General features: G+C 72.0%; 91 protein-coding genes and 2 pseudogenes (2 of these 93 cut by a window edge). 45 read left to right on the top strand and 48 right to left on the bottom strand.

All coding sequences use genetic code 11. The features are described 5' to 3' along the window. On the bottom strand, positions 1–1,781 hold the 5' portion of the coding sequence (locus tag ACFZDE_RS01390; RefSeq protein WP_391196342.1) for a phage tail sheath subtilisin-like domain-containing protein. Its footprint begins 85 nt before the window's first position; 1,781 of the gene's 1,866 nt are visible here — the first part of the coding sequence; it begins with the start codon at positions 1,779–1,781; the stop codon falls past the left edge of the window. A gap of 687 nt (positions 1,782–2,468) precedes the next feature. Here ACFZDE_RS01390 and ACFZDE_RS01385 point away from each other — a divergent pair. Next, a complete protein-coding gene (locus tag ACFZDE_RS01385; protein ID WP_391197418.1) occupies positions 2,469–2,957 on the top strand; it encodes a hypothetical protein in 489 nt (162 codons plus the stop codon). Here ACFZDE_RS01385 and ACFZDE_RS01380 read toward each other — a convergent pair. After that, complete coding sequence (locus tag ACFZDE_RS01380; RefSeq protein WP_391196340.1) at positions 2,923–3,681, bottom strand: hypothetical protein; 759 nt, start codon at positions 3,679–3,681, stop codon at positions 2,923–2,925. The two genes, ACFZDE_RS01385 and ACFZDE_RS01380, sit on opposite strands and share 35 nt — an antisense overlap. 231 nt (positions 3,682–3,912) lie before the next feature. Here ACFZDE_RS01380 and ACFZDE_RS01375 point away from each other — a divergent pair, with 231 nt between their 5' ends. Together ACFZDE_RS01375 and adh are read left to right on the top strand one after the other, a co-directional pair. Next, positions 3,913–5,166: a transcriptional regulator gene (locus ACFZDE_RS01375; RefSeq protein ID WP_391196338.1), complete on the top strand. Its 1,254-nt coding sequence runs from the start codon at positions 3,913–3,915 to the stop codon at positions 5,164–5,166. Positions 5,167–5,271: 105 nt separating this feature from the next. Beyond that, on the top strand, positions 5,272–6,789 hold the full coding sequence (gene adh / locus ACFZDE_RS01370) for an aldehyde dehydrogenase (protein WP_391196337.1): 1,518 nt from the start codon (positions 5,272–5,274) through the stop codon (positions 6,787–6,789). A 97-nt stretch (positions 6,790–6,886) separates the two neighbouring features. Here the strand turns inward: adh and ACFZDE_RS01365 are convergent. From ACFZDE_RS01365 to ACFZDE_RS01350, 4 genes and pseudogenes are all read right to left on the bottom strand, one after another. After that, positions 6,887–7,036, bottom strand: a pseudogene (locus ACFZDE_RS01365) (XRE family transcriptional regulator); the annotation flags it as partial. A gap of 6 nt (positions 7,037–7,042) precedes the next feature. Continuing rightward, positions 7,043–8,092, bottom strand: a pseudogene (locus tag ACFZDE_RS01360) (tyrosine-type recombinase/integrase); the annotation flags it as partial. A gap of 188 nt (positions 8,093–8,280) precedes the next feature. Continuing rightward, entirely contained in the window at positions 8,281–8,484 is a 204-nt protein-coding gene (locus ACFZDE_RS01355; RefSeq protein WP_391196335.1) for a hypothetical protein, read from the bottom strand. Between the two features lie 50 nt (positions 8,485–8,534). Further along, the gene (locus tag ACFZDE_RS01350; protein ID WP_391196334.1) at positions 8,535–9,047 is read right to left on the bottom strand and encodes a hypothetical protein; all 513 of its coding nucleotides are present in this window, start codon (positions 9,045–9,047) and stop codon (positions 8,535–8,537) included. Between the two features lie 474 nt (positions 9,048–9,521). On the opposite strand from ACFZDE_RS01350, the gene ACFZDE_RS01345 reads away from it, so the two are divergent. Continuing rightward, the gene (locus ACFZDE_RS01345) at positions 9,522–10,100 is read left to right on the top strand and encodes a suppressor of fused domain protein (protein ID WP_391196332.1); all 579 of its coding nucleotides are present in this window, start codon (positions 9,522–9,524) and stop codon (positions 10,098–10,100) included. Between the two features lie 314 nt (positions 10,101–10,414). On the opposite strand, the gene ACFZDE_RS01340 is transcribed toward ACFZDE_RS01345, so the two are convergent. Next, positions 10,415–11,014, bottom strand: a complete 600-nt coding sequence (locus ACFZDE_RS01340) for a tyrosine-type recombinase/integrase (protein WP_391196328.1) — start codon at positions 11,012–11,014, stop codon at positions 10,415–10,417. Positions 11,015–11,460: 446 nt separating this feature from the next. On the opposite strand from ACFZDE_RS01340, the gene ACFZDE_RS01335 reads away from it, so the two are divergent. Genes ACFZDE_RS01335 through ACFZDE_RS01310 form a run of 6 tightly spaced genes read left to right on the top strand, consistent with a single transcriptional unit; the run spans position 11,461 to position 26,512 of the window. After that, positions 11,461–18,339, top strand: a complete 6,879-nt coding sequence (locus tag ACFZDE_RS01335) for an SDR family NAD(P)-dependent oxidoreductase (RefSeq protein ID WP_391196326.1) — start codon at positions 11,461–11,463, stop codon at positions 18,337–18,339. Positions 18,340–18,347: 8 nt separating this feature from the next. Next, positions 18,348–23,036 (top strand): beta-ketoacyl synthase N-terminal-like domain-containing protein, encoded by a 4,689-nt coding sequence (locus ACFZDE_RS01330; RefSeq protein WP_391196323.1) that lies wholly within the window; start codon positions 18,348–18,350, stop codon positions 23,034–23,036. Beyond that, on the top strand, positions 23,033–23,332 hold the full coding sequence (locus tag ACFZDE_RS01325) for a phosphopantetheine-binding protein (RefSeq protein ID WP_391196320.1): 300 nt from the start codon (positions 23,033–23,035) through the stop codon (positions 23,330–23,332). Before ACFZDE_RS01330 ends, ACFZDE_RS01325 begins: the two co-directional genes overlap by 4 nt. Beyond that, the gene (locus tag ACFZDE_RS01320) at positions 23,329–24,138 is read left to right on the top strand and encodes an alpha/beta fold hydrolase (protein ID WP_391196319.1); all 810 of its coding nucleotides are present in this window, start codon (positions 23,329–23,331) and stop codon (positions 24,136–24,138) included. Before ACFZDE_RS01325 ends, ACFZDE_RS01320 begins: the two co-directional genes overlap by 4 nt. Then, a complete protein-coding gene (locus ACFZDE_RS01315) occupies positions 24,135–25,337 on the top strand; it encodes a nucleotide disphospho-sugar-binding domain-containing protein (RefSeq protein WP_391196316.1) in 1,203 nt (400 codons plus the stop codon). Before ACFZDE_RS01320 ends, ACFZDE_RS01315 begins: the two co-directional genes overlap by 4 nt. Before the next feature lie 59 nt (positions 25,338–25,396). Continuing rightward, positions 25,397–26,512: a methyltransferase domain-containing protein gene (locus ACFZDE_RS01310; protein ID WP_391196315.1), complete on the top strand. Its 1,116-nt coding sequence runs from the start codon at positions 25,397–25,399 to the stop codon at positions 26,510–26,512. 63 nt (positions 26,513–26,575) lie between these two features. On the opposite strand, the gene ACFZDE_RS01305 is transcribed toward ACFZDE_RS01310, so the two are convergent. The 4 genes from ACFZDE_RS01305 to ACFZDE_RS01290 are packed head-to-tail and all read right to left on the bottom strand — an operon-like array spanning position 26,576 to position 29,867. Continuing rightward, complete coding sequence (locus ACFZDE_RS01305; RefSeq protein WP_390991561.1) at positions 26,576–27,286, bottom strand: FCD domain-containing protein; 711 nt, start codon at positions 27,284–27,286, stop codon at positions 26,576–26,578. A gap of 34 nt (positions 27,287–27,320) precedes the next feature. Next, the gene (locus ACFZDE_RS01300) at positions 27,321–27,824 is read right to left on the bottom strand and encodes a flavin reductase (protein ID WP_390991565.1); all 504 of its coding nucleotides are present in this window, start codon (positions 27,822–27,824) and stop codon (positions 27,321–27,323) included. Positions 27,825–27,850: 26 nt separating this feature from the next. After that, positions 27,851–28,276 (bottom strand): ester cyclase, encoded by a 426-nt coding sequence (locus ACFZDE_RS01295; RefSeq protein ID WP_390991568.1) that lies wholly within the window; start codon positions 28,274–28,276, stop codon positions 27,851–27,853. Then, positions 28,263–29,867, bottom strand: coding sequence for a BCCT family transporter (locus ACFZDE_RS01290; protein WP_391196314.1), 1,605 nt, complete (start codon positions 29,865–29,867; stop codon positions 28,263–28,265). Before ACFZDE_RS01290 ends, ACFZDE_RS01295 begins: the two co-directional genes overlap by 14 nt. A 242-nt stretch (positions 29,868–30,109) precedes the next feature. Between ACFZDE_RS01290 and ACFZDE_RS01285 the strand changes: the two genes are divergently transcribed. From ACFZDE_RS01285 to ACFZDE_RS01260, 6 genes are read left to right on the top strand one after another with little or no spacing between them, the layout of a single operon-like run. Beyond that, a complete protein-coding gene (locus ACFZDE_RS01285; RefSeq protein WP_391196313.1) occupies positions 30,110–30,736 on the top strand; it encodes an amino acid synthesis family protein in 627 nt (208 codons plus the stop codon). After that, positions 30,733–31,284 carry an amino acid synthesis family protein gene (locus tag ACFZDE_RS01280; RefSeq protein ID WP_390991577.1) on the top strand — a complete coding sequence of 184 codons (552 nt, stop codon included), beginning with the start codon at positions 30,733–30,735 and terminating at the stop codon, positions 31,282–31,284. The genes ACFZDE_RS01285 and ACFZDE_RS01280 overlap by 4 nt, the downstream gene beginning before the upstream one ends. 6 nt (positions 31,285–31,290) lie before the next feature. Next, entirely contained in the window at positions 31,291–32,022 is a 732-nt protein-coding gene (locus ACFZDE_RS01275; RefSeq protein ID WP_391196311.1) for an alpha/beta fold hydrolase, read from the top strand. Next, positions 32,015–33,514, top strand: a complete 1,500-nt coding sequence (locus tag ACFZDE_RS01270) for an aldehyde dehydrogenase family protein (protein ID WP_391196308.1) — start codon at positions 32,015–32,017, stop codon at positions 33,512–33,514. Before ACFZDE_RS01275 ends, ACFZDE_RS01270 begins: the two co-directional genes overlap by 8 nt. A gap of 42 nt (positions 33,515–33,556) precedes the next feature. Continuing rightward, the gene (locus tag ACFZDE_RS01265) at positions 33,557–33,772 is read left to right on the top strand and encodes a tautomerase family protein (protein ID WP_390991586.1); all 216 of its coding nucleotides are present in this window, start codon (positions 33,557–33,559) and stop codon (positions 33,770–33,772) included. Continuing rightward, on the top strand, positions 33,769–34,812 hold the full coding sequence (locus ACFZDE_RS01260; RefSeq protein ID WP_391196306.1) for an LLM class flavin-dependent oxidoreductase: 1,044 nt from the start codon (positions 33,769–33,771) through the stop codon (positions 34,810–34,812). Before ACFZDE_RS01265 ends, ACFZDE_RS01260 begins: the two co-directional genes overlap by 4 nt. A gap of 211 nt (positions 34,813–35,023) precedes the next feature. Here ACFZDE_RS01260 and ACFZDE_RS01255 read toward each other — a convergent pair whose 3' ends face one another. Beyond that, positions 35,024–35,641, bottom strand: a complete 618-nt coding sequence (locus ACFZDE_RS01255) for an HAD-IA family hydrolase (protein WP_391196304.1) — start codon at positions 35,639–35,641, stop codon at positions 35,024–35,026. Between the two features lie 113 nt (positions 35,642–35,754). Then, positions 35,755–36,966 (bottom strand): MFS transporter, encoded by a 1,212-nt coding sequence (locus tag ACFZDE_RS01250; protein ID WP_391196302.1) that lies wholly within the window; start codon positions 36,964–36,966, stop codon positions 35,755–35,757. 90 nt (positions 36,967–37,056) lie between these two features. On the opposite strand from ACFZDE_RS01250, the gene ACFZDE_RS01245 reads away from it, so the two are divergent. Next, the gene (locus tag ACFZDE_RS01245) at positions 37,057–37,818 is read left to right on the top strand and encodes a DeoR family transcriptional regulator (RefSeq protein WP_391196299.1); all 762 of its coding nucleotides are present in this window, start codon (positions 37,057–37,059) and stop codon (positions 37,816–37,818) included. An 84-nt stretch (positions 37,819–37,902) separates the two neighbouring features. Here ACFZDE_RS01245 and ACFZDE_RS01240 read toward each other — a convergent pair whose 3' ends face one another. From ACFZDE_RS01240 to ACFZDE_RS01215, 6 genes are all read right to left on the bottom strand, one after another. Continuing rightward, the gene (locus tag ACFZDE_RS01240) at positions 37,903–39,777 is read right to left on the bottom strand and encodes an RICIN domain-containing protein (RefSeq protein WP_391196297.1); all 1,875 of its coding nucleotides are present in this window, start codon (positions 39,775–39,777) and stop codon (positions 37,903–37,905) included. A gap of 16 nt (positions 39,778–39,793) precedes the next feature. Further along, a complete protein-coding gene (locus ACFZDE_RS01235; RefSeq protein ID WP_391196294.1) occupies positions 39,794–41,941 on the bottom strand; it encodes a beta-galactosidase in 2,148 nt (715 codons plus the stop codon). Between the two features lie 49 nt (positions 41,942–41,990). Then, positions 41,991–42,929: an ABC transporter permease subunit gene (locus ACFZDE_RS01230; RefSeq protein WP_391196292.1), complete on the bottom strand. Its 939-nt coding sequence runs from the start codon at positions 42,927–42,929 to the stop codon at positions 41,991–41,993. Further along, positions 42,926–43,846 (bottom strand): ABC transporter permease subunit, encoded by a 921-nt coding sequence (locus tag ACFZDE_RS01225; RefSeq protein ID WP_390991606.1) that lies wholly within the window; start codon positions 43,844–43,846, stop codon positions 42,926–42,928. The genes ACFZDE_RS01230 and ACFZDE_RS01225 overlap by 4 nt, the downstream gene beginning before the upstream one ends. 1 nt (position 43,847) lies before the next feature. Further along, positions 43,848–45,236, bottom strand: a complete 1,389-nt coding sequence (locus ACFZDE_RS01220) for an extracellular solute-binding protein (protein WP_391196288.1) — start codon at positions 45,234–45,236, stop codon at positions 43,848–43,850. Between the two features lie 312 nt (positions 45,237–45,548). After that, the gene (locus tag ACFZDE_RS01215) at positions 45,549–46,658 is read right to left on the bottom strand and encodes a substrate-binding domain-containing protein (protein WP_391196286.1); all 1,110 of its coding nucleotides are present in this window, start codon (positions 46,656–46,658) and stop codon (positions 45,549–45,551) included. Positions 46,659–46,802: 144 nt separating this feature from the next. Here ACFZDE_RS01215 and ACFZDE_RS01210 point away from each other — a divergent pair, with 144 nt between their 5' ends. After that, a complete protein-coding gene (locus tag ACFZDE_RS01210; RefSeq protein WP_391197417.1) occupies positions 46,803–46,877 on the top strand; it encodes a hypothetical protein in 75 nt (24 codons plus the stop codon). A gap of 266 nt (positions 46,878–47,143) precedes the next feature. On the opposite strand, the gene ACFZDE_RS01205 is transcribed toward ACFZDE_RS01210, so the two are convergent. From ACFZDE_RS01205 to ACFZDE_RS01195, 3 genes are all read right to left on the bottom strand, one after another. Then, positions 47,144–48,448, bottom strand: coding sequence for a DEAD/DEAH box helicase (locus tag ACFZDE_RS01205; RefSeq protein WP_391197415.1), 1,305 nt, complete (start codon positions 48,446–48,448; stop codon positions 47,144–47,146). A 222-nt stretch (positions 48,449–48,670) separates the two neighbouring features. Beyond that, a complete protein-coding gene (locus tag ACFZDE_RS01200; RefSeq protein WP_391196283.1) occupies positions 48,671–53,890 on the bottom strand; it encodes a family 43 glycosylhydrolase in 5,220 nt (1,739 codons plus the stop codon). A 245-nt stretch (positions 53,891–54,135) separates the two neighbouring features. Next, positions 54,136–54,918, bottom strand: a complete 783-nt coding sequence (locus tag ACFZDE_RS01195; RefSeq protein WP_391196281.1) for a methyltransferase domain-containing protein — start codon at positions 54,916–54,918, stop codon at positions 54,136–54,138. Positions 54,919–55,052: 134 nt separating this feature from the next. On the opposite strand from ACFZDE_RS01195, the gene ACFZDE_RS01190 reads away from it, so the two are divergent. From ACFZDE_RS01190 to ACFZDE_RS01175, 4 genes are all read left to right on the top strand, one after another. Continuing rightward, positions 55,053–55,508: a TerB family tellurite resistance protein gene (locus ACFZDE_RS01190; RefSeq protein WP_390991621.1), complete on the top strand. Its 456-nt coding sequence runs from the start codon at positions 55,053–55,055 to the stop codon at positions 55,506–55,508. 126 nt (positions 55,509–55,634) lie between these two features. Further along, entirely contained in the window at positions 55,635–55,850 is a 216-nt protein-coding gene (locus ACFZDE_RS01185) for a hypothetical protein (protein ID WP_390991624.1), read from the top strand. A gap of 105 nt (positions 55,851–55,955) precedes the next feature. Beyond that, complete coding sequence (locus ACFZDE_RS01180; protein ID WP_391196278.1) at positions 55,956–56,150, top strand: hypothetical protein; 195 nt, start codon at positions 55,956–55,958, stop codon at positions 56,148–56,150. A 186-nt stretch (positions 56,151–56,336) separates the two neighbouring features. Beyond that, on the top strand, positions 56,337–57,116 hold the full coding sequence (locus ACFZDE_RS01175) for a polysaccharide deacetylase family protein (protein WP_391196275.1): 780 nt from the start codon (positions 56,337–56,339) through the stop codon (positions 57,114–57,116). Between the two features lie 50 nt (positions 57,117–57,166). Here ACFZDE_RS01175 and ACFZDE_RS01170 read toward each other — a convergent pair whose 3' ends face one another. Together ACFZDE_RS01170 and ACFZDE_RS01165 are read right to left on the bottom strand one after the other, a co-directional pair. After that, positions 57,167–57,988, bottom strand: coding sequence for an SgcJ/EcaC family oxidoreductase (locus tag ACFZDE_RS01170; RefSeq protein ID WP_391197414.1), 822 nt, complete (start codon positions 57,986–57,988; stop codon positions 57,167–57,169). Positions 57,989–57,993: 5 nt separating this feature from the next. Next, on the bottom strand, positions 57,994–58,710 hold the full coding sequence (locus ACFZDE_RS01165) for a hypothetical protein (protein ID WP_391196273.1): 717 nt from the start codon (positions 58,708–58,710) through the stop codon (positions 57,994–57,996). Positions 58,711–58,980: 270 nt separating this feature from the next. On the opposite strand from ACFZDE_RS01165, the gene ACFZDE_RS01160 reads away from it, so the two are divergent. Next, on the top strand, positions 58,981–60,081 hold the full coding sequence (locus tag ACFZDE_RS01160) for an AI-2E family transporter (RefSeq protein ID WP_391196271.1): 1,101 nt from the start codon (positions 58,981–58,983) through the stop codon (positions 60,079–60,081). Positions 60,082–60,232: 151 nt separating this feature from the next. Here ACFZDE_RS01160 and ACFZDE_RS01155 read toward each other — a convergent pair whose 3' ends face one another. Next, positions 60,233–60,907, bottom strand: a complete 675-nt coding sequence (locus ACFZDE_RS01155) for a DUF5701 family protein (protein ID WP_391196268.1) — start codon at positions 60,905–60,907, stop codon at positions 60,233–60,235. A 280-nt stretch (positions 60,908–61,187) separates the two neighbouring features. Between ACFZDE_RS01155 and ACFZDE_RS01150 the strand changes: the two genes are divergently transcribed. Beyond that, entirely contained in the window at positions 61,188–62,126 is a 939-nt protein-coding gene (locus ACFZDE_RS01150; protein ID WP_391196266.1) for a phosphotransferase family protein, read from the top strand. Between the two features lie 24 nt (positions 62,127–62,150). Here ACFZDE_RS01150 and ACFZDE_RS01145 read toward each other — a convergent pair whose 3' ends face one another. Continuing rightward, positions 62,151–62,603, bottom strand: coding sequence for an Lrp/AsnC ligand binding domain-containing protein (locus tag ACFZDE_RS01145; RefSeq protein ID WP_390991638.1), 453 nt, complete (start codon positions 62,601–62,603; stop codon positions 62,151–62,153). A 111-nt stretch (positions 62,604–62,714) separates the two neighbouring features. Here ACFZDE_RS01145 and ACFZDE_RS01140 point away from each other — a divergent pair, with 111 nt between their 5' ends. The 4 genes from ACFZDE_RS01140 (at position 62,715) to ACFZDE_RS01125 (ending at position 69,595) form a co-directional block, all read left to right on the top strand. Next, on the top strand, positions 62,715–63,350 hold the full coding sequence (locus tag ACFZDE_RS01140; RefSeq protein WP_391196265.1) for a LysE family transporter: 636 nt from the start codon (positions 62,715–62,717) through the stop codon (positions 63,348–63,350). Between the two features lie 168 nt (positions 63,351–63,518). Further along, positions 63,519–65,924, top strand: a complete 2,406-nt coding sequence (locus ACFZDE_RS01135) for a SpoIIE family protein phosphatase (RefSeq protein WP_391196262.1) — start codon at positions 63,519–63,521, stop codon at positions 65,922–65,924. Between the two features lie 301 nt (positions 65,925–66,225). After that, positions 66,226–67,539, top strand: coding sequence for an ATP-grasp domain-containing protein (locus tag ACFZDE_RS01130; protein WP_391196261.1), 1,314 nt, complete (start codon positions 66,226–66,228; stop codon positions 67,537–67,539). Positions 67,540–67,555: 16 nt separating this feature from the next. Then, on the top strand, positions 67,556–69,595 hold the full coding sequence (locus ACFZDE_RS01125; protein WP_391196259.1) for a CocE/NonD family hydrolase: 2,040 nt from the start codon (positions 67,556–67,558) through the stop codon (positions 69,593–69,595). A 60-nt stretch (positions 69,596–69,655) separates the two neighbouring features. Here the strand turns inward: ACFZDE_RS01125 and ACFZDE_RS01120 are convergent, their stop codons facing one another. Further along, on the bottom strand, positions 69,656–70,579 hold the full coding sequence (locus ACFZDE_RS01120) for a phosphotransferase (RefSeq protein WP_391196256.1): 924 nt from the start codon (positions 70,577–70,579) through the stop codon (positions 69,656–69,658). Between the two features lie 182 nt (positions 70,580–70,761). Here ACFZDE_RS01120 and ACFZDE_RS01115 point away from each other — a divergent pair, with 182 nt between their 5' ends. The 6 genes from ACFZDE_RS01115 to ACFZDE_RS01090 all read left to right on the top strand — a co-directional run bounded on the left by ACFZDE_RS01115 (position 70,762) and on the right by ACFZDE_RS01090 (position 78,701). Then, positions 70,762–71,166, top strand: coding sequence for a DUF779 domain-containing protein (locus ACFZDE_RS01115; protein WP_390991655.1), 405 nt, complete (start codon positions 70,762–70,764; stop codon positions 71,164–71,166). Positions 71,167–71,175: 9 nt separating this feature from the next. Continuing rightward, positions 71,176–71,646, top strand: a complete 471-nt coding sequence (locus ACFZDE_RS01110) for an SRPBCC domain-containing protein (protein WP_391196254.1) — start codon at positions 71,176–71,178, stop codon at positions 71,644–71,646. A 390-nt stretch (positions 71,647–72,036) separates the two neighbouring features. Next, entirely contained in the window at positions 72,037–73,422 is a 1,386-nt protein-coding gene (locus ACFZDE_RS01105; protein WP_391196251.1) for a cytochrome P450, read from the top strand. Next, entirely contained in the window at positions 73,406–74,410 is a 1,005-nt protein-coding gene (locus ACFZDE_RS01100; RefSeq protein ID WP_391196248.1) for a (-)-alpha-amorphene synthase, read from the top strand. Before ACFZDE_RS01105 ends, ACFZDE_RS01100 begins: the two co-directional genes overlap by 17 nt. 192 nt (positions 74,411–74,602) lie before the next feature. Further along, positions 74,603–77,512 carry an AAA family ATPase gene (locus ACFZDE_RS01095; RefSeq protein WP_391196245.1) on the top strand — a complete coding sequence of 970 codons (2,910 nt, stop codon included), beginning with the start codon at positions 74,603–74,605 and terminating at the stop codon, positions 77,510–77,512. Positions 77,513–77,642: 130 nt separating this feature from the next. Continuing rightward, positions 77,643–78,701: a GDSL-type esterase/lipase family protein gene (locus tag ACFZDE_RS01090; RefSeq protein ID WP_390991670.1), complete on the top strand. Its 1,059-nt coding sequence runs from the start codon at positions 77,643–77,645 to the stop codon at positions 78,699–78,701. Between the two features lie 41 nt (positions 78,702–78,742). On the opposite strand, the gene ACFZDE_RS01085 is transcribed toward ACFZDE_RS01090, so the two are convergent. Next, positions 78,743–80,224 (bottom strand): DHA2 family efflux MFS transporter permease subunit, encoded by a 1,482-nt coding sequence (locus ACFZDE_RS01085; protein ID WP_390992335.1) that lies wholly within the window; start codon positions 80,222–80,224, stop codon positions 78,743–78,745. 198 nt (positions 80,225–80,422) lie between these two features. Between ACFZDE_RS01085 and ACFZDE_RS01080 the strand changes: the two genes are divergently transcribed. Then, on the top strand, positions 80,423–81,028 hold the full coding sequence (locus ACFZDE_RS01080; RefSeq protein WP_390991671.1) for a LuxR C-terminal-related transcriptional regulator: 606 nt from the start codon (positions 80,423–80,425) through the stop codon (positions 81,026–81,028). A 272-nt stretch (positions 81,029–81,300) separates the two neighbouring features. Here the strand turns inward: ACFZDE_RS01080 and ACFZDE_RS01075 are convergent, their stop codons facing one another. From ACFZDE_RS01075 to ACFZDE_RS01040, 8 genes are all read right to left on the bottom strand, one after another. Beyond that, positions 81,301–82,704, bottom strand: a complete 1,404-nt coding sequence (locus ACFZDE_RS01075) for a cytochrome P450 (protein ID WP_391196243.1) — start codon at positions 82,702–82,704, stop codon at positions 81,301–81,303. 138 nt (positions 82,705–82,842) lie between these two features. Further along, positions 82,843–83,949 carry an FAD-dependent oxidoreductase gene (locus ACFZDE_RS01070; protein WP_391196242.1) on the bottom strand — a complete coding sequence of 369 codons (1,107 nt, stop codon included), beginning with the start codon at positions 83,947–83,949 and terminating at the stop codon, positions 82,843–82,845. Between the two features lie 166 nt (positions 83,950–84,115). Next, positions 84,116–85,279 carry a substrate-binding domain-containing protein gene (locus ACFZDE_RS01065; RefSeq protein ID WP_391196240.1) on the bottom strand — a complete coding sequence of 388 codons (1,164 nt, stop codon included), beginning with the start codon at positions 85,277–85,279 and terminating at the stop codon, positions 84,116–84,118. Between the two features lie 45 nt (positions 85,280–85,324). After that, entirely contained in the window at positions 85,325–86,380 is a 1,056-nt protein-coding gene (locus ACFZDE_RS01060; protein WP_391196238.1) for an ABC transporter permease, read from the bottom strand. After that, entirely contained in the window at positions 86,377–87,927 is a 1,551-nt protein-coding gene (locus tag ACFZDE_RS01055) for an ATP-binding cassette domain-containing protein (RefSeq protein WP_391196236.1), read from the bottom strand. The genes ACFZDE_RS01060 and ACFZDE_RS01055 overlap by 4 nt, the downstream gene beginning before the upstream one ends. Before the next feature lie 72 nt (positions 87,928–87,999). Next, on the bottom strand, positions 88,000–91,263 hold the full coding sequence (locus tag ACFZDE_RS01050; RefSeq protein ID WP_391196234.1) for a SpoIIE family protein phosphatase: 3,264 nt from the start codon (positions 91,261–91,263) through the stop codon (positions 88,000–88,002). A 145-nt stretch (positions 91,264–91,408) separates the two neighbouring features. Beyond that, positions 91,409–91,831, bottom strand: coding sequence for a secondary thiamine-phosphate synthase enzyme YjbQ (locus ACFZDE_RS01045; RefSeq protein ID WP_391196231.1), 423 nt, complete (start codon positions 91,829–91,831; stop codon positions 91,409–91,411). A gap of 81 nt (positions 91,832–91,912) precedes the next feature. Beyond that, positions 91,913–93,115, bottom strand: coding sequence for a serine hydrolase (locus ACFZDE_RS01040; protein WP_391196228.1), 1,203 nt, complete (start codon positions 93,113–93,115; stop codon positions 91,913–91,915). 179 nt (positions 93,116–93,294) lie between these two features. Between ACFZDE_RS01040 and ACFZDE_RS01035 the strand changes: the two genes are divergently transcribed. Then, the gene (locus ACFZDE_RS01035; protein WP_391196227.1) at positions 93,295–94,371 is read left to right on the top strand and encodes an NAD(P)-binding domain-containing protein; all 1,077 of its coding nucleotides are present in this window, start codon (positions 93,295–93,297) and stop codon (positions 94,369–94,371) included. A gap of 25 nt (positions 94,372–94,396) precedes the next feature. On the opposite strand, the gene mltG is transcribed toward ACFZDE_RS01035, so the two are convergent. Both mltG and ACFZDE_RS01025 read right to left on the bottom strand, forming a co-directional pair. Next, entirely contained in the window at positions 94,397–95,251 is an 855-nt protein-coding gene (mltG, locus tag ACFZDE_RS01030; protein WP_391196225.1) for an endolytic transglycosylase MltG, read from the bottom strand. Positions 95,252–95,294: 43 nt separating this feature from the next. Then, positions 95,295–97,097: an ABC transporter transmembrane domain-containing protein gene (locus ACFZDE_RS01025; protein WP_390991704.1), complete on the bottom strand. Its 1,803-nt coding sequence runs from the start codon at positions 97,095–97,097 to the stop codon at positions 95,295–95,297. 85 nt (positions 97,098–97,182) lie between these two features. Here ACFZDE_RS01025 and ACFZDE_RS01020 point away from each other — a divergent pair, with 85 nt between their 5' ends. After that, positions 97,183–97,632, top strand: coding sequence for a MarR family transcriptional regulator (locus tag ACFZDE_RS01020; RefSeq protein ID WP_391196223.1), 450 nt, complete (start codon positions 97,183–97,185; stop codon positions 97,630–97,632). A 141-nt stretch (positions 97,633–97,773) separates the two neighbouring features. Here the strand turns inward: ACFZDE_RS01020 and ACFZDE_RS01015 are convergent, their stop codons facing one another. Then, positions 97,774–99,249 carry a cation:dicarboxylate symporter family transporter gene (locus ACFZDE_RS01015; protein ID WP_391196221.1) on the bottom strand — a complete coding sequence of 492 codons (1,476 nt, stop codon included), beginning with the start codon at positions 99,247–99,249 and terminating at the stop codon, positions 97,774–97,776. A gap of 296 nt (positions 99,250–99,545) precedes the next feature. Next, positions 99,546–100,289, bottom strand: coding sequence for a L,D-transpeptidase family protein (locus ACFZDE_RS01010; protein ID WP_390991713.1), 744 nt, complete (start codon positions 100,287–100,289; stop codon positions 99,546–99,548). A gap of 190 nt (positions 100,290–100,479) precedes the next feature. On the opposite strand from ACFZDE_RS01010, the gene ACFZDE_RS01005 reads away from it, so the two are divergent. The 4 genes from ACFZDE_RS01005 (at position 100,480) to ACFZDE_RS00990 (ending at position 105,062) form a co-directional block, all read left to right on the top strand. Further along, positions 100,480–102,285, top strand: coding sequence for an ABC transporter transmembrane domain-containing protein (locus tag ACFZDE_RS01005; protein ID WP_391196220.1), 1,806 nt, complete (start codon positions 100,480–100,482; stop codon positions 102,283–102,285). Beyond that, positions 102,282–104,063 (top strand): ABC transporter transmembrane domain-containing protein, encoded by a 1,782-nt coding sequence (locus ACFZDE_RS01000; protein WP_391196217.1) that lies wholly within the window; start codon positions 102,282–102,284, stop codon positions 104,061–104,063. The genes ACFZDE_RS01005 and ACFZDE_RS01000 overlap by 4 nt, the downstream gene beginning before the upstream one ends. Before the next feature lie 211 nt (positions 104,064–104,274). Then, positions 104,275–104,745: a DUF5709 domain-containing protein gene (locus ACFZDE_RS00995; RefSeq protein WP_390991722.1), complete on the top strand. Its 471-nt coding sequence runs from the start codon at positions 104,275–104,277 to the stop codon at positions 104,743–104,745. Positions 104,746–104,816: 71 nt separating this feature from the next. Next, a complete protein-coding gene (locus tag ACFZDE_RS00990) occupies positions 104,817–105,062 on the top strand; it encodes a type B 50S ribosomal protein L31 (protein WP_097215271.1) in 246 nt (81 codons plus the stop codon). 77 nt (positions 105,063–105,139) lie between these two features. On the opposite strand, the gene ACFZDE_RS00985 is transcribed toward ACFZDE_RS00990, so the two are convergent. After that, positions 105,140–105,934: a metal-dependent hydrolase gene (locus tag ACFZDE_RS00985; RefSeq protein ID WP_390991727.1), complete on the bottom strand. Its 795-nt coding sequence runs from the start codon at positions 105,932–105,934 to the stop codon at positions 105,140–105,142. A 144-nt stretch (positions 105,935–106,078) separates the two neighbouring features. Between ACFZDE_RS00985 and ACFZDE_RS00980 the strand changes: the two genes are divergently transcribed. The 3 genes from ACFZDE_RS00980 (at position 106,079) to ACFZDE_RS00970 (ending at position 110,585) form a co-directional block, all read left to right on the top strand. Continuing rightward, positions 106,079–108,592: a DUF3516 domain-containing protein gene (locus tag ACFZDE_RS00980; protein WP_391196214.1), complete on the top strand. Its 2,514-nt coding sequence runs from the start codon at positions 106,079–106,081 to the stop codon at positions 108,590–108,592. A 37-nt stretch (positions 108,593–108,629) separates the two neighbouring features. Continuing rightward, positions 108,630–109,502 (top strand): acyl-CoA thioesterase domain-containing protein, encoded by an 873-nt coding sequence (locus tag ACFZDE_RS00975; protein WP_391196213.1) that lies wholly within the window; start codon positions 108,630–108,632, stop codon positions 109,500–109,502. Between the two features lie 186 nt (positions 109,503–109,688). Beyond that, on the top strand, positions 109,689–110,585 hold the full coding sequence (locus ACFZDE_RS00970) for a DMT family transporter (RefSeq protein ID WP_391197412.1): 897 nt from the start codon (positions 109,689–109,691) through the stop codon (positions 110,583–110,585). Positions 110,586–110,635: 50 nt separating this feature from the next. On the opposite strand, the gene ACFZDE_RS00965 is transcribed toward ACFZDE_RS00970, so the two are convergent. The 3 genes from ACFZDE_RS00965 to ACFZDE_RS00955 all read right to left on the bottom strand — a co-directional run bounded on the left by ACFZDE_RS00965 (position 110,636) and on the right by ACFZDE_RS00955 (position 113,100). Further along, positions 110,636–111,421 (bottom strand): DNA-formamidopyrimidine glycosylase family protein, encoded by a 786-nt coding sequence (locus tag ACFZDE_RS00965; RefSeq protein WP_391196210.1) that lies wholly within the window; start codon positions 111,419–111,421, stop codon positions 110,636–110,638. Positions 111,422–111,604: 183 nt separating this feature from the next. After that, on the bottom strand, positions 111,605–112,561 hold the full coding sequence (locus ACFZDE_RS00960; protein WP_391196208.1) for a DUF6397 family protein: 957 nt from the start codon (positions 112,559–112,561) through the stop codon (positions 111,605–111,607). A 125-nt stretch (positions 112,562–112,686) separates the two neighbouring features. Continuing rightward, on the bottom strand, positions 112,687–113,100 hold the full coding sequence (locus ACFZDE_RS00955; protein ID WP_390991745.1) for a roadblock/LC7 domain-containing protein: 414 nt from the start codon (positions 113,098–113,100) through the stop codon (positions 112,687–112,689). Between the two features lie 104 nt (positions 113,101–113,204). Here ACFZDE_RS00955 and ACFZDE_RS00950 point away from each other — a divergent pair, with 104 nt between their 5' ends. After that, positions 113,205–113,633, top strand: a complete 429-nt coding sequence (locus tag ACFZDE_RS00950; RefSeq protein ID WP_391196205.1) for a TIGR03618 family F420-dependent PPOX class oxidoreductase — start codon at positions 113,205–113,207, stop codon at positions 113,631–113,633. 14 nt (positions 113,634–113,647) lie between these two features. On the opposite strand, the gene ACFZDE_RS00945 is transcribed toward ACFZDE_RS00950, so the two are convergent. The 4 genes in view from ACFZDE_RS00945 to ACFZDE_RS00930 are tightly spaced (at most 57 nt apart) and all read right to left on the bottom strand, a layout consistent with a single transcriptional unit that may run on beyond the window. After that, positions 113,648–114,253: an ATP/GTP-binding protein gene (locus ACFZDE_RS00945; RefSeq protein WP_390991751.1), complete on the bottom strand. Its 606-nt coding sequence runs from the start codon at positions 114,251–114,253 to the stop codon at positions 113,648–113,650. A 57-nt stretch (positions 114,254–114,310) separates the two neighbouring features. Then, positions 114,311–114,721, bottom strand: a complete 411-nt coding sequence (locus tag ACFZDE_RS00940; protein WP_391196203.1) for a DUF742 domain-containing protein — start codon at positions 114,719–114,721, stop codon at positions 114,311–114,313. Between the two features lie 22 nt (positions 114,722–114,743). Then, a complete protein-coding gene (locus ACFZDE_RS00935) occupies positions 114,744–115,181 on the bottom strand; it encodes a roadblock/LC7 domain-containing protein (protein ID WP_390991757.1) in 438 nt (145 codons plus the stop codon). Continuing rightward, a protein-coding gene (locus ACFZDE_RS00930) for a nitrate- and nitrite sensing domain-containing protein (RefSeq protein ID WP_391196201.1) crosses the window boundary here: on the bottom strand, positions 115,178–115,343 show its 3' portion. It continues 2,414 nt past the right edge of the window; 166 of the gene's 2,580 nt are visible here — the last part of the coding sequence; its start codon lies off the right edge, out of view; it ends in the stop codon at positions 115,178–115,180. Before ACFZDE_RS00930 ends, ACFZDE_RS00935 begins: the two co-directional genes overlap by 4 nt.

Here is a 115,343-nt window from a genome sequence, read left to right as displayed (position 1 = left end):
TTGACGACGCCGTTCTCGATGTCCTCGGTGGTCGTGGTGTCGCTGTCGCACTTGACGAAGTAGGCCTCGCGCGGGGTGCCGCCCTTGAAGGCGCCCTGGCGGAACAGCGTGTGCAGGTAGGAGGAGGCGGCGAGCCTGATCTGCTGCCACAGGTTCTCGTCGTTGGGCTCGAACACCACCCACTGCAGGCCGCGCTGGAGGCTCTCCTCGACGTGCAGCGCGAGCCGCCGGACGGGGACGTACTTCCACTCGCTGTCGAGGGCGTCGGAGCCCTCCAGGGTGCGGGCGCCCCAGACGACGGGGCCGGTCACCGGGAAGGTGCGCAGGCAGTTGACGCCCAGCGGGTTGAGCAGGCCGGTCTCGCGGTCGGTCAGGTCGACCGCGAGCGAGTGCACGCCGGCGAGCCGGGCCTCGGTTCCGGCCGGGGCCTTCCACACGCCGCGTTCGGAGTCCGTACGGGCGATGACACCCGCGACGGCGCCGGACGGCGGGAAGGAGCGCAGCCGGCCGGTGAGCGGGTCGGTGAGCTGGAGGTGCGGGAAGTACAGGCCGGCGTGGTTGCCGCGCACGGCGTCGAAGGCGGCGAGCCCGGCGCGGGCGGTGTCGACGCTGACCCAGCTGCCGGGCGCGTCGACCAGGAGGAAGATCCGCCGTTCCTGGCACAGCCGCTGGGCGGCGGAGACGACGGTGAGGGCGTCCTCGGTCTTCTCGTACGCGGCGAGTTCGGGCAGGGCGAGCAGGTTGACGTCGGCGACGCCGCGCAGCGCCTGGATGCCGGACTTGTCTGCCTCGGAGCCGATGAGGTCGCGCGGGCCGGGCGCCTCGCCGTCCTCGCCGCCCTCCAGCGGGAAGACGGGCGGGTTGACCGAGGCCTCCAGGCCCAGGTCGTTGGCGCACTCGCCGAGGAAGCGGACCACGTCGTCGGGGTCGGTGGAGCCCGCGACGACCTGGACACGGCGGCCGAAGGCGGTGACCTCGGCTCCGGCGAAGGCGTGCTTGCCGGGCGCGTCAGGCAGGGCGCGCAGCTTGCGCTCCAGCAGCAGTGCCAGCTCGGCGACGGAGGACGGGGCCTCGCCGTCGCAGTCGGGGTCGTAGAGGGTGAACTCCCGCTCGACGTCGCCGATCTTGACGGTGAGGTCGACGGCGAGGTCGGGCAGCTCGTGGCCGAACGGCTTGGAGACGGTGCCGGAGGGGTCGGGCCTGCCCTCGCCGACGACCTCGACGCGGATCAGCCGGGAGCCGGCGTTGACGACGGTCTGCACGAACCGGCCGTGGGACGGGTCGGTCGACAGTCCGGTGAAGCTCTCGCGGGCCTCGCCCTTGGCGTCGTAGACACGCAGGTTGAAGGTCTCGTCGGGGCGGGGCGTGTCGTGGTCGACGGCGACGCGCAGGCCGTTGCCCCACACGCCGGGCTCCTTGGCGTGCACCGCGAGGACGTCGCACTCGCTGTGGCCCTCGGTCGACTCCAGGGTGACGCAGGCGGCCTGGCCACTGCCGGCCTTGGCGACACGGACGATCAGGGCGACGGTGCCGCCGTTGCCGAAGAACTGGTGGACGGCGTAGCCGACGGCGCTCCGCGCGCTCAGGCCGCCGAAGCGCCGCTCAAACTCGGTGAAGCTGGTGACGCGCACCGGCTCGTTCAGCGGACCACGGCGGGTGTGGCCCACGAAGGCGGTCACCGAAGTGGTCAGGGTCGAGATGGTGCGGGTGCTGCTGGGAAGCTCTTCGACGTAGACACCGGGATACGTCGGCTTGGCGGCGCTCACTGCACTCATCGGCATTCCCCCTCCTATCCCTGTCTCGGGCACCCGATGGAGGCACCAAGAGGCGGTGAGGGAGGGACGTTCGGGTCGTGCGCGAGGGCGCCACACGCCCCGTCGGCGGTGGCCACGCGCACATCATCAGTTCCCCCGTCGGTGCCCGCGCTGTCGGTCGCACGGGCCAAGCGCATCGCTTGTGACTCCTGATGCTCAAGTGCTCAACCCACCCTGCGGCGTGAGGAGTTGACCGAACAAGACGGGTTCTGGCCAGCACGGCGGAAGGTTTTGTGAAGGCAAAGTTCCCGGATCCGCACATCGCGCCCGCGCGCCCTCGTGCACCGGTCCACACCTCCCGCACACCGACGGGCCGGCGGCGCGGACGGCATGCCTGAGGGACCCGCGTCCGGGGCACCGGGATCCGGCGCTCCGCGACTTCTCCCCGAGTCGCACACACCTCTCGGTGGCCGGATCCAACGGGGTGGCAGGAACGCGCACGAACTTGATCGCGGTCTTACGGGTCGCACCTTCGAGTGCCCCCTTTCGACCGGGACATGCCCGGCCCAAACGCCAGACCGCGCCACCCCTTCCGGCCCGTAGAAATATCTACGAGCATGGCTGTGGCCGGGCGGCACGCGGAACCCCGCGGATCACCGGCCCGTGTCCAGCGCGCGCCGGACCGCGGCGCCGTCGACTGTGCCTGGGGTGGCCATGCAGAGCGTCATGTGGAAGCAAGCCGTCGAGTGGCTCGCCGCGGCCGCCACGGACCCCCAGGAGTGCAAGCGGGAGTGGGACTACGGCACGGGAACGGTGCTCGTGGAGTCCGGGCGGTACTGGGACGTGCTGAGCGTCCCCGACCGCCTCGGCCTGCTCGCCCTGGACCTCCTGTGGCGCGACCCACTGAAGGTGCCCGGCCCCACCCTGGTGGACTGCGCGGCCCACAGAGTGGGGTTCTTCCTGCCGCCCGACCCGGTCAGCGAGTGGGTCGGCTTCGGGGTGCGGCACGTCGGCCGGGGGTCCTGGGTGGCCGTGCCGCCGCCGTACCGGCCCGCCGGCCGCCTGGAGTGGCTCGTCCCGCCGGACGGCTCCGGCACGCTCCACACCCCGAGCACACTCGAGGCGGCCCTGCGGGAGGCCAGCGGAACCCTCGCCGTGCTGGCGCCGGTCAGCGCGGAGCCGGTGGCACCGGACGGTTGGTGAGACGCACGCCGGACCCGGGCATCGCCACCGCGGGGTGACGGGCCGCGCCAGTGCGGGTGCCCGCGGGGGCTGCCTGACCCGGGGGCCGGCCGGGGGCGGGGTGGACGGCGGCGGCCGCGTGGACGGCGGCGGTCACATAGGCGGTTGTGGTCATCTGAGCGCTTGTGGTCACCTGGGCGGCTGTTGCCGCGTGGGCGGCTGTTGTCGCGTGGGCGGCTGCTGTCGCGTGGGCGCCGGTTGTCGCGTGGGCGAGTGTGGGCTGGTGGGCGAGTGTGGGCTGGTGGGCGGCTGTGGGCTGGTGGGCGGTGCTCACCGGGTTCGGAACGGCGGGCTGATGGGCGGCTCCCGCCGGGAGGGCAGTGGGCTGGTGTCCGGCTCCCGCCGGGAGGGCAGCGGTGGGCTGGTGTACGGCTCCCGCCGGGCGGGCAGCGGTGGGCCCGTGCGGGCTCGGGGCCGGGTGGGGGCCGCCCGGGACGACCGGGCCCATGTGCCGGCCGGCGGCCCAGCAGGTGACGGCGGTCCAGGTCTCGCTCTCGGCCGGGGCCGCGAAGGAGACCCACTGGCCGTCGCGGTGCTCCGGGACCGTGTGGCCCCGTGCCTCCCACTCGGCGACCAGGGCCGCGTAGATCGGCGGATGTCCCGCGTATCCGCTGGTGAGTTCGGCGTACGAGCGGGGCGCGGCGTGGTTCCCGGGAAGGCGCCGGGCCGTGTCCGTGCTGTCCATGCCAGGGGAACGCGGCGCCGTGCGCCGGTGGTACGCGGGCCGGGCCCCGTCCGTCGGGTCGAGTGAACCGGTCACCCGTACGGCGGCACCCTCGTACCGGACAAACATCCAGTCAGGCGGTCGCCCGTTCCGAACACCTCAGCCGGGTTCGCCGGAGTTCTCGACCGGGACGGGCCCGTCCGGTCAGACTGACCTCACCCCGAGAATCCGGTACGACGGCAGGGAGAGGCCATGTCACAGCGCCCTGACCTCCGGCAGCGCAGGGCCGTGCTGGAGCACGAGTGGTCCCGCTGGGTGCCGCGGCTGAGCGTGCCGGGCACTCGGCCGGGCGGCACCGCGACGCTGCGCCACGAGGTGACCGAGTCCTGGGCGCGTTCGCTGGGCAGTGTGGACCCGGGCCGGGACAGCGCCCCGGTCACCGACGGCGGCCGGGTGCACCAGCGCTGGACGTCCTCACCGCTGTACCGGCCGGTCTCCGCTCTCGCCGGGGAGCTGCACAGCATCGCCGAGGACGCCGGGTTCGTCACCGCCGTCACCGACGAGTCCGGCACGATCCTGTGGACCTGCGGCGGCCCGACCATGCGCCGCCGGGCCGAGCGGGTCAACTTCGCGCCGGGCGGCCGCTGGGACGAGCAGGCCATGGGCACCAACGCGCTCTCCCTCGCCCTGCGCACCGGCCGCCCCAGCTCCGTCTTCTCGGCGGAGCATCTGGTGTCGGCCCTGCACGGCTGGGTCTGCTACTGCGCCCCGGTGCACGGCCGGGACGGTCGCGTCCTCGGCGTACTGGACCTGTCCACGACCTGGGACCGCTCGCACCCCCTGGCCATGTCGACGGTCCGCACACTGGTGTCCAGCATCGAGGCGCGCCTGCACGGATCCGACGGCGTCCGGCCGTCCGCCGCCCCGCCAGAACCCGGGACGGGACAGCTGCGGCTCACCTGTCTCGGCGCCGAACGGGCCGTGCGCGACGGACGGCAACTGCAGGTGCGCCCCCGGCAGTTGGAGATCCTCGTCCTGCTCTGCCTGGAACCCGGGGGTTTCTCCGCGGAACGGCTGCGCGCGGCCCTGTACGGCGACCGTCCCGTCACGTCGTCGACGTTCAAGGCGGAGATCTCCCACCTACGCCGCGCGCTGGGCGGCGCGATCTCCCCCCGCCACTACGCCCTCACCGACCCCGTCTCCTGCGACGCCGCCGACGTGTTGCGCGCGCTGGAGCAGGGCGACACGGACACGGCCCTGCGCCGCTACGGCGGCCCGCTGCTCCCCCGCTCCGAGGCACCCGGCATCGAGGAGTGGCGCACGCGCCTCGAAGTGGCGGTGCGCGATGCCGTACTGGCGAGCATCCACCCGGAGCACGCCCTGCGGTACGGCGAACGGGCCCCGTACGACGCGGAGGTCCACGAGCACGCGCTGCGGCTGCTCGGCCCGGGCGACACCCGCCGGGCGATCGCGCGGGGCCGGCTCGCGACGGCCCTGCGCGGCTGACGGACGCCCGGTCCGGCACGGCGCCAACCTTGCGCCAACCTCCCGGGAGCACAGTGAGGGCGTCCCCACCCGCCCCGCACCGCACTTTCACCGAGGAGAGCCGCCATGGTGTACGCGCAGCCAGGAACCGAAGGCAGCATCGTCACCTTCGCCCGCCGCTACGACAACTTCATCGACGGCGACTGGACAGCGCCCGTCGAGGGCCGCTACTTCGAGAACCCGACGCCCGTGACCGGCAAGGCCTTCTGCGAGGTCGCCCGTTCCTCGGCGGCCGACGTCGACCTCGCGCTGGACGCCGCGCACCGAGCCGCCGACCGGTGGGGCCGCACGTCCACCACGGAGCGCGCGAACATCCTCAACAGGATCGCGGACCGCATCGAGGAGAACCTGGAGAAGATCGCGGTCGCCGAGACATGGGAGAACGGCAAGCCGGTCCGCGAGACCCTGGCCGCCGACATCCCGCTGGCCGTGGACCACTTCCGGTACTTCGCCGGGGTCGTCCGCGCACAGGAGGGCAGTATCGCGGAGATCGACGCCGACACGGTCGCCTACCACTTCCACGAGCCGCTGGGTGTGGTCGGCCAGATCATCCCGTGGAACTTCCCCGTTCTCATGGCGACCTGGAAGCTCGCCCCGGCGCTGGCCGCGGGCAACTGCGTCGTCATCAAACCGGCCGAGCAGACCCCGGTCAGCCTGCTCTACGTCATCGACCTGATCGCCGACCTGCTCCCACCGGGCGTGGTCAACGTCGTCAACGGCTTCGGCGTGGAGGCGGGCAAACCGCTGGCCTCCAGCCCGCGCGTGGCGAAGGTGGCGTTCACGGGTGAGACCACCACCGGCCGTCTGATCATGCAGTACGCGAGCGAGAACATCATCCCCGTCACCCTGGAACTGGGCGGCAAGAGCCCGAACATCTTCCTGCCCGACGTCATGGCCGCCGACGACGACTTCCTGGACAAGGCGGTCGAGGGCTTCGTGATGTTCGCCCTCAACCAGGGCGAGGTCTGCACCTGCCCGTCGCGCGCTCTGATCCATGCCTCCATCTACGACGACTTCATGGCCCGCTGCGTCGAACGCACCCGGGCCATCGTCGGCGGCGACCCGCTGGACCCGGCCACCATGATCGGTGCGCAGGCGAGCAACGACCAGTACGAGAAGATCCTCTCCTACCTCGACATCGGCAGGCAGGAGGGCGCTGAGGTCGTCACGGGCGGCGGCCCCCGCGCGGTGCCGGGCCTGGAGGGCGGTTACTACATCGAGCCGACCATCTTCCGCGGCACCAACGACATGCGGATCTTCCAGGAGGAGATCTTCGGCCCGGTCGTCTCGGTCACGAAGTACGACTCGGTCGACGAGGCCCTGAAGATCGCCAACGACACCCTCTACGGCCTCGGGGCGGGCGTCTGGACCCGCGACGGCAACACGGCCTACCGCCTGGGCCGCGAGATCAAGGCGGGCCGCGTCTGGACCAACTGCTACCACGCGTACCCGGCCCACGCGGCGTTCGGCGGCTACAAGAAGTCGGGAATGGGACGCGAGACGCACAAGATGATGCTGGACCACTACCAGCAGACGAAGAATCTCCTGGTGTCGTACTCGGCGAAGAAGCTGGGTTTCTTCTAGACACATGCGAAAAGGCGCCTGACCTGGGTTTCACCCGTCAGGCGCCCTTCGTGCAACCCGTTCTCGACCGGGGCCCGGCTTGCGCGCTAACTCCCCATTCCAGCCGCACCGTCACCGGGACACCGCCCCGCAGCGCCGCGACCTTGCTCAAGGACGGGTTGAACCCCACCACCCGAAACGCCGCCAGCAGATCTGTGGGCCGCCAGATGTCACGTCTGGCAGCAACCCACCGCAGGTTCCACTTCACCTCAGGGCTCCCCGCATCGCTTACCAGCGGCCGCACCGCTCGCCCAGCCGCCTCCCGGCACGCCTGCTCCGGATCCGCCTGCGCGGTCGCCAGATACCGGAACCGTGGTCGTGGTCCACTCATGTCCCAACAACCTCTGCACCTCCCAAAGCGTCATTCCCCGCTCATAGTTGTGCGTCGCGCAGGCATGCCGCAGCAGGTACGGGTACAGCTCGGCGACCGGCCCTGGAAGGAGCAGCCGGGACGCCGCCTTCAAGGCACGCCGGAACGTGGCCAGCACGAGCGCGGGCGAGATCGGCAGTTCAGAGCCGCCACCGCGCCCGGCACCCGCTCGGACGGGAACAGCGGGGCCAGAGGGCGCTCCGGGTCGTCCCGGAACATCCCGCGGACCTCCTCGACGTACCACCACAGCAGCTCACGGCCTTGCTGAAACAAGAACGCCTCGCGTTGCCGGGGCCCCGATCCGCGTGCGCCCTTGCCCTCGACGATGAACCTGCCCCACTGCCCGGACTCCCAGTGCACGTCCGAGACCCGCACGCCGCACAGCTCGGAGGCCCGCACCCCGGACAGGTACGCGAACTTCGCCATCACGTAGTCGCGGCAGGCCACAGCCTCCTTCCGCGCGGCCGGCAGAGCCTTGCGCCACCGCGCGAAGAAGTCGGTCATCGCCCGCTGCGACGGCGGCACGCGCAGGCCGAAGTCCCCACGGTGGCGTGGCCGGTTGAACGGATCGACGGGCGCCTCGACCGCGGCGCCGAACAGGCGACTGATCTCGCCGGCATACCGCTGTTCAAGGAACGCGTCGAAGCCGTCGATGTTGGTGGTCTTTGCTCACACCGTGGACCGCGCCCGCTTGCCCACGCCCGCGAAGTACCGGTCCAGGTGCTTCGGCTGATCCGACGACGCCGACCGCCGCCCGTGCAGCGTGAAGACATCGGCCAGAGGCATCCCGAAGCTCAGGGGACCCTCGTTCTGTGGGGCATGCGTCGGCAAGAGCGCCAGGCGACGAGTTTCAAATTCCTCCACGGATCCGCAGATCAGGGCCGCTACTCGCAGAATCTGCCAGTGATCGCAGGAATCTCACGCCATCGGGTGACGAGTCGAACAGGCCCCGTTGACCTGTTGACTTGCGGCGTTTCTCCCACAGCGCGCCACTTTGGAACCCGTACGTGCTCGGGTTGCCCCTGCCGATGAATCATTCGAGTCATCGGCAGGGGCCCCGCCTGCTCAGAGTGCCCTAATGGTCATAGCCTCCGGCATGCGTTGAGGAAGGCCTGTTCGAGGTCCCGCGCGGTCACATCCGCCACGAAGTCCTCGACGACGTAGAACAGTTCGTTCAGCACGGCGAAGTCCTTGTCTGAAACGTCCCGCAGGCCATGCAACTCGGACCAGAACTTCGACTCGAATTCCAACGCGTCGATCTTTCCGACGATGAAGAGCTCGGTCATGGGCACGTATGGCGAGAGTGTCGCGTTTCCTCTCGCGGTGCGCGCGGTCGTCATTCCTGGTCGCCGGTGCCACCACCCGCCGGATCCGACACAAGCGCTCGGAGTTCGTCGAGGGCCGGGTTCTCCGTAAGAGCCGGACGGCTCTCCACTAGGTAGGCGACGCCAGAGGCGACGAAGGAGCGCACCGCGGCGGTGTAATCCTCGACCGGGCATTCCGGAGGCACGTCAGGTGTTCGGTGCGACGAGGTGAACCTGACCCGATCGCCCACGAGTTTGAGGTGAATCACGTAGGAGTTCTCGGTGAAATTGATCTCCGCCGAGCCGCCCGTGCGCAGCTCCTGCAGGGTGTACGCCAAGGTGAACATGATGTCGACCAGCGGTTCCCGCGTCGCGGACAGAAACGCGTGCCCGCCCACCTTGAAGTCGATCTGGTAGGCGAACCATCCGTAGCGCAGATCCGTCGCGCTGAGGGTGGCGAGCCCGATCAGCCCTTCCCGCCAGGCACGCGCGGCACCAGCAGGAATGTCCATGTCGCTGTCGGGTGTGAAGTCGATGTACAGCAAGTCCTGTCCTGATTGTCCTGCGTGGCCGGACGCGTGGAGGCTCCGGGCGTCCGGCCACGGATCTGCGATCGATCTAGATGGGGCGGGCAGTGCGCAGGGACCCGTCGTGATTGAGAATGACCTTGATTCCCGTCGAATTTCCTCCGCCCTCGTTCTCGGAAAGGCGACCGACTTCATTACCGGGACCGAAGTTGCACTCATACACGACTCCGTCACGCCCCTTGTCGTTCGGTATCGCCTTGCCGATCACAAGGCCAATTGGGCCCAAACTGCTATTTACTCAGAAGTGTAGGCTTTTAGGCGCCCGCCGACGGAGGTGATCATCAACTCGCAGTCCTGTGGGCGGCCGACATCGGTCGCGAGACTGGTGGGCTCGCATGGTGAGGTGTCGCGTATGCGGAGCTGACGTCGGCAACCCCATGACGCTGAGTGAGCTGTCAGGGGCGGTCGATCGCGGTCTGGGATGATCGCGCGGTGAGTGATGCGAGGCTGCTGGCCGCGGAGGCTGTTGAGTCACATGTCCGGGTGTTCTTCGAGGGGCACTCCGTGGAGGTCGTCGACTACGACCTCGGGCCGGAACGGCGACAGGTGGCCCCCGATCTGCGCATCCTCGTTGTGGGGCCCGGTCCCCGCAGCGATACCTGGGCCTATGTGACCGCCGGGTGCTGGGCCGCGATGAAGAAGGACGGTCATGGACTCGAGTTCGTCATGACTGCCCATGTCCGCGACCAGCGGTTCATCGAACTCATGGCGATGATCGCCTACTACCACTGCGGAGGACATCAGCTCGACCTGGGGCACAGCATGCCGATCGGTGACCCGTGGGTGCCGGGTTCAACCTGCGATCACCTACTGATCAGCCTGCCCTATCTCCACGGACCCGACCTTGAACACTGTGCCGTTCCCGGGGGTCACGCCCGCATCGTGTGGACGCTGCCCGTGACGACAGCCGAGATCGAGTTCCGCAGGCGTCACGGCCACGAGGCGTTGGAGCAGCTCTTCGACGAGGCAGAAATCATCCCCACCGATCCCTTCAGGGCGTCGGTTGCCTGAGTTTTTGGCCTCCGGCGGTCACCGTTTGTGGTCTTCAGCGGCGTACCGGCTCCAGGTTCCGCAGGCCTCGGTGACGAGGCGCGTGGCGGTCTTGTCGTGGTAGCCGAGGGCTTTCGCGATGACTGGGGCCGGCGCTTGGAGGACGAGTTGGCGGATCGCGGAGGCTCTGCCGCGCTGGAGTGGAAGAAGGTCCTTCCCGGCCGCAGAGCAGCCTCGATGGTGGCGTCCAGGACGCGTCGCAGGGAGCGGGTGCGGAAGTCGGAGGAGACGCAGGTGCAGATCGCGGTGGTGGAGGCGTGGTCGTGGCCGACCGGCTACTGGACGAACAGCGGGTCGTGGCCGTCCTCGATCAGGTGGGTGATGTAGGGCCTGCGCAACGAGTGGTACTTCAGCGCTGGGTCCAGGCCGACGGCGTCCCGGTAGGCGGCGAAACGGGAGTGCAAGCGTTGGACCCCGATCCGTGCGCCTCGCTCGGAGGGCCAGGGGGCCCGGCTGGTCGAATGCCGCATCCCGGGCCGCACCTCGGTGATCCATTCCTCGATCGTGCCGGGTGTCCAGGTCCAGACGGTCAGCACGCTGCGGCGCTTGGGCGGCGAGCCCTTCGTGGCCTTGCCGTGGCGGACCAGCAGGGTGCCGTACTGGCCGAGCTCCCGGCCGTCCGGATTGCGGCCGAAGTCGGTGAGGTCCAGCATCCGGGCTTCGTTTCGGCGCAGGCCGTAGGCGTACGCGGTCTTGAACAAAGCGGCGTCCCGGAATGCTGGCAGCCAGCCCTTGCGGCCCTTGCCGCGAACGCGAAGGACTTCCTCGTCAGCATGGTCGAAGAACGCTTCCAGCTCGGGCCTGGTGAAGGCCCGGCGTTCTGGCTCACCCTCGGCTTCGTCGGCGTACGCAGCGGCATTCCAGTCGTAGACCACCTGGACTGGGTGGGTTCCGAAGAGCCGCAGGCACTCGTCGCCCAGCCATAGGCGGGGTTGGTCAGGAAGTCGCAGAACTGCCGTACCGATCCCTGGTAGTTGTGCAGGGTGGAGCGGACACAGCCGTGCACGGCCCGCAGATCGGCCGCCGATGTGACTGACCGCCGCAAGGACCCCAACGCCCCCGCCCCGGCGGTGATCTCCGAAACGGTGCTGTCGGCGGGTGGCGGAACTCGCGGCGCTGCTGGTCGTCCCGGAGGATGCCCGGTGCGGTGACCGGGTCCGGCTCCTTGCGGTTCCTGTTCACCGATCGGTGTCGGGGGTGCAGCCAGATAACTGACTACCCATTAGTATCTGACGCGTCATCAGCTCCAGAGCGCGCGGCGTGCGCCGAATCCGCTCGTCCCGATCGCACACCCCCCCGATCGCACAGAGGAGCCTCCCCCATGACGCACACCGTTATCGGCGTCAGCCCGTTGGGTGCACCGGACCCCCGCCTCGTCGCCGCCGTCTGCCGGGCCGGTGGGTCCGGTGTCCTCGACCTCGGCCCGGGCGCCCGCCCCGCCCGCGAGGCACTGACCCTCTTACGACAGTGGGCCCCCGGCCGCCACGGCGTGCGGGTCCCCGCCGACTGTGCACTGCGCCCCGAAGAGCTGTGGGCCCCGGCGCCCGCCGGAACGCGGCGCACCGCGGACCCGGCCGCCGCCGGACCGTGCACCGTGCTCCTCGCCCCCGACGCGCCCTGGACCGTCGCCGAGGTCCGGGCCGCCGCCCGCGCCGCCGCCGCGGACCCCGCCGTGCTCGCCGAGGTCCGCAGTCCCGACGAGGCCGTCCGGGCCGTGGCCGACGGTGTCACCGGGCTCGTTCTGCGCGGCGAGGAGTCCGGCGGCCCCTGCGGCGAACACTCCACCTTCGTGCTGCTCCAGCGCGTACTCGACGCCGTACCGGCCGACCTGCCGGTGTGGGCCTGCGGCGGCATCGGGCCGCACACCGCGGCCGCCGCCGTGCTCGCGGGCGCCCGCGGAGTCGTACTGGACATCCAGCTCGCACTGCTCGACGAGGCCGGTACGGCCCCCGCGGCCGCCGGTCTGCTGCGCGCCGCCGACGGCACCGAGACCGTCGTCGTCGACGGCTGCCGGGTGCTCGACCGGAGCCGCCCCGGCCTCCCGGCCGTCCTGCGCGAGCGGCCCCTGCCGCTGGGCCAGGATGCCTTTCTCGCCGCCCGGTTCGCCGAGCGGTACGGCACCGTGGACCGCGCCCTCGCCGCAGTCACGGCGGGCATCGACGCCGCCGTGGCGGACGCCGGCGCCGTGCTGCGCGGCGGCTCGCCGATGTGCCGGGCGCTCGGCACCGCGCTGCCGGTCGTCCAGGGCCCGATGACCCGGGTCAGCGACCAAGCACGGTTCGCGGCGGCCGTCGCGGACGGCGGCGGACTGCCGTTCGTCGCGCTCGCCCTGGCCGGGCCCGAGCAGACCCGCACCCTGCTCGAGCAGACCAAGTCCGCGCTCGGCGACCGCTCCTGGGGCGTCGGCGTCCTCGGCTTCGTTCCGGAAGAGATACGCACCGCCCAACTGGAGGCCATCCGCGAGCTACGCCCCAGCCACGCCGTCATCGCGGGCGGCCGTCCCTCCCAGGCGGCCGCTCTGGAGGCCGAGGGCATCCGTACCTTTCTGCACGTCCCGTCACCCGGGCTGCTCGGCCAGTTCCTGGCGGCCGGCGTCCGGCGCTTCGTCTTCGAGGGCGCCGAGTGCGGGGGGCACATCGGGCCGCGCAACAGCTTCCCGCTCTGGGAGGCGCAACTGGCCGTCCTGGAGGACTTCCTCGACGCGGCGGCCGACGACGGTCACGCCGATGGCGGTGACGACGCTGACCCGCAGGACGTACAGGTGCTGTTCGCGGGCGGCATCCACGACGAGCGCTCCGCCGCCATGGTCGCCGCGCTCGCCGCCCCGCTCACCACCCGCGGTGCCGTCGTCGGCGTTCTGATGGGCACCGGCTACCTCTTCACCGAGGAGGCCGTCGAGTGCGGCGCCATCCGGCCGCTGTTCCAGCGCGCGGCCTTGGACGCCACGTCGACCACGCTCCTGCACACCGCGCCCGGACACACCACCCGCTGCCTGCCCAGCGCGTTCAGCGACACGTACCAGGAGGTCAAGGACGAGCTGCGGACTCAGGGGATACCCGAGCGGCAGGTCTGGCAGGAGCTGGAGCGGCTCAACGTCGGCCGCCTGCGCATCGCCAGCAAGGGCGTCGAGCGGGTCGGCGACGAGCTGCTCGACGTCGACGAGGAGCGCCAGCGCGAAGCGGGCATGTTCATGGCCGGCGAGGTCGCCGTGCTCCGCTCCGCCGTCACCACCGTCGCCGCCCTGCACCACGCGGTCACCGACGGGGCAGCCGACTTCTACGGGCGCCGCACCGCCGAACTCGCCGCTGCCGCCCGCGACGCGGGCGGCACGGTACCCGCGCGGAACCCGGCCCCCGTTCCCGAACCGCTCGACATCGCCGTCGTCGGCGTGGCCGGCATGTTCCCCGGCGCCGCCGACCTGCCCGCCTACTGGGCCCAGGTGCTCGCCGGCGCCGACGCGATCACCGAGGTCCCGGACACCCGCTGGGATCCCGCGCTGCACTTCGGCGCGGACGCCGAGGCGGATGACGTGTCCGCGTCCAAGTGGGGCGGTTTCCTGCCTCCGATCCCCTTCGACCCGCTGGCCTACGGAATCCCGCCCGCCTCCCTGGCCGCCATCGAACCCGTCCAGCTCCTCGCGCTGGAGGCGGCCAGGCGGGCGCTCGCCGACGCCGGGCTCGACCGCCGGGCCTTCCCGCGCGAGCGGACCTGCGTCGTCTTCGGTGCCGAGGCGGGCAGCGACATCTCCGGCGCCGCGACGCTGCGCAGCGTCCTGCCCTCGTACGTCGGCCGCCTGCCCGAAGACCTGGAGGAGCAGCTCCCGAAGCTCACCGAGGACTCCTTCCCCGGCATGCTCGCCAACGTCATCGCCGGCCGGATCGCCAACCGGCTCGACCTCGGCGGCGCCAACTACACCGTCGACGCCGCCTGCGCCTCCTCCCTGGCCGCCGTCGACGCCGCCTGCAAGGAACTGGCCTGCGGCGGCGCCGACGTGGCCCTGTGCGGCGGCGCCGACCTGCACAACGGCATCAACGACTACCTGCTCTTCTCCTCCGCGCACGCGCTGTCGCCCACCGGCCGCTGCCGCACGTTCGACGCGGCCGCCGACGGCATCGCACTCGGCGAGGGCGTCGCCTGTCTCGTACTCAAGCGCCGCGCCGACGCCGAGCGGGACGGCGACCGGATCTACGCCGTCATCAAGGGCGTCGGCAGCGCCAGCGACGGCCGCTCCCTCGGCCTGACCGCGCCCCGCCCCGAGGGCCAGCGCGCCGCCCTGGAACGCGCCTACGCGCAAGCTCGCGTCTCGCCCGCCGAGGTCGGCCTGATCGAGGCCCACGGCACCGGGACCGTCGTCGGCGACCGCACCGAACTCAGCACGCTCACCCGGCTGTTCGAGGAGGCCGGGGCCGCGCCCGGCGGCTGCGTCGTGGGCTCCGTCAAGTCCCAGATCGGGCACACCAAGTGCGCCGCCGGTCTCGCCGGACTGATCAAGACCGCGCTCGCCCTGCATACCGGGGTGCGCCCGCCCACCCTGCATATCGACGTGCCCAACCCCGTCTGGACCGGCCCCGACAGTCCATTCGTCTTCCACAGCAAGGCCCGGCCCTGGGCTGAGCCCCCCGCCCGCCGCGTCGCCGGGGTGAGCGCCTTCGGATTCGGCGGCACCAACTTCCATGTGGTGCTGCGGGCCCACGCCGACGCCGGAGCGCCGCCGCGCCAGAGCCACGACGTCTGGCCCGCCGAGCTGTTCGTCTTCCGCACCCGCGCAGCGGCCGAGGAACTCGCCGGCCTCGCGGCGAGCGGTCACTGGCGGCTGCGGGACCTGGCGCGTACCGCCGCACAGCGCGCGGAGACCGGCCCGGGCCCGCTCCTCGGTGCCGTGGTCGCAGAGTCCGTCACCGAACTCCCGCACCTGATACGGGACCTTCTCGACGGCACGCCCGGGAGAAGCGGAGTGTTCCCGGCCACAGGAGCCCCCGCCGGGGCGGCCGACGACGAAGGCGAAAGCAGCGACGGTGGCAAGGTGGCGTTCCTCTTCCCCGGCCAGGGCAGCCAGCGCCCCGGCATGTTCGCCGAGCTGTTCACCGCCTTCCCCGAACTCGGCCGCCACCTGTACCACGCCCCGGCCGCCGCCCTCTTCCCGCCCGCCGCCTTCGACGCCGCCGAACGCGCCGCACAGGTCGCCCGGCTCACCGACACCCGCCACGCCCAGCCCGCGCTCGGGGCGGTCGGCCTCGCCGCGTACGACACCCTCACCGCGGTCGGTGTCCGCCCCGACATGGCCGCAGGGCACTCCTACGGCGAACTCGTCGCGCTCTGCGCCGCGGGCGCCCTCGACCCCGACAAGCTCGGTGACCTCAGCCGGGAGCGGGCCGAGGCGATCCTCGCCGCGATCGGCGCACAGGGGTCCGATCCCGGCACCATGGCCGCCGCCGTGGCCTCCGCCGAGCAGGTGACCCGGGTGCTCGCCGGGGCAGGCCTGGCCGAGCGGGTCGTCGTCGCCAACCACAACGCGCCCGCGCAGAGCGTGCTCTCGGGCCCGACGGACGCCGTCGCCGAAGCCGTCGACGCGCTCACCGCCGCCGGGTTCGCCGTCCGCCCGCTGCCCGTCGCCTGCGCCTTCCACAGCCCGCTGGTCGCCGGGGCCGTGTCCCGCTTCGCCGAGATCCTGACGGCGTACGCCGTGCGCGGCCCCGAGTTCCCGGTCTGGGCCAATCTCACCGGCACCCGCTATGCCGGGGACCCCGCCCGGGTACGGGCCGACCTCGCCGAGCAGATCGCCGCCCCCGTCCGTTTCGCCGACCAGATCGAGGCGATGTACGACGCCGGGGCGCGGATCTTCGTCGAGTGCGGGCCCGGCACGGTGCTCACCGGTCTGGTCGGCCAGATCCTCGGCGACCGGCCGCACGTCGCCGTCCCGTTCGAACCCCGCCCCGACGCGGGCCTGCGCGGCCACCTGGAAGCCCTGGCCCGGCTCGCCGCGGCCGGTGTCCCGGTGGCGCCCGCACGGCTCTTCAGCGGACGCGACACGGCACTCGCCGACCCGGCCGCCGTGCCGGAGCGGCCCGGCTGGACGGTCGACGGCCACCTCGTACGCACGGCGGACGGCCGGCCGGTGCCGGGAGCGCTGCGCCCGGCCCGGCGCATCTCGGGCATCCCGCGGGCCGGAGAGCGGACCAGTGAGGCGACGACGGTGGGCGAACGGGAAGAACTGCTCCGGGAGTTCCTGCGCAACAGCCGGGAGATGCTGGCCGCACAACGGGACGTGCTCCTCGGCTACTTCGGGGCTACGCCCGCGCCGCAGGCGGCTCCGCCGACCCCCGAGCCCCTTCCGGCCCCGGCTCCGGCCGCTCTCGCTGCGGCTCCGGCCCCCGCTCCCGCTCCGGTGGGGGTGGATGTGCTGGCCGAGGTGCTGGCGGTGATCGCGGAACGTACGGGATATCCGGTGGAGATGGTGGGGGCGGAGTCGGACCTGGAGGCGGAACTGAGTGTGGATTCGATCAAGCGGACGGAGATCGCCGGGGAGCTGGGACGGCGGCTGCTGGGCTCGGGTGCGGATCTGCGGTCGTTGCCGGACGCGGACCTGGAGGAACTGACCCGGGAGCGCACCGCCGCCGGGATCGCCGACTGGCTGCGGGCCCGCGCGAAGGCGCTCGCCGATCCGGACCCGGCACCCGCCCTCGCCACCTCGGGCCCCGTAGCCGGGGAGTTCCCCGAACCGCTCACCGGCCAGGCTCCCCGCCGCTATCTGCTGCGGCCCACCCCGCTCGACCCGCCGCCCGTGCCCGGCGCCGAAGGCGCGGCACAGCTGCGCGGGAAGCGGTTCCTGATCGTCGCGGACGACACGCCACTCGCACGGGCACTTGTCACCCGGCTCACCACACTCGGCGCGCTCGCAGCCCGTGGCGGCCCGGACACCGCACAGCTCGCCGGGCACACCGGCCCGGTCGACGGAGTGCTGCACCTGGGCGCTCTCGCGGGTACGGAACAGCAACCGCTGCCCGCCAAGCTCACCGTGCTCCAGGAACTGCTGCTGCGCGGCCCGCGCCGGCTGCTCTGCCCCCGCCTCCCCGACGACACCAGCGGCCTCGACGGCTTCGTGCGCACCGCGGCCCGCGAATACCCCGACACCGTGGTCCGCACCGTGGAGCTCGACCCCGACGAGCCCGCCACCGAGCAGGCCGAGGCCCTCGTCGGGGAACTGCTGGCGCCCGACCGGGAGCCCGTCGTGCTGCGCACCTGCGGGCTCCGCCGCGCCCCGGTACCGTACGAGAGCCCTCTGGGCCCGCCCGTCTCCTCCGGCGCCGGGCCCGCCTCCTCCGGGGCCGCCGCAGCCGCGGCACTCGGGCTCGGCCCGGAGTCGGTCGTCGTCCTCGCGGGCGGCGCACGCGGCATCACAGCCCGGTTCACCCTCGCCCTTGCCGCCGCCGCACGCTGCCGGGTCGAACTGCTCGGGCGTACGCCGCTCGACGACGGCACGGGCGGGCACCACGAGCCGGCCCACGCCACCGACCTGCCCGCGCTGCGTGCGGCGCTCGCCGCCCGGGGCGGTCTGAGCACCGCCGAGATCGACCGCGAAGCCGGCCGCGTCCTGGCCCGCCGCGAGATCGCCGCGACCCTGACCGAGGTACACGACGCGGGCGGCCGGGCCGGATACCGGGCACTCGACCTGCGGGACGCGGAGGCCGTGCAGCAGGCGGTCAAGGAGACGTACGCCACGTACGGCCGGATCGACGGGGTCGTACACGCCGCCGGAGTGATCGAGGACCGGCTGCTCGCCGAGAAGGACCCCGTCTCCTTCGAACGGGTCTACGGCACCAAGGTGGACGGCGCCCGCGCACTGCTCTCGGCTCTCCGGCGACTTCCCCAACTGCCTTCCTTCACCGTCATGTTCGGCTCCGTCGCGGCGGTGTACGGCAACCGCGGCCAGGCCGACTACGCCGCCGCCAACGACGCACTCGCCCGCCTCGGCCGCCTCTGGCGCGCCGACACCGGCAGCCGTACCGTCACCGTGCACTGGGGCCCGTGGGCGCCGGCCGGGGCGCACGGCGGCATGGTCGGCCCTGAGCTGGGCCGGGAGTACGCGCGCCGCGGCATCGAGCTGATCGACCCGGAGGAGGGCGTGCTCGCGCTGCTGCGGGAGCTGGCCTGGGGCGAGCCGGAGACCGACGAGGTCGTCCTGACGGCGTCGGGCCGGTGAGCCCCACGATGCGACCGACCGCCCCGCGGCACCGGCAGCCCGTCGCCATCGTCGGCATGGCGGTGACCCTGCCCGGCGCCTGTGACCTGGCCGCGTTCTGGCACAACCTCGTCACCGGCGCCGACGCCATCTCCGAGGTGCCCAAGGCCCGCTGGGACGCGGACACCTACTACGACCCGGACGGACGGCGCGGCGTCGATGGCGTCTACTGCCGCCGCGGCGGCTTCGTCGACGGGCTCGACGCGCTCGCCGCCTTCGACCCGACCGCCTTCGGACTCATGCCGGACTCCGTGCCCGGCACCGAACCCGACCAGCTGATCGCGCTGCGTACCGCCGCGGCCGCGCTCGCCGACGCGGGGGAGGCCGCACTGCCGGAAGACCGCTCCCGGGTCGGTGTCGTGCTCGGCCGCGGTGGCTATCTGAGCGACGGACTCGCCCGACTCGACCAGCGGATGCGCACCTCAGCCCAACTGGTGCGCACCCTGCACGAGTTACTGCCCGAGCTGGACGGCGAGCGGCTCGACGCGGTTCGGATGGCGTTCACGGCCGCGCTCGGCGGGGAGCAGAGCCCCGAGTCGGTGATCGGCCTGGTGCCCAACTTCGCGGCGTCCCGGGTCGCCAACCGGCTCGATCTGCGTGGCCCCGCCTACACCGTGGACGCGGCCTGCGCCTCCTCGCTCGTCGCACTCGACCAGGCCGTCGGCACGCTCGCCGCGGGCAGTTGCGACGTGATGCTCGCGGGCGGCGTACACCACTGCCACGACATCACGCTCTGGTCCGTCTTCAGTCGGCTGCGGGCGCTGTCGCCGTCCCAGCGGATCCGCCCGTTCCACCGGGACGCGGACGGCGTGCTGATGGGCGAGGGCACCGGCGTGGTCGTACTCAAACGGCTCGCGGACGCGCGGCGCGACGGCGACCGGATCTACGCCGTCGTCCGCGGCGTCGGCGTGGCCGGCGACGGCCGGGCCGGCTCCCTGGTCAACCCGGACCCCGGCGGCCAGGCCCGCGCCGTCCGGCTCGCCTGGGCGGCGGCGGGGCTCGACCCGGCGGCACCGGGGTCGCTCGGCCTCCTGGAGGCGCACGGCACCGGAACCCCCGGCGGGGACCGGGCCGAACTGGCCGCGCTGGCTGAGGTGTTCGGGCCGCCGGACCCGGACGCCGGGCCCGACGCCGTGATCGGCTCCGTGAAGTCGATGATCGGCCACACGATGCCGGCGGCGGGTGTGGCGGGCCTCGTCAAGGCGGCCCTGGCGGTGCACCACGGCACGCTCCTGCCGACCCTGCACTGCGACGACCCGCACCCGGCGCTCCGCGTCACCCGCTTCGCTCCCGCCCAGCAGGCCCGGACCTGGGACGGGGACGTCCGACGTGCCGCGGTCAGCGCCTTCGGCTTCGGCGGGATCAACGCCCACGTCGTCCTGGAGTCGGTACCGGAGCCCGCACCTGCCCCCGCATGGGCGCCTGCCCCGGCGTCGGCTCCCAAACCGGCATCGGCACCGGCACCGGCACCGGCATCGGCCCCGGCCGTCGCGCCTGCCGCCCCGGCACCCGGCGGCCCGGGCGCGGGGCCTGCCGCCTGCGCGGACCGTGCCGAAGTGGCCGAGCCGCCCAGGCTGTTGCGGCTCGCCGCCGCGACCCCGCAGGACCTCGCCGAACTGCTCGACGCCGACGACACCGAGCTGCGCGCGGCCGCCGCGGAGGGCGGGGCGAGGGGAGCCGGGGGCGCCCGCGTCGCCGTCCTGGACCCCACCGACCGCCGCCTCGCCCTGGCCCGCAAGGCAGTCGCCCGCGCCCGGACCTGGGGCGGCCGGAGCGACGTCTGGTGCGCGCCGCGGCCGGTGCTCGGCACGGGCGGCGGGAAGATCGCCTTCCTCTGCCCAGGGCTGGAGGCCGAGTTCGAGCCGCGGGCCGAGGACGTCGCCCGCCACTTCGGCCTACCGGCGCCGCACTGGCCGGACGCCCGCGTGGGCGACGTCGCCCGGCACGGCGCGGCCGTCGTCGGCCTCGGCCGGCTGCTCGCCGGAGCGCTCGCCCGGATCGGCGTCCGGCCGGACGCGCTGGCCGGGCACAGTGTGGGGGAATGGACGGCGATGGCGGTCGGCGGGATGTACGCGGACGCCGAGGTCGACGCCTTCCTGCGGGACTTCGACCCGGCCACGCTGCGCGTCCCGGGGCTCGCCTTCGCCGCGTTCGGCACCGGTGCGAACCAGGTGGACGCCGAGCTCGCGGCGTACCCGGACGTCGTCGTCTCGCACGACAACGCGCCGCACCAGACCGTCGTCTGCGGGCCTCACGACCAGGTCGAGGCGCTCACCGGGCGGCTGCGCGGCGCGGGAGTGCTCGGTCGGCTGCTGCCCTTCGAGTCCGGCTTCCACACGCCGATGCTCGCCCCGTACCTCACCTCCATCGAGAAGGCCGCGCGCGGCTTCACGCTGCACCCGCCCCGGGTGCCCGTCTGGTCCGCCACGACCGCCGCGCCCTTCCCGGCCGACGAGGCCGCGGCGCGCGCGCTCTTCCTGCGCCACCTGCTCGAACCGGTCCGCTTCCGGCAGCTCACCACGGCCCTGTACGACGCCGGGTTCCGGGCCTTCGTCCAGCTGGGACAGGGCCAGCTGCCGGCTCTCGTGGACGACACCCTCACCAGCCGCGCGTGCCTGATGCTCAGCGCCAACACGCCCCAGCACAGCGGGCTTTCGCAGCTGTACCGGGTGGCGGCCGGACTCTGGTCGCACGGTGCCGAGCCGGACTTCGCGGCGCTGCGGGCGGGGGCCACGCCTCGGTCGACGACGGCACCTGCCCGTACGGCGGAGACCGGCCCTACGGCGGAGACCGACCCCACGGCCACGGAGAGCCCGCGAACCGTTCCCGCCCCCGTCACCGTCACCGTCCCCCTCACCCTCGGCTCCGGGCTCGTCTCGCTCGACGCCGCCACCCGGGACCGGCTCCGCAGCACCCTGCGCGCGGCACCAGCACCCGGGATGGACCGGCTCGCGGCCGTGGCCGCGCGGAGCCCCGTGGCGGCCGAACTGCGCTCGCTGCTCGGCGAGACGGCGGACACGGCAGCGGAACTGGCGGAACTGTTCGCCGCGGCAGCGGGCCCGCGCCGCACCGCGCCCGCGGCGCCGCCCCCCGAGCCCTCGGCGACCGAGGCAGTGCCGCCGCCTGCCGCCACCCCCCGCGCCACCACCCTGCGCATCGCACTCGACACCATGCCGTACCTCGCCGACCACTGCTTCTTCAGGCAGCCCGCGCACTGGCCCGAGATCGCCGACCGCTGGCCCGTGGTGCCCGCCACCACCCTGGTGCAGCACATGATCGACGCCGTGCCCGGCCCAGGAAGAGCCGTGGCCGTGCACGACGCCCGGTTCCTGCAGTGGACCGTCGCCGCCCCGCCCACCGAGGCAACGGTCACGGCCCGGCCCGAGGGACAAGGGCGGTACGCCGTGGAGTTCGGGCGCCACGCCCGCGCCACGGTCGAGACGGCCCACGGGCGCGACACCGCGCCCCGCCCACGGCCGTGGCGGACGGACGCCCCGGAGAGCCGTCCGGCTGTGTCCGCGCGGCAGATGTACGACGACCGCTGGATGTTCCACGGGCCGCGGTTCCGCGGCGTCACCGAGATCTGCGCGCTCGGCGAGCGGCACGTCCGCGGTGTCCTGACCACCCCGTCCGCGCCCGGCGCGCTTCTCGACAACGTCGGTCAGCTGCTCGGCTACTGGCTGATGGCCACGCACCCCGACCGCACCATCGTCTTCCCGACGGGCGTCGAAGAGATCCGTTTCCACGGCCCGCCCCCGCAACAGGGCACCGCACTCGACTGCCACATCAGGGTCACCACCGTGACGGACACCGCCCTGGTGGCTGACGCGCAGCTCGCCCGCGACGGCGAGGTCTGGGCCGAGATCCGCGGCTGGCGGGACCGGCGCTTCGACTCGCCGCCCGAGGTCGATCCGGTCAAACGATGGCCCGAGCACAACACTCTGTCGGAAACCCAGGAGGGCGGCTGGCAGCTGGTCTTCGAACGCTGGCCCGACCCCGCATCCCGCGAGATATACATGCGCAGCCAGCTCGCGGGCCCTGAGCGCGAGCAGTACGCCGGGCACCCCCCGCGCGGCCGGCGCCAGTGGCTGCTCGGCCGGATCGCAGCCAAGGACGCCGTACGCCGCCACCTGTGGGCGCACGGCGCGGGCCCCGTCTTCCCCGCCGAGATACGGGTCGCCAACGACCCTGGCGGCAGACCGCGCCCCGAGGGCGTACACGGCAGAGAACTCCCGCCTCTGGAACTGTCGCTGGCGCACTGCCGGGAGGCCGCCGTCGCACTCGTCCGCCCCGCCGCCGACAGCCCTGGCACCGGCACCGGCATCGACATCGAGGAGATCGTCGAGCGCCCCGAAACGGCCTACGACGCCATCCTCGCCCCGGACGAGCGGGCGCTCTTCACCGGGCTCGGCGGCGGCCCCGGCCCGCTGACCCGCTTCTGGGCCGCCAAGGAGGCCGCGGCCAAGGCCGAGGGCACCGGACTGGGCGGCCGGCCGCGCGACTTCACGGCGGTCGAGGTCGAAGTCGCCGCCCGTGCCCTCACGGTCCGGGCGCCCTCCGGCCGGCTGCGGCGCATCCGGCTCGCCGATGTGACCAACCCGCCGGGGCTGCCCACCCGTACCTACACCGTCGCTTGGACCGAGGAGAGCCCATCATGACCAGCCCCGCCACCACCGGCTCCGCGTACGCCGCCGTCCTCGCCGAGGTCACCGACGCGCTGCACACGGTCCTCGACGACCTCGAACTGGACGACACCCCGATCACCTCCGACACCCGCTTCGTGGAGGATCTCGACCTGGAGTCCATCGACCTGGTCACGCTCACCGCCGAGCTGGGCGGGCGCTACGGCGACCGGGTCGACTTCCCCGCCTGGTTCGCCTCGCTCGAACTCTCCGACATCATCGGACTGACCGTCGGACAACTCGTCCAGTACATCGCGGGGTGCCTGCGGTGACCACGATCGAGGCGGGCGGGATCCGGCTGAACGTGGAGCGGCTGAGCGGCGCACCCACCCCGGCACCGGGCCCGCCCCAGACGGTCGTCCTCGTGCACGGCATCGCCACCGACAACCTGACCAGCTACTACTTCACCATCGCGCCCGCGCTCGCCGCAGCCGGACACGACGTCGTGATGTACGACCAGCGCGGCCACGGCCGCAGCTCCCGCCCGCCGCGCGGCTACGGCGTCGAGGACTTCAGCGGCGACCTGGACGCGCTGCTCGACGCCCTCGCCCTGGAAGGGCCCGTCCACCTGGTCGGCAACTCCTTCGGCGGCACCGTCACCCTCGCCTACGCGCTGCGCCGCCCGGAGCGGGTCGCCGGCATCCTGATGCTCGAGTCCGAGCCCCCGACCGCCGCCTGGGCCAAGAAGATGAGCGGCATCCTGGCCGGCTCCGCCCACCAGCTCCACGACGAGCGCACCCTGCCGTGGATCGAGGAGACCTACGGCCGCCACGAGGCCCGCCTGGTGCGCTGGGCCACCCGGCTGCTGCACGGCACCTCCATCGCCGAGGACATCGCATCCTGCCCCGTCCCCGCCGAGGAGTCCTGGCAGAGCCTGCACGTGCCGGTCTGCGCGGTGTACGGCGCCACCTCCGACCTGGCCGACACGGCGCCCTGGCTGGAATCGCTGCTGCCCCGCTGCCGCACCGTGACGGTGCCCGGGCACGGGCACTCCGTGCTCGTCGGTACCCCCGAGACGGTCGTCCCGCTGCTGCTCGACTGGCTACGGGACGGCCACCGGGAGCTGGTCGCGCCGTGAGCCGCTTTCTGTTCGTCGTGCCGCCCCTGGTCGGGCACGTCAACCCGGCGGTCAGCGTGGCCGCCGAGCTGACCAGATGCGGGCACCGGGCCGCCTGGGCCGGACTGCCCGGGTTCGTCGGGGAACTGGCCGGGCCCGACGCCGAGGTGTACCCGTGCGACGTGCCCCCGCTCCCGGAACGTCCGGCTGCCCTGCGCGGTGCCGCGGCCTTGCGCTTCCTGTGGGAGGAGTTCCTCGTGCCGCTCGCCGGGGCGATGGCCCCCGGTGTGCGCCGCGCGGTCGAGGGGTTCCGGCCCGATGTCGTCGTCGCCGACCAGCAGACCCTCGCCGGTGCCCTCGTCGCCGAGCGCCTCGGGGTGCCGTACGCCACCGCGTCGACCACCCCGGCGGAGTTCAGCGACGCCCTGGACGGCATGCCGAAGGTGGCTCAGTGGACCGCCGGGCTCGTCGCGGAGCTGCGCGCCCGCCTCGGCGACCCCGGGTGCACCCACGATCCGCGCTTCTCCCCCGACCTGGTGCTCTCCTTCACCACCCCCGAACTCGCGGGCCCGGGCCCTCAGCTGCCGCAGCTGCGGTACGTCGGTCCGGCGTTCACCGGGCGCCCGGCCGCCGACTTCCCCTGGGAGTGGCTCGACGAGCACCGGGCCACCGTCCTGGTCTCACTCGGCACTGCCAACACCGACCTGGGGGCGCGTTTCCTCGCCGAGTGCGCGGCCGCCGCGCGGGAGCGCGGGCGGCGGCTGCAGGCGGTACTCGCCGACCCCGGAGGGGTACTCGGCCAAGAGTCCGACGCCGACCTCCTGGTGCTGCCCCGGATCCCCCAACTGCCGCTCCTGCGACGGGCGTCAGCGATGGTCAGCCACGCCGGGCAGAACACCGTCGCCGAGTGCCTGTGGCACGGCGTACCGCTGGTGGTCGCGCCCATCCGGGACGACCAGCCACTGATCGCCGGCCAGGTCACCGGCGCCGGCGCCGGAGTGCGGGTGCGCTTCGGGCGCGCCGACCGCCGACGGATCGGTGCCGCCCTCGACGCCGTACTCGACGGGCCCGCCTACCGCGCGGCGGCCCGGCGCGTCGGGGACTCCTTCCGTGCGGCGGGCGGGGCGGCTGCCGCGGCGGCGTACCTGGAGAAGTTCGCGGCACAGAAGCCACAGGAACCGCAGGAGTCACGGGAGCCGCAGGAGCCACGAGAGCGGTGAGCGACCGACCGGCAGGGCGACCGCCGTGCCGAAGAGTGGAACGAGAGGAGACCACGGACATGGCCACCACGAACCAGCCCCCTGACACCCCCGACACACCCGCCCCACCGCCCCCTGCTTCCGACGCCGAACGCGTCGCCCGTCTGCGCCCCGCGTACCAGGCAGAGCTGGCCGACGGCATCGCCCGGTTCTTCGAGCCGCGCCGCACCGACTGCCCCTGGTGCGGCGCGCGGCAGCTGCGTCGCCGCCTGCGCACCAAGGACCACCTGCAGCGAAAGCCCGGCACCTTCACCCTGGACCAGTGCCGCGACTGCGGACACACGTTCCAGAACCCGCAGCTCAGCGCGGCCGGACTGGACTTCTACTATCGGGACTTCTACGACGGCCTGTACGCCGAGAAGATCGGCGGCGCCCTGGACAGCGACGCCGCGAGGGAACGCAACCGCGACCGGGCCGTGGCCATGCGGCGGCACGCCCGGCCGAAGCGCTGGCTCGACGTCGGCACGGCGGGCGGTGACTTCTGCCTGGCGGCCAGGGAAGCACTGCCCGGCACCACCTTCGACGGGCTCGACATCGGCGCCCATGTGCTCGGGGCGCAGCAGTCGGGGCGCATCGAGCGGGCCTACCAGGGCTTTCTGCCCGACCTCGCGGACGAACTCGCCGGCCAGTACGACGCGGTGAGCATGTTCCACTGCCTGGAGCACACCACGGACCCGCAGGCCCAACTGGCCGCGGTTCACACCGTGCTCCGCCCCGGCGGCCACCTGATCATCGAGGTACCCAACCCGGAGTCGCCCTTCGGCCGCCTCTTCGGCCGGTACTGGCTGCCGTGGTTCCAGCCTCAGCACCAGCACTTCGTGACCATGAGGAACCTGCGCCGGGCCCTCACCGAGCTGGGCTTCACGGTGGTGGCGACGGACCGCGAGGAGTCCCATATCCCCGTGGACTTCACCGCGCTCGTAGGGCTGTACGTGCTGCGGCTGCTGCCGTTCCGCGACGAGCCCTGGCTGCCCGAGCCCCGGGGCCGTCTCGGCGCCGCGGTCACCAAGACGGTCTTCTGGGCGGGCATACCGCTCTGCTTCCCGATGTACGCCCTGGACCGGCTCCTCGCCCCGCTGATCCGCCGCAGCCGCTTCTCCAACGCCTTCCGGGTGATCGCCCGCCGCGAGGAGTGACAAGCCCAGCAGGAGCAGCCCGGCGATGCCCGTCGCATCAGGTCCCCGTCCACTCGGTTTCTTCTAGGCGCCCGTCTCGTGGGAACCGCTGAGGGGTAGCCCCGCCAGCAGGGCGCGGCGGCTGGCTCTGACGTGTTCGCGCATCACGTGTTCGGCGCTGTCGCCGTCCTTCTCCAGGATCAGTTCCAGGACCAGGTGGTGCTCACGGTCCGACTGCAGGGCGCGGCCCGGCTGGCTCAGCGACGTGTTCACCAGCCGTGAGTAGGCCAGCTGATTCATCAGCATCCGGTAGTGGGCCTCGAGTTTGCTGTTGTCGGCGCCGGCGATGAGCAGGTCGTGGAACTCCTGGACCAACTCCGCGTACCGCTCCCGGTCGTCCCGTGCGACCGCTTCGTCGGCCTCGCGCAGGTTCCGCTCCAGCAGATCGATCTCCGCGACGCGGCCGCGCCGGGCGAGGAGGCGGGCGGCCGCGCCCTCCAGGAGTTCCTTCATCTCGAAGAGTTCCGTGATCTCGCGTCGGGAGGGGGTGGTGACGAACGTCCCGACGCGAGGGCGGATCTCGACCAGCCCTTCGGTCTGCAACTGCTTGAGGGCCTCGCGTACCGGAGTTCGGCTGACTCCGAACTCCTCCGCGAGGGCCAGCTCCGAGAGCGGCGCCCCGGGCTCGATGTCTCCCTTGATGATCCGCCGACGCATGTCGGCGATCACCCTGGCCTGCATCGACCCGTTCTTCGGTCCGCTCTGCGTCTTCGGTTCGCTCTTTGCGCGATTCACCGAGCCCTCCTCCGTCTCCCGAGCCGACCGCCGGTCATCCCAGCGGCGCGAGCGCACCGCCGTCGAAGAACTTACCCGCGCTGTAGACCATCGGATGACGCTCGGCGACGGCGGCGTGCACCACCCGGCAGATGAACACGGTGTGGGTGCTGGCCTGCAGCCGCTCGCGGATCTCGACCTCCATCTGCGCGCTGCTGCGGGCGATCAGCGGGCTGCCGAACGGGCCGCGCTCCCACTCCACCTTCTCGAACTTGTCCGTGGCCTTGCTCGCGAAGGTGCCGACGACGTCCAGCTGGTCCGTGGACAGGATGTTGACCGCGAGGTGGGTCGCGCTGAACAGGCAGTCGTGGGTGGACGAGGTGCGCTGGACGCACACCATCACGGTGGCGGGGTCGAGCGAGATGCTCGCGAACGCGTTGACGGCCAGCCCTCTCGGAGTCTGCCCGTCCATCGCGGTCACGACGGTGACACCGGTGACGAACTGCCGGTTGACCTGCTTCATCAGGTCGAGGTCGGGCTTCGCGGCGAGCGGGGTCATGGTGCTGCTCCTTGTCATCTTGTCCGTCAGTCCTGTCCCACCCGGATGACTCCGAGGGCCGAGAGCAGCGCCCGGGGGTCCCACGTCACGTGCTCCTCGACGATCCGGTCGTCCTCGAAGCGGGCGAACGTGGCGCCGCTCACCTCGACCCGCCGTTTGGTGGCGGGGACTCCGAGGAGCGAGTTCTTGTGGGTTCCGGTGCTGTGCCAGCGGATCGCGGCCCGGTCGCCCTCGACCACGATGTCGTCGATGGTCGTCACCAGGTCCGGGAAGGCCGACCGGGTCGAGACGATCGAGGCCTTGAAGGCCTCCAGGCCCTGCGGCTGCGGGTCCGTGCTGTGCCGGAGGTAGGCCGGGCTCAGCAGCGCGTCGAGGGCGTCGACGTCTCCTTCGCCCCAGGCGGCGGTCCAGGCCTTCTCGATGAGTCCGCGACGGGCGTCAGAGTTGGACACCGGCCTTCTCCTTTCTGTCCGCGTTCAGCTCCTTCCAGAAGGACACCGCCAGACCGGCGATGATCACGAGGAAGGGCAACGACGTCACGATGACGGTGTTCTGGAGTGCGTTCAGTCCGCCGGCGAGCATGAGGACGACGGCGGTGACTCCGGTGAGGACGCCCCACAGGACGAGCACCCAGCGGCGTGGGGTGAGCGATCCGTCGGAGGTCATCATGGAGAGCACGTAGGTGTTGGCGTCCGCGCCGGAGACGAAGAACATCACGACCAGGATGATCGCGATGACCGAGGTGACCCCGGCGAGCGGGAAGTGGTCGAGGGTCGCGAAGAACGCGCTGTTGATGTCGGCGGCGGTCTGCTTGGCGATGTCGCCCTTCTCGAACATGTCGATGTGGATCGCGGTGCCGCCGAAGACGGTGAACCAGGTGAAGAACACGACGCTGGGGACGACCAGGACGCCCATGATGAAGCCGCGGATGGTGCGGCCGCGCGAGATTCGGGCCAGGAAGACGCCGACGAAGGCGCCCCAGGAGACCCACCAGGCCATCATGAAGTAGGTCCACCACTGCATCCATTCGAGCCCGCCGAAGGCGGTGCCCTGAAGGCTCATCCGGAAGAAATCGGTGGCCCACATGCCCAGGGACTCGATGTACAGGTTCGCGATGAACACGGCCGGGCCGACGACCAGCATGAAGACGAACAGGGCGATCGCCAGCACGGAGCTGCCCTGGCTCAGGAACTTGATGCCCTTGCTGACGCCGGTGACCGCCGAGAGCGTGAAGATCGAGGTGACGGCGGCGATGATGAGCACCTGGCTGACGTTGTTGACCGGCATCCCCCACAGCCTGCCGAGACCGTTGTTGACCTGGAGGGCTCCCAGGCCCAGGGAGGTCGTGGTGCCGAAGAGCGTCGCGAAGACGGCGAGCACGTCGATGGTCTTGCCGATCGGCCCGTCCACGCGGTCGCCGAGCAGCGGCCGGAACATCTGGCTCACCAGGGTGCGCCGGCCCTTGCGGTGGGTGGAGTACGCGATCGCCAGGCCGAAGACGGCGAAGATGGCCCAGGCCTGCAGACCCCAGTCGAAGTAGGAGTACTGCAGGGCGCGCACCGCCGCCGCCGCTGTGTTCGGCTCGGCGAGACCGTGCGGTGGCGTGGCCAGATGGGAGATCGGCTCGGCGACGCCGTAGGAGACCAGTCCGATGCCCATGACCGCGCTGAGGATCATGGCGAACCAGGTGGGCGTGGAGAACTCCGGGCGGTCCGAGTCCTTGCCGAGCCGGATGTCGCCGGCGGGGCTGAAGGCCAGGAACACCAGGAAGATCAGGATGGCGAGCGTGACCACCAGATAGGACCAGCCGAACGTGGCCGTCACCCAGTTCAGCGACTCGGTGGTGACGGTGTTCAGGTTGTCCGTGAAGAGCACCGCCCACGCCACGAAGACGGTGGAGATACCGAGCGAGCTCCAGAAAACGGAACCGAGTCTGCCGCCGCTTTCCCGGTCGGGGCCGGTGCCGTCCGTGGCGCTTTCCCCACCGCTCCCCGATGACGTCGCGGGCGTCGTGTCCTCGCCCGTTCCAAGGTGACTGGACATGAAACTCCTTGGGTCCGGGGCCCGATGGCCGTCCGGTCTGGCATACAAGCAGCAGTAAGGCATGCCACAGATGCAGCGTCAAGAGTTCAGCCGAGCAGAATCGCTTCACAGCGGTGCTCACTCGCTATAAGTGCAGTTCATTGCCCTGATGTGGATCTCCGTGAGCGAGCTGACGGGGCTCGGGCGCCCTCGTCGGTCAACCCCTTGACCGGTACAAGAGACGACATCTATCGTCCTGTGGCATGCAAGAGCGTATGGATCACCTCGACGAGAGCATCGGTCTGCGCAAGCTCGTGCTCTACCGCGACGCCGTCCTGACCGAGGCGGGTGCCGAACCCGCCCAGCCGGCGCGGCGAGCCAGCGTCGCCGCCGTCATACGGAATCCGTGGGCGGGCACCGGACCGACGGCTGATCTGTCCCGGGAGCAGGAGCGCATCGCTCCCGTGCTCGCCACGCTGCTGACCGGCCGGCTCATCGCCGCGCTGGGCGGCGTGGAGGAGATCGAATCGTTCGGCAAGGCCGCCATCGTCGGTACGGCGGGCGAGATCGAGCACGCCGGTGCCCTCATCCACACCCCGTACTTCGGCAATCTGGTGCGGGAGTACCTGCACGGCGAGTCGATCATCTGCTTCGCCGACACGCGCGCCGAGGCGGGTGAGACGCTGGTCGTGCCGCTCTGGCACAAGACACACGCCTCGACGCGCAGCCATTACCAGACCATCAGCGCCCGCGTCTGCGACGCCCCGCGCGCGGACGAGATCGTCGTCGTCGCGGCCGCGTCCACGGGGCCGCGCCCGCACCCCCGTATCGGGGACCGCATGACGGACCCCGTCGTCACCACCGAAACCCTGGAGGTCCTCGCCTCATGAACGTCCGCAAGATCGTGACCGTCGTCGAGGAGACCCACTCCGAAGGCGGCCGCACGCTCGCACGCCCCGCCCGGATCGCCGTGGTCGCGGCGGTGATCGAGAACCCCTGGGCCGGTCAGGGTTTCGTCGAGGACCTCAACCCCGGCATCGACGCCAACGCCTCCGACCTCGGCGCGCTGCTGGCCCCGGCCGTGCTCGACGCGCTCGAAGCACCCGCCGAGGCGTACGGCAAGGCGGCCGTCGTCGGCCTGGACGGCGAGATCGAGCACGGCTCGGCCCTGATTCATACGCTCAAGTTCGGTGACCACTTCCGCAAAGCCGCCGACGCCACCACCCTGCTGCCCGCGGTGGAGAAGCGCGGACCGGCCGGTGTGGTCTTCGACATCCCGCTGAAGCACATCACCGACGCCACGATCCGCTCGCACCACCAGAGCTTCGAGGTCCGGATCAGCGACGCCCCCCACCCGAACGAGATCGTCATCGCGCTCGCCGCGGCCGCCCAGGGGCGCCCGCAGCAGCGTCTGGCGCCGCTCTCGACCGAGCAGTAGGCATACATGAGCAAGCCCACCGTGGTGCTGCTGCACGGCGTGGGGCTCGACCACACCATGTGGGAGCCCGCCGCCGCGCTCCTGGCCGACCGCTTCACCGTGCTCACCCCCGACCTGCCGGGCCACGGCGCCCGCCCACCGGTGCCCGAAGGGGTGACCCTCGCGGACCTGACCGACGGGGTGGTCGACGAGATTCCGGCAGGCTCGCACCTGGTCGGCTTCTCCCTGGGTGCACTGGTCGCCCAGCACGCCGCGCTGCACCGCCCGGAGCTGGTGGCCACGCTGACGTCGGTCAGCTCGGTGTGCGCCCGGACGGCCGACGAGCGGGCGTCCGTCCTGGACCGGCTGCGCACCGCGGAGGCCGATTTCACGACGAGCGCGGCCGCGTCCTTGCGGCGGTGGTACGACGGCACCGACGTCGCCCCCGAACACGTGGCCCGCACCGAGGCCACGCTGCTCTCCAACGACGTCGGCTCCTTCCTCCGCTGCTATCGCGTGTTCGCCACGGCGGACGCCGAACTCGCGCCGCACCTGGCCGGCATCGCCGTACCCGCCCTGGCGGTGACGGGAGAGAGGGATCCCGGGTCCACGCCCGAGATGACCCGCAGGCTCGCCGCGGCGCTTCCCGACTGCCGTGCGGTGGTCATCCCCCGGGCGCGTCACATGCTGCCCGTCGAACAGCCCGAGGCGTTCGTCGACTCCCTCACGACCTTCATCGGAGAGTGCGCACATGTCTGAACTCACCACGTCACTCACCACGTCGCAGCACTTCATCGGCGGGTCCTGGGTCGAGCCCGCGTCGGGCGAGTACTTCGAGAGCACCAACCCGGCCACCCGCGAGGTCCTCTACCGGGCCGCACGCGGGAACTCCGCCGACATCGAGCGCGCCGTGTCCGCCGCGCGGGACGCCTTCGAGGACCCGCGCTGGCGTGACCTCAGCCAGACCCGCCGCGGACATCTGCTGCGCCGCCTCGGGGACCTGATCGCGGAGAACGCCGAGGACCTGGCCCGCATGGAGTCGAAGGACAACGGCAAGCTGCTGCGCGAGATGCGCGGCCAGCTGGCGGCCTTGCCCGAGTACTACCACTACTACGCCGGACTGGCCGACAAGATCCACGGCGACTTCATCCCCACCTCCGACCGTCAGGTGCTGAACTACACGGCCCGCGAGCCCCTCGGCGTGGTCGGGGCGATCACCCCCTGGAACTCCCCGCTGACGTTGACCAGCAGCAAGCTGGCGCCCGCGCTCTGCGTGGGCAACACGGTCGTGGTCAAGCCGTCGGAGTACACCTCGGCGACGGTGCTCAGGCTCGCCGAGCTGGCTCTGGAGGCGGGCTTCCCGCCGGGTGCGGTGAACGTCGTCACCGGCTTCGGTGCCGAGGCCGGGCAGGCCCTGGTCGACCACCCTGACCTGGCGAAGATCTCCTTCACCGGCAGCACCGCCACCGGGGCGCGCATCGCCGCCGCGACGGCGAGCCGGTTCATCGGCTCCACGCTCGAACTCGGCGGCAAGTCACCCAACATCGTGTTCGAGGACGCGAACGTTGCCAACGCCGCGATGGGCGTCGTCGCCGGCATCTTCGCCGCCGCCGGACAGACGTGCATCGCCGGCAGCCGGGTGTTCGCGCACAGGTCCGTCTACGACGAGCTGCTCGAACGGGTCTGTGAACGCGCCCGGACCATTCGCATCGGCGACCCCCTGGACGAGAAGACCGAACTCGGCCCGCTGGCCTTCGAGGGCCAGCGCGACAAGGTGGCCGGGTACGTCGACCTCGGACGCGGCGAGGGCGCCCGGGTGCTGACCGGCGGCCGGGCCACCGACGGGGGCCTCGGCGGCTGGTTCTACGAGCCGACCGTCCTGGTGGACGTCGACAACAGCATGCGCGTCGTCCGCGAGGAGATCTTCGGTCCCGTCCTGGCGGTCATGCCGTTCGACACCGAGGAGGAGGTCGTCCGGCTGGCGAACGACACCGACTACGGCCTCGCGGCCGGTGTCTGGACGACCAGTCTCGCGCGGGCACACCGGATGGCGGCACGTCTGGACGCCGGGACGGTGTGGGTCAACACCTACCGGGCCATGTCCCCGATGTCACCGCGCCAGGGCTTCAAGACCAGCGGCGTGGGCGTCGAGCACGGCACCGAGACGATCAAGGAATACACCCGGCTGAAGAGCGTCTGGATCAACACGAGCGAGGAGCCGGTGGCCGATCCGTTCACGATGCGGAGCTGACCTGAGCGGAGCCGAGCCCTACCAGAACCGACGGGAGTCACCATGCCCCAGGTCGCCATCACCCTCGCCGAGGGCCGCACCCCGGAACAGATCCGGGACTTGATCCACGAGGTGCACGCCGCGGTCCTGCGCACCGTGCACACCCGGCCCGAGTACATCCGCGTCGTAGTCCACGAGGTCCCCCGCACGCACTGGGCGACCGGTGACATCACCCTCACGGAACTGGACGCGGCAACAGCACCGAAGGAGCAGTCATGAGGTTTTCGTTGTTCGTGCACATGGAGCGCTGGGACGAGGAGGTCAGCCACCGGCAGCTCTTCGAGAACCTCTCCGAGCTGGCGCTGATGGCCGAGGCCGGCGGGTTCGGCACCGTGTGGATCGGAGAGCACCACGCGATGGAGTACACGATCTCCCCCAGCCCGATGCCGCTGCTCGCCCACCTGGCGGCGAGGACCTCGACGATCCGGCTGGGCGCGGGGACCGTCATCGCCCCGTTCTGGCACCCGCTCCGGGTCGCCGGCGAGTGCGCGCTGCTCGACGTCATCAGCGACGGCCGCATGGAGGTCGGACTCGCCCGGGGCGCCTACCAGTTCGAGTTCGACCGGCTGGCGGGCGGACTGCCGGCCGCCGACGGCGGAAAGCACCTGCGTGAGCTCGTGCCCGCTGTCCGGGCGCTCTGGCGGGGGGACTATGCCCATGACGGTGAGATCTGGCAGTTCCCGACCTCGACCAGCGTGCCCAAGCCGGTGCAGCGGCCCACCCCGCCCATGTGGATCGCTGCCCGCGACCCCGCCTCGCACGACTTCGCCGTGGCCCAGGGCTGCAACGTCATGGTCACCCCGCTGATGAAGGGCGACGAGGAGGTCGCCGACCTCAAGCGGAAGTTCGACACCGCCGTGGCCAACCATCCAGAGGTGCCGCGTCCCGACCTGATGGTGCTGCGGCACACCCATGTCCACTCCCCCGACGAGCCCGACGGCTGGCGCCCGGCCGCGGAGGCGATCAACCGCTTCTACCGGACCTTCGACGCCTGGTTCGGCAACAAGACCACACCCGTGAACGGGTTCCTGCCGCCCAGCCCGGAGTCGAAGTTCGCGGACCGGCCGGAGTTCCGGCCCGAGTCGCTGCACAGGACCGCGATGATCGGCACCCCGGCCGAGATCATCGAGCGGCTGCGCGCCTACGAGGAACTCGGCGTGGACGAGTACAGCTTCTGGATCGACAACAGCTTGCCGCACGAGGAGAAGCGCAAGTCCCTGGAGATGTTCATCAAGGAAGTCGTCCCCGCGTTCCAGTGACCCCAGGTCACCACTCGGCACTGACCGTGGAGGGCTCCCCCACGCGTTCGAGCAGGGCTCTGCCGCGCGGGAACCGGCCGGCTTCGGCGAGGGCCACGCGGTGCAGATCTCGTACGAGGCGGCCTGGAGCACCGACTCCCCCCTCGGCCCGGACCTGCTGCGCCTCGCCGACAGCCTCGCGGCCGCCCGCCACTAGGGGGCACCGAGTCGTCTACCCAAGCAGCCACGCGTCGAGGACGGCCGCGAGTTCGTCCTGGCCGTGGAAGAGGTGACCGTGCATGCCGACGGCGCGCGCCGCGTGGACGTTCTCCTCGCGGTCGTCGACGAAGAGGAAGTCGGCCGGTGCGGCGCGCAGGGCGGTGACGCAGTGCCGGAAGGCGGCCGGGTCGGGTTTGGCCGCCCGGATCCGGCCGGAGAAGGCGACGTGGTCGAGGTCGTGCAGCCAGGGCTGGGCGGCGAGGAAGGCCTCCGCGTGGTCCGCCAGCATGTTGGACAGCAGGGCGACCCGGGCGCGCTCGCGAAGGTCCCGCACATAGGTGACCATGCGGTCGTCGACGCGGGACCAGCTGTCGATATCGGTGAGCCGCAACTCCTCGATGGTGTCGGCGTCGGCGGGGCGGGAGAGCGAGCGCAGGACGTCGGTCCAGTACCCGGACGCGGTACGCTCGCCCGCGTCGTAGGGCGGGCGGTGGGTCCAGTAGGTGGTGGTGAAGGCGTCGAGTGAGGTGTGACAGCGGGCGGCCATCTTCTCCAGGGCGCCCGGGCGTTGGTGGCGGGCTATGACCCCGAAGAGGTCGAAGAGCACGACGCGGTGGTGATCGGTGGGCACGAGGGCCGTCCTCGGGTTGAGGGTTGAGGGTCTGAAGGCGTCCAGGGCGTCGGGGTCCGCCGGGGCGGGGGACCTGGGCGGCACGGGGGTCAGGGACCGTGCCGCCCAGGCGGTCAGGGGCTGTCGGTGACCATCTCGCTCCGGCGGGCGGGGTGGTCGCCGGGCGCGGTGCGCAGGACTCGGGCGCCCACGGCGGTGGTCACGCACAGCAGGGTCAACAGGACGAAGGCGTGGTTGAGGGGCACGAGGCGCGTCAGCCAGCCGATCACGGCGGGGCCCGCGAGCATGCCGACGTAGCCGAGTCCGGCGACCCGGGAGACGTTGGCCCCGGCGGCGGAGGGGTCGGCGTGGCCGGCCGCGCTGAACAGTTGCGGGACGCAGCCGGACAGCCCCAGGCCGAACAGGGCCCAGCCGGTGAACGCGGCCCACAGCCACGGGCCGAGGGCCACCAGGGTGATGCCGACGGCGGCCAGGACCGAGCCGTAGCGCAGGACTGCCAGGGCACCGAACCGGGTGACGCAGCGATCGGCCAGCAGTCGGCCGGTCGTCATGGCCGCGGCGAAGGTGCCGTACGCGAAGGCCGCCGTGCCGACGGGCGCGCCCAGGACGTCCTTCATGTGCAGGACGCTCCAGTCGTGGGCGGCGCCTTCGCACAACATGGCCATCAGCGCCAGGACGGCCAGCGTCCAGATCCGGCCCGTGCTGCCGCGGCGCCCGGCCTCCGGTGACGCGCCGGCCCCCGCCGCGGGGGCCGGGCTCCCGGCGGGCGTGGCAGGCAGCAGGGCTCGTGCCGAGATCAGGGTGACGAGGATGCCCGCCGCCCCCATGGCGCCCATGGTCGCGGCCGCGCCCAGGCCCACGCTCGCGGCGCCCGCCCCGGCGAGCGCGGCGAGGACGCCCCCGACGGAGAACGTAGCGTGGAAGCCGGACATGACGGGGCGGCCGTAGGCCTTCTCCACGTGCACGGCGTGGGCGTTCATGCTGACGTCAAGGCAGCCGTTGCAGAGCCCGAAGACCAGCAGCGCGACGGCCAGCGTCCACGGATCGGGGGCGAGGGCGGGCAGGATCAGGGTCGCGCCGCACAGGACGCCGCCGACGGGCACCACGACACGGGTGCCGAGACGGTCGGTCAGGGGCCCCGCCACCTGCATGCCCAGGAACGCCCCGAGTCCGAACACCACCAGCAGGCCGCCGAGGGTGGCGTGGCTGATGCCCACGCGTTCCTCGATCGCGGGGATGTGCACCACCCAAGTGCCCAGCAGGGTGCCGCACAGGACGAAGTAGACATAGGTCGCCACACGGGCGGCCCGCAGGGAACGTTCCATGGGGGCCAGCGTAACGAACATGTTCGATGTTCGAAACCAGCTCTAACGAACAACCTTGTTGTTCATTTTCTTGTGGTGTTCAATCGCGCTATGAGTAACGCAGACCGGCACGGGCTGATCGCGAAGACCGTCAGGGACTCCGGAGGTGCCACCGTCCAGGAACTCGCGGAGCTGACCGGCGCGTCGGAGATGACCATCCGTCGCGACCTCGACACCCTCGCCGCCCAGGGCGTCCTCGAACGCGTCCGCGGCGGCGCGCGCACCCTGCTGCTCCGGGGCGAGGAGCCCCCCTTCGCGCTGCGCGCCCACGAGGCGGTGGAGGCCAAGCGCCGGATCGCCGCCGGGATCTGCGACCTCGTCGCCGACGGCGAGAGCGTCCTGCTGGACAGCGGCACCACCTGCCTGGAGGTCGCCCGCCTGCTGCGCGAGCGGCCCGTCACCGTGATGCCGCTGTCCCTTCAGGCCATCCACCTGATCGGCGAGGTGCCCGGCCCGGCCACCCTGGTCGTGCCCGGCGGACAGCCCCGGGCCGCCGAAGGAGCCCTCACCGGCCCCCTCACCCTCGCCTCCCTGGCCGCCCTGCGCTTCGACACGGCCGTCATCGGCTGCTGCGGACTGACCGCGGCCGACGGCCTGACCGCCTACGACCTCGACGACGCCGCGGTGAAGAAGGCGGCCATCGCCTCGGCCCGGCGGGTCGTCGGCGCCGCCGACGGCAGCAAGCTCGGCCACACCGCCTACGCCCACGTCGGCCCCGCGACCGTCCTGCACACCCTGGTCACGGACAGCGCCGCGGCCGCCGGGGAAGTCACCGCGCTCGAGGACGGCGGCACCGTCGTCCGGACCGTGTGAGGGACCGTGCGGCCGTGAGGACGCGATGCCCGGGTTGGGTTGGGCACCGCGTCCGAGGGCGTCAGCGGCCCACGCCCGCGGGGGTCATGAGCCGCCGCGACGGGTGTCAGGGACGAGCCGCCAGTCCTGCGACCCGTCGTCGGCCGCGCCCTGGAGGGTCAGCGGGGCGCCGGCACTCGCGCCGGTCAGATACAGGCCGGTGTTCTTGACCGACTGGAGCCTGAACGAGCCGTCGGCGTTCTTGACGAGGTTCCAGCTGCCCGTGGCGCTGTCGTCGACCCACTGGCCGATCCGCTGGCCGGCCGTGGCGCTGCCGGTCCAGATGGCCGCGGCGCGACCGCCCGACTTGTTGACCAGTGTCGTGCCACCCTTCGGTTCGGTCACCACGTGCCAGTACTGGGTGTCCGGGTCCGCCGCGGCACCGGCGTCCTCCAGGACCACGTCGGGGACGTTCCCGTTGCCGAGGTTGGCGTCGTTGGTCCTGTTGCCGGTGCCGATCACCTGGCCGGTCCTGCGGTTCACCAGCTGGTGGTAGGCGCCGTCCGAGTCGCCCAGGTCGACCTCGGCGTAGGCGATCTGGGACGTGCCCTGGTTGTTGAGGATCGCGACGCGGCCGGTGCCGTCGACGTACTGGAGGTTACGGCTGTAGCCGGGCCGGGAGGTCGTCTGGTACTCGGTCCACACACCGTCGCTGCGCCCGCTGTCGTTGACCCAGACGCTGCCACTGTTGGCGGCGTTGTAGACCAGGCGCCCGTCGGGGAGCCGGATGAGGACCGGGCTGCCGCCACCGGAGAGCGGGCGGGAACCGGCGGTGACGGGCAGCGCGCCGACGGACATGCCGGTCTGGGTTCCGCGGAAGAACTTCAGCGGGTCGTCGGCGATCACATAGCGGGTGTTGGCCCCGCCGCCCCAGTACTCGAACGTCAGCATCCACTTGCCGTCGGCCGTGCGGACGACGTTGGTCATGCCCGGCCGGCCGCCGCCGATCTCCGTCTTGCCGCCGCCCATGTCCTGGACCGACCCGGAGACGTCGACGACGGCCTCGCTCCACTTGGCCGCCCTGCCGTCCCAGGTGCGGTGGGCGAGGATCTGGCCGTGCGAGTCGGTGGCGGTGCCGTTCGCCGGGTCCGGCTGCACGGCGCCGGTCCTGGGGTCGAAGCCGATGTAGTCGTTCTCGTCGGAGTAGTAGCAGACCAGCTTGCCCTTGTAGACCATCAGGTACGGCTCCCACAGGGGATCGACCTGCGTGTTCTTGTTCGCCGCGGCGATGTTGCGGCCGACGGCACCCGCGCTGCCGCCCTGCCACCCACCCGTCGCGATGACGTTGACGACCTTCCAGGTCCGGCCCTGGTCGGTGCTGGAGTACAGGGCGATCGCCAGGTCGCTGCGGTCGCCGTCGTTGTCCGGGGTCCAGCCGGGGTCGGCCGCCTTGTGCTCCGTGTAGTAGGCGTCGTCGCCCGACACGACGCTCGCCAGGAGCAGGGTGCCGGACTTGAGCTTCCCCACGTTCTGCGGCAGCACGTAGAGGTAGGGGTTGGTCCAGTTGCTCGTGTACCTGGCGTACGCGGGATCCTTGGAGAGGTACGCGGGGGCCTTGACCTCGGACAGCGGCTGCCAGCTCGTGCCGTGGTCGTCGCTCTTGTAGACGGGCAGGGTCTGGCCGTCGGCGCTTCCCGACCCGGCCACGACGGTCGACTTCTCGAACGAGGCGACCAGGCGCCCGCCGGGCAGCTGCGCCGTCTTCGGGTAGACCGCGCAGTTGCCCCGGCCCTTCAGGCACGGTTCGCTGCCCAGCTCGTAGAGGATCCCGCCCGTCGGGTTGTACGCCCGCGCGCTCGCCACGGGTATCGCCAGCAGCGCGGAGACCGCGGCGACGGTCCCCAGGGCTCTGACCGTCCTCGTTCGTCCGGTGGTTGCGGTGGCCCCTTGCGGGGACGACCACAGTGCGGCTCGGTTCATCGGTGGTGTACCTCCTCTATACGGATGCTGCGACGAAGACGCGCACGTCCCACGCGCCGAGTGAGATGGGCGTGCCGCTCTGGAGCGCCCCGCCGTCCAGGACGTCGGTCAGCCCCACCGGCGCCTCGACCCGGGCGGGCTCGAAGCTCCAGTTGTGGACGACGTGGACGCGGCGGCCGTCGGCGGACGTGCCGGTGGTGGCGGTGACGGACGCGGGGAGGTCGCGCCACCCGCTGCGGGGCTCCGGGGCGAGCCAGGTGGCGAGCGCCCGGGCGAGGCCACGGCCGGGGACCGTGCCGACGTGGGTGACGCGGCCGGCGCCGTGGCGGCGGGTGGTGAGCGCGGGCCAGCGTCCGAAGTGCGGGTGGTCGTACTCGGCGAGGACGACGGCGTCGGTGACGGTCAGGCCGTCCGCCCAGTGCGTCGCCGTCGCCCCCTCGGGCACCCGCAGGGGGCTGCCGGCCGCCGCGCGCACCGGGAGGGCGGCGGTGAGGTTGCTGAACTCGTCGTACGACACTCCCGCGGCCTCGGTGAGACGCCCGGGGGCCGCCTCGTGCCGAGCCCGGGCCTCGTGGTCGGCGTACCCCGTGCGGGGGCCGAGGACCAGGTGGCCGCCCGCGTGGGCGTAGGCGGCGAGCCAGTCGAGCAGCTCGTCATGGGCGAGGTAGAGCGCCGGGACGACCAGGACCGGGTGCCGGCGCACAGCCTCCTCGGGGGCCGGGCCCGGGTTCTCGCCCCGGGGGTCGTGCAGGTGGCCGGCGTGGACGAGGCGGACCTGGCGGCCGGTGTCGAAGGCACCGCGGTAGAAGGGGTCGAGGATGCGGTGGTAGGCGGCCGGGTCGGGCTCGCCCGCGGCGTTCGCCAGCGGCGGGTACTTCTGCATCAGCCACTTGCTGGGCGTGGAGTAGACGACGGTGATGTCGGCGTCCGGTTCGAGGCCCGCGACGAGCGAGCCGGCCCGGTCGAACTCGGCGCCCAGCCGGGCGATTTCGGCGTACGTCCGGCCGGGCCGCCCGGTGTGCGGCAGGACCCCGCCCCAGTAGGTCTCGGCGCCGAAGCGCAGGGTCTGCCACTGCCAGTACTCGATCATCCGCGCACCGCGCGCCACATGGGCCCAGGCGGCCTGGCGCCACTGCCCGTCGTAGCCGGGCCGGTTGTCCCAGCAGAAGCCGATGGAGTTGGCGTTGGTCTCGGTGACCAGGAAGGGCTCCTGGCGGGAGGAGTACATCCAGTCCGCGGTCTGGTACATCGACCAGACGCCAGTGGTCTTCCAGACCTGCTCGTGCGCGTCGGGCGTGGGGTCGGGCAGCAGCAGACCGTCCTGCATGTCGTAGTACGGGTTGCCGGAGGCGATGTCGAGCCGGGCGGACAGCTCGTCGTCCGCGACGCCCTGGCGGGTGTAGGAGATGCAGGTGGTGACGAACTGGCCGGGCAGGGCGTACTCGCGGACGATGTCGGCCTGCCAGCCGATGAACTCGGTGACCTGGCGGGCCTGGAAATCCCGCCAGGCGACGTCGTACTGGGGCTGTTCGTTGCCGTCCGGGGTCCACAGGTCGGCCCAGGTGGACAGCCGGTGCGACCAGTAGACCAGGCCCCACTCGCGGTTGAGGGTCTCCACGTCTCCGTACGTCTCCCGCAGGTGGTCGGTGAAGCGCTGGAAGACGCCGTGGTTGTGGAAGAGGTGCAGGCCCGGCTCGTTGTCCACCTGCCAGCCGATCACCGCCGGATGGTCCGCGTACCGGGCGACGATCCTGCGGATGACCCGCTCGGCGTGGAAGCGGAAGGCCGGGTGGGTGAAGTCGACCTCCTGGCGGGCGCCCCAGCCGATGCGCTCACCGGTGCGCCGCTCCCCCGTGATCTCGGGGTACTGGCGGGCGAGCCACGGCGGCACCGCGTAGGTCGGTGTGCCGATGATGACGGAGATGCCGCGTGCATGGGCGCCGTCGAGGACCGGCTGGAGCCAGTCGAGGTCGAAGCGGCCGTTCTCGGGCTCCCAGGTGGACCAGACGGACTCCCCGACCCGGATCACGGTGAAGTGCGCCTCGGCCATCAGGTCGAGATCGGTCTTCAGCCGTTCCTCGGGCCGTGGACCGGCGTCGTAGGAGGGGGTGTACTCGTGGTAGTACGCGGCGCCGAACAGAACGCGGGCGGGCAGATCCGCCATGGGAGGAACCTCCGTGAACAAGAAGGGGGATTATGTGGGCCGCGCGCGCCTACTGCTTGACGCTGCCCGCGGCCAGGCCGCTCTGCCAGTAGCGCTGGAGCAGCAGGAAGGCGGCGACGAGCGGCACGATCGAGATCAGGGAACCGGTCACGACGAGGGGGAGCATGTCGCTGCTGACGCCCGCGCCACCGTTCTGTGCCTGCTCCGCCCAGGAGGACAGCCCGACCGTGATGGGGTACAGGTTCGGGTTGTTGAGCATGATCAGCGGCAGGAAGTAGTTGTTCCAGGTCGCCACGAGCGTGAAAAGCAGGACGGTCACCAGGCCGGGGGCCAGCATCCGCAGCGCGATCCCGAAGAAGATCCGCGCCTCGCCGGCCCCGTCGATACGGGCCGCCTCCAGAAGGCTGTCCGGGACGGCGTCGGCGGCGTAGACGCGCATCAGGTACAGGCCGAAGGGGTTGACGAGGGACGGGAGGATGACCGCCCACGGGGTGTTGACCAGGCCGACGCCCGCGAACAGCAGATACGTCGGGATCGCCAGGGCGGTGGCCGGGACCATGACGGCGCCCAGCACCAGGTTGAAGGCCAGCCGGTCCCCGCGGAAGCGGAACTTGGCGAACCCGTACCCGGCGGCGGCCGCGAGCAGGGCCGCGCCGACGGCGCTGACCCCCGCGTAGACGACGGTGTTGAGCAGCCAGTGCACGAAGACACCGTCGTCCTGGGCGAAGGTGGCCCGGATGTTGGTCAGCAGTTGCGGGGTGTGCGAGAACCACAGGCCGAAGCTGTTGAACAGGTCCTGGGTGTTCTTGGTGGAGGCGACGATCAGCCACAGCAGCGGCAGCAGGAAGTAGGCGAGCGCGGCCAGCATGGCGATCGTCAGCGGGGTGCTGCGGCGGGGCCGGGAGCGGCGACGCGCCGGCGGCGACACGTGCTTCCGCGCGGTTCGGCGGGCGGCGGCGGTGGTGCCCGCGGGAGAGGTGATGGTCATGGGGTCCTCCTGCGGTTCGCGGTGAGCAGGACGCCGTAGGAGGCGATGACGATGACCAGGCCGAGGAGGAAGGAGACCGTGGCCGCGTAGTTGACCTGCTGGCCGGTGAAGGCGAGGGAGTAGGCGTAGAGGTTGGCGGTGTAGGAGCTGCTGATGACGTCGGGGGCGATCTTCATCAGCAGGTTCGGTTCGTTGAAGAGCTGGAAGCTGCCGATCACGGAGAACAGCAGGGTCAGCAGCAGGGCGGGTTTCAGGGCGGGGAGCTTGATGGACCGCGCGATGCGCCAGGGGCCGGCGCCGTCCATCGCGGCGGCCTCGTACAGCTCGTGCGGAATGGTGCGCAGGGCCGCGTACAGGATGATCATGTTGTAGCCGACGAACTCCCAGGTGACGACGTTGGCGAGGCTGGTGAGCATCCACCCGTCGCTGAGGAAGTTCGGTGCCGCGAAACCGAGTTCGCGGCCCAGTTGGGCGAACGGGCCGAAGTCCGGGCCGTACAGGTAGCCCCACATCAGGGCCGCGACCACGCTCGGGACGGCGTACGGCACGAAGATGCCCAGCCGGATCACCCGCGCGAGCCGCAGCAGTCCGCTGTCCAGCGCGAGGGCGAACACCAGCGCGAGTACGAGCATCAGCGGGACCTGCACGAGGAAGAACAGCGCCACGCGGCCGACACCGCTCAGGAGCTGGGGGTCGGTGAGCGCGGTGACGTAGTTGTCCAGGCCGACGAACACCGTTCCGCCGACGAGGCGTTCCTGGAAGAGGCTCAGGTAGGCGGCGTAGCCGAGCGGGGCGAGGAACAGCAGCAGAAAGAGGATGAGGAACGGGGCGACGAACAGGGGGCCGGCGACGCGGCGGTCGCGACGCGGGCCGGTTGCCTTCGGCCGGGGGGCTGGGGGTGCGGTGGCGGCGGTCATGTCACGTTCCCTTGACGGTGAAGCCCTGCTTCTCGGCGTATGTGGTCAGGCGTGTCTGCCACGCGTCGAGCGCGGCGCCCGTGTCGGCCTTGTCGGCCAGGGACTTGCCGACGGTCTCGATCCAGTCGGTTGCCGCCTGGTCGTAGAAGGGCGGCCACTGGAAGGCGGGGTCGACGGTGTCGCCGATGGAGGCGAACAGCTCGTTGACCTTCTGACCGCCGTAGAAGGGGGCGGTGCCGCCGGTGAAGGAGGCGTCGGTGAGCAGGGCCTTGGTGGCGGGGAAGAAGGACTGCTCGGTGGTGAAGAGCTTCGCGCTGGCGGGGTCGCTGTTGAGGAACTGGGCGAACTGCGCGGCGGCGATGGCGTTCTTGCTCGATCGCAGGACGGCCGTGGTGGAGCCGCCCCAGTTCCCGGAGGCGGGCTTGGAGGCGTCCCACTGGGGCAGCGGGGCGGCCCGCCACGCGCCGGCGGTGGACTTGGCCGAGCCGGACAGGAACGCCGGACCCCAGGCCGCGGTGAGCCAGGTGGCGTACTTGCCCTTGTTGAAACCCGCGTACCAGCCGTCGGTGAAGCCGGGGTCGGTGCTGATGACGCCCTCCTTGACGAGGCCGCCCCAGTACGTGCCGAGCTTCTTGGAGACCGCGTCGTCGACGCCGATGGTCAGGTCGCTCTTGCCGGAGACGCCGTACGGGTGCGCGCCCGCCTGCCACAACAGGCCGTGCCAGGCGGCGGGTTCGTTGGCCGCGAGGTTGGTCAGACAGACGTCGGGGTCGGCCTTGTGGAGCTTGCGGGCCGCGGCGGCGAAGTCGTCCCAGGTCTTGGGGACCTGGATGCCGTGCCGGTCGAAGATGTCCTTGCGGTACAGCATCCCCATCGGGCCGGTGTCCTGGGGTATCGCCCAGACCTCGCCCTTCGGCCCGCTGACCTGCCCCCAGGTCCAGTCGACGAACTTCCCCTTCAGGGCCGAGGCACCGTGCGGGCCCAGGTCCAGCAGGCTGTCCGTGATCGTGAACGTCGGGATCGCCTGGTACTCGATCTGCGCCAGGTCGGGGGCACCGCTGCCGGCCTTCAGCGCGGTGCGCAGCTTGGTGTAGTGCTTGATGCCCTGGCCGGCGTTGACCACCTTGACCTTGATCGCGGGGTACTTCTTCTCGAAGAGGGCGATCTCCCGCCGGATGTTCGGGGCCCAGGTCCAGAACGTCAGCTCGGTCGGCGTCCGCATCGCCTTGTCGATGTCGGAGCGGCTGACCGGCTCGGCCGCGGCGGACGAGCCGCCCGAGTCGCCACCGCCGCCGCAGGCGGACAGGGCCGCGCCGAGCGTCACCGCGCCGGTGGCGGTGAGGAAGAACCGGCGGCTGGGTGCGGATGAGGGGATGGGGGTTCTGGACATGCTGGACTCCCGCCGAGGCGAAGGAAGAGAAAGGAAGAGGACGAGGAAGAGGAAGAGGTAGGGCAGACGTAAGGCAGAGGGGGTGGGACCGGTGACCGCGGGCGTCGGGGTGGCCGCGCCGGGGAACGGGCCGCGAGGTGGGTGGCCCTCGTTGGGGCCGGTACTGCGGCGGTCGGGCTGCCGCCGGTGGTGAGCTCGTGCGGGTGGAGCGCTCGGGACGTGGACGATGCCCACGGAGGTCCGCGTCGGATCGGTGCCGGCGGCTGGCCGTCCAGTCGGGATGGCCGCACGCCCCCGGACCTTGCGTCCCGGTCAGGCCGCCGGAGGGGCGTGCGCCTCTCCGGCCAGGGGCCGCTCGGTAGGTCGCACCGGGCCCGAGCCCGTCCGCGCCGGTGGCGGAGCCGTGGAGGAACGGACGACGAGTTCGACGGGCTGCTTCCGCGCCGTCGGCAGCTCCGCATCCGGGTTCTCGATGGCGTGGACGAGCAGCCGCAGCCCCTCGTCGGCCACCGCGTCGAACGGCTGGCGCACCGTCGTCAGCGGGGGTCGGACGTAGGCGGCCAGCGGGATGTCGTCGAAGCCGACCACGCTGACGTCCTGGGGCACCCGCAACCCGGCCTCGGTGAGGGCGCTGATCAGGCCGACGGCCATGTCGTCGTTGGCGGCGAACACCGCCGTGAGGTCGCTCCTGGCGGCCAGTGCACGGCCCGCCGCGTACCCGGACGCGGCGGACCAGTCGCCCTCGGCGACCGGGGGCTGCTCACGACCCCGGGCCTCGAGCGCCTGCCGCCAGCCCGCCAGCCGGTCCCGGGCGGCGAACCACCGCTCGGGCCCCGCGAGGTGGTGGACCGTCCGGTGTCCCAGGTCCAGCAGGTGGTCGGTGGCGGCTCCGGCCAGCGTTTCGGAGTCGACCCCCGCGGCGATGGTCCGCTCCCCCGTGCGGGCACCGGCCGGCGCCCCGAGGACGAGCAGCGGGACCTCCGAGGCGAGCGGCTCGGCATCCTCGTCGATGGGCTCCGACACGACGATGCCGTCCACGCCCCGCTCCAGAAGTGACCGCACGGCGCCACCGACGCCGCCCTGGTCGCCTTCCAGGGTGTTGACCACGTTCAACGCGTATCCGGCGTGCCGTGCGGCTCGCTCGACACCGAGGAGCAGGGAGGCCGGGCCGTACAGGGCGGTTCCCAGCGCGACCACGCCGATGGTCCGGGACCGGCCCGAGGCGAGGGCCCGCGCCGCAGTGTTCAGCCGGTAGCCCAGACGGTCGGCCGTCTCCAGCACGCGGCGTCGCACGTCCACCGAGACGTATCGCTCGCCGTTGAGGACCCGTGACACCGTCTTCTGGGAGACACCCGCGGCTCTGGCCACGTCGACGCCTCGCGGCGCGGCCTGCCCGCCGTCCCGCCCCCTTGCTCGCGTCATGGCGTCTCCTGGATTGTATGGCTGACTGCGCTGTCATGACTGCGCAGACATATCTACGCAGTCGAACGCGCCGCGTCAAGACTTCGCGCGCCGGGGGCGGACGACACGTACACGATCACCACCGGATCCGGTCGGTGCGTCGACGTGCGCGGCGCGTCCGGCGTGGACGACGTGGTGGTCGTCCCGTGGCCCTGCCGCGGCGGGACCAACCAGCAGTGACGGCTGCGCCCGGTGCCCGTGAGCGGAACGGACAAGACCTGCAACCCGGTCTCCGCCGGCTCCGGCACGTGCCTGGCCCCCAGCGGAGGCACGGGGCGAGAACCTTCACCCACCCGCTCTCCCAGCACGGTCCCGGCCCCTGGCCGACCTGCCACGACGGCTACCACTACCTCGCCACCACGACCCGGATTCGCCGGTCAGGTCACCCTGCGCAAGTCCCGCACCGTTCGGGGAGCAGCCCAGTGAGACGGCAGCGCGGCGGTGGCTCAGCCGCCGCGGCGCACGCGGGCGGCCCGGCGGGCCTCGGCGAGCTTGCGGGCCTCGTCGCCCTTGCGGGACGACCTGCTCCCGGAGCCGCTCTTCGCGTCCTTGGTGCTGCCCAGGCCGCGGAACGGGGCGTTGTGGTTCTTGGGCCGGGGTGCGGCCGAACCGCCGTCGAGCGGCTGTCCGGAGGGGGCCTTGGCGCCGGTGATCCGGCTGAGCTCGGCCTCCCCCGAGCGCACCTTGGTGACCTTGGGAGTGACGTCGGCGTCGGCCATGACCTGGCTGGTCTCGCGGCGCTGTCCGGACAGGACGAGCGTCACGACGGTGCCGGAACGGCCGGCCCGGGCCGTGCGGCCCGCGCGGTGCAGATAGTCCTTCGGGTCGGTGGCCGGGTCGACGTTGACCACGAGGTCGAGGTCGTCGACGTGCAGGCCGCGCGCGGCGACGTTCGTCGCCACCAGCGAGGTGACCTGCCCGCTCCTGAACTGGGCCAGGGTCCGGGTGCGCTGCGGCTGGGACTTGCCGCTGTGCAGGGCGGCGGCGGCCACACCGCTGGCGCGCAGATGCCGCGTGAGCTGGTCGACGCCGTGCTTGGTGTCCAGGAACAGCAGGACCCGGCCGTCCCGGGCGGCGATCTCCGTGGTCACGGCGTACCGGTCGGGGCCGTGCACGACGAAGACGTGGTGGTCGATCGCGGACACCGCGCTGGAGGAGGGGTCCACGGAGTGGACGACGGGGTCGCGCAGGTAGCCGCGCACCAGTTGGTCGACGTCGCGGTCGAGGGTGGCGGAGAACAGCATCCGCTGCCCGTCGGCGCGCACCTGGTCCAGGATCTCGGTGACCTGCGGCAGGAAGCCCATGTCACACATCTGGTCGGCCTCGTCCAGGACCGCGATGCGCACCCGTCCGAGGCGGCAGCCCTTGCGCTCGACGAGGTCGTGCAGGCGGCCGGGTGTGGCGACGACGATCTCGGCGCCGTCCCGCAGCGCGGCGCTCTGCCGTCCGATGGACACACCGCCCACCACGGTCGCCAGCCGCAGCCGCAGGGCCTCGGCGTACGGGGTGAGGACCTCGCCGACCTGCTGCGCAAGCTCCCTGGTGGGCACGAGGACGAGCGCCAGTGGTTCCTTGGGCTGCGCGCGGTGCCCGGCCGTCCGGGCGAGCATCCCCAGGCCGAAGGCGAGGGTCTTGCCCGATCCGGTACGGCCGCGGCCCAGGACGTCACGTCCCGCGAGCGCGTCCGGCAGGGTCGCCGCCTGGACGGGGAAGGGGACGGTCACACCCTGCTCGTCCAGCGTCCGCAGCATCGCGGCCGGGAGTCCGAGCTGCGCGAAGGACGTCACCGAGGGCGGCGCCGGGTCCTGACCGTCGCCCTGTGCTGCTGCGCTCACTGAAAGCCTTCCTCCGAGGAAACCGAACCGGGGAAGGCGCGGTGGGGACGCGTCACCGGCCGGGCCACCGAGAGGGGCACCGGCGCGGTGAGCGGCAAACAGCCAACGCTAGCACGGGGCGCTGCGCGGGGGTTTCTCCTAACCGTTCTCCTGGTCGCGGTGGCCGACCGTGAGGATGCCCTTCGTCCTCGCTCCGGTCCTGTTGTCGTAGAGGACGTCGCCGGTGGACTTCTTCCAGATCTTGATGCGGAAGGTGTCCGGGCCGTCGGTGGCGGTGATCCGGAAGGCGTAGCCGCTCTTGCCGCCCACGGTGCCGGTGCCCTGGTAGACGGCCTGGGAGTCGCTCACCACGAGCCAGTCGGAGCCGGTCGAGCGGAAGGTGAGCCGGGCGGGCCCGAAAAGGAACGTGGCCGTGCCGGTGGGGGCGGTGGCTCCCTTGCGGTACCGGGCGGCCAGGGTGAACGCCGCCTTGCCGGTCAGGTGCGGCCTGCCGGGGTAGGCACCGGCCGGCGAGGTGAGCGTCCCGGCTCCGGCGGCGGGTCCGGCGGCCCGGTCGTAGACGATCAGCTCCGGGAGGGTGGTGATGTCCCGGCCGGAGTCGTCGTCGGTCACCGTGACGGCCGGGCGGTGGATGCCGGCGTCGTCGTAGACGTGGGTGGCGCGGCATCCGGAGCCGGTGACGGTGCCGGTCGTCGGGCGGCCGCCGTCCTTCCAGTCGACTGTGCAGGTGTGGCTGTCGGAGGTACCCGGGTCGTCGAAGGAGACGGTGATCACGGCGGTCTTGCCGGCCGGGAGCGGTGCGCCGGGGCCCTTGGCGGACGTGATCGCCGGGGCGGCGTTGGAGACCTTGACGGTGGTGGTGTCGGTGGAGCGTCCGCTGGTCAGGGTCGCCCGGAAGGTGCCGTCGTCGGTGCAGGTGAGGGTCGTGCGGGCCGCCGTGGGGTCGTCGACGGTGCACGGGGCGCCGTCCTCGGTGGTCCACTTGGCGGTGCCCGCTCCGGAGACGGTGCCGGCGAGGGTGATCGCCTCGCCCTCGGCCCCGGTGGCGTCGGGCCCGGCGTGGACGACGGTGACCGGGTCGATGCCGCCGAGGGTCGGGACGACCTTCTCGATCAGGCCGTCGGAGCCGAACTCCAGCTTGTCGATGGTGGTTTCACGGTGGGTGCCGTCGCCGCCGGGGATGGCGAAGCGGTGGTAGGCGATGTACCAGTCGTCGGTGTTCGGGACGTGCACGACGGAGTGGTGGCCCGGGCCCTTGATGCCCAGGGACAGGTCCTTCTCCAGGATCACGCCCCGCTTGGTCCAGGGGCCGGTGGGCGAGGGGCCGGTCGCGTAGGCGACGCGGTAGTTCTCGTCCCGGGTGTCGTTCTCCGACCACATGAAGTAGTAGGTGCCCTTGCGCTTGATGACGAAGGTGCCCTCGTTGTATCCGCTCGGGGTGATGTCGGTGACCTTCGCGGTGTCGATGGAGGTCATGTCGTCGCCCAGGGGGACGACGTAGGCGCGGCCGTTGCCCCAGTAGAGGTACTGCTTGCCGTCGTCGTCGGTGAAGACCGCCGGGTCGATCATCTGGCCCGGGAAGTCACCGGCCTTGAGCAGGGGCTTGCCCAGGGCGTCCTTGAAGGGGCCGGTGGGCGAGTCGGAGACGGCCACGCCGATGTTGGCGTCGGCGCAGAAGTAGAAGTAGTACCTGCCGTCCTTCTCGGTCATCGCCGGTGCCCAGGCCCTGCTGTCCGCCCAGCTGACGTCCGGCCCGAGGTCGAGGATGACGCCGTGGTCCTTCCAGTGGACGAGGTCCGTGGAGGAGTAGGCCTTGAACCGCGTGCCGCTCCAGCCCTCGAAGCCGTCGGTGGTCGGGTAGAGGTAGAAGGTGTCGCCGAAGCGGACGATGTTCGGGTCGGCGTTCAGCCCCGGCAGGACCGGGGTCTTCATGATCAGCGCGGAGACCTTCCAGGTGCGCTTCTCGCCGTCCGACCCGGTGACCTCGTACGTCACCGGGTCGGTGAAGTCGCGGACGGTGCCGGAGGCGGGGCTGATGGTCGCGCCCTCGGCGAGGGTGAACTCGGGTGCCAGCTCGGTGAGATCGGTGCCCGCTTTCATCGGCAGGGTGATCGTGCCGGCCGCGTTGTCGACGAGCGCGTCGACCTTGAGTGCCGGGTGGGTGGCCTTGGCGATGCCTGCCGTGTTGCCGCTGATCGCCATGACCTCGGTGCCGGTGAGGGCACGGTCGTAGACGCGGAAGTCGTCGACCTCGCCGCCGAAGTACGGGTCGGCGGCGTACAGGGACTTGCCGATGTAGCCGCTGTGGTCCTTGGCCGCGCTGTACAGCTCGGACGGTTTGACGGTGGTCGTGGTGCGGGCCGCCTCGATGCCGTCGGCGTAGAGGACCATCGTGCCGGTGGCACCGTCCAGGGTCACCGTGACGTGCCGCCACTGGCCGGGGGTGAGCTGCGAGCCGGCCGTCAGCTTCGACTCCGCCGACCAACTCGCCTTGGTGATGGCCGAGTAGAGGCTGGAGCCGCCGTTGGACGGGGTGGCGAACAGGTACTTGTCGCTGTCAGGTCCGAGCCCGAAGAGCCACTGGAAGCTGCTGCCGCCCTTCCACTTGGCGTACGTCGACACGGTCACGCTGCCGGCGTTCTTCAGCACCCCGTTCGGGATCCTCACGTACGGCGAGTCGGACGAGTCGCCGGACATCCTGAACGAGCCGCCGTGGACGCCGGTGCCGAAGTCGGGTGTGCGGACGTAGGTGCCGTGGTAGCCGTGCCCGCTGGAGTCACGGGCGATGCTGCCGCCCGTCTCGTCGAAGTCGTAGTGCAGCAGCAGGCCCGCGGGGACGTCCGGCCCTTCGGCGGACACGGTGACCTCGGCGCGGACCGGGATCGCGGTGCCGTCGGGCAGACTGCCGGTCACGGTGAAGGTGCCGGCCTGGGCGTACGCGGATGCCGGGACGTCCTCCCAGGTGACCGCGACGGGACGCTTGACGCCGTCGGCGTACTCGGCGATCACCGTGGCCGGCAGGACCGGGGCGTCGCCGACCCGGGTCTTCACCGACACGTCCTCGACGCTCTTCACGATCTGGTCGGGCTGGTAGGCGCGCAGCAGCCGGTCGTACTCGGCCTGGGTGACCGGCAGCACGGTGCCGTGGCGGGGCTTGGCGGGCAGGTCGTAGCCGGTGGAGGGGGTCCAGGTGCCGGAGTCGAGGTCGGTCGTCTCGAACGGGATGTAGCCGCGTCCGCCGAACTCGTCGAGGAAGGCGTACCACTTCTCCTCGGTGTTGGACTTGAACACCAGCGGCCCCTCGGCGGCGTTCATGGCTCCCTTGCCGATGCCCTCGGCGACCGGGGTCCAGGAGGGGCTGAGGATCGAGTCGCTCTTCTCCTGGAAGATGAACTTGCTGTTGGGCGTGGAGGAGGTGTTGTTCCGCTCGTCCTTGGAGAGGCGGTAGTACGTGCCGTCGTGGCGGATCATCGTGGAGTCGATGACCGAGTAGCCGCGGTCGATCCACACCTTGGGCTCGCTGAAGGAGTAGAAGTCGCGGGTGGTGGCGTACATCATGCGGTTGTAGGTGTCGCCGGAGTGGTCGGGGTTGTCGTACAGCTTCGACGCCCAGAAGACGACGTACTCGCCGCGCTCGGCGTCGTAGAACGCCTCCGGCGCCCAGGTGTTGCCGGCGCTGTCGGGTGAGACCTTCACCAGGCGCTGGTTCGTCCAGTGCACCAGGTCGGTGGACTCCCAGACCATGATGGACTTGCTGCCGGTGCGCTGGGAGGCGTCCCAGTCGCCGTTGCCGTAGATCCTGAGGTCGGTGGCGATCTGGTAGAACTTGTCGCCCTCCGGGGAGCGGATGATGAACGGGTCGCGCAGGCCCTTCTCGCCGAGCGTGGAGGTCAGGACCGGCTTGCCGTCGTTCAGCTCGCGCCAGTGCAGCGGGTCGTCGCCCTTGCTGAGGGCGGCGTAGAGCTGTTCGCCGTCGGAGGTGCTCTCGCCGGTGAAGTAGCTGAACATGTAGCCCTTGAGGGGCGCGGCGGCCGGGAGTTCGGGCACCTTGGCCGTCAGGACGCGGGTCGCCTTCGCCTGGCCCTTCCTGACGGTGGCGGTCAGTTCGACGGCGGTGGTGCCGTCGCCGTGCGCGGGGCGGTGGACCTCGCCGTCGGCCGAGACGACGTCCGGCTTCGCCGAGGACCAGGTGACGGTCGTGCCGAGGGCTCCGCTCCCGGGGAGGGTGAGGTTGCCGCGGGCGTCGTCGAGGTTGTGGACCGTGAGCGCCTCGGCCGCCTGGCGGACGGCCGCGGCGTCGTCGAGTGCGGGCCGGACCGTGACCTCGAAGGTCTTGGTGCCGGTCACGGTGCCCTTCTTCAGGGTCGCCGTGAGGGTGGCGTGGCCGTCGGGTGAACCGGCCTCGGGGCGTGTCACCTTGCCGATGTCCGACACCACGGACGGGGTGTCGCTCTTCCAGCTGATCGCGGAGCCGCCCGCCGGGCCGGTCTTCGGCAGGTCCAGGTCGGAGGTGACACCGCTGGTGTCGCCGAGGCTGAGGGCGTCCTTGTCGTCGGCGACGCCCCGGGTGGCGACGGGGAGGGAGAGCTGCTCGACCTCCGGGCCGTTCAGGGCCCTGTCGTACACCCGGAAGTCGCGGATGCGGCCCTTGAAGAGCTTGTCGCCGTCGTAGACGGACTTGCCGATGTAGTTGGCCTTGGTGGTGCCGGAGCCGATGGCGCCGGGCGTGGTGGTGACGGAGGTGTTGCGGCCGACCTCGACGCCGTCCTCGTAGAGCACGCCCGTGGAGCCGGTCTGGGCGTAGGTGACGTGCTTCCACACACCGCGGGTCAGGTTGTGGGAGTCGGACGGCTTGGTGGTCTGCTCGGTCGACCAGTTGCCCGTCGCGACGGAGGAGCGGAAGGAGTTGCCGGTGGTGAACAGGTAGCCGTTGCCGGCGCCCGCGCTGGTGTTGCCGAAGCCGTAGAGGAAGTACGGGGTGGTCTGGGCGGGGTCGATCAGCACGTCCATGGAGACGGTGATCGCGTCCATGCCCTTCATGACGTCGTCCGGCACCTTGACGTAGGTGTCCGAGCCGTTGAAGGCGAGCCCCTGGCCGGTGGCCGACCAGTCGGCGGTGCCGTTGACCGCGCCGTTCCGGCCGTTGCCGGAGGCGTCGGTGGCGGTGCCGCCCGAGGTCGCGTCGAACTTGTACCAGAGGGCCAGGCCGTCGGTGATGTCCGCGGTTTCGGCAGCCGGGGCCGCCTGCGCGGGGGCGGTGGGTCCGGCGAGGGTGAGCAGTATCGACGCGGCGGTCAGTGCGGCGAGATGGCCCGCCCGGCGTCTCGCGCGGCTGCGGAGTCGTGCGACGTGCGTCATGTCGGGTTCCCTGCTGAGGCATGGCTGATGACGGACAAGGCGGAACGGAAAAGGACGAGCGGCCGACGAGGCGCCGGCAAGTCCTTGCCAGGAGCCTGCCGTTGCACGCAGGTGACGTGTGTGGCGAGAGTCTCAGCGACGCCCGGGGCAGCGTCAAGAGGTTTCGAACAATGTCCGACAGGTCGAACAACCGCCCCGGGTCGCGACTGCCGTCGGTCAGCGGGGGCGGACGCCTCGCGGGCGGGTCAGCTCTCGCCCCTCGTCGCCACCACGGCCCAGGTGCGGTGCGGGACGTGGACGACCTCACCGGGGAACCGGTCACGCAGCACCCGCCCCAGGGCCGCGTCAAAACGCTCCACCTCGTCCGGCGGCAGGCTTGCGCCGACCCCGGCGCTGGCCCGGATCCGGCCCCGCCACGCCTCGGGCGGGTACGGCACGTCCAGATCGAAGGAGAACGTCTCGATGCCGGTGAAGCCCGAGGTGGCCAGGTCGGTCAGCCATCGCGGGTACAGGCCGGTGCCACCGCCCAGCGTCCAGGCCGGGTTGAAGGCGAGGATCAGCTCCTCGGTCGCCTCGACCACGTTGCCCGGCAGGGGCAGCCAGTCGAAGTGGGCGATGACCACCCGGCCGCCGGGGCGCAGCAGCCGCCGCAGCTCGGCCCCGGCCTTCGGCGCGTCGAACCAGTGCCAGCACTGACCCGCCGTCACCACGTCGTACGACGCGTCCGGCAGCCCCGTCGCTTCCGCCGTGCCCACCCGGTAGTCGGTCTCCACCCCGGCTTCCCGGTCGAGTTCCCGGGCCTGTTCGAGCAGCGGCCCCGCCGGGTCCAGGCCGGTCACCCGCGCCCCCGCCTGCGCGCACAGCCGGGCCAGGGCCCCGGTGCCGGTTCCGACGTCGAGCACGTCCTTGCCGGGGAGGGCGATGCCGTGCCGGTACAGGTGCGAGACGAGCTGCGGGGGAAATCCGGCGCGATGGCGGCCGTAGTCCTGCGCGGTGAGCCCGAAGTCCGGACGGAACGAGCTGGTCATGGCGGGTCTCCGTTCTGCCGGGCCGTCACCCGGGCCCAGCTGTCGTACATCGGCACCGGGAAGCGACGCTTTGACGGACGAGGACTGGTAGCTTCTACAGTGTTGTAGAAGCTACCGACGCTTATGGAGTTCACATGGCCCTGTGGGACCGCCTCAAGGAATCCGCCACGACGATGCAGACCCAGCTGAACGCGAAGAAGAACGACCTGAAGAGCGGCGCCTTCCGCGACTCCAGTATGGCCATGTGCGCCCTCGTGGCCGCCGCCGACGGCACGGTCGACCCGTCCGAGCGGCAGCGCGTCGCCCAGCTCATCGCCACCAACGAGGTGCTGCAGAACTTCCCCGCCGACGACCTGCGCCGCCGCTTCGAGGACAACCTCGACAAGCTGACCGCCGACTTCGACTTCGGCAAGGTGAGCGTCATGCAGGAGATCGCCAAGGCGAAGAAGAAGCCGGCCGAGGCGCGGGCCGTCGTCCAGATCGGCATCGTCATCGGCGGCGCCGACGGCGACTTCGACAAGGACGAGCAGGCGGTGGTCCGCGAGGCGTGCTACGCCCTCGACCTGCCGCCGCACGAGTTCGATCTCTGAGACCCGGCGCACCTGCGGCCAACGCGGTGTTCCCCGGCTGTGTCGGGCGGCCGGGGCCCACGCATTCGGCCATGCTGGGGCTGGTCGGCACCATTTGCCCCCTCTCCGCATGACAAGGAGCCCCGCATGCCCACGGACCCGCTCGGACGATTCCTGGCAGCTCTGGACCCGGAGCACCGCGAGGCGATCGGCACCAGGCCGCGCCAGGAGCAGGAGCGCCTCGCGGCGGCCTGGGAACGGGAACTGGAGGCGGACGACGAACTCGACACCCTCGACGAACTGTCGCCGCCCGCGGCCGAGGCCGAGGCGGCCCGCCGCGTCCTGGAGCGCGAGAGCGACTAGGGCACACCGGCCGCCCCCTGCCGCCCGGGCCGGGTCCGGGACGGCTCCGCCCGTCCGCGCAGGCGCGACCTCGTTGCGCCGCGCAGGACTTGAGAGGCGGGGACCATGACACGGGACGAGCTGATCCGACCGGTGCCGGCGCTGCCGAAGGAGCACGCAGAGCCGGCACCGGAGCGGGTCGCCCACGCCGACTCCGCGCGGGGCGCCACCTTCGCCCGGCCCGGAGCGCGGCACCCGCGCGCACTGGCCGGTGTCCCGCACCACCCGCGCTCCTGGACGCCGAGCCGGCCCACGTCCTGAAGGACATCCGCGCCGCGTTCGTCATCGCCGACGCCGCACACCTGGTGCGGCTGCGACGCCTGTGACCGTCCTACGACGGCGTAGCAGCAGGATTGTCCGTGATCCGTAACAGGCGGATCCGCCGGGCACGTTCCGCCCTCTTGCCGTATGCACGGGCTGCACAGCGAGGGCGAAGGAACGAAGAACATGGTGCGAAGTGGCGGGCGGGGCTGGTACGCCAAGGTGCTTGCGGCGGCGCTCGGGGTGACCGCGGTGGCCGGTATGAGCGCGTTCTGGAACGCGCAGGTCGGTTCCGGCGATGAGCGACCCGCCCGGGGCGTTGCGGCGCCTCCCGCTACGTCGCAGGGCCGAAAGTCGGCGCCCGTTCCGGCGGGCATCGCGCACGCCTCGGACGCGGGGGCCCGGGGCGTCAACATCACCATCGACGACGGACCGGACCCCGACTGGACCCCCGAGGTGCTGGGGGTGCTGCGGGACAACGGCGTGAAGGCCACGTTCTGCATGGTGGGCACGCAGGCCCGCGCCCATCCGGACCTGGTCAAGGCGGTGGTGGCGGCCGGGCACCGGCTCTGCGACCACACCGTCTCGCACGACGTCACCATGGACCGCAAGTCCGAGGCCTACCAGTCACAGCAGATCCTGGACGCCGAACGCATGATCACCAAGGCGTCCGGCGGCGTCCGCCCGCTGTACTACCGGGCGCCCGGCGGAGCCTTCACCCCCTACAGCCGTCACCTCGCCGCGTCCCACGGGATGCGGCCGCTGGGCTGGAACATCGACTCCAAGGACTTCGAACGGCCCGGCACCCAGGCCATGGTGGCCACCGTCAAGAACGAGATCTCCAACGGCCCGACCCTGCTCTTCCACGACGCGGGCGGAGACCGCTCGCAGACCGTCGCCGCCCTGCGAGAGGTCCTGCCGTGGCTGAAGGAGCAGGGGTACTCCTTCGGTTTCCCCGTGCGCTAGGTGTGCTGTCCGGAGAGGTTGGTGACGCGGCCGGCCGATCCGGAGGGCGGTCACGGGCCGCCGAAGCCGTGCTCCGAGAGGTCGAACCAGTTGCCCTCCGGGTCCATCGCCCGGTACTCGGCGAAGGGACGATTCGTGAAGCGTTCGGCCGGTTTCGGGGTACCGGCCGCCGTGAGGGCCTCGGAGGTGGCGGCCGTGTCCGTGATGTGGAAGCCGAAGTGGTTCATACCGACCGGGGTGTCACCGTCGAGCTGATGCTTGATCAGGGCGAGTGACAGGTAGCCGTCGGACAGGAAGCAACTGCCGTCCGGGTCGCGGTGGAACAGCTCCATCGCGAAGACCGAGGAGTAGAACCGGGCGAGTCGCTCCGGGTCGCGGGCCACGAGGGCCAGGTGGCGCAGCTTGGGCCGGGCGGCGGCGCCGTCCGGGACGGGCTCCCTCTCCGTGTCGCGGGCCGGCTGTACCGGGCGGGATGCGGGGATCATGTTGTGGAACGCCCTGATCAGCCAGGGGTGCTCCGGGGTCCGCTCCACGACGGCCAGCGCGTGGGTGGTGGTGAGCGGCTCCCCGCCGGGGGCGACGACGGTGGACTCCGCCTCGACGGTGGCCAGGTCGGGTCCGAGGAAGCGGATGGCGACGATCCGCGCGTCGAGGACGGTCCCGGCGTAGGGACCGTCGAAGAGCGCGGCGTGTCCGGCCTCGATGCCGTCACGGCCCGGCGGCTTGTCGCCGCGTACGGTCGTGAAGTCGCAGTCCTGCGTGAAGTTCGCGGCGAAGTGCGTGGCGTCGCCCGCCGCCCAGCCCCGGGCCATCTCCGCCCACAGGGCGCGGATCCGCCCGCTGTCGTCCCGCGTCGCGTCGGTCTGATGCATGGTGGTCACGCCTCCAGGGGTGAACTCGTGCGGATGCGCAGGGCGACCCCGGGGCACCGGGCGCCCTCGGCGGGATGCTCGGCGGGCGGCGCCCAGGCGGCCAGGGCGTGGTAGAAGGCACCGCCCCGGCGCTCCAGGTAGCAGATGACGTTCAGGGGCCAGCCGGTGCGGCCGAAGAGGTGGACGTCCATGGGGGTCGGGCGCTCGCTGAGAACGTGTCCGCGTGCCGACGGCGGGCCCAGGCGGTGCCAGTCGGGATGCATGTGGATGGAGCCCAGCAGGTCCATCCCCAGGGCCTCGGCCTCGCGGGACGCCCGGAGGACGTCGCGGGAGTCCATCCACCAGCCGCGGTGCTCGTTCTCGTAGGCCGGCCCGAACTCCGGCACGATCGTGTCGCGGAACTCGCGCCGGGCCGCCGGGTCGCGGCTGCGGGCGTTGCGGCCGAAGGCGACGCGCCGCACCTGGTACGTCGTGGCTTCCGAGTACGTCGCCGCCTCCGCGTGGCCCAGCAGGAGCGCGAAACAGGGCAGCGGGGTCTCCGCGGTGACGAGCCGGTACTCGGCGACGGCCGCGGTGAGGAAGTCGGCGAGCGCCCTGTCGTCCATGAGGACGGTGGGCGGAGCGGGTGCGGTGGGGAGGTCCGCGAGATCGTCCAGGTCGTCCGGGTCCCCGGGCGTGGCGTCGGGTAAGGCGGACTCGGACGCGTTCGTCGCAGTGGGCATGCGTGTCTCCGTTGAGTGGGGGGTGGGGAAACCGACGGAGCGGATGCCCAGAATGTTATTGAGAGTTCACGGATTTTGAACGGCCGTCGTTCGGATCGTGGGGATTTCCCTATGGCTCGTCGGGGACTTGCGGTGGGCGGGGCCACGGGTCAGGCGTCCGGGCTCGGAACGCCGCGCTCGGCCGCGCCGCCCGCCCTGCCGGTACCGGCCTTCGGGGGAATTTCGGTCCGGCTCCGCTGCCCGGCGGCCGGTGGGTGGTACGGGCATGAGGTGTCCACGCCCCCCGACCCACCCGTCTCGGCACTGCCGGACCCGAACGACGCCGAATCACGGGTGCCGGGCGTGCTGCGCACGGCGGCCGCGTACGCGTGGCGGCTCATCGCCGTCGGCATCGTCGTCCGGGTCGCGTTCTCCGTGCTCGGGCAGTTCCACCGGATCGCCGTGGCCGTCTTCCTCGGCCTGGTCATCACGGCGGTGCTGCGCCCCGCGGCCGGGCTGCTGGCGCGCTTCATGCCCCGGCCGCTCGCGGTCGCCACCGCAGTCATCGGCGGCATCGTCCTCGTCCTCGGGGCGCTGGCCCTGGTGGGCGAGACCGTGGCGGACCAGCGGACGGGGCTGGAGAAGGAGTTCGTGGCGGGGATCGACCGGATCGAACGCCAACTGGAGGAACCGCCTTTCCGGCTGCCCGCGGACGCGTTCGACGATCTTCAGTCCCGGATCGGCAAGCTCCTGTCGGACCACCGCTCCACCCTCATCAGTACGGCGCTGAGCGGCGCGAGCAGGCTGGTGGAGGTGCTGACCGTGCTCGCGCTGGCCCTGTTCTGCGGGGTGTTCTTCACACACTCCGGGGAGAAGCAGTGGCAATGGCTGTGCCACCAGCTCCCCGAACGGGCCCGGGAGCGGTTCGCGGTCGGGGCCGGGGCGGCGTGGCGGACCTTCACCGGGTACACGCACGGCATCCTGCTGGTGGCGGCGACCAACGCGGTCCTGGTGGGCATCGCGCTGTTCGCTCTCGGGGTGCCGCTGGCCGTTCCGTTGGCCCTGCTGGAGTTCATGGCCGCGTTCATCCCCCTGATCGGCTCGCCCATCGCCCTGGCGGTGGCGGCGGTCGTCGCCCTGGCGTCGAAGGGGCCGCTCATCGCCTTGGTGGTCGTCGCCCTGATCGTGGTCATCGGCCAGATCGAGGGCCACCTGCTGCACCCCATCGTGATGAGCTGGGCCGTCCGTCTGCACCCGGTGGTGGTCGCGCTGGCGGTGGTCGGCGGGGCGGTGGCGGCGGGGGTGATCGGCGCGGTGGTGGCCGTACCGCTGGTGGCGGTGGTGTGGTCCGTGTACCAGGCCCTGCGGGGGCCCACGGGCGAACCGGCCTGAGCATCACCCCGGCAGGGCACGCGCGCAGGCGACGCGGGAAGGGGCGCGGGAGGGGGCGCGCAGGCGACGCGGGAGAGGGGCGTGCACCGGCCTCGCCGCGCTGGTCGCGGGCGGGCCGGTGCCGCTCGTCCGGTGCGTGCGGGGACGGGCGTCAGCCTCTGCGCCCCGTCGTGGAGGCGAAGCCCAGCCAGGTGTGGCGGTTGTTCCACCAGCACCAGCCGACCTTGGGGGCGTTGCGGCGCTCGCGGCCGTCCCGGCCGGTGCCGTTGCTGATCCAGATGGCCGGGGTGCGGGCGTCGAAGGTGCCGTTGGGCTTGCGCAGCCGGGAGCCGATGGTCATGAAGCAGAGGTTGCGCTCCAGGGCCTCGGGCTGCTGGAGCACCCAGTGGATGCCCTCGGTGAGCACCAGCGGGGTGCGGTCCTCCTTGGTCAGGGCCGGCAGGGCCTCGTCCGGGGACCAGTTGGACATGTGGTCGCCGCGGTCGATGCCGGTGACCAGGTAGAGCGGGGAGTCGGGCAGTTCGAGGGCGCAGGGGGCGAACGCGTCGACGTCGGGCATGTCGACGACGACGAAGCCCGGCTTGCCGTCGCGGCTCAGCAGCGGTGCGAGGGCGGAGGCGGGGGCCCGGTCCGGGTGCACGGCCAGCAGGGCACCGGCGCCGTCGGCCCCGGCTTCGGCTTCGGCCCGCGCGGCGAACGCGCGGATCTCGTCGGCGGTCAGACCGGCCCTCTCGTGCACCCCCAGCTCGATCAGCCGCTCGGCCTGCGCGCTCAGGGCCGGGAGTGCGGGGAGGACGGTGGACGGGTCGGGCGTGGTGTCGGGCACGATGCTCCTCGGGTCGACGACATGGGGCGAGCTCGGACGCGGGGCGAGCCCTGCCGCGGGGCGGACTCGGACCTGCGTGAACTCATGGGTAACGATCAGGTCCGCCGGGACGTTCCCGCTCCGCCCGGTCCGTCGCCCCCGCGCCTTTCCGTCCTGTCGCCCGCCCGCTGCGTTGCCCCCGCGCCCGTAGGCCGCTCGCCCGGTGCACCCACGGGCCGTGATCCTTGACCCGGTGTGCGGCCGTGCCCCTCCATGACACCATCCCTCCATGGAAGGGTTCTTGACACCTGATCAACTGTCCGCTCGTACCTCCCGCGCGCTGGCCGCCGCCGTCGCGGCCGGGCGAGATCTGGGGCTCGACGTGGGGGACGCGAGGGTCATCTACGACGTGTTCTCCGTCGTGGTGCACCTGGCTCCGTCGCCCGTGGTGGTCAGGGTGCCGACGGTGCTGCCCGCGTACGCCGACGCCGAGTACGGGGCCGCCCGGCAGCGGCAGGAGCTGGACGTGGTGGGGTGGCTCGCGGATCAGGGGCATCCGGTGATCCCGCCGAGTCCGCTCGTGCCCCGGGAGCCGGTGACGCGGGACGGGTTCTCGATGACGTTCTGGCAGTTCGTCGAGCTGGACCAGAGCGCCGAGCCCGACTATGTCCGCAACGCGGGCCTGGTCGCCGGGCTGCATGCCGCGCTGCGCGACTACCCGGGCGAGCTGCCCTTCCTGTCGGCGGCCGAACCGCGGTTCGTCACCGAGGGGCTGGCCGCGCTCGAAGGGCGCCCCGATCTGCTGGGTCCGGCCGATCTGGACCGGGCGCGGCGCGAGTGGGAGGTACTGGAGCCGGTCGTCGGCTCGCGGGAGGGGTTCGAGGCCGCGTTCCCCGGCGTCGGGTTCCAGCCGATCCATGGTGACGCCCCGGCGGCCAACATCGTCTCCGGGCCGGACGGCGTGCTGTACTCCGACTTCGAACTGACCACGCTCGGGCCGGTGGAGTGGGATCTGGCGGCTTTCGGCCCCGAGTGCGAGGCCGCGTACGACGCCGCCGCCGGGCCGTTGGGGCTGCGCCCGCTCGACCAGGACGTACTGCGGGTCGTCAACGCGGTGGGCATGTCCCGCGCGGTGGCCTGTCTCGCGCTCGCGCCGCAACTGCCCCTGCTGGTGGACGCGCTGAAGCCGGCCGTCGAGCAGTGGCGGAAGATGCCGTTCGCCGGCGGGTTGGACGCCTGAGGCCTGCCGCCGCGCGAGGGCCGCTCACTCGGGCAGCGGGCGGTCGTCGACGATGTGCTTCATCACGAGGGTGGAGTTGAGGCGCTGCACCCCGGGGAGCCGGGCGAGCTGCCGGTCGTAGAGCTGCTGGAAGGCGGTCAGATCGGTGGCGGCGACGCGCAGGAGGTAGTCGGGATCGCCGAACAGCCGCTGGGCCTGGAGCACGTGCGGGACGGCGGCCACCGCCTCCTCGAACGCGGAGACCGTGTCGGCGTCCTCCAGGCGCATGGTGACGAAGACCAGGGCCTCGAAGTTCAGGCCGACGGCGGCCGGGTCCACCACGGCGCGGTAGCCGCGGATCGCGCCCTCGCGCTCGAGATCGCGCAGCCTGCGGTGGCAGGGCGAGACGCTCAGTTTCACGCGTGCGGCCAGCTCGGTGACCGTGAGACGGCCGTCCAGCTGCAGCTCGGTGAGAATTTTCCGGTCCAGGGCATCCATGGAGAAGATTCTGCCCCAGATCCTGCGATCAAGGGGTAAAGAAGGGAACACCTTCGGCCGGATCCGGCCTAGCCTTCCTCTCGCACCACAGCATGTGAGAGGGAACGATCGATGGACACGACCACGCTGGCGGCCTTCCTGGCCGTGGATCTGCTGCTGATCTTCACGCCCGGTGCCGACTGGGCCTACGCGATCACGGCGGGCCTGCGGGACCGGTCGGTCGTGCCGGCGGTCGCCGGGCTGGTGGCCGGATACGCGGGGTACACCCTGCTCGCGGTGGCGGGGCTGGTGGTGATCGTGGCGAGCTCGGGGACGCTGCTCACCGCGCTGACCATGGCGGGGGCCGGCTACCTGGTGTGGCTCGGCTGGGGAGTGCTCCGCCGGCCGGCGACCCTGACGGCCTCCGGGGCGGAGTTGGGCACCGCGGGCGGCGGCTCCTCCCGGCTGCGGGTCATGCTCAAGGGGGTCGGGACCAGCGGGCTCAACCCCAAGGCACTGCTGCTGTACTTCTCGCTCTTCCCGCAGTTCATCGATCCCGCGGGGGCGTGGCCGGTGGCCGGTCAGACCGGCCTGCTCGGCTCGCTGCACATGACCGCCTGCGCCGTCGTCTACCTCACGGTCGGAGTCCTCGCCCGCACGGTCCTGAGGACCAGGCCCTCCGCGGCCCGGGCGATGACCCGGATCTCCGGCGCGATGATGATCGTGATCGGCGGGTTCCTGCTCGTGGAACGGCTGGCGGCGGGCTGACCGACCGGGTCCGTGTCGGTGGGTCCGAGCAGGCGATCCGCGCCACGATCCGAGCGTTCGCGCTGGTCACCGGGGCGCTTTCCGGAAGACGCGCCCCGGCGGGCCGGTAGCGGGACAATCGGGTGCAGGGAGTCGTGTGCAGGCAAGGGCGGCACATCCGGAGGCACCGTGCAGGGACGCGTACCGGAGGACGTGGCGTTCGTCGTCGACGCCGATGGCACGATCACGGTGTGGAGCGACGGGGCGCGCCGCCTGCTCGGCTACGAGCCCGCCGAGCTGGTGGGCAGGCCCGTAGGCGATCTGCTCGCCGCCCGGCTCCCGGATTCCACGCGGCGGCACGTGGCCGAGGGCCGGCGGTGGGCCGGTGAGGTGGCGCTGCGGCACCGCGACGGCAACCGGGTCGTGATGCGGCTCCAGGGCACACCGCTGCTGGACGCCGAGGGCGGCCGGCTGTGGCTCTGCACCGGCACCACGCCGGTGTACCCGGGCGCGCGGGACGAACCCGGCTCCCCGCCCCTGTGGGACCTCACCCTGGGTCAGCTCCCCGTGCCGGTGGCGGTCTACGACCGGGACGCCCGGCTGGTGGCCGCCAACGAGAGCATGGCCCAGGTGATGGGCAGATCCGAGGAGGAGATGAAGGGCCTGACCCTGTGGGAAATGGAGCCGAACCCGCCCTTCGACACCTACGACCGCCTCCAGCGGCAGGTTCTGCGCACCGGCGAGATGATCTTCCACGAGGAGCACGGCAAGGCCCCGGGCGAGATCCGGCCGCACGCCTGGTCCATGTTCATGTCTCCGCTGAAGGACGAGGCCGGCGTGGTGTGCGGCATGTCGGCGACCGTGTTCGACACGACCGAGCAGTACTGGGCCCGGCGCCGTCTGGCGGTGCTCAACGAGGCGAGTCTGCGCATCGGGAGCACCCTGGACGTGACCCGGACGGCCGAGGAGATGGCGGAGGTGGCCGTCGCCGGGGGGTTCGCGGACTTCGTCACCTTGGATCTGCTGGAGTCCGTCGCCCAGGGCGACGAGCCGGGCCCGCTGCCCACGGGCACGCCGGCCACCCTGCGGCGCACCGCCCAGCGATCGGTGCTGGCAGGCTGCCCGGAGTCGGTGGTGGCCTCCGGCGACACCATCGGCTACCCGGTGGGGACATTGCCGCTGCGGGTCCTGGCCGCCGAGCGGGGTGCCCGGCACCGGCCGGGGGATCCGGAGCTGCAGGAGTGGCTCAGGCACTCCCCCGCCCGCGCCCGGACCGTGACGAAGTACATGATCCACTCGGTGATGATGGTGCCGCTGCGCGCCCGTGGCGTGACCCTGGGCCTGGTGCACTTCCTGCGCCACCGCACCCCGGACTCCTTCAGCGAGGACGACCTGCTGCTCGCGGAGGACATCGTCGCCAGGGCCGCGGTCAGTGTGGACAACGCCCGCCGCTTCACCCGGGAGCGCCGCACGGCTCTGGCGCTCCAGCGCAGCCTGCTGCCCGAGCGGCTCCCGGAACTGGCGGCGATGGACATCGCCTACCGCTATCTGCCCACCGGGGCGGGTGCGGACATCGGCGGCGACTGGTTCGACGTGATCCCGCTGTCCGGCGCGCGCGTGGCGCTGGTCGTGGGCGACGTGGTGGGCCACGGCATCCAGGCGTCGGCCACGATGGGCCGGCTGCGGACCGCCGTGCGCACGCTCGCCGATGTGGATCTCGCCCCCGACGAGCTGCTCACCCAGCTCGACGACCTCGTCCTCCGGCTCGACCGGGAGGAGGGCCCGGAGGCGCGCGGGGCCAAGGAGGCGTCGGGGCAGGTCGGCGCCACCTGTCTGTACGCCGTGTACGACCCGGTGTCCCGCCGCTGCACCATGGCCCGCGCCGGGCATCCGCCGCCCGCTCTGGTCACGCCCGACGGCAGCGTCCGGTTCGTGGACCTGCCGGCCGGGCCACCACTGGGCCTGGGCGGCCTGCCGTTCGAGTCCGCCGAGGTACGGCTGGAGGAGAACAGCCTGCTCGCCCTCTACACCGACGGTCTGATCGAGGCGCCCGGCCATGACGTGGAGGTCGGGATCTCCCTGCTGCGCCGGGCACTGGGCGGCCCCGCGGTGGCCCTGGAGGAGACCTGCGATCAGGTGCTGCGCACCCTGCTGTCCGGCCGGCCCGCCGAGGACGACGTCGTGCTGATGCTCGCGCGCACGTCCGCGCTCGACGCCGGGAAGGTCCGCACCTGGCAGCTGCCCCCGGACCCCGCGGCCGTGTCCCGGGCCCGCAAGATGGCGGGCGAGCAACTGGCCGAATGGGGCCTGACCGAGGCGGAGTTCGCCACCGAGCTGATCGTCAGCGAACTGGTCACCAACGCGCTGCGGTACGGCGGCGCCCCCATCGAGCTGCGGCTGATCCGCGACGCGACCCTCATCTGCGAGGTGTCCGACGGCAGCAGCACCGCCCCGCATCTGCGCCGGGCCCGGGTCTTCGACGAGGGCGGCCGGGGACTGCTGCTCGTGGCCCAGCTCGCCGAACGCTGGGGCAGCCGCCAGACACCGACGGGCAAGACCATCTGGGCGGAACAGGCCTTGCCCACCGGGGTGTGATCCCACGGCACGACACTCGACGCGAGCCGGACCGACACGACGGGCGACACCACCCGGAGCAGACACCATGGCCGACGCCAGCCGAGACAGACACCATGGCCGACGCCAGTCGGGGCGGACACCACACCGCCCGGCGGATCCGCCTCGGCGGCCCCCTCAGCCCGCAGGCCGACGACGGCGGACATGTCCCCGGCCGTCCGGAACGGGCGCGATGCCCGGACCGGAATGCCCGCAGGTACGGCGGGTACTCCGACGATCTTGCAAGCAGGCCTTCGGGCCGTACGCCATCGGAAGGAGAGCCGTGTCTGACGAGACGGTGAGGAACGTCTTCGTGATCGGGCTCGACGAGGCCAACCTGCCCACGCTCCAGCAGGTCCCGGGAGCCGACCAGCTGCGTTTTCACCAGCTGCTGACGATCGAGGAGCTCCAGGTCGGCGAGGTGGACCTGCCGACGCTGCTCGACAAGGCCCAGGGCGTGCTCGACGCGTTCGACGGCACCATCGACGCGATCGTCGGCTACTGGGACTTCCCGGTCAGCACCCTCGTCCCGATCCTGAGCGAACGCTACGGCACCCGCAGCACCAGCCTGGAGTCGGTCGTCAAGTGCGAGCACAAGTACTGGAGCCGGCTGGAGCAGCGCAAGGCCACCGACCGGCACCCGCCCTTCGGTCAGGTCGACCTGTCGGCCGAGCCGCCACGCCCGCCCGAGGACGTGAGCTACCCGATGTGGCTCAAGCCGGCCCTGTCGTATTCGTCCGAGCTCGCCTTCGGAGTCGATGACGAGGAGGAGTTCCGCAAGGCCGTCGCCGAGATCCGCGGCGGCATATCCCGGATCGGCCGCCCCTTCGAGCACGTCCTCGAACGCGTCGACCTGCCGCCCGAGATGAACGGCGTGGGCGGCCGGGTCTGTCTCGCCGAGGGAGCCATGTCCGGCGTCCAGGTGGCCGTCGAAGGCTATGTCCACCAGGGCGAGGTGACCGTCTACGGGGTCCTGGACTCCATCCAGTACCCGGACTCCTCCTGCTTCCTGCGCCACCAGTACCCCTCGATGCTGCCGCCCCCGGTCATCGCGCAGCTGCACGACGTCAGCGAGCGCGTGATGCGGCAGATCGGAATGGACTCGGCCACCTTCAGCATCGAGTACTTCTACGACCCGCGGACCCGGGAGATCAACCTGCTGGAGATCAACCCCCGGCACTCCCAGTCGCACGCGGAGCTGTTCCAGTACGTCGACGGCGTGCCCAACCACCACTGCATGGTCCGTCTCGCGCTGGGTGAGGACCCGCGCATGCCGCACCGCGAGGGCTCGTACGCGATGGCGGCGAAGTGGTACCACCGCTGGTTCACCGACGGTGTGGTGCGCCGAGTGCCGAGTGCCGAGGACATCGCCCGCATCGAGCGGGAGACGCTTGGGGTGCGCATCGAGGTGATCCCGGAAGCGGGCGACCGGCTCTCGGACCTCCCCGGGCAGGACAGCTACAGCTACGAGCTGGCGCACATCTACACCGGCGGGGCCGACGAGGCGGAGCTGCGGGAGAAGTTCGACCACTGCGTGGCCGCCCTGGGCCTGGCGTTGGAGGACGTCCCGGCCGGGGCCGACGCCGCGCGAGAGTGAGGAGCACGTGGGTTCCATGCGTTACGTGACCAACCTGCCGTACGAGACGAAGGAGGAGGAGCACGTCACGATCCCGATGTCCGACGGGGTCCGGCTCTCCGCGCACATCTGGCGTCCCACCTCCTCGGACCAGGAGCCGGTGCCTGCGGTGCTGGAGTACATCCCGTACCGCAAGCGCGATCTGACGGCCGTACGGGACTCGATCCACCACCCCTACCTCGCCGGGCACGGCTACGCCTGCGTCCGCGTCGACCTGCGCGGCACCGGCGACTCGGAGGGCGTGCTGCGCGACGAGTACCTGGAGCGGGAGCAGGCGGACGCCGAGGAGGTGCTGGCGTGGCTGGCGGAGCAGCCCTGGTGCGACGGCGGCACGGGCATGATGGGCATCTCCTGGGGCGCGTTCGCCGCGCTCCAGGTGGCGGCCCGCCGTCCGCCGTCCCTGAAAGCCATCGCCATCGCCTCGTTCACCGACGACCGGCACTCCGACGACATGCACTACATGGGCGGCGCCCTGCTGTCGGACAACCTGGCCGAGGCGGGCACCATGTTCGCCTACGGCACCTGTCCGCCCGACCCGGCCGTGGTCGGTGAGCGCTGGCGCGAGATGTGGCACGAGCGGCTGGAGAACACCGAGCCCTGGGTGCTGGAGTGGCTGCGCCACCAGCGGCGCGACGACTACTGGCGGCACGCCTCGGTGTGCGAGGACTACGCGAGCGTGCGGTGCCCGGTGCTGGCCTCCAGCGGCTGGGCGGACGGCTACTCCAACGCCGTGACCCGGCTGCTGGGGAACCTGGACGTGCCCCGCAAGGGGCTGATCGGGCCCTGGTCGCACAAGTTCCCCCACCTCGGGGAGCCCGGCCCCGCGATCGGCTACCTCCAGGAGCTGGTGCGGTGGTGGGACCACTGGCTCAAGGGCGCCGACAACGGCGTCATGGACGGCCCCATGCTGCTGGCGTGGATGCAGGACAGCGTGCCGCCCTCCACCTCCTACGAGGAGCGGCCGGGCCGCTGGGTCGGCGAGCCGCACTGGCCGTCCCCGCACATCCGGCCCGTCACGCACCCGCTCACCCGGCACACGATCGGACCCGTGCGGGACGCGACGGCGACGCCGTCCGAGGCCGGAGCGGCGATGACGGTGCGCTCGCCGCTGTCCGTCGGCCAGTTCGCCGGCAAGTGGGCCTCCTACAACGCGCCCCCGGACCTGCCCTACGACCAGCGGGAGGAGGACGGCGGTTCGCTCGTCTTCGACACCGAGCCGCTGACCGAGCCGGTGGAGATCCTCGGCTCACCGAGCGTGGAGCTCGACCTGTCGGTCAGCGAGCCGGTCGCCCTGGTGGCGGCGCGGCTGTCCGACGTGAGCCCTGACGGCTCCGCGACGCGCGTCTCGTACGGCATCCTGAACCTGACCCGCCGGGACAGCACCGAGTCGCCCGAGCCGTTGGAGCCGGGCCGCCGCTACCGGGCCACGATCCCGTTGAACGGTGTGGCGCAGGCGTTCCCGCCGGGGCACCGTATCCGGCTGTCCCTGTCGACGTCCTACTGGCCGCTGGCCTGGCCGGCGCCGAAGCCCGCGCTGCTCAGTGTCCACGAGCACTCCAGCACGCTCACGCTGCCGGTGCGTCCGGTGGAGGAGCCGGACGAGGCGCCGCCGTCGCCCTTCGGCGAGCCCGAGGGCACTCCCCCGCTGGCCATGACCCAGGTGACGCCCCCGGAGGAGCGCTGGGAGGTCAAGCGGGACCTGGTCGACTACCGCTCCGAGCTGGACATCGTGAAGGACCGGGGCACGGTCCGTTTCGAGGACATCGGCCTGGAGGCCGGGCGCCGGGCCCGCGAGCGCTACCGGGCGGTCGCCGACGACTTCACCTCGGTCGGCGGCGAGACCACGTGGACCATGCGGTTCCGGCGGGACGACTGGGATGTGCGGGTGGTCACCCACACCCGGCTCACGTGCGACGAGACGGACTTCTTCGTCGACGCGACCCTCGACGCCTACGAGGCGGACCGGCGGGTCTTCTCCCGCACCTGGAACGAGAAGATCCCCCGCGACCTGCTGTAGCGCGAGGTCCCTTGCCGTCTGCTGTAGTGCCAGGTCCCCCGCGCCCTGGTGCGGTGCCCCTCACCGCAAAAGGGCGGCGCACCAGCGGAAGTGCCCGTCGTGGGGGCCCGCGCCGAAGAGGTCGTACGTGATGACGGCGTAGGCCTTCTGATAGAGCGTCAGGACCTCTTCGGGATGGCCCAGTTCGCGGGCGAACAGACGGGTCAGCTCGGCGGTGTGGTGGGCGGCTTCGGGTCCGTACATGTCCCAGACCGCGGCCGTGACGGCGGCCTCGAAGGCGGGGTCACCGGCGGTGGTGCAGAACCCGAAGTCGAGGACGGCGACCGGGCGTCCGGTCTCGTCCAGGTGGATGTTGGGCGGCACCAGGTCGCCGTGGACGACGCTCACGGGCCGGTCGGGCAGCGCCCGCAGAGCGGCGGCGGTACGGGACACGACGTCCGCCAGTCCCGGCACCTGCGCGGCGAGGGCCTCCCGGTTGCGGTCGGCGGCCCGCTCCACGAGGGCGGCGAGCGCGTCGGGGAAGCGGGAGTGGCCCTGCCACAGCGGCCGGTCGTCCCCCTGAACCACCAGGCGACGCATGGCCTCGGTGCCCGGCACCGAGGCCAGTGCGCGCAGGACGGTGAGCAGGGCGTCGCTCTCCCGGCGGGGCAGGTCGCGGGGAGGCCATCTGCCGTCCCCGTCGGAGCGGGGCGGGCGTCCGCCGAGCTCGCGTTCATAGCTGACGAGCACCCCGTCGTGCTCCTCGGCGTCGAGGATCTCCGGCGTGGCGAAGGGCAGGGGGTGCCGGGCGATGTCGGCGTAGAGCCGTCGGGTGAGGTCGAAGTCCACGGGGGTCCGCCCGGCCCACACCTTCGCGACCATCCCGTCCTGGAGCCGGTAGACGGTCCCTTCCATGCCGGAGGCGAGCCGCTGGGCGCGGGGGTGTCCGCGCCGGGCGAAGTACTGGACCCAGGGGTCGGGCCCGTGTGCGTCGGTCTCGGTCATGCCCGGCATTCAAGCAGCGCCCGCGATCAGGGTGGCGGGCCGGGCCGCTCGGCCGGCCGCGGCGTACCCGGCCCGTTCCCCCACACGCCTTGTGGCCCTCGCCCGTAGGGCGGCGGATACTGGGGACTCGCGATACGGACCGGCTCCCGGCCCCACGTCACCGTCACCGTCAGGAGGAACTCATGACCGTGCGCACAGGACGTGTCGAACTGACCCCCGCCGCCGAGGAGCTGCTGCGCCGGCTGACCGGGGCGCACGGGCCCGTGATGTTCCACCAGTCCGGCGGCTGCTGCGACGGCAGCGCCCCGATGTGCTACCCGCGCGGTGAGTTCCGGGTCGGCGCCTCGGACATCCTGCTGGGGCACGTGGCCGGGGACACCCCGTTCTGGATGAGCGCGGACCAGTTCACGTACTGGTCGCACACCCATCTCACCGTGGACGTGGTCCCCGGCCGGGGCAGCGGCTTCTCCCTGGAAGCCCCGGAGGGCGTCCGTTTCCTGCTCCGCTCCCGCCTCCTCACCGACGAGGAACTGCGCCGCCTCGACGCGGAACCGCCGCTGCCGAACGGGGCCGACCACACCGCCTAGGGTGGGCCTGTGTACACCTCCCGGGCCTCCGGCCATGTCGACGCTCCCCGTGCCGCCGTCTACCGCGCGCTGGTGAGCGCGGAGGCGATCGCGCGCTGGCGGGTGCCGGCCGGGATGCGCGCCGAGGTGCACGCGTTCGACGCCCGCGAGGGCGGGGGGTTCCGTGTCTCGCTCACCTACGAAGCGGCGGACGCCTCGGGGAAGTCGGCCGCGCACACCGACACCTACCACGGGCACTTCGTGCGGCTGGTGCCCGATGAGCAGGTGGTCGAGGTGCTCAAGTTCGAGACCACCGACCCGGCGCTGGGCGGCGCCATGACGCTGACGACCACGCTCAGCGACGCGGCGGGCGGTGGCACCGAGGTCCTCATGGTCCATGAGGGCATCCCCGACGCCGTGCCCGCCGCCGACAACGAGACGGGCACGCGCATGGCACTGGCGAACCTGGCCCGGCTGGTCGAGGCCGACGGCCCGTTCTGAACCGGCGTCCCACACCCTGATGTCTCATCTCCTGGCCGCTGTCGTTCTCCCCCTACACGCACGACCGTCGCTTCGTGGAGCTCTGTGGAGCTCTTCAACGACCAAGAAGTCCAGGAAAGCCAGCTGTTCGTCCTGCGTGCATCGGAAGTGATTCACCCAGCGCTTCCTTGTGCACCCGTGCGCCCCCTTGGAGAAAGGGTTCACCAAGTCGGCGGGCGGATTGGACTGGGCAGGACATGGGGCAAGCGCCACATCGGTGAAACGTCACCGTTTTCCCAGGTCGACCGAAGCAGGTGGTATTCGATGAACGGCTGCGTTCCTGAATCGGAACAGGCATGGACGGTTGGTACTGCTCCAGGCATATTCCCATCCGTCGGCCACGGTATCGCCTTGTTCCGCCGGCCGCTGGAGTTTCTGAATTCTCTTCCCGCACAGGGCGATCTGGTCGAGATACGCCTCGGTCCGCAGCGGGCGTGGATGGTCTGTCACCCGGAGCTGGTCCACCGGATGCTCCGCGACACCCGCACGTTCGACAAGGGCGGACCGCAGTACGAGAGGCTGCGGGCCCTGATGGGAGACGGCGTCGTCACCTGCCCGCACGCCGAGCACCGGCGTCAGCGGCGGTTGCTGCAACCCACCTTCCGGCCCTCCAGTGTCGCCGCGCAGACGAACGTGATGGCCGAGGAGGCCGCGGCGCTGTGCCGTGACTGGCGCCCGGGGCAGGAGGTCGACGTCAGTGCCGCCACGCTGGGTCTGACGACCCGGCTGATCAGCCGGCTCCTGCTCTCCGACTCGCTCGCTCCGGCCGCGGCCGACGAGGTGCGGCACTGCCTCGCCGCCATCGTGCGCGGCCTGTTCGTGCGCACGATCGTGCCGGTGGACGCGCTGTTCCGTCTTCCCACGCCCGCCAACCGCCGCTACCGGCGTGCCGTGCGGCGGGTGGGGGAGCTCATCGACGCGGCCATCGCCGAACGCCGCAGGGGCACCCCCCGCGACGATCTGCTCGGGCTGCTGCTGATGGCCGCCGAGGCCGGGGACGGCCGGGCCCCGGTCACCGACCGGGAGGTCCACGACCAGCTGGTGTCCCTCCTGCTCACCGGTTCCGAGAGCCCGTCGATGTGCCTGGCCTCCACCTTCAGCCTCCTCGCGCAGCACCCGGAGGTGGAGCGGCGGTTGCACGCGGAGGTCGACACCGTCCTCGCCGGGCGGTCACCCGACGTCGACGACCTGCCGCGCCTGGTCTACACGAGGGCCGTCCTCACCGAGACGCTGCGCCACTCCCCGCCGGGCTGGCTCTTCACCCGGGTCACCACCCGGGAGGCGGAGCTGGCCGGACAGCGGCTGCCGCGGGGGACGACGGTCCTGTACAGCCCGTACCTCCTGCACCACGACCCCGCCTCCTTCCCCGAGCCCGGCCGGTTCCTGCCCGAGCGCTGGCTGGAGGGCGAAGCCGCCGCCGGTCCGCACGGGGCGCTGATCCCGTTCGCCGCGGGCAACCGCAAGTGCATCGGCGACCTGTTCTCCATGGCCGAGATGACGGTGGCCCTGGCGACGGTCGCCGGCCGCTGGCGGTTACGGCATCCGGCCGGGCGCGTCGCACCACCACGCCCCGGCGCGACCCTGGGACCGAGGTCCCTGACGATGATCTGCGCGGCACGGACGGACGCACCGGGCGGCGCCGCGCCGCACGCCGCCGCCCTCACTCCCGGAGCCGAGTCGGCGTCCGGGGCGCGGACGACCCGGAGGGACGGTGACAACGGTGTCCACCACGCATGAGGAGAGGGCGGCCGTCGCGCGGGACGTGGTCCCCGCCGCCACCTTGGTGGAACTGATCGACGCCCACCTGTACATGCCGTTCCCGTTCCGGCGCAATCCCCATGAGCCAGTGGCCGCGACGGGGGTCGACCACTGGCTGCGGGCGACCGGGCTGAGCGACGAGCCCGGGGTCACGGCCATGATCTCCCTCACCCGCCCGGCCGAACTGGCCTCCTTCAACAGCCCCGACGCGGATCCCGGCATCCTGCAACTCGTCGCCCACCAGATCGCCTACCAGTTCGTCTTCGACGACCGGGCCGAGGAGGTCGGCCGCAACCGGCCCGGTCTGCTGCTGCCGATGCTGTGCGAGAGCATCGCGATCCTGCGGGACGGCGCGGCGCCCAGCACCCCGCTGGGAGCGGCCCTGTCCGACCTCCACCGGCAGATCCGCGAGCGGTGCACCCCGGCACAGGCCGCGCGCTGGGCGTGGAAGTCCCGTGAGTACGTGCACGGACTGCTGTACGAGGCGGTGGCTCAGGCCCATCCTTCGCCCCCGCGGTCCGAGTTGTGCACCTCGATACGGTCCCTCACCGCGGGCGTCGAGCCCTTCTACCCGCTGTGCGAGGCCGCGCAGCCGAGCGAGCTGACCTCCGGGGAGCTCCACCACCCGCTGATGCGGCGCCTGAGCCGGCTGTCGGCCGACGCGGCGGTGTGGATCCCCGACCTCTTCTCCGCGGTCAAGGAGCAGCGGTCCGGCGAGATGATCAACCTGGCCCTCGCCTACCAGCGGGCCCACCACTGTTCCCTGCCGGTGGCCGTCACCCTGGCCATCCAGCAGATCAACCGCACGATCCGCGAGTTCGAAACGCTCTACGCGGAGATCGAACCGGAGTTGAGCCCTTCGGGCGTCGGCTATGTGGAAGGCATGGCCGGCTGGATCCGCGGGTGCTACTACTGGTCGCGCACCGTGCCGCGCTACGCGGACGCGGCGGCCCCGGCGCTGCCGTGAGAGGCGCTTCGCCGGGCCGCGCGGCGGGTGCCCATTCGAGCCACGGTACCCGCTGAACTCGCACCTCACGCGGCTTCAGCAGGTCATTCACCCTTCTTCGTCGCGCTCGTTCCAGAATCCGGAACGGGGCCCATCGGGAGGCGTACGCTCGCGCTGCCTCCCGATGGCCGACGACAGGAAGCGGTACGGCACATGGCGCATGAGCTGCGGCAACCTACGCCCGAGAACCGGCCGTTGCTCGAGCGCCGCAAGGAGCTGCGGGCGCTCGACGCGGCGCTGACCGGTCTGCGGGACACCGTCGACGGCGTGCCCCAAGCGCCCCGGGGCGGGCTCCTCGCCTTCACCGGGCCCGGCGGCATGGGCAAGACGGCCCTGCTGCACCAGGCCCGGGCCCGTGCCCGGGCGCAGGGGTTCACCGTGCTGTCGGGCAGGGCGGGTGAGAAGGAGCAGGAGCTGGCCTTCCACCTGGTGCGCCAGGTCGTCCAGCCCACACTGGCGTCGATGCACGAGCGGGAGCTGCGCGCCTTCCTGGGCGGCTGGTACGACATCGTCGCCGCCGCGCTCGGCCTGGTCGCGACGCCGAGCGGCCATGTGCCGGACCCGACCGGGGTCCGTGACGGCCTCGACTGGGTGATGACGCGCCTGGCCGTGATGAAGGCGCCCGTGGTCCTGCTGCTGGACGATCTGCACTGGGCGGACGTGGAGTCCCTGAGCTGGCTCGCCTCGTTCGCACCCCGGGCCGTGGACCTGTCGCTGCTGATCGTCGTCGCCTTCCGGCCCGAACTACCCCTGGAGGCAGCCGCGTTCAGCGCGCCCTCCGCCGATCTGGGGAGCCGTCCCTTCACCCTGGCACCGCTCAGTGCCACGGCCGTGGCGCGGATCATCCGGGACGAGGTCGGCGAGGAGGCCGAGGACGCGTTCTGCGAGGAGTGCTGGGAGGCCACCGGAGGAAGCCCGTTCGAGGCTGTGGAACTCGCCATCAGGCTCGGTGAGCGCAACCTCAGGTGCACGGATGACGATCTGCCCGCGATGCGCGACCTGGCGGCGGCGGTCAAGGGGCCCGGGCTGATCGAGCGGCTCCAGGGCCTCGGCACCACGACCGTCCGGTTCGCCTACGCGGCGGCGGTCCTGGGGCAGGCCATCTCGCCGGAACTGGCCGCCCGGATCGCGGCGATCGGCTCCACGGCGGCGGCCGAGGCGACTCAGAGGCTGCGCGCCGCCCGCATCCTGGCCGACGGCGAAGGGCCGGGTGGGGCCCTGGAGTTCGTCCACCCGCTGATCGCCACCACGATCTACCGCTCCATCGGGACGGGCCTGCGCGAAGGCATGCACAACACGGCGGCGGAGGCCCTCAGGGCGGCCGGGCTCGGCCACGCCGCCGCGGCCCGGCACCTGCTGGAGGTGCCCTGCGAGGGCAACTCCGACGCGGTGGACTGTCTGCGCAAGGCCGCTCGTGAAGCCCTGCACTCGGGTGCCCCGGAGGCGGCCCGGCGGTTGCTGAACCGGGCGTTGCAGGAGCCGCCGCTGCCGGAGGAGCGCGCCGCGCTGCTGCACGAACTGGCCTGCGCGACCTTCCTCATCAATCCCACGGCCACCGTGGCGCACCTGCGGGAGGCCCTCGCGGAACCGGACATCGACCCCGAGCTGCGGGCGTCGATGGTGTACCGGCTGACCCAGGCCCTGGCCCACACCGACCGGATGGCGGAGGCCGCGACGGTGGCCGCCGAGGAGGCGCAGCGGGCCGCCGCCCATCCCCGGATCCGGCTGCGGATGCAGGGAGACCACTTCGTGTGGAGCGCGTTCCGCACCGACGAGGCGGACTCCTCGGGCCGTTCCCGGGCGCTGGCCCGGCTCGCCGACCGGCTGTCCGGCCGCGGCCTTGAGGAGCGCTACATCCTGGGGTCGCGTGCCTGGGACGCCATGATGTGCGGCGAGCCCCGGCAGAAGGCGCTCGCCTACGCCGAACAGGCCCTGCGCGGCGGGCTGAGCTGGACGCACGAGAACCGGGGCTTCGAGGTGCCCGTCTCGGTCGCGCTGGTGTTCATGTACTGCGACCAGCCGCGGCGGGCCGAGGAACTGTTCGCCAAGGGCATGGCCGAGTGCGAGTCGAAGGGCTGGCGCGGCTCCCATCTGGCCCTGGGCCAGACGCTCTCCGGGTACATCCGGTACCGCCGCGGCTGTCTGGCCGAGGCCGAGAACCTGGTCCGGGAGGGTCTGCGCATCGCCGACCGGGTGGAAGGCGGGGTACCCGCACAGTGGTTCGCCATCGGCATCCTGATCCAGACCCTCCTGGCCCGCGGCCGTGTCGTGGCGGCGCGCCGGATCGCCGACACGTACCAGTACGGCGACCACATCCCGAACGCCGTCATCTACCCCGACCCGCGCACCGTCTACGCCGAGCTGCTCCTGGCGGAGGGCCGGTCCGACGACGCCGCTGCCCTGCTGTCCCGCGTCGGCCAGTGGCTGGAGGGCCGGGACTGGCGCAACCCCGCGTGGTGTCCCTGGCAGTTGGGGCTGGCCTCGGCCCTGTCCCGCAGTGCGCCCGACCGGGCGGTGCGCCATGCGCGGGACGCCGTGAAGCGGGCCCGGGACTTCGGCGCGGCCTCGGCGATCGGCCAGGCCATGCACGCCCAGGCGGAGGTGACGGGCGGGGAGGCGGGGCTCGATCTGCACGCACAGGCCGTCGACCACCTCCAGCGGTCGCCCGCCGCGTACGAACTGGCCCGGGCCCTGGTGGGTCACGGCGCCGCGCTGGCCCGCGCCGGGCGGTTGCAGGATGCCGCCGACCAGCTCTACCAGGGGCTGGAAGGGGCCGTGCACTGCGGTGCCGAGGGTCTGGCCGCCCGGGCGAGGCGGGAGCTGTCCGCGGCCGGGCTGCGGCCGCTGCCCCTGCGTTACCCGCAGACGGACACGCTCACCGCGCAGGAGCGCAAGGCCGCCGAGATGGCGGCCCGGGGCCAGGCCGCGGCGGTCGTGGCCAAGGCGCTGCATCTCACCGAGCAGGGGGTGCGGCAGCTGCTGTCGTCCGTGTACCGCAAGGTCGGCACGGATGCGGCGGGTCTGGCCGAGGCCCTGGAGACGTTCCCCCGGCCGCGCCCGTGAAGGCCTGCTGACAGATCTGCGCAACTTCGTTTTCTGAACGCCCACTTGACGTTGAACCGTTTCACTGCTTCTCTCGAACAGCTGCCTATGGGAGCGCTCCCAGACCACCCCCCACGTGAAAGGGAACCCCGTGCAGACCTCCCCCCACCGCTCTTCGAGACGCACCTTGCCGGCCCTCGTCGCGGCCGTGCTCATGACGTGCCTGCTGTCCTGGGCCGGCGGCTCGCCCGCGCAGGCGGCGCATGCGGCCGCCCCCGGACAACCGGGCGACCCGAACATCAAGTTCGTCGGCCGCTGGGACACCACCAGTTCCTCCACCGCCTACACCCCGTACTGGGCGGGTGCCTACTACCGGGCCGGGTTCACCGGCCGGACGGTCAAACTGAAGCAGCGCGGCACGATCGACCTGTGGGCGCGGATCGACAACGGCCCGGTGAAGTTCTACGACGACGTCAAGGGGACCGTGAACCTGACCCCGACGGCACTCTCCCCCGGCAACCACACCCTCCAGGTCAACTACCAGGTGGTGGCCGGGTCCTACAAGGGCGACGCCGTCTTCCAGGGCCTGGTCCTGGACAGTGGCGCCACGACGTTCGCACCGCCGGCCCCGGCCAGGACGGTCGAGTTCGTCGGCGACTCGATCACCGTGGGCACGACGAGCTCGCAGAACGCCCGTACCGCGTACGGCTGGCTGATCGGGGAACGGCTGGGCGTGGAGCACACGCAGATCGCGCAGGGCGGAGCGTGCCTGGTGGCCGCGGCGGACGGATGCGTGGGCCTGGAGCGGCAGTTCACCAAGCTCAACCCGAACGCGGCGACGCCCGAGTGGAACTTCTCCCGCTACCGGGCCGACGCGGTCGTCATCAACCTCGGCACCAACGACGTCGGGCACGGGGTGAGTTCCGCGCAGTTCCAGTCGGCGTACAGCAGTCTGCTGCGCAAGGTGCGGGCCGCGTATCCGCAGGCGTGGATCTTCGCGCTGGAGACGTTCCGCGGACGGTTCGTCCCGCAGACCGAGGCCGCCGTGCGGGCCGCTGTCGCCGGGGGTGACGCGCGGGTCTCCTTCGTGGACACGACCGGCTGGCTGGGCTCGGGCGATCTGACTGACTCGGTGCACCCCAACGACCGGGGGCACCGGGTCATCGCCGACCGGCTGGCGCCGGTCATCGCGGCGCGGATCGGCTCGTAGCGGGGCCGAGGGGTTCGGGGGCGGGTCCGGGGGCCGGTGCCTCACATCGGACCGGGGCCCGCTCCTCCCTTGAGGCGTTCCAGGTCGGAGGGGCGGACCTGGATGACGACGAGGGCTATCAGTGCGGCGACTGCGGTGAAGATCGCCGCCATGATGAAGGCGGCCGAGACACCGGCGGTGAGGATCTCGTCGGACCAGGGTTTGGGCAGTTGCCCGGTACGTTCGAACCGGACGCGTTCGGCGGGGGTCGCCTGCCGGAGGAAGTCCGGGACCTGTTTGTCCGCCTCGTTGGCGCTGGCCGTGCCGTACATCGTGACCAGGATGGACAGCCCCAGGGAGCCGCCGACCTGCTGGGTGGCGTTGAGGAGACCCGAGGCCGCGCCGGTCTCCGGCGTGGGCACGTTGGACAGCGCCATGAGGGTCAGGGACACGAACTCCATGCCCATGCCCAGGCTGAAGACGAGCATCGGGCCGAGGACACTGCCCGCGTACGTGGAGTGCACGTCGGTCAGGGTCAGCCAGGCCAGGCCCGCCGCCGCCAGGATCGCGCCGACCACCATGAAGGGCTTGGGCCCGTAGACGGGCAGGAACCGCGAGGCCAGTCCGGCGCCGATGGCGATGACCGCGCTGACCGGCAGGAAGGCCAGTCCGGCCGCGAGCGGGCTGAAGCCGAGCACGTTCTGCACGAAGAGCGTGAGGAAGAAGAACATGCCGAAGATGGCGGCGGCCAGGCACAGCATGATGCCGTAGGTGCCCGCGCGGTTGCGGTCGGCGAACATGTGCAGGGGCGTGATGGGTTGTTTCGAACGCCGCTCGACCATGATGAAGGCCGCCAGGATGATGACCGCTCCGGCGAACGAGGCGAGGGTCAGGGGATCCCGCCAGCCCTCCTGTGCGGCTCTGATGAAGCCGTAGACGAGCAGCACCATGCCCGCGGTGGAGGTCAGCGCGCCGGTGATGTCGAAGCGCCCGGGATGGCGTTCGGACTCCCGGATGTAGCGCGGTGTGGCGAGCACGATGAGCAGGCCGATGGGCACGTTGACGAACAGCACCCACCGCCAGTTCAGCCACTCCACCAGCATGCCCCCGGCGAGCAGGCCGATCGCGCCGCCGCCGGCCGACACCGCGGCGAAGACCCCGAAGGCGCGGTTGCGTTCCGGTCCCTCGCGGAAGGTCGTGCTGATCAGGGCGAGGGAGGTCGGGGAGGCGATGGCGCCGCCGACGCCCTGCAGAGCGCGGGCGCCGAGGAGTTGGCCGGCGTTCTGCGCGAACCCGCCGAGCAGGGAGGCGAGCACGAAGAGCAGCACGCCGAACACGAAGACGCGCCGCCGGCCCAGGATGTCGCCGGCCCGTCCGCCAAGCAGCAGCAGACCGCCGAAGGTGAGCGTGTAGGCGTTGACCACCCACGACAGGCTCGTGGTGGAGAACTCCAGTGAACTCTGGATGTGCGGCAGCGCGATGTTCACGATGGTGATGTCGAGGACCACCATCAACTGGCAGGAGGCGATGACCAGCAGCGCCATCGCGTTTCCGCCACCACCGGATTCCCTGGTGGTGGTCGCCTGTGGTGAAGCCGGCTGCGGGCTGCTGCCTGCGGTGTCCACCGTTCGACGGTACGCCCGGGTCCCACACCCCACCACTCGGACTGAAATATCAGCACGATAGGGCGATAATCCGATCAAAGTGGCCCAGCGGCCGCGTACAGCGCACTGGGAGGAACAGTGATCCGTGTTCTTCTCGTCGAGCGGACCCGTCTCGTACGGGGAGCGTTCGCCGCTCTGCTGTCGAGCGAGGACGACATCGAGGTCGTCGCCGAGGCCGACGGCAACGGTGAGGTGCTCGCGCGTGCCCTGGCGTACCGGCCGGACGTGGCGGTGATCGGCGTGGACTCCCCGGAGGGTGAGGAGATCGCCGTCCGGGGCGAGCTGCGGGCGCGGCTGCCGGAGTGCCGGATGCTGCTGATGATGGCCTCGACGACACCGGAGCGGCTGCGGCGGATGCTCGATCTGCACGCCGCCGGTGTCATCAGCACCAACGCCCCGCCGGACCGGCTGGTCCACGGTGTCCGCAAGCTGGTGCGGGGGCAGCGGTTCGTCGACCCCGAGTTCGCGCTGGCCGCGCTGGACGCGGGAGCCAACCCGCTGACCCCGCGGGAGGTGGAGGTGCTGCGGCTGACGGCCGACGGCACGCCCACCCGGGAGATCGCCGAGCGGCTGTGCCTGTCCGCGGCGACGGTCCGTAACCATCTCTCCGCGATCACCCGGAAGACCGGCGGACGCAACCGGATCGACGCGATCAGGATCGCCACGGAGTCGGGCTGGGTGTGAGCGCCGCGCCCCGTTCCCGCCCACTTCCCCGTCTGCTTCCCGCCCCGTTGCGCGACCTCGTTCCGCCCCCTGACAGAAGAACGGCCGGGCAGGTCATCGAGGTGTACCTGCCCGGCCCCCGCGGGCCCTCGCGCCCTGTCCCGGGATCTGCTACGAGCATCCCAGCGCGGGCACGCCGCCCACCAGCACCGTTTGTCACGCGTCCGGCGTGAAACCGTCATCGCGCGGCCGTGACGAACGCCGGTGCCCGATGGGCGTTCGGCTCGGTCCGGTCAGCGGCCGCCGCGGATGAGGCCCGTCAGATAGCGCCACAGCGAGGAGCGCTGCCGGGCGGACGGGTCCGGCAGAACCTCCTCGACCGCTCCCGGCGCGGGTTCCTCCGCCCAGGGCCGGGGCGGCGGCGCGGAGGCCAGTTCGTAGCGCACCGGCAGCGAGCGCAGGCCGCGCATGAACGGCGAGGACCGCCAGGGCAGTTGATCGGCGGGCAGGGCCAGGTCGAGGTGGTCGAACCGCTCGAAGAGGCGCCCCACACCGGCCGCGGCGACCGCCGACGCGAGCTCGCGGGCCGGGCACTGACGCGGTCCTGCTCCCCAGGACAGGTGGGCCCGGGTGCTGATGGTGGTGCCCGACGCGACGTGGTCGGCGAAGAGCGGGTCGGCGTGCGCGGCGCCCGGGGAGACCCACACCGGGTCGCCGGCCCGGATCGTGTAGGAGCCGAGCGGAGTGTCCTCGGCGGCGAACCGCGGCACGAAGTTGACCAGGGGCGGCTTGCGCATGACCACCCGGTTCATGGTCTCCCGGACCATCCCGGCGGACAGGCTGGCACGCACGCTGCCCTCACCCGAGATGACCTCCACGACGGTGTTGGAGATGAGGATGCCGACGTGGTCGGAGGTCATGCCGAGCAGCATGAACAGCTCGCGGGCGAGGTGGTCGAGCGACAGGTCCGGGTGGGCGGCCAGCAGGTAGGAGGGGAAGTCGTCGCCCGGCTTCTCCAGCTTCAGCGCGGCCAGTTCGGCCAGGGTCGCCAGCAGACGCTCCAGAGCCGCCTCGGCGTCCGGGCCCGCGTCGAGCACGCGCCACATGTCCATCAGCGCGTCGTCGCCCTGCGAGCCGGGGAAGCCCAGCAGATGGCTGGCCACCATCAGCGGCAGCGGCCGGGAGAACTGCGCGGACAGGTCGGCCACGCCGGTCTTGCCGCCCTGGCCGATCAGGGTGATCAGTTCGTCGGCGTAGGCGGTGACGGCGGCCTTCAGACGCTTGGCCTGGGGGTGGCGGGGGTCCTGGAAGGGCTTGAGGGCGGCGTCCCAGGCGGTCCGCAGCGGCGGGTAGCCGGCGCCGCCCTGGATCAGGATGTGGTTGACCTCCAGGGACGGCCCGAGCGGCCAGTCGGCGGGCACCCTGCCCTCGGAGCGGGCCCGCCAGTTCTCCAGGCCCTTGGGCCAGCCGTCGTCGTCCTGGAGGACCTGGAGCGACTCGCGGTAGCCGAGGACCAGCCAGGCCGGCACCCCCAGCAGGTCGACCGGCGCGACCGGGCCGTGCCGCTGCCGCAGCCGCTCGTACACGAGCGCGGGACGCGTCTCGTAGTCCCTGGTCAGCAGCGGTTCGGGAGCGAGTTCCTCCAGACTCGTGCCGTCCAGGTCCACGGGTCCGCCGTCACCCCGCTGGGAATCCATCGTCTTGCCACCCTCCGACACGCCCTGTACCGGCCCACCATCAGCCGGTAGCCGGAAAACGGTGGGGACCCTACCCCAGGCCGAACTCGCCGGTAACGACGGGGTGGGTGGTGTGGGTGAGCAGGGGCCCGGGGCGGGTCAGGCCGCCGTGTAACCGAGTTGACGGCGCATGTAGGGCGTCATGAGGCTCTTCGCCTTGGCCAGGGTGGTGGTGCGACTGCCGAGGACGGCGGACTCGCCGCCCGGGACGGGCAGCACGGTCAGCCCGTCGGCGGGGCCGAACGGCACGATGAGCGGGGTGCGCTGGGTCGGCCGGTAGAAGCGCGGTTCCCTGCGGTGCTTGCCGGAACTGTGCAGGTAGGCGCGGATGTTGTGGGCGGCGATGTCGGCCTGGGCGAGGGCGGCCGGGGTGATCTTGAGTTCGCTGACGTCGTTCACGTCGCCGACGGCGAACACGTCCAGCCTGCCCTCGACGCGCAGTGTCCGGTCGACTTTCACATGGCCGGCCGCGTCGAGCCAGTCGCCGTGTCCTGCCAGGCGCAGCCAGAGCGTGTTGGGGGTGGTGCCGGTCGCCCAGTAGGACAGGTCGGCCTCGACGATCTCACCGCGCGCGTCGCGGTAGGTGCCGAAGTCGTTGCCGGGCGACATGAAGGAGTCGAGCCGTACGTCGATGTCGTGGGACTCCAGCCAGGCCAGGGCCTTCCGCCCGGGGCGGGCGCTGCCCGTGGAGTCGAGCAGGGCGGGTCCGGAGTGGGCGAGCGTGACCCGGGCGTCCGGGCGGGCGAGGCGGATCTCGGCGCTGAGTTCGACGCCGCCGGGGCCGCCGCCGACGACCAGCACGTGCTCGGCGGTGGCGATGTTGCGCTGGTGCTCGGCGAAGGACTTGGCCGCTTCCTCGGTGGTGGTGCCGGTGAAGCGGGCCGGCTCGGGGTAGTCGGCGCCGGTGGCGATCACGGCCACGTCGTAGGGCAGTCGCTCGCCGGTGGCGAGGACGACCTGCCGTTCGGTGGTGTCGACGCGTACGACCTTGCCGGTGGCGACCCGGCCGTGGCGCAGCAGGCGGTCGTAGGGGATGAACGGGGTGTGCGTCCACTCGGGGTGCACTCCGGCGCGCAGGGAGGCGATGCGGTGGAAGAAGACCTCTTTGCGGTCCACCAGCGTGACCCGGGCCGTGCCGTCGAGCCGTCTGGCCAGCCGGACACCGGCGTACCCGCCGCCGATCACCACTACGTCGCCGTCGTACACGCCCAGTCTCCTGTGCCTGGTGGGGGGAGCGAGGGCCGCCGCGGACGGGCCCCGCTCGGATCGACCCCCGGCGGCCACTCGACTGCTGCGACAGTAGCGCTTGAAACCTAAAGGGATTCCGAGGTTCCGTGCATGTTCCGTGAAGAGATCGGAACCTGACCGGCCGTCATTTCCCCCAGATCTTCCGGTACGCCTCCCGGTAGCCGGACGGGTCCCAGGTGGAGTCGCCTTCGCTGTTGCGGGCCGTGGCGATGTGCACGGGGGCCACGTATCCGCTGTCGGGCCGGCCGGAGAAGGCGCGGTTGAACTCGTCGACGATCTGCCAGCCCTGGAGGGACAGCGGTTCGGGCACGGTCGCGGCCTGGTACTGCTCGTTGTTGACGCGCTGGAAGGCGGACGGGTCCCCGTCGCCGGCCCCGATGTTGTAGGGCGGCCCGGAGCCCTTCTCGCCGGCGGCGCGGAAGGCGGGGGCGGCGTCGGCGAAGTACAGGTCGTTGATGGCCACGGAGTGGGTCCAGCGGTCCTGGAAGCGGGAGAGCAGGGAGGAGATCTCCCGGGGGGTGCGGGAGCTGGCGTCGGGGATCGGGATGTTCTCCACCGAGAGCAGCCGCACGCCCCGGCAGCTCGCCAGTTCCTCGCGGATCAGGTCGGACTTGTTGCGCGCGAAGGGGATCGAGGCGTCGGTGATGAGCACCACCCCGGCACGGCCGTTGGAGTCGGCGATGATCCACTGCGCGCTGATGCGGGCCACGTCCCCGACGCGCGTGGTGACGTTGGTGAAGAGGTCGGGCTGCCGGCTGGGGCCGGGGTCGGGGACCGCGTGCCAGCCGATGAGCTCGATGCCCTGCGCCTCGGCCCGGGCGGTCTGCTGGGCCGTCGAGTCGGGGTCGAACCCGCCGATGACGATCCCCGAGGGCCGCAGGGCGACGGCCTCGCTCATGGCCGCCTGGATACCGGCCGGGGTACCACCGCCGTCGATCACCCGCACGTTCCAGCCGATGGTCCGCGCGGCGTCCCGCACTCCGTTCGCGGCGCCCGCGACACCGGGGTTGGTCATCGTCTGGGCGACGTAGACCAGGGTCTTGCCGGACACCGCCTCGGGGCCTTCGGTGGGCCCTCCCCAGGGGATGTCGCTCCGCTCCGCCCGGGCGACGGCCTCCCGGGCCCGGGTGTGGGCGGCGGGGCAGCCGCTCGGGCCCGTCGCGGTCTCCTGCGCACCCTCGGAGGAACCTCGTTCGCAGCCGGCCAGGGCGGCGGCCGTGGCCAGCAGGGCGCAGGAGGCGAGCCGCGCGGTGCGGACTGCGGGTGCGGCCTTGCGGGTGCGGTGCACGGGAGCTCCAGTGGGGGTTCGACGCGGCGGGGCGGGGCCGGAGGTTCAGGGCGGGGCCGTGCCGCCGTCCGGCGCCGGGGAGGACGGGGGCGGCGCCGCGGGTGTGTCGCGGGCCGCGCCGCCGCGCAGCCTGCGGCGGGCGGCGTATCCGGCCAGGCCCACGGCGATGAGCAGGGTGCCGCCGTTGAACAGCGGGACGGTCCAGAACTCGGCGCCCAGCTGGGCGATGCCGGTGAGGCCGACGGCGAGCACGGCGACGGCGACGACGGTGCCGAGGGCGTTGGGCCGCCCGGGTTTGATGGCCGTGGAGCCGAGGAGGGCGCCGACGAACGCGGGCAGCAGGTAGTCCAGGCCGACGCTCGGATTGCCGATCTGCTGCTGGGCGGCGAGCAGCACCCCGGCGAAGCCGACGATCAGGCCGGAGGCGGCGAACGCGTAGACGGTGTAGCGGCGGGTCGGGATGCCCACGAGGTCGGCCGCGCGCGGGTTCGACCCGACGACGTACAGGTACCGGCCGAGCGGCAGCCGTTCCAGCACCAGCCAGAGCACGGCCGCGAGGGCGAGCACGTAGAAGGCGGGGACCGGCAGGCCGAGGAACGAGGAGTCGTAGAGGTCGGTGAACGCGGGCGGCAGGCCCTGCGGGCCGGGGACGATCCGGCCGCCGTCGGTGACCCAGCCGGTGACGGCGTACATCATGCTGCCGGTGCCGAGGGTGGCGATGAAGGAGTCGATCCGGCCGAACTCGACGACGACGCCGTTGAGGACGCCCACGACCAGTCCCCCGGCGAGCACGGTGAGACAGGCGAGCGGCCAGGGCCAGCCCTCGTTGACGACGAGCTGCAGCACCATCACATGGGCCAGCCCCAGGCCGTAGCCGATGGAGAGGTCGAAGGCGCCGGTGACGACGGGCACCATGGCGGCGAGCGCGAGGACGGCCGGGATCGACTGGCTGGACAGGATCGCGTCGACGGTGTCCAGCGTGGGGAAGGTGTCCGGCAGGGCGAGGGAGAACACCAGGTAGAGCAGGGCGGTGAGGACCAGCAGGCCGTAGGCGCCGATGTGGTGGCCGCCCGGGCGGCGGTGGGGGCGGGGCGGCGTCACGGGTGCCCGTCCGTGATCGGGGGCATGGCCGAGGCCGCCCGGGTGAGTCCGGCGACGGTGAGGGCGGGGCCGCTCAGTTCGGCGGTCACGGCTCCGCGCACGAAGACCAGCGTGCGCCGGCACACGCTTGCCACCTCCTCGAAGTCGGTGGACAGCAGCAGCACCGCGAGGCCCGCCTCCAGTGCCTCGTGGAGCAGACGGTGGATGGCGGCCTTGGCTCCGACGTCGACGCTCGCGGTCGGCTCCTCCAGGATCAGCAGCCGCAGGTCCGTGCGCAGCCAGCGGCCGATCATGACCTTCTGCTGGTTGCCGCCGGAGAGTGTGGCGATGGGCGTCTCGGTGTCGCGGGGGCGCACCGAGAAGCGGTCCATCAGGGCGGCGGCCCGGGCCCGTTCGCCGCGGGGGCCGATCCAGCGCGGCACCGGCGGACCTCCCGCGCGCGGGTTGGCCAGGAGGTTCTCCCGCACGGTCAGCTCGGCGAGACAGCCCTCCCGCAGCCGGTCGCCCGGCACGAGCGCGACGCCGCGAGCGACGGCCTCGGTGACCGAACGGGGGCGGTACGGCCGTCCGTCCAGCAGGGCCCGCCCGCCCAGCAGCGCCCCGGCCCCGGCGAGGGCGCGGCCCAGGTCCATGTGCCCGGCGTCGGAGAGGCCGACCAGACCGAGGACCTCCCCCGGCGGGAGCTCCAGATGGACGGGACCGGCCCGGGCGGTGCGCACGCCGTCGAGAGTCAGGACGGGGGGTGCGCCGGCCGGGGTCACGGCGGGGCGGTGGGGTGCCGGTTCGTCCGCCTCGCCGACGATGTCGCGGACCAGGTGCTCGGGGCTGTGGCCGGCGAGCCGACCGTGGCTGACGACGCGGCCGTCCCGCAGGACCACGAAGGCGTCGGCGACCCGGTACACCTCGTCCAGGCGGTGGCTGACGTAGAGGATGGCGTGTCCGCGGTCGCGCAGGGCGTGCAGGACGCGGAAGAGCCGGGCGCAGTCCGCGGCGGGCAGCCGGGCGGTCGGCTCGTCGAGGACGATGAGCCGCGCGCGGGCCGCCAGGGCCCGGGCGATCGCGACCAGCGAGCGGTCGGCCGGCGGCAGGCCGGAGACCGGTGCGTCCGGATCGAGGTGGGCGCCGACGACCCGCAGCGCCTCGACGCAGCGCGCGCGGGTGCGCCGCCAGGAGATCAGCCCGGTCCGGCGCCCGTACCCGGTGGTCAGGGCGATGTTCTCGGCGACGGTCATCCACTCCACGAGACCGAGGTCCTGGTGGATGAAGGACATGCTCCGGGTGGCGGTGGGGCTGCCGAGGGGCTCTCCGGCGACGGTGACCTGCCCCGTGTCGGCGCGGTGGACCCCGGCGAGGATCTTGATGAGCGTGGACTTCCCGGCGCCGTTGGGCCCGAGCAGGGCGAGGACGCTGCCGGGGTGGACGTCGAGGTCGGCTCCGGCCAGCGCGACGGTGCCGCCGAACCGCTTGCCGAGTCCGCGGATCCGGACCAGGGGTTCCGGCCCGAAGGGCGAGGCCGCCTTCGGGGGTGTGTCGGGAGCGTCACGCACCCGATCAAATTACAGCATTCAGGGCATCTTTCGGCCCGCCGCCGCCCGGGCCGGTGACGGCGTCGCGCCCCGTCACGCCGCGTCGAGCCCGCACTCAGCCCAGATGACCTTGCCCTCGGGCAGGTAGCGCGTGCCCCAGCTCTGCGAGAGCTGCGCCACGAGGAACAGACCACGGCCGCCCTCGTCCGTGCTGGCGGCGCGGCGCAGGTGCGGCGCGGTGTTGCTGGAGTCGGAGACCTCGCAGATCAGGGTGCGGCGGTAGAGCAGCCGCACCCGGATGGGTTCGGCGCCGTGCCGCACGGCGTTGGTGATCAGCTCGCTGAGGATCAGCTCCGCGGCGAACGCGGTCTCGTCGAGCCCCCGGTCGGACAGCCACCGCACGGCCGACGCCCGGACCTCACCGACGAGGGCCGGGTCGGCGGAGAGCTCCCAGGTCGCGATCCGCTCGGGGTCCAGGGCGTGCACACGGGCGACGAGCAGGGCGATGTCGTCGTGCGGGTGGGCGGGTGCCACGGTGTCCAGGACCGCCTGGCAGGTCTCCTCCGGGGCCCGCTCGGGATGGGCCAGCGCCTCGCGCAGTTGCTCCAGGACCAGGTCGACGTCGCGGTGCCGGTCCTCGATGAGCCCGTCGGTGTACAGGACCAGCTGGCCGCCCGCGGGAAGGTCCACCTCCACCGCGTCGAAGGGCAGGCCGCCGAGGCCGAGCGGGGGCCCGGCCGGCAGGTCGGGGTAGGTCACGGTGCCGTCGGGGTGGACCAGGGCGGGCGGCGGGTGTCCGGCGCGGGCCATCAGACACCGCTGCGTGGTCGGGTCGTAGACGGCGTAGAGGCAGGTCGCGCCGATGACGCCGGCGCCCTGGCCGTCGGGGTCCTCGCGGTCCAGGCGGCCCACGAGGTTGTCCAGGTGGGTGAGGACCTCGTCCGGCGGGAAGTCGAGCTCGGCGAAACTGCGGGCGGCGGTGCGCAGCCGCCCCATGGTGGCCGCGGAGAGCATGCCGTGGCCCACGACATCGCCGACGAGGAGGCCGACGCGGGCACCGGACAGCGGGATGACGTCGTACCAGTCGCCGCCCACGTCGGATTCGGCGGGCAGGTAGCGATGGGCCACCTCGACGGCGTCCTGGTCGGGCAGGCCCTGCGGCAGGAGCCTGCGCTGGAGGGCCAGGACCATGGTGCGCTCGTGGGTGTAGCGCCGGGCGTTGTCGATGGACAGGGCGGCGCGGGAGGCGAGTTCCTGCGCCAGGGAGCGGTCGTCGTCCCCGAAGGGGCTCCCGGCACGGTAGAAGCACGCGACGCCCAGGACGACACCGCGGGCGACCAGCGGCACGGCGATGAGGGAGTGGACATGGGCCAGCAGGCGCTGGGTGTGCTCGGGGTCCTGGGCGAGCCAGCCGGCGGCGGCCCTCAGGTCCGGCTCCAGCACGGCCTCGCCGCTGCCGAGGCAGCGCAACTGCGGCGCGGTCGGGCCGAAGTCGCTGCGCTCGCCGGGTGGTGTGAAGGGCAGTCCCTCGTGGATGCCGTGGACGACCGTGCGGCGCAGATCGGCCAGGGGATCGGCGGACTCCTCGCCGCGCAGCACGGCGTCGGGCAGGTCGATGGTGACGAAGTCGGCCAGTCCGGGGACCGCCGTCTCGGCCAGTTCCTCGGCCGTACGGCGCACGTCCAGCGTGGTGCCGATACGGGTGCTGGCCTCGGACAACAGCTCCAGACGCCGCCGGGCGGCCAGCGCGTAGGCCCCGACCTGCGGCTCCCCCAGCATCACCAGACCCCGGGCCGGGAACGGGGCTTCGGGGTGCGCCGGGGTGGGGTCGGAGGGGACCCGGGGGGCATCGGGTGCGGTGGGATCGGCGGCGGCCGGGGGGAGGTCAGGCGTCGCGGGCCCGGTGGAGGGCCGACGGCCATCGGCTGCGGCGGGCCCCGCGGTGCGACGGCGACCGTCCGGCGTGCCGGACTCCGGAGTACTCGACGCGGCGGCGTCCCCGATGACGGGCTCTGAAGTGCTCGACGCGACACCGTCCCCCGCGACGGACTCCGGAGTACTCGACACGGCGGCGTCCCCCGCGACGGACTCTGAAGTGCTCGACGCGACACCGCCCCCCGCGACGGACTCCGGAGTACTCGACGCGACACCGTCCCCCGCGACGGACTCCGGAGTGCTCGACACGACACCGTCCGCCGCGACGGGCTCCGAGTCCCTCGCGGCCGTGCCGTCTGCCGTGCCGGCCACCGGGACCGGCTCCGGGCCGTTCGCGACCGTACCGTCGGGCCGGAGGGCCGGGACGGCCGGGCCGGAGGGGGCGGTGGCGTAGCCGGACGGCAGGGTGAGTGCCGGGCGGGCGGAGAGCGGGACGGCGAGGTGGGTGAGGTCGGCCGGCTCGTCCGGCTGGTGCGGTATGGCGAGCGGCTCCCCCGCCGGGGAACCGGACAGGACGGCCTCGATCGCGATGCCCTGCACACCGGACCCACTGGTCACCGGACGGCTCACCAGCGTCACGCGCCGGCCCCCGGGCAGGATCACCTCGGCGGCACCCAGCTGCGCCCCGGAGATCAACTCAGCGGCCTTCTCCCTGAGGATCGCCTGGTCACGAGGGTGGAGTTCGTTCACCAGCGCGTCCAGCGCCACCCCGCGGTGCGGCCGGGCGGCCCCGGCGCCGATGGCCAGGTACGTCCGCAGCAGGGCCCGTTCGCGCGCGGAGCTCTGCCCCAGCAACCGCCGCTCGATACCCTCGGCCGCCCGGCGGATGGCGATGCCCAGCGCGGGCCGCTCGAAGCCACGGGGGTAGCCGAGGCACAGGACGCCCTCGATGCACCCGCTGAGCGGGTCACGGACGGGCAGGGCGACGCACGCGCTCTGCTGGGAACGCTCCGCGAAGTGCTCGGCGCCGTAGACGCGGATGAGCTGCCGCTCCGCCAGGGCCAGCCCGATGCCGTTGGTACCGGCGACCTGCTCGGCGAACACGAACCCCGGCACGACCTGGATGGCGGGGAGGCTTCTGTTCATGGCCGGATCCCCGAAGCGGCGCAGCAGTACCGTCCCGTTCGCGTCGGCGACGGAGATGTTGACCTGGCTGCCGGCGAACGTGGCCTGCAGCCGGTCGAGCACCGGCAGGGCCGCCCGGACGATACGGCCGCCCGGGTCGAAGTCCTCCCGGTAGGGCAGGTCGGACGCGTCCGGTGACAGCCCGAGGGAGCGCGAACGGCGCCAGGAGTTCAGGATGGACGTCCGCACGCCCGTCTCGACCGGCTCACCCTGGAGGAACAGCTCGCGAAGACTGGCGGGCCCCGTGCCGTCCGTCGCACGCCCCGCCGGCCTGGGCTCCTCGCCGGATCGAACCACGCTTCGCCTCACTCGCGCCCGCGACAATCCGCTTCTCCGAAGAGAATCTGGCATTGATGAGAATACGGGCATTAAGGGCGGGCGTCACGGCGCGCCGGGGCCGGTCGACCCCGGCGACCGGCAGGCCGGGCCCGCGGGGCCGCGCTCACCCCAGGAAACTCAGGCGCACCTTCCGTTGCGGATTGTCCTTGTTGGTGTCCACCAGGCACACCGACTGCCAGGTGCCGAGCTCCAGCCGGCCGCCCAGCACCGGCAGGGTCGCATGGGGCGGGACGAGGGCGGGCAGGACGTGGTCGCGACCGTGGCCGGGGCTGCCGTGCCGGTGCTGCCAGCGGTCGTCGGCGGGCAGCAGGGTGTGCAGCGCGGCCAGCAGGTCGTCATCGCTGCCGGCACCGGTCTCCAGGACGGCGATGCCGGCCGTGGCGTGCGGCACGAAGACGTTGAGGAGACCGTCGCGGCCGCCCGCCGCCTCGCGCAGGAAGGACTCGCAGTCACCGGTGATGTCGAGGACCCTCTCCGCGGCACCGGTGCTGACGTCGAGAACTCGGGTGGTGAAGACATCGGACATGCCTCCATCCTGACGCACCCGCCGGGATCCTCCGCGGACCGCGCCGTCACCGGGCTCGCCACCGGCGCCGACGGGTGGGCGTCACGGCCTGGTGACGACCGAGCCGTCGTAGACGTTGCCGGGGGTCGCGACCGCGGTGATCGCCCGGGCGAGCAGCGTCGACGGCTCCTGGCCGTCGGCCATGACATCCGTGTTGATCATGATGACCAGGGTGGCCTTCCGGGCGGGCAGATAGACGGTCACGGTCTCGTAGCCCGGGATCGAGCCGTTGTGGCCGATCCAGCCGTTGGTCTCGAAGATGCCGAGGCCGTAGTCGGTGCCCGGGTAGCCGGTGGGCAGCGCCTTCAGGCGCTCCGCCTGGGTCTTCGGGCTGAGCAGTTCGCCGGTGGCGACGACCTTCGCCCAGCGGCGCAGGTCGTGCAGGTCCGAGATCATCGCTCCGGCCGCCCAGGCCCAGCTGGGGTTCCAGTCGGTGACGTCCTCGACTTCGCCGCTGAGCGTCTGGTCGGTGTAGCCGCGCGGATGCGGCTCGGGGAACTCGTCATCCTGTGGGAACAGCGTGTGACGCAGACCGGCCGGACGGAGCACCCGCTCGTGGAGGACGTCGGCGAGCTTGCGGCCGGTGACCTTCTCGATCACCAGGCCCAGCAGGACGAGATTGCTGTTGGAGTACTGGAAGTCCGCGCCCGGCGCGAAGGTGTTCGCGTGCCGGAAGCCGTAGGTGAGGACCTCGCGCGGGTTGAAGTACCGCTCCGGGTCGGTCAGCAGGTCGTGGATGAAGCCGGCGTCGGCGGTGTACGGGTAGAGGCCGCTGCGCATCCCGGCGAGCTGGCGCAGGGTGATCCGGTGGCCGTTCGGCACGCCCCTGACGTACTTGGCGATCGGGTCGTCCAGCCCGATCCGGCCGTCGTCCACGAGTTCCAGCAGGGCGGTGACCGTGAAGGTCTTGGTCTCGCTGCCGATCCGTACGAAGGAGTCGGTGGTCATCGGCAGGCGGGTGACGGTGTCGGCCACGCCGGTGGCGCGGACGTAGCTCCCCTTGCCCGGCATCCACAGTCCGACGACGACCCCGGGGATGCCCGCCTGCTCTCGGACCTCCGCGACGGCCCGGTCGAGCCGTGCGGTGAGTTCGGGTCCGAGACCGTGCCGCGGCAGGTCGCCACCGTCGTGGCGGGCGGCGGCGGGGGCCGGGACGGCCGCGGCGGGCAGCACCGCCATCGGGGCCAGCACGGACGCCACGAGCAGCGCCGCGGCGAACAGGCGGCGGGTGGGAGTACGTCGCATCGGGGCGCCTCTTTCCGGAGGGGTCGGGACGAAGGAACATCACCACCCGCACCGCTGCCGGGGGCCGCCTGACGGTCCGCGGACGGAGGAGTCCACTCGATCGGAGCCACCCGGCCGGATCGGGCGCCGGGGAGACCGGCGGTGGGAAGATCCCCGACCTCGCACGGGTTAGTAGAAGCGTGAACAACACGCGCGAGGTCGAGGTAGTCGTCATAGGCGCCGGTCAGGCAGGTCTGGCAGCCGCCTATCACCTGCGGCGGTCCGGTTTCGAGCCGGACCGCGACTTCGTGGTGCTGGACCACTCCCCCGGCCCCGGGGGCGCCTGGCAGTTCCGCTGGCCCTCGCTGACGTACGGCAAGGTGCACGGGATGCACGCCCTGCCGGGCATGGAACTCACGGACGCCGACCCGGAGCGGCCTTCCGCCGAGGTGATCCGCGCCTACTTCGACCGTTACGAGCGGACCTTCGATCTGCGGATCAGACGCCCGGTGGACGTACGGGCCGTGCGCGAGGGGGCCGGCGGGCGGCTGCTCGTGGAGACCTCGGACGGTGTGTGGTCCACCCGGGCGCTGATCAACGCGACCGGCACCTGGGACCGGCCGTTCTGGCCGCGCTATCCGGGTCAGGAGACCTTCCGGGGACGGCAGTTGCACACCGCGCAGTACCCCGGGCCCGAGGAGTTCGCCGGGCAGCGGGTCGTGGTCGTGGGCGGCGGCGCCTCGGGCACCCAGCATCTGCTGGAGATCGCCTCTTACGCGGCGGCCACCACCTGGGTGACACGGCGCCCGCCGGTCTTCCGCGAGGGTCCCTTCGACGAGGACGCCGGCCGCGCGGCGGTCGCGCTCGTCGAGGAGCGGGTACGGCAGGGCCTGCCGCCCCGCAGTGTGGTCTCGGTGACCGGGCTGCCCCTGAACGACGCGATCCGGCGGGGCATCGAGGACGGAGTGCTCGACCGGCAGCCGATGTTCGACCGCGTCACGCCCACCGGAGTGGACTGGGCGGACGGCCGCCACATCGACGCCGACGTCATCCTCTGGGCCACCGGCTTCCGCGCCGCCATCGACCACCTCGCGCCCCTGCGGCTGCGCGCCCCGGGCGGCGGCATCCGCATGGACGGCACGCAGGCGGCGGCGGACCCCCGTGTCCATCTGGTCGGCTACGGACCGTCGGCCAGCACCATCGGCGCCAACCGGGCCGGCCGCGCGGCCGTCCGCGACATCAGGCGGCTGCTGGAGCGGACACCGGCCGCCGCGTGAGACGTGGGGCGAAGCCCCGAGGGCCTCACCCGGCCGCCTTGGCCGCGCTCTCCTTCTTCTTCGCCTGCGCGTTGAACTCCGCGACGTTGCGCTGGTGTTCCTGGTAGTCCGCGGTGAAGCGGGTGTCGCCCGGACGGACCGTGACGAAGTACAGCCAGTTGCCCGGGGGCGGGTTGACGGCCGCGCGCATGGCCTCCTCGCCGGGGTTGGCGATGGGCGTGGGCGGCAGGCCCATGCGCTGGTACGAGTTGTAGGGGCTCTCGATCCGGGTGTCGCTCTCCGACGTACGGAGGCTGGAGCGGTTGAGGGCGTAGTTGATGGTGGAGTCCATCTGCAGCGGCATGCCGCGCTCGAGGCGGTTGAAGATGACCCGGGCCACCTTGCCCATGTCGGCTCTGGTGGCCGCCTCCGCCTGGATGATGCTGGCCATGGTGACGGCCTGGTACACGTTCATGGCGTTGCGCTGCGCCCCGGCGGCGATGGGCGCGCCGTTGAACTTCTTGTTGGCCGTGTCGACCATCAGCGCGAGGAGCTTGTCCGGCGTGGTCTTCTCCTGGAGCGGATAGGTGGCCGGGAAGAGGTAGCCCTCCGGATTGCCCTCGGCGTCGTTCGGCAGCTTCAGGGCGGCCTTGTCCAGGGACTTCCTCGTGCTGCCTGCGGGCAGGGCGAGGGCCTTGTCGACGGCCGCGTACACCTGGCTCGCGCGCCAGCCCTCGGGGATCGCCAGGGTCGTGGGGCGGCTCTCCTCCTCCGCGGTCCCCAGGGTCAGCAGCGGCACCGCCACGGCGGTACCGACCACGACGGCTCCGGTCGCGACGAGGACGATGCGGCCCCTGCGCGTCAGTCGAATCGTGCTCCGTGGCGGAGTGTTCTTCTGCATGCGGGCACGGTAACCCGCATATCGTCACAAACCCGGCATATTTTCAGCTTGTCGGTTCCAGTTGAGCGTCCCGGCGTACCAACGCCGCGTACCGGCCGCCCTCCTCCAGGAGCTCTTCGTGGGTGCCGCGTTCGACGGCGCGGCCCGAGTCGAGGACCACGATCTGGTCGGCGTCGCGCACGGTGGACAGCCGGTGGGCGATGGTGAGGGTGGTGCGGTTGGCCGACAGCGCGTCGATGGCGTCCTGGACGGCGGCCTCGGTGCGGGTGTCCAGCGCGCTGGTGGCCTCGTCGAGGATGAGCACCGGTGGGTCGCGCAGGATGGTGCGGGCGATGGCCAGGCGCTGCTTCTCGCCGCCGGAGAAGCGGTGCCCGCGCTCGCCGACGACGGTGTCGTAACCGTCGGGCAGGGCCGCGATGTGGTCGTGGATCTGCGCGGCCTTCGCCGCCTGGTGCAGTTCCTCCTCGGTGGCGTCGGGCTTGGCGAAGCGCAGGTTGTCGGCGACCGAGGCGTGGAAGAGGTACGTCTCCTGCGAGACGACGCCGACCGCGCGGGCCAGGGTGTCGAAGTCGAGGTCGCGGACGTCGGTCCCGTCGAGGGTGACGCGGCCGCCGGTGACGTCGTAGAGACGGGGCACCAGGTAGCCCAGCGTGGACTTGCCGGCGCCGGTGGAGCCGACGAGGGCGAGACTGCTGCCCGCCGGGACGGTGAGGTCGATGGCGTCGAGGACCGGGCCGCCCTTGTCGTCGTAGCCGAAGGAGACGTTCTCGAAGCGGACCTCGCCCTTGATCCGGTCGAGGCGCACGGGGTCGGGTCGCTCGGTGATGTCGATCGGCAGGTCGAGGTACTCGAAGATGCGCTGGAAGAGGGCGAGCGAGGTCTGGATCTGCACTCCGGTCGACAGCAGGCTCACGGCCGGACGGAACAGGCCCTGCTGGAGCGAGACGAACGCGACGATCGTGCCGATGGACACCTCCGGGCCACCCAGCTGGAGGGCCATGCCGGCGGTCCAGTAGATGACGGCGGGCAGGGCGGCCATGACGATCGTGATGACGGCCATGCGCCACCGCCCCGCCATGTTCGACCGCACCTCCAGGTCGACGAGTTCCTCGGACTCGTCGGAGAAGGACTTCGTGAGCGAGTCGGAGCGGCCCATGGTGCGGCCCAGCAGGATGCCGCTGACGGAGAGCGACTCGGTGACGGTGGCGGCCATGGCCGCCATCTGCTTCTGGCGCTGGGTGGTGATCTTGCGGCGTTCGTCGCCGACGCGGCGGCTGATCCACACGAACACCGGGAGCAACAGCAGCGAGACGACCGTCAGCCGCCAGTCCAGGGCGATCATCGCGACGATGGTGGCGACCACGCTGGTGACGTTGGAGACGAGGGAGGTCGCGGTGGAGGTGACGGTGGCCTGCATGCCGCCGATGTCGTTGGCGATGCGGGACTGCACCTCGCCCGTGCGGGTGCGCGTGAAGAAGGCGAGGGACATGCGCTGGAGCCGGCCGTAGACGGCGGTGCGCAGGTCGTGCATGACGCGCTGGCCGACCGTCGTCGAGATCAGGGTCTGGAGGACTCCGAAGATGCTGGTCAGTACGGCGCTGAGGATCATGCCGAGGGCGAGCAGGCTGAGCAGGCCGGTGCGCCCCTCGGGGATCGCGACGTCGAGGATCTCCTTCAGCAGGAAGGGCGTGGCGACCGAGACCAGCGACGCGGCGCCGACCAGCAGGCCGACGATCGCGAGGCGGCCCCGGTAGGGGCGGAAGAGGCCGAGGATGCGGCGGACCTGCCGGGGCTGCCCCTCGGAGTCGGCCGGCGGGGTCCACGGGGCTTCACGGTCGGGATGCATGGGCTCCTACGAGGGTGCGGCGGATCGGATCACAGCTCATTGTTACCTATACTCACAATGAACGGCATCCTGATATTGTTCCCGCATGACCACGCCCGACCCCGACGGCCTGCTCGCCGAGCAGTTGCTGCGGCTCACCCGCCGGGTGCACCGCATCCAGAAACGCCATCTGGAGCACCGTGACCTCGGCATCACCCCGGCGCAGTCCCGGCTGTTGCGCACGCTGGCGCACTGGGGCTCGCCGCCGCGCATGGCCGACCTGGCCGAGCGCCTCGAAGTGGTGCCGCGGGCCGTGACGACGCTGGTCGACGGCCTGGAGGCGAGCGGCAAGGTGCGGCGGGTCCCGGACCCGGCGAACCGGCGGGTCATCCGCATCGAGCTCACGGACGACGGCCGGGCCGCGCTGCGCGAGCTGCGGGCGGCGCGCCGATCGGCCGCGGAGGAGATCCTCGCGCCGCTGACGGGGGAACAGCGGGAGGCGCTCGGGGGGTTGCTGAACACCCTGATCGACGGAACGCCGGCGGGGCTCTGCTGACGGACCGGGGCGCCTGCGGGGCCCTGCTTTCGGACCGGAACGCCGACGGGGCCCAGCCGCCAGACCGGAACACGGCGGTGGGCCGCGGCCTCCGCTCGTCCTGCCGGAGCGGTGGCCGCGACCCACGGGGACCGGGTCGGATCAACCGGCTTCGGGAGCGGGCTCCTTGAGGTCCTTGGGTGCCTTGAGGTCCTTGGATGCCTTGAGCGGCTCGGGTTCCCGCGGCTCGTCGAGGTCCGCGGGCTCCGTGGTCTTCTGGGCCGGGATCTCCGGCACCGGCGTCTCGGTACCGGCCTCGCCGTCGAGGCCCTTCTCCGCACCCACGCCCTCCTCACCGTCGAGCACCTTCTTCGCCCGCTCCGTGTCCAGGGCTCCCTCCCAGCGGGACACCGCGAAGACGGCGACGCAGTTGCCGAGCAGGTTGGTGACGACGCGCATCGAGTCCATGATGCGGTCCACGCCGAGCAGCAGCGCGACCGCTCCGGCGGGGATCGCCCCCAGAGACGAGGCGGTCGCGGACAGGGCGAGGAACGCCGAACCAGGGATGCCCGCCATGCCCTTGCTGGTCAGCATCAGCACCAGGACGACGGTGATCTGCTGGCCGAGGCTCAGATCCACGCCCACCGCCTGGGCGATGAACAGCGTCCCGATGGACAGGTAGAGCGAAGCGCCGTCGAGGTTGAAGGAGTAGCCGGTGGGGAGCACCAGCCCCACGGCGTCGTCGCGGGCACCGGCCCGGCGCAGCTTCTGCATCACGCGGGGCATGACCGATTCGGTGGACGCGGTGCCGAGGGCGAGCAGCATCTCCTCACGGATGTAGCGCAGGAACTTCCAGAGGCTGAGGCCGGTCACCAGCTTCAGCGCGATGGCCAGCAGTGCGACGAACAGCGCCGCTGCCACGTAGCAGAGCACGATGAGCTTGGCGTAGGTGCGCATCACGCCCAGGCCGTAGTTGCCGACCAGGTGGGCCATCGCACCGAACACCGCGAGCGGGGCCAGGCGCATGATGAAGCCGACGACCGCGAAGATGATGTCCTGTGCCTGCTCGATCGCGGGCAGGATCTTCGGCACCTTGGTGTGCCCGAGGTGCAGCAGCGCGGCGCCCACCAGGCAGGCCAGGATGAGGACTTGCAGCAGCTCGTTCTCGGCGAAGGCCCCGATGAAACTGTGTGGGAGCGCGTTGAGGACGAACTCGGTCGTCGTGGGGAGGTGACCCCCGCCCGTCGTCTCCTCCACCGCCGCGGCGTCGAGGGAGGAAGGGTCGACGTTCATGCCCCTGCCCGGGCCGACGACGTTGGCGGTGACCAGACCGATGATCAGGGCGGCCGTCGAGGCGACCTCGAACCAGATGAGGGCCTTGACCCCGATCCGGCCGAACGCCTTCAGGTCACCGGCCTTGGCGATGCCGACGACGACCACGCAGAACACCAGGGGCGAGATCACGGTCTTGATGAGCCGGGTGAAACCGTCGCCGAGCGGCTGGAGAGCCGTGGCCGTGTCCGGCCACAGCTTTCCGACGAGGATTCCGAGAACGAGCGCGCAGGTAACCTGCGCGAAAAGCGAGGTGCGTAGCGTGCGTGCGACGCGTCGCGGGAGTGACGGTACAGACGGGGGCACGGAGCCTCCTCGGGGGACGGGACGCACAGAGCCGGGACGGGACTTCTGTGATGCGGAAAGCGGTTTCCGATTCCGACACTCTGGAGGCTGTCTTGATCGCGCACAAGACCGCGATGTTTCGCCCATGTAAAAGTGTCATAAGTGACACAGATCGCACACACGTCCCACACGCATCACATGCATCACACGCACCCCGCCCGCTCACCTCAGCACCGGCTGCGGTCCTCCGTGAGCACCCCCTGCACTTGGTGGTGCCGACCGCTTCTACGGGCAGTCGGCCACCCGCACAATGAGGCCTAAGCGGCCAGTTCCGCCCGGTCCCCCATCACCACCACGGGACGCTGTCGCGGGTCGAGGGTGCGCAGGAGGTATCTCATCGCCCCCTTCGACACGCTGACGCAGGCCGACGTACCGCTGCCGTGGTCCATGTGCAGCCAGATCCCGCCACCCTTCTTCGTTCCCTCCGGGCGGGTCGGGTCGTTCGGCGGGGTGCCTTTGACGCGGTTGTAGTCGATGGCGATGACGTAGTCGAAGTCGTGCCAGTGCGACGCGGCCCACCAGCGCGGGGCGGCGAAGGCCGCGGAGCGGGTGTACGGCAGCCCGGAGCCCGGGTCAGGGAGCACGCCGCCCGCGTCGCTGAGGGTGAACACGCCCACGGGGCTGCGGTCGTCGTCCTCGTGGTGGTCGGTGGTCCAGCCCTTCTTGCCGTTGTGCCCGGCCCAGCCGCGCTCCCGCTGCCAGGCCGAGCCGTGCTTCGTGTACAGGACGACCGTGGATTCGGCGGAGTCCTTTCCCTCGCCGTAGACCGCGACGACCTGGCGGGAGGCGGACGGGATCCGCCGCTGGAGCCGGTCGCCGACGCCGGGGACGCGGGTCGGGGCGGGGGTGGCCGAGGAGGTGGCCGCGGGGGTGCGGGCCGCCCGGCCCGCGGCGTGTGTCGCCCCGCTGCCCTCCGCGCCGCCACAGGCGGACAGAACCGTCAGGAAGGAGGCGAGCACCGCTGTCGCGGCCACGGCTCGTCGTACGCCTGCACTGTGCATCGCTCCATGGTCGCACCGGGTTCCGGGAGGGGGAGAACGGCGGCTGTCGACCGGAGGCGTACGGCGGGCGGCCGGTTCCGTTCGGTGAACGGAAAACCTGTTGCCCGCCACCACGCGGCAGGGCGAACCTGTCACGGTTTGCTGCCTTCGGCCGGACCCCATCCCCCCTGACACGAGCCACTGGGACGTCATGCAGATTCAAGACCTTCCGTACCCCGACCCCGGTGTGCCGGACGCGCGTTCGGGGCCCCGCTTCCTGTGGTGGCTCTTCCGCAATCAGCTGGGCGGTCAGCTCAAGTCGCTGGCCTGGGGGCTGCTGCACTTCGCCTCCGTCGCCGCCCTGCCGTTCTGTGTCGGGCTCGCCGTGCAGGCCGTCGTCGACCGCTCCGGCCGCGGGCTCGCCCTGGCGGGCGGCCTGCTGGCGCTGGCCTGCGTGGGCAACGCGGTCGGCGACACCTTCCTGCACCGCACCGCGATCACCAACTGGATCACGGCGGCCGCACGCGTCCAGCAACTGCTCGCCCGCAAGGCCGCCCATCTCGGCTCGGCCCTGACGCGACGCGTCGCGGCCGGTGAGGTGGTGGCGGTCTCGACCGGCGACGTCGAGAAGATCGGCTGGTTCGTCGAGGCCCTGTCCCGCTTCACCGCGGCCCTGGTCACGATCGTGCTGGTCTGCGCCGGCCTGCTCGTCTACCAGCCCGCGCTCGGCGTGGTCGTGGCGGTGGGTCTGCCCGCACTGGCTCTCGCCGTACTGCCCCTGCTCCCCCGCGCCACCCGCCGGGCCGACACCCAGCGCGAGAAGGCCGGGCGCGCCACCGAACTCGCCTCGGACACCGTCGCCGGGCTGCGGGTGCTGCGCGGCATCGGCGGCGAGGACCTATTCCTCGACCGCTACCGCAGCGCCTCCCAGGAGGTACGCCACGCGGCCGTGCGCAGCGCCCGGATGTGGGCCCTGATCTCCGCGATCCAGGTCCTGCTGCCGGGACTGCTGCTCATCGCGGTGGTCTGGTACGGCGTGGGGCTGGCGCGCGAGGGCCGGATCACCGTCGGTGAACTGGTCACCGTCTACAGCTCGGTCATGGTCCTCACCTACCCGCTGCGGCACTTCGAGGAGATCGCCATGGCGTACTCCTTCTCCCGGCCCTCCGCCAAGCGGGCCGCGGGCGTGCTGTCGCTGCAACGGCCCACGGACACGGTGGGATCGCGCGCGGCCGAGGTTCCCGCGGGCGACCTGTACGACCCGCGGACCGGGCTGCTCGCCCCCGCCGGCCGGCTCACGGCGGTGGTGTGCGGCGACCCGGACGCGGCGGGCCTGCTGGCGGAGCGGCTGGGCGGACACCCGTCCCAGGAGGGCACCTCGGTGCTGCTGGGTGGAGTGCCGCTCGACGAACTGCCGTTGGACAGCGCCCGTACGGCCGTCCTCGTCCAGGACAAGGACCCGGTGCTGCTGTCCGGCACCCTGCGCGAACTGCTCGACGTACCCGCTTCGGGCGCCGTACGGGCGAAAGCCGCGCTGGCTGCCGCGCAGTGCGACGACGTGCTGGCGGCCCTGGTGCAGGGCTCGGTGGACGCCACCGACCCGATGGACGCCCGGATCACCGAGCGCGGCCGGTCCCTGTCCGGCGGTCAGCGCCAGCGGCTCGCGCTCGCCCGGTCGCTGATCACGGACCCGGAGGCGCTCGTCCTGGACGAGCCGACCTCGGCCGTCGACTCGCACACCGAGGCCCGGATCGCGCAGGGCGTACGGGAGTTGCGTGCCGGGCGCACGACCGTGGTGTTCACCTCCTCGCCATTGCTGCTGGACCGCGCGGACCGGGTCGTGTTCCTGCACGACGGCGAGGCCGTGGCGGTCGGCGCCCACCGCGAACTGGTGCGTACCGAGCCCCGCTACCGGGCGGTGGTCACGCGCGAGACGGACGAAGAGGCCGCACTGGACGGCTCCGTCGCCCTGAACGACGTCCTGCACGAACTGGAAGAGATCGAGGAGAAGGCATGATCGGCGTCGCGCCACCGGCGTACGACCCGGCGGCCCCGACGACGGCGAACACCCTGCCGGTCGGCGCCCCCGAGACCGTCCGCGGCTACGTGGCCGAACTGCTGCGCCGGCACCGGCGGGCGTTCCTGCTGCTGATCGCCGTCAACACGGCGGCCGTGATCGCCTCGATGGCCGGTCCCTGGCTGCTGGGCGGACTGGTGGAGCGGGTGTCCGACGGGGCGCGGGAGGTGCGGCTGGAACTCACCGCCGGGCTGTTCGTGGCCGCACTGGCCGTCCAGGCGGTGTTCGTCCGTCAGGTCCGGCTGCGCGGCGCGATGCTGGGCGAGCGGATGCTGGCCGACCTGCGCGAGGACTTCCTCGTCCGGTCGGTCGGGCTGCCGCCCGGGGTGCTGGAGCGGGCCGGGACCGGTGATCTGCTGTCGCGCATCACCACGGACATCGACCGGCTCGGCAACGCCATGCGCGAGGCCGTGCCGCAACTGTCGATCGGCGTGGTGTGGGTGATCCTGCTGATGGGCGGCCTGGTGATCACGGCCCCGCCGCTGGCGCTGGCCGTGCTGCTCGCGCTGCCGCTGCTGATCGTCGGCTGCCGCTGGTACTTCGGGCGGGCGCCCTCGGCCTACCGGTCCGAGGCCGCCGGGTACGCCGCCGTGGCCGCCGCGCTCGCCGAGACCGTGGACGCCGGGCGCACCGTCGAGGCCCACCGCCTGGGCGAGCGCCGCGTCGCCCTGTCCGAGCAGCGGATCCAGGAGTGGACGGCCTGGGAGCGGTACACGCTCTGGCTGCGGTCGGTGCTCTTCCCGGTCATCAACACCACCCACGTGACCGTGCTCGCCTCGGTCCTGCTGATCGGCGGTGTGTTCGCCCTGCACGGGTGGATCGACGTCGGCCAGCTGACCACCGGCGCGCTGATCGCCCAGATGCTGGTCGACCCGGTGGGCATGATCCTGCGCTGGTACGACGAGCTGCAGGTGGCGCAGGTGTCGCTGGCCCGGCTCGTCGGGGTCCGGGACATCGAGCCGGACGCCGGGGATCCGTCGGTGGCTCCCGAAGGACGCCATGTGCACGCCGACCGGGTGCACTTCGGCTACCTGGAGGGCGTGGACGTCCTGCGCAAGGTGTCCCTGGAGGTCTCCCCCGGCACCCGGCTGGCCCTGGTCGGCCCGTCCGGCGCGGGCAAGTCCACGCTGGGCCGGCTGCTCGCCGGGATCTACGCGCCCCGGGACGGCCGCATCACCCTGGGCAGCGCCGAGCTGTCCCGGATGCCGGCCGAACGCGTCCGCTCCCATGTGGCCCTGGTCAACCAGGAGCACCACGTCTTCGTGGGTTCCCTGCGCGACAACCTGCGGCTCGCGCGGACCGGCGCCGGCGACGCCGAGCTGTGGGCGGCGCTCGGCGCGGTCGACGCGGACGGCTGGGCCCGTGCGCTGGAGGAGGGCCTGGACACCGAGGTGGGCTCGGGCGGTCTGGCGCTCACCCCGGCCCAGGCCCAGCAGATCGCGCTGGCCCGCCTGGTGCTGGCCGACCCGCACACCCTGGTCCTCGACGAGGCGACGTCCCTGCTCGACCCGCGCGCCGCCCGCAACCTGGAACGGTCCCTGGCCCGGGTCCTGGACGGCCGCACGGTCGTCGCCATCGCCCACCGGCTGCACACGGCCCACGACGCGGACGTCATCGCCGTCGTCGAGAGCGGCCGCATCAGCGAGCTGGGCAGCCATGAGGAGCTGGTCGCGGCGGACGGGGCGTACGCGGCGCTGTGGAGGTCGTGGCACGGCTGAGCACCTCGTCGTGCGAGACGGCCGCCCGCCCGTGAGGGGGGCGGCCGTGTCCTTGGCGTTGCGCGGTCCCGAGCCGGGGTGGAAGGCTGGAATCAGGCACCGGCTCGGGGAACGCCCGGGAAGCAGAGGTTCGGGCGGTCTGTGCCCCGTGCGGCGGCGGCCCGGAGCGGGTCCCGTGGATACGGGCTCGTCCCACCCCCTGGAGGTACCCGTGAACAGCTCCGACGGCTGGGGAGACGACGTCTACCAGCCGGACCAAGACGAGCAGAGGGAGGACACGGGGCTGCTCGACGCCGAGGACACCCTGGAGAACGACGGCGTCGACGATCCCCTGGACCGGGGCTGGTCCCCTCCCGAGCGGCCCTGGGCCGTCGAGCACCTCGGTGTGACGGCCGCCGAGCGGCAGCGGGGCGAGACGCTGGACCAGCGGCTCTCCGAGGAGCTGCCGGACGCCGCCGTACCGGACGGTGACGGCCTCGGGGACTGCGCGGGCTCCGACGGGGAACTCCTGGACAACGAGGTCGGCGCCGCGCGCTCCGGCCGGCTCGTGGCACCCGACGAGGGCGCCCACGAGGACGAGGAGGAGGCACTGGTCGCCACGGACGTGGGCATCGACGGCGCCGCGGCGTCGGCCGAGGAGGCCGCCGTGCACATCGTCGACGAGGACACCCTGTCCGGCTGACCGCAGGACCGGCCCTGATCGCAGGACCGACCCTGACCGCAGGACCGGCCCGAGTCGTTCGAGGAGCATCCATGCAGCAGGACAAGCACCCCGACTACCACTCCGTCGTCTTCCGCGACCGCGCCGCCGGGTACGCGTTCCTCACCCGGTCCACCGCGACCAGCGACCAGACCATCGAATGGGACGACGGCGAGACCTACCCGGTCGTGGACGTGGAGATCTCCTCCGAGAGCCACCCCTTCTACACGGGCAAGGCCCGCACGGTGGACTCGGAGGGCCGGGTCGCCGCGTTCGAGCGGCGTTACGGCGGCGGCTGAGAGACGGGTCGGGGCGGCTGAGGCGGTCGGGGCGGCTGAGGCGGGTCGGGGGCGCGTGAGGCGTGCCCGCGCCGCGCTCAGATGACGTTGAGCGCCGCCGCGCAGCCCACCCCGCCCAGCAGCATGAACACCGGCATCAGCACCTTCAGCTCGACCCAGCTGCCCGCCCGGAACCGCATGACCTTGGGCGGCCCGATCGGGTACCAGCGCTTGCGCCCGACCGGGATGGGCCACAGGATCGGGCAGCCGGACACCGTCAGCGCGTCCCCGATGTCGTGCACGATCGCGCCCAGCACCACCGGCAGCCCCAGCCACAGGTACTCCTGCCCCGGCGCCGTGAACAGCCAGTCCGCGCCGTTGCCCGGCTTGTCCAGGACCCCCGCGAGGATCCACGCGGTGGTCGCGGCCAGCAGCCAGACCAGCACATCGCTGCTGGAGCCGCGCGCAGCCCGCCACAGCAGGCCCTCGATGGCCAGGACCATGTGCACGAAGAGGACCGCGAGCACGCCCCAGCGGTCACTGGTGATCGCCACGGCCGAGGTGCCCGCACCGATCAGGACCGCCCACAGCCAGGTGTGCGTCAGCGTGCGGTGGCCGCCGGAGCGGCGTGGGTCGCCCTGCTTCTTGGTCGCCTTGTAGACGGCGTACGACAGCTTGTCGACGATCTCGCACAGCCAGCGTGACAGCGGTCCGAAGGACCGGGAGATGGTGGCCGCCTTGTGGTCGAGGTCCGGGGCGAGAGCGGCTCCGGCGCAGATCAGCGCGCCGACGAGGAGGACCGGCCAGGGCATCGGGTGCCCGGCCGCCGCGGCGGCCGCGCCGACGCCCAGCCAGGCGGCGGCTCCCGACAGTGAGTGTGCTGGTCCCATCATGGCGCTGCCCGCCCCGTTTCTCGTGTGCCGCTGTCCAGTTGACCGGGCGCGCTGACGTCCCGTCGGCGCCCCAGCGTAGCGTTCGTGATCTTCCGGCCCGCAGCCGATTCCCGCATCGGGCATCGGGCCAGGCAAGATGGGGGCGTGACCCTCATCGATCAGCTGCCGCGGACCCCCGACCCCGATGCCTTGTACGAAGCCTTCGAGTCGTGGGCCAACGAGCGGGGTCTCACGCTCTACCCCCACCAAGAGGAGGCGCTGATCGAGGTGGTCTCCGGCGCGAACGTGATCGTGTCGACGCCCACCGGCTCCGGGAAGAGCATGATCGCGGCGGGCGCGCACTTCGCCGCGCTGGCCCGCGACGAGGTCACCTTCTACACCGCCCCGATCAAGGCGCTGGTGTCGGAGAAGTTCTTCGAACTGTGCAAGATCTTCGGCACCGAGAACGTCGGCATGCTCACCGGCGACGCCTCCGTGAACTCCGACGCCCCCGTCATCTGCTGCACCGCCGAGGTGCTCGCGTCGATCGCGCTGCGCGACGGCCGGCACGCCGACGTCGGCCAGGTCGTGATGGACGAGTTCCACTTCTACGCCGAGGGTGATCGCGGCTGGGCGTGGCAGATCCCGATCCTGGAGCTGCCGCAGGCGCAGTTCGTGCTGATGTCGGCGACGCTCGGCGACGTCTCCTTCTTCGAGAAGGACCTCACCCGCCGCACGGGCCGCCCGACCGCGGTGGTCCGCTCGGCGACCCGCCCGGTGCCGCTGTCCTACGAGTACCGCTACACCCCGCTCACCGAGACCCTCACCGATCTGCTCTCCGCCCGGCAGGCGCCCGTCTACATCGTGCACTTCACGCAGGCGCAGGCCGTGGAGCGGGCGCAGGCGCTGATGAGCATCAACATGTGCTCGAAGGAGGAGAAGGAGCAGATCGCCGATCTGATCGGCAACTTCCGCTTCACCACCAAGTTCGGCCGCAACCTCTCCCGTTACGTCCGGCACGGTATCGGCGTGCACCACGCCGGCATGCTGCCCAAGTACCGCCGCCTGGTGGAGAAGCTCGCACAGGCCGGTCTGCTGAAGGTCATCTGCGGCACGGACACCCTCGGTGTCGGGGTCAACGTCCCCATCCGCACCGTGCTGTTCACCGCCCTCACCAAGTACGACGGCACCCGAGTGCGCACCCTGCGGGCCCGGGAGTTCCACCAGATCGCCGGCCGGGCCGGGCGGGCCGGCTACGACACCGAGGGCTTCGTCGTCGCGCAGGCGCCCGAGCACGTCGTCGAGAACGAGAAGGCCCTCGCCAAGGCGGGCGACGATCCGAAGAAGCGCCGCAAGGTCGTCCGCAAGAAGGCGCCGGAGGGCTTCGTCGCGTGGTCGGAGCAGACCTTCGAGAAGCTCATCGGTTCCGAACCGGAGCCGCTGGCCTCCCGGTTCCGGGTCACGCACACCATGCTGCTGTCGGTGATCGCCCGCCCCGGCAACGCCTTCGAGGCGATGCGCCGCATGCTGGAGGACAACCACGAGCCGCGCAAGCAGCAGTTGCGGCACATCCGCCGGGCCATCGCGATCTACCGTTCGCTGCTGGACGGCGGCATCGTCGAGAAGCTCGACCAGCCGGACGCCGAAGGCCGCATCGTGCGTCTCACGGTCGACCTCCAGCAGGACTTCGCCCTCAACCAGCCGCTGTCCACGTTCGCGCTCGCCGCGTTCGAACTGCTCGACCCCGAGTCACCGTCGTACGCCCTCGACATGGTGTCCGTGGTGGAGTCGACGCTGGACGACCCGCGGCAGATCCTCGCCGCCCAGCAGAACAAGGCGCGCGGCGAGGCCGTGGCCCAGATGAAGGCGGACGGCGTCGAGTACGAGGAGCGCATGGAGCGGCTCCAGGACATCACCTACCCCAAGCCCCTGGAGGAGCTGCTCTTCCACGCGTACAACACGTACCGCAAGAGCCACCCCTGGGTCGGCGACCACCCGCTGTCGCCGAAGTCGGTCATCCGCGACATGTACGAACGCGCGATGTCCTTCACCGAGTTGGTCTCCCACTACGAGCTGGCCCGCACCGAGGGCATCGTGCTGCGCTACCTCGCCAGCGCCTACAAGGCGCTCGATCACACCGTCCCCGACGACCTCAAGTCCGAGGACCTCCAGGACCTGATCGCCTGGCTGGGCGAGATGGTGCGCCAGGTCGACTCCAGCCTGCTCGACGAGTGGGAGCAGCTGGCCAACCCGGCGGAGATGACGGCCGAGGAGGCCCAGGAGAAGGCCGACGAGGTCAAGCCGGTCACCGCCAACGCGCGCGCCTTCCGTGTCCTGGTCCGCAACGCCATGTTCCGCCGCGTGGAACTGGCCGCCCTCGACCAGGTCGGTGAGCTGGGCGAGCTGGACGGGGAGTCCGGCTGGGACGCCGACGCGTGGGGCGAGGCGATGGACAAGTACTGGGACGAGTACGAGGATCTCGGCACCGGACCCGACGCCCGCGGCCCCAAGCTGCTGCTCATCGAGGAGGAGCCGGAGAACGCCCTGTGGCGGGTCCGGCAGATCTTCCACGACCCGAACGGCGACCACGACTGGGGCATCAGCGCGGAGGTCGACCTCACGGCCTCGGACGCGGAGGGCCGCGCGGTCGTCCGCGTGACCGACGTCGGTCAGCTGTGACGGGCCGGACCGCAGCGAGCACAGGAGAATCCCACCCATGACGTCGAACCCGGCCGAGAGGCTCGTCGATCTGCTCGACCTGGAGCAGATCGAGGTCAACATCTTCCGCGGCCGCAGCCCGCAGGAGTCTTTGCAGCGGGTCTTCGGCGGGCAGGTGGCGGGGCAGGCGCTGGTCGCCGCGGGCCGCACCACGGAGGGCGACCGCCCGGTGCACTCGCTGCACGCGTACTTCCTGCGCCCGGGCCGGCCGGGGGTGCCGATCGTCTACCAGGTCGAGCGGGTGCGCGACGGGCGGTCGTTCACCACCCGCCGGGTCACGGCCGTGCAGCAGGGCCGCACGATCTTCAACCTCACGGCCTCCTTCCACAAGCCGGAGGAGGGCAGCTTCGAGCACCAGCTGCCGCCCGCCCGCGAGATTCCCGACCCGGAGTCCCTGCCCAACGTCACCGACGAGATCCGGGAGCACCTGGGCGCGCTGCCCGAGCAGCTGGAGCGGATGGCCCGGCGCCAGCCCTTCGACATCCGTTACGTGGACCGGCTGCGCTGGAGTGCCGCGGAGGTCCAGGACGCGGAGCCGCGCAGCGCCGTGTGGATGCGCGCGGTCGGACCGCTCGGCGACGACCCGCTCGTGCACACCTGCGCCCTCACCTACGCGAGCGACATGACCCTCCTGGACGCCGTCCGCATCCCGGTCGAGCCGCTGTGGGGCCCGCGGGGCTTCGATCTGGCGTCGCTGGACCACGCGATGTGGTTCCACCGTCCGTTCCGCGCCGACGACTGGCTTCTCTACGACCAGGAGTCGCCGATCGCGGTCGGGGGCCGCGGTCTGGCCCGGGGCCGGATCTACGACCGTGAGGGCCGGCTGGTCGTGTCCGTGGTGCAGGAGGGGCTCTTCCGGAAGCTGGGCTGACCCGGCCCCTTGCCAGGAGACCCGGCCCGACGCCAGGCAGACCCGGCCTGATGCCGGGCAGACCCGGCCCGCCAACCGGAACCCCGCGCGCCGGGGTTCCGATCGCGCCCCCGCGCGGATCCGGCGACCATGGCAGGAGCGGGCACCGCAGGCGTCACACGCCCGCCGATCCGGGAGGTGGCCACGCTGCATACCGTGCTCCCCGTCGTGTTCGCGATCTGCGCCGCCCTGAGCAATGCCGTCGCGACCGTGCTGCAACGCAAGGCCGCGCTCACCGTGCCCGCTTCCCAAGGGTTGCGGGCCGGGTTGATCGCCGATCTGCTGCGCCGGCCGGTGTGGCTGGCCGGGATCCTCGCGGTGATCGGGGCCGCCGTCTGCCAGGCGCTGGCGCTGGCCACCGGGCCGCTGACGATCGTGCAGCCACTGTTCGTGCTGGAACTGCCGCTCACCCTCGTCGTCGCGTCACTGCTGATGCACCGGCATCTGCCGGGCACGGGTTGGCTGGCCGTGACGGTGGTGGTGGCCGGTCTGGCGATCGCGCTCGCCGCCGCCTCCCCCACCGGCAACCGCACCCATGTGGCGCTGGACCGCTGGATCCCCGCGCTCGCCGTGTGCGCGGGGGCGGTCGTCGCCCTCACCGTCACGGCCCTCCGGCGCCCCCAGGGCCGGGCCCGGGCCGCCTGCCTGGGCGCCGCGACGGCGATCAGCTACGCGGTGACCGCGGCACTGATGAAGGCGGCCACGCACATCCTCGACGAGCAGGGGCTCGGGGGCTTCCTCACCGCCTGGCAGACCTACGCGTTCGCCGCCACGGGCGTGTGCGCCCTCTTCCTGCTGGAGAACTCCATGCAGGCCGGTCCGCTCGTCGCCTCACAGCCCGCCCTCACCCTGGGCGACGCCCTGGTGAGCCTCGCGCTGGGCATCACCCTGTACGAGGAGACCATCCGCTCGGGGTGGTGGCTGCTGCCGCAGCTGGCCGGCGTCGCGCTGATCGCCGCGGGGGTGTTCGCGCTGGCGCGGATTCCGTTCACGCAGTCGCTGGTGGCCCCGGACGAGGAGCGGGAGACCGCGGCAGCACCCTGAGCGGAGGAGGGCATCCTCATACGGCCCGGGTCATCCTCATACGGCCCAGGTCATCCGTCCGGCTGGCATCGCGGGCACCACACCGTGCCCCGTCCGCCCATCCGCGACCTGCGCAGTCCGGTGCCGCAGCGCGGGCACCGCGGCTCCCGGTCGTCCCGGTGGCCGGTGAGCCAGGAGTCACGCGGCGGCACGCAGCCGGAGGTGACGGACGAGCGCAAGGTGCGGCGCATCGCGTCGTACAGCCGTCGGCGGTCCTCCGGGCTCAGGTCGCGCGCCCCGTGGTCGGGACGCAGCCGGGCCCGCCACAGGATCTCGTCGGCGAGCAGATTGCCGAGACCGGCGAGAACGGACTGGTCGGTCAGGGCTGTCTTGAGGTGCCCCCGGCGCGACGACAGCACCTCCTCGAACTCCGCACGCTCCACCTCCAGGGCGTCGGGCCCCTGCCGCCCCAGCAGGCCCTCGACGTCGGACTCGTCGTGTGCCAGCCAGAGTCCCCGCAGTTTGCGCTGGTCACGGAAGCGCAGCTGACGGCCGCCGCCCAGGGTGAACAGGACGCGGTCATGTGCTTCGACCGGGTCGTCGGCATGCCCGCAGACCAGGCGCCCGGTCATCCCGAAATGCAGGAGGAGGGTGGGGCCGCCGGTGCGGGCGAGCAGCCACTTGCCGTGCCGCTCCGGCGTGCCGAACCGCCGCCCTTCCAGCGCGTCCCGCAACTGCCGGGCGTCGACGCCGTGCAGGACGCCCGTGTCCCGCACGTCGACGCGCCGGATGACGCGTCCCTTCGCGCAGGACTCGAGCACCTGCCGGAAACCCTCTACGTCGGGGAGTTCGGGCACGACGGGTGGGTCACGTTTCCTGGAGGTGGCCGTAGCGCTGGAGGCGCAGCCCCCTCCTCGCCGGCTCGTCGACCGCGGCATCGGTGTCGTCGGCCGGGAACTCGCTGAACGCCCTCGTCGTACCGAACATGATCGCCTCCCGCACCCAGTCTGCTCAGGGTCGGGCCCCGGCGCATCCGGGGGTCATCCGGCCGGCCGCCGGCGCCTGCGGCGGACCCAGCTCAGCAGACCGTGCGGATCCGGTCCGGCCGGTGGCGCGGGGAGCGGCGCGAGCGGATTCGATGAGGCCGGTGAATCCTGTGATTCCGGTGAGGCCGGTGATGCCGGTGATGCCGGTGAGGCCGGCGGTGATGGGGACGTGGTGTCCGCCGCCGGGTCCTGCCGTCGGGCCGTTTCCATCGTGTGCGCCAGGTCCGCTCGGAACCAGGCCACTTCGTCCGGCTCGCTGACCGTCATCAGCGTCTCGGCGAGCTCGGCCGCGGGAGAACCGGGAGCGCCGTGCGACGGAAGCCCGGGGTGGCAGCGGGCCAGGCGGGTGCGCTCGCGGGGATCCCGCACGACGTCCGCCACATCGGCCGGATCCAGGAAGCAGGCGACCGCCGCCGCTCGCGCCCAGGGATCGCTTCCCGCCTGGCGGGTCAGGAATCCGACGTGCCGCCCCCGCCAGTTGCGGGGCCGCCGGTCCATCCCGGCCTTCATCGCCTCCCGGATCTCCGTGGGTGTGCGGCGGGCGGTCAGCAGCCGGACATGGCTCTTCTCGGCCGCGAACTGCCGTAGCTCCTCGGCCAGATACAGCCAGACGACCGCCCGGTAGCGGTTCAGATAGAACGTGACCGGGATCAGCAGGCCGTAGCGCGCGAGGCTGGTGAACCTGGTGGGCGCCACGTCCAGGAGCCCAGCGCCCGCTGTGGTGCCGACAGTCTCGACGCGTCCGCGCAGCGCCTCAAGGCCCTCCCCCGAGCGCAGGCGGTCGAGCTCCGCCAGGGCCACGCGCGGGCCCCCGCCCCCTTCGTCGGGCATGGCCCGGATGAGCCCCAGGTTCACCGCGAGGTCGAACTCGCCCCGCTTGAGGCCCAGTTCGCGGGCGGCCCGGCTCGGGGCGCAGGTAGGGCGGTCGGACGTCGTGCCGGTACGTGACATGGTCGGTCTCCCCCGTGGAGTCGGCGGCTCACGCCGTGTGCGGTCGCCGTGGAAAAACCGTAGCCGCTGCGGCGAATCTCGTGGCGAGCCTGTGGATAACTCCGCGGAGGTGCATAACGCTCAGGTCAGAGGTCTGTCATCGGTTTTGGCTCGGGCTGGCGCGCATCCACGTCGAGGTGCTCCCCGACCCGATTGACCAGCAGTGTCATCTCGTAGGCGATCTGGCCTATGTCCGCCTCCGCGCCGCTGAGAACGCACAGACAGCTGCCTGTCCCCGCCGCGGTGACGAAGAGGACCGCGTCGTCGAACTCGATCATCGTCTGACGTACGCTGCCCGCGCCGAAATGCCGTCCGGAGCCCTTGGCCAGGCTGTGCAGCCCGGACGACACGGCCGCGAGGTGCTCCGCGTCCTCGCGGCGCAGTCCGGTGCTCGCGCCGGTCACCAGGCCGTCGTTGGACAGCACCAGTGCGTGCCGCACCTCGTGGACACGCTCGGTCAGGTCGTCCAGCAGCCAGTCGAGTCCCTGGTTCTGCACCATCTTCCGGTCTCCCCGTTTTCTCCCCGTGCGATTCCCCTCCTGGCCGGAGGATCTCCATCTCAGCCTTCCCCACGACCGCGGCCGGGGCAAGGAGGATGGGAGCCATGGCAGAGAAGATGACCGACGCGCAATGGCGGGAGTTCGTCTCGCACGGCACCCGCACCGCAAAGCTCTCCACGGTCCGGGCCGACGGCAGCCCGCACGTGGCTCCGATCTGGTTCCTGCTGGACGGGGACGAGGTGGTGTTCAACACCGGCAAGCAGACCGTGAAGGGCCGCAACATCGTCCGCGACGGCCGGCTCGCCCTGTGCGTGGACGACGACCGGCCGCCGTACTCCTTCGTGGTGCTGCAGGGCCGCGCCCGGGTCTCGGAGGACCTGGACGAGGTGCGGCGCTGGGCCACCCGGATCGGGGCCCGTTACATGGGTGAGGAGCGTGCCGAGGAGTTCGGCGCGCGCAACGGCGTCCCCGGTGAACTCCTCGTCCGTGTCACGGTCGACAGGGTGCTGGCGGAGCGGGACATCGCGGACTGACCGGTCGTGCGCGGTCAGCCGACCGAGTCGAGCAGCCGGGCGGTGTGCATCCGCCCGGCGTACTCGACGAGCCGGATCAGCACCTCCTTTCCCGAGTCGCGGTCGCGGGCGTCGCACAGCACCACGGGCGTGCCTTTGTCGAGGTCGAGTGCGCGCGAGACGTCCGGGGCGCCGTGCCGCCTGGCACCGGCGAAGCAGTTGACGGCCACGACGAACGGGATGCGCCGGTGCTCGAAGTAGTCGACCGCGGGGAAGCAGTCCTCCAGACGACGGGTGTCCGCGAGGACGACCGCGCCGAGCGCTCCCTGCGACAACTCGTCCCACAGGAACCAGAACCGGTCCTGGCCCGGCGTGCCGAACAGGTACAGGGAGAGGCCGGAGCGGATGGTGATGCGTCCGAAGTCCATGGCGACGGTCGTGGTGGTCTTGTGGTCCACACCGTCGGTGTCGTCCACCGACTGGCCCGCTTCGCTGAGGAGTTCCTCGGTGCGCAGTGGCCGGATCTCGCTGACGGCGCCCACCAACGTGGTCTTGCCCACGCCGAAGCCGCCGGCGACCAGGATCTTCAGCGCCAGTGCGGCGGTGTCGCCGCCCGAGGCGTCGGAGTGCTCGGAGACCATTGATCACTTCTCTCGGGAGTGCCGGGTGTCGGGCAGGCGTGGGTGGTGCGGGGCGGACTACAGCGCTCTCAGGCCCTCGATCACCTCGCGCAGGATGCGCTCGTCGGGCAGTTGCGCCGGTGGTACGGGCCGGCTGACGGTGACGCAGCCGAGTTCCAGGAGGTCGCCGAGGAGGACCCTGACCACGCCCATGGGCAGGTCCGCACCGGCGGCGAGTTCGGCGACCGACTGGGTCTCCGGTCGGCACAGGTCGATGAGATTGCGGTGTTCCGGGCCGAGCGGGGCGTCGTCCACGCCGGGTGCGCCAGGGTCCAGCGTGACCAGCGCGATCAGGTCGAGCCGTACGCCGCTGGGGCCGGGCCGGGTGCGTCCGCCCGTCATGGCGTAGGGGCGGACGAGCGGGCCGGCCTCGATGTCGTACCACTGGCTGCCCTGCTCGTGCGGGGCGTGGGTCATGTCCTCGGTCATCTGCGCGGACCGTTCTCCCGGTTCATCCGGCGGCGGGTGGCCGCGCGGCCACTCGGGGCGCCGTGCCGAGGTGCTCGCCGACGCGTTTGACCAGGCGGGCCATCTCGTAGGCCACAAGGCCGATGTCGGCGGTGACGGCGGTGAGGAGGGCGAGGCAGGAGCCGTCGCCGGCGGCGGCCACGAACAGGAAGGCCTCGTCCATCTCCACCATGGTCTGGCGGACCCCGCCGGCGCCGAAGTGCCGTCCCGCGCCCTTGGCGAGGCTGTTGAAACCCGAGGCGACGGCGGCGAGGTGCTCGGCGTCCTCGCGGCGCAGTCCGCTCGACGCGCCCACGGCGAGGCCGTCGTTGGACAGCACCACGGCGTGCCGGATGTCGCTCGCGCGGAGCACCAGATCGTCCAGCAGCCAGTCGAGTTCGCCGGAGCGCCGGGCGGACTGGGTACTCGGGTCCTGGATCATGCGGGGTCTCCTTCACTGCTGTCGCTGCCGGTCGCGGGACCGGGAATGGTGCCGCGGCCGGGTCGCCTGCCGCCGCCGCGCGCCCAGCCGTCGCGGTAGGCGGCCATGCGGTCCCGGACGAGTTCGGGAGTGCGCTCGTCGTCCCCGGGTGCGGACGCGGCC

This window comes from Streptomyces sp. NPDC007929, assembly GCF_042959065.1.
GTDB lineage: Bacteria > Actinomycetota > Actinomycetes > Streptomycetales > Streptomycetaceae > Streptomyces.
Note: the sequence above shows the minus strand (reverse complement) of the source record. Positions and strands in the feature narration are given on the sequence as shown.

What these genes read in the sequence shown, in the direction of transcription:
- ACFZDE_RS01095 (WP_391196245.1), top strand. Translation starts at nt 74,603, where the DNA reads ATGGCGCATGAGCTGCGGCAACCTACGCCCGAGAACCGGCCGTTGCTC.
- ACFZDE_RS01235 (WP_391196294.1), bottom strand. Translation starts at nt 41,941, where the DNA reads ATGGCGGATCTGCCCGCCCGCGTTCTGTTCGGCGCCGCGTACTACCAC.
- ACFZDE_RS01005 (WP_391196220.1), top strand. Translation starts at nt 100,480, where the DNA reads ATGCAGATTCAAGACCTTCCGTACCCCGACCCCGGTGTGCCGGACGCG.
- ACFZDE_RS01245 (WP_391196299.1), top strand. Translation starts at nt 37,057, where the DNA reads ATGAGTAACGCAGACCGGCACGGGCTGATCGCGAAGACCGTCAGGGAC.
- ACFZDE_RS01045 (WP_391196231.1), bottom strand. Translation starts at nt 91,831, where the DNA reads ATGTCCGATGTCTTCACCACCCGAGTTCTCGACGTCAGCACCGGTGCC.
- ACFZDE_RS01380 (WP_391196340.1), bottom strand. Translation starts at nt 3,681, where the DNA reads ATGGACAGCACGGACACGGCCCGGCGCCTTCCCGGGAACCACGCCGCG.
- ACFZDE_RS00945 (WP_390991751.1), bottom strand. Translation starts at nt 114,253, where the DNA reads ATGGTCTCCGAGCACTCCGACGCCTCGGGCGGCGACACCGCCGCACTG.
- ACFZDE_RS01330 (WP_391196323.1), top strand. Translation starts at nt 18,348, where the DNA reads ATGCGACCGACCGCCCCGCGGCACCGGCAGCCCGTCGCCATCGTCGGC.
- ACFZDE_RS01375 (WP_391196338.1), top strand. Translation starts at nt 3,913, where the DNA reads ATGTCACAGCGCCCTGACCTCCGGCAGCGCAGGGCCGTGCTGGAGCAC.
- ACFZDE_RS01310 (WP_391196315.1), top strand. Translation starts at nt 25,397, where the DNA reads ATGGCCACCACGAACCAGCCCCCTGACACCCCCGACACACCCGCCCCA.
- ACFZDE_RS01190 (WP_390991621.1), top strand. Translation starts at nt 55,053, where the DNA reads ATGGCCCTGTGGGACCGCCTCAAGGAATCCGCCACGACGATGCAGACC.
- ACFZDE_RS00940 (WP_391196203.1), bottom strand. Translation starts at nt 114,721, where the DNA reads ATGACCGAGGACATGACCCACGCCCCGCACGAGCAGGGCAGCCAGTGG.
- ACFZDE_RS01225 (WP_390991606.1), bottom strand. Translation starts at nt 43,846, where the DNA reads ATGACCGCCGCCACCGCACCCCCAGCCCCCCGGCCGAAGGCAACCGGC.
- ACFZDE_RS01180 (WP_391196278.1), top strand. Translation starts at nt 55,956, where the DNA reads ATGACACGGGACGAGCTGATCCGACCGGTGCCGGCGCTGCCGAAGGAG.
- ACFZDE_RS01275 (WP_391196311.1), top strand. Translation starts at nt 31,291, where the DNA reads ATGAGCAAGCCCACCGTGGTGCTGCTGCACGGCGTGGGGCTCGACCAC.
- ACFZDE_RS01040 (WP_391196228.1), bottom strand. Translation starts at nt 93,115, where the DNA reads ATGCGACGTACTCCCACCCGCCGCCTGTTCGCCGCGGCGCTGCTCGTG.
- ACFZDE_RS01200 (WP_391196283.1), bottom strand. Translation starts at nt 53,890, where the DNA reads ATGACGCACGTCGCACGACTCCGCAGCCGCGCGAGACGCCGGGCGGGC.
- ACFZDE_RS01270 (WP_391196308.1), top strand. Translation starts at nt 32,015, where the DNA reads ATGTCTGAACTCACCACGTCACTCACCACGTCGCAGCACTTCATCGGC.
- ACFZDE_RS00990 (WP_097215271.1), top strand. Translation starts at nt 104,817, where the DNA reads ATGCAGCAGGACAAGCACCCCGACTACCACTCCGTCGTCTTCCGCGAC.
- ACFZDE_RS01335 (WP_391196326.1), top strand. Translation starts at nt 11,461, where the DNA reads ATGACGCACACCGTTATCGGCGTCAGCCCGTTGGGTGCACCGGACCCC.
- ACFZDE_RS01075 (WP_391196243.1), bottom strand. Translation starts at nt 82,704, where the DNA reads ATGGATTCCCAGCGGGGTGACGGCGGACCCGTGGACCTGGACGGCACG.
- ACFZDE_RS01000 (WP_391196217.1), top strand. Translation starts at nt 102,282, where the DNA reads ATGATCGGCGTCGCGCCACCGGCGTACGACCCGGCGGCCCCGACGACG.
- ACFZDE_RS01165 (WP_391196273.1), bottom strand. Translation starts at nt 58,710, where the DNA reads ATGCCCACTGCGACGAACGCGTCCGAGTCCGCCTTACCCGACGCCACG.
- ACFZDE_RS00950 (WP_391196205.1), top strand. Translation starts at nt 113,205, where the DNA reads ATGGCAGAGAAGATGACCGACGCGCAATGGCGGGAGTTCGTCTCGCAC.
- ACFZDE_RS01260 (WP_391196306.1), top strand. Translation starts at nt 33,769, where the DNA reads ATGAGGTTTTCGTTGTTCGTGCACATGGAGCGCTGGGACGAGGAGGTC.
- ACFZDE_RS01185 (WP_390991624.1), top strand. Translation starts at nt 55,635, where the DNA reads ATGCCCACGGACCCGCTCGGACGATTCCTGGCAGCTCTGGACCCGGAG.
- ACFZDE_RS01385 (WP_391197418.1), top strand. Translation starts at nt 2,469, where the DNA reads ATGCAGAGCGTCATGTGGAAGCAAGCCGTCGAGTGGCTCGCCGCGGCC.
- ACFZDE_RS00955 (WP_390991745.1), bottom strand. Translation starts at nt 113,100, where the DNA reads ATGGTGCAGAACCAGGGACTCGACTGGCTGCTGGACGACCTGACCGAG.
- ACFZDE_RS01285 (WP_391196313.1), top strand. Translation starts at nt 30,110, where the DNA reads ATGCAAGAGCGTATGGATCACCTCGACGAGAGCATCGGTCTGCGCAAG.
- ACFZDE_RS01230 (WP_391196292.1), bottom strand. Translation starts at nt 42,929, where the DNA reads ATGACCATCACCTCTCCCGCGGGCACCACCGCCGCCGCCCGCCGAACC.
- ACFZDE_RS01170 (WP_391197414.1), bottom strand. Translation starts at nt 57,988, where the DNA reads ATGCATCAGACCGACGCGACGCGGGACGACAGCGGGCGGATCCGCGCC.
- ACFZDE_RS01010 (WP_390991713.1), bottom strand. Translation starts at nt 100,289, where the DNA reads ATGCACAGTGCAGGCGTACGACGAGCCGTGGCCGCGACAGCGGTGCTC.
- ACFZDE_RS01140 (WP_391196265.1), top strand. Translation starts at nt 62,715, where the DNA reads ATGGACACGACCACGCTGGCGGCCTTCCTGGCCGTGGATCTGCTGCTG.
- ACFZDE_RS01240 (WP_391196297.1), bottom strand. Translation starts at nt 39,777, where the DNA reads ATGAACCGAGCCGCACTGTGGTCGTCCCCGCAAGGGGCCACCGCAACC.
- ACFZDE_RS01025 (WP_390991704.1), bottom strand. Translation starts at nt 97,097, where the DNA reads ATGCATCCCGACCGTGAAGCCCCGTGGACCCCGCCGGCCGACTCCGAG.
- ACFZDE_RS01220 (WP_391196288.1), bottom strand. Translation starts at nt 45,236, where the DNA reads ATGTCCAGAACCCCCATCCCCTCATCCGCACCCAGCCGCCGGTTCTTC.
- ACFZDE_RS01205 (WP_391197415.1), bottom strand. Translation starts at nt 48,448, where the DNA reads ATGCTGCGGACGCTGGACGAGCAGGGTGTGACCGTCCCCTTCCCCGTC.
- ACFZDE_RS01280 (WP_390991577.1), top strand. Translation starts at nt 30,733, where the DNA reads ATGAACGTCCGCAAGATCGTGACCGTCGTCGAGGAGACCCACTCCGAA.
- ACFZDE_RS01265 (WP_390991586.1), top strand. Translation starts at nt 33,557, where the DNA reads ATGCCCCAGGTCGCCATCACCCTCGCCGAGGGCCGCACCCCGGAACAG.
- ACFZDE_RS01020 (WP_391196223.1), top strand. Translation starts at nt 97,183, where the DNA reads ATGACCACGCCCGACCCCGACGGCCTGCTCGCCGAGCAGTTGCTGCGG.
- ACFZDE_RS01195 (WP_391196281.1), bottom strand. Translation starts at nt 54,918, where the DNA reads ATGACCAGCTCGTTCCGTCCGGACTTCGGGCTCACCGCGCAGGACTAC.
- ACFZDE_RS00985 (WP_390991727.1), bottom strand. Translation starts at nt 105,934, where the DNA reads ATGATGGGACCAGCACACTCACTGTCGGGAGCCGCCGCCTGGCTGGGC.
- ACFZDE_RS01085 (WP_390992335.1), bottom strand. Translation starts at nt 80,224, where the DNA reads ATGGCGCTGCTGGTCATCGCCTCCTGCCAGTTGATGGTGGTCCTCGAC.
- ACFZDE_RS01120 (WP_391196256.1), bottom strand. Translation starts at nt 70,579, where the DNA reads ATGACCGAGACCGACGCACACGGGCCCGACCCCTGGGTCCAGTACTTC.
- ACFZDE_RS01175 (WP_391196275.1), top strand. Translation starts at nt 56,337, where the DNA reads ATGGTGCGAAGTGGCGGGCGGGGCTGGTACGCCAAGGTGCTTGCGGCG.
- ACFZDE_RS00935 (WP_390991757.1), bottom strand. Translation starts at nt 115,181, where the DNA reads ATGATCCAGGACCCGAGTACCCAGTCCGCCCGGCGCTCCGGCGAACTC.
- ACFZDE_RS01355 (WP_391196335.1), bottom strand. Translation starts at nt 8,484, where the DNA reads ATGACCGAGCTCTTCATCGTCGGAAAGATCGACGCGTTGGAATTCGAG.
- ACFZDE_RS01325 (WP_391196320.1), top strand. Translation starts at nt 23,033, where the DNA reads ATGACCAGCCCCGCCACCACCGGCTCCGCGTACGCCGCCGTCCTCGCC.
- adh (WP_391196337.1), top strand. Translation starts at nt 5,272, where the DNA reads ATGGTGTACGCGCAGCCAGGAACCGAAGGCAGCATCGTCACCTTCGCC.
- mltG (WP_391196225.1), bottom strand. Translation starts at nt 95,251, where the DNA reads ATGCAGAAGAACACTCCGCCACGGAGCACGATTCGACTGACGCGCAGG.
- ACFZDE_RS01125 (WP_391196259.1), top strand. Translation starts at nt 67,556, where the DNA reads ATGCGTTACGTGACCAACCTGCCGTACGAGACGAAGGAGGAGGAGCAC.
- ACFZDE_RS01115 (WP_390991655.1), top strand. Translation starts at nt 70,762, where the DNA reads ATGACCGTGCGCACAGGACGTGTCGAACTGACCCCCGCCGCCGAGGAG.
- ACFZDE_RS01300 (WP_390991565.1), bottom strand. Translation starts at nt 27,824, where the DNA reads ATGACCCCGCTCGCCGCGAAGCCCGACCTCGACCTGATGAAGCAGGTC.
- ACFZDE_RS01290 (WP_391196314.1), bottom strand. Translation starts at nt 29,867, where the DNA reads ATGTCCAGTCACCTTGGAACGGGCGAGGACACGACGCCCGCGACGTCA.
- ACFZDE_RS00960 (WP_391196208.1), bottom strand. Translation starts at nt 112,561, where the DNA reads ATGTCACGTACCGGCACGACGTCCGACCGCCCTACCTGCGCCCCGAGC.
- ACFZDE_RS01250 (WP_391196302.1), bottom strand. Translation starts at nt 36,966, where the DNA reads ATGGAACGTTCCCTGCGGGCCGCCCGTGTGGCGACCTATGTCTACTTC.
- ACFZDE_RS01215 (WP_391196286.1), bottom strand. Translation starts at nt 46,658, where the DNA reads ATGACGCGAGCAAGGGGGCGGGACGGCGGGCAGGCCGCGCCGCGAGGC.
- ACFZDE_RS01145 (WP_390991638.1), bottom strand. Translation starts at nt 62,603, where the DNA reads ATGGATGCCCTGGACCGGAAAATTCTCACCGAGCTGCAGCTGGACGGC.
- ACFZDE_RS00975 (WP_391196213.1), top strand. Translation starts at nt 108,630, where the DNA reads ATGACGTCGAACCCGGCCGAGAGGCTCGTCGATCTGCTCGACCTGGAG.